We start from the raw sequence: 112,288 nt of genomic DNA, 5'->3' as shown, positions 1-112,288 counted from the left end.
ACAACCAGCGCTACGCCACCGGTTCGCGCAACATGTTCGGCTATTTCCTGCGCAACTCGACCCGCTATTTCTTCATTCCGGCCGACGGGCCGATCGTGCTGTTCGAATATCCGCAGAGCTACCATGTCTCCATGGTGCTCGACACGATCGACGAGGCGCGTCCTTCCAAGCTCGTCTGGTCGTCCGTGTCGGGCCGCGACGACGAGACCGCCGGGCCCTTCGCCGACGAGATCGCCGAACTCTTGAGAAAGCACGGCGGCGGCTCGATGAAGCTCGGGCTCGACCGCTGCAGCCATCTGCAGGCCCTGGCGCTTGAAAAGCGCGGCTGCGAGGTCCGGGACTGCCAGGGCGAGATCCTCGCCGTGCGCGCGGTCAAGACGCCGGAGGAGGTCAAATGCCTGCTGGCCTCGATGGCCGGCGCCGAAGCCGCCGTCTATGCGGTGCGCGAAGCGATCAAGCCCGGCGTTTCCGAGAACGAGCTGTTCGCCATCATGTATGGCGAGGTCATACGCCAGGGCGGCGAGTTCATCGAAACGCGGCTGCTGACCTCGGGCCAGCGCACCAATCCGTGGTTCAATGAAGCCAGCGGCCGCAAGATCAGGCCCGGCGAATTGCTGGCGCTCGATACCGACACGATCGGCTGTTACGGTTATTATTCGGATTTTTCGCGCACCTTCCGCTGCGGGCCGGGCAGACCGACGCCTTATCAGAAATCGCTCTACCGCATGGCGCATGATCAGGTTCAGCACAATATTTCGATCGTGAAGCCCGGCATGGCGTTCCGCGAGATCGCCGAGAAGGCGTGGAAAATTCCGGACCGCTTCGTCGACCAGCGCTACACCTCGGTCATGCACGGCGTCGGCATGCATGGCGAGACACCGTTCATCGCGCATGCCATGGATTACGAGACCTATGGCCGCGACGGCCATATCGTGCCAGGCATGGTGGTGAGCGTGGAAAGCTATATTGGCGAGAAGGGCGGCCGCGAAGGCGTCAAGCTGGAGGACGAAATCCTGATCACCGAGACCGGCACCGAGCTTCTGTCGCGCTTTCCGTATGAGGATGAGTTTTTGGAGACGCAGGTTTGATGCCTTCTGCCCACCTCGCTGACGTGACCTTCGCGGCCGACGGGGCCTCCTATCGCTTCGTCATCCTAGGGCGAAGCAAGGAGCGCAGCGACGCGGCGCAGACCTCTGGAGCTGCTTCGCAGCCCAAGGGATCCATGCCGCGACACAGAAGCGCAGCAATGGTCCGAATTCTGCTCCGTTGCACCAGTCGATCAACGTCACGGCATGGATCCTCGGGTCTCCGCGACGGAGCTTCGCTCCTGCTCCGCCCGTGGATGACGAAGGTGGGGAGGCGCCGGCCAATCGCCGGGGCCTGCGCCAGCGCGCTGAAAGGAACCGTGTTGGCCCGGACCCTATCCGCATGAAAGCCCCCATTTCCATCAGGCGCGGCACGGTGGCCGCTGTGTTCATCGACCTGCAGGAAGAGCACCGGCGGGACAAGCGCTACCTCGTCGAGGGCTATGAAAAGATCCTCGCCAATGTCCAGCGCCTGCAGGCGGCGGCGCGTCAAAACCATGTGCCGCTTCATCACTGGGCCTATATCGTCGATCTCGACAGCCAGGACCGGCCCTTTCATCCGGTCGGCGAAGACGGCAAGTCGGCCTTTTCCGACAAGAGCGACCCGCTGACCGAGATCTGCCACGAGGTGGCGCCGGCGAATGGCGAGGCGCTGCTGATCAAGGCCGAGGCCAGCGCCTTCCGCTCCGGTCCGGCCGGCGATCGGCTCAAGGCTTCCGGCATCGAATGGCTCGTCATGGCTGGCGTGTGGACCGAGGCCTGCATCGACGCGTCGGTCAGGGATGCCGTGGCAAGGGGCTTTCGCGTGCTTTTGGTCAAGGATGCCTGCGGCAGCGGCAGCGCGGCCATGCACCAGACCGGCATCCTCAACCTTGCCAACCGGCTCTATGGCGGCGCGGTTGCCGACACCGACGGCGCCTGCCGGCTGCTGGCCGGCGAGCCGGTCACCGTCTGGCAGGTCGAAGGCTCGGTACCCCTGCGCTTCACTTTTGAAAACGCCGCGCGTCTCTATGCCGAGCTTTGACGTGCCGCTCGGATTGAAATGACCAGCCGCGGCAAATACGGACCATGGCTCGACCCGGCGCTCTGGGCCTATATCGACAGCGTCAACGCCTGGTACCCGCCGGAGATCGCCGGCCTGCCCATCGACAGGCAGCGCGCGGTCTATGCGAGGATGTGCCGGGCCTTCCACCAGGGCCGTCCGCCCGGGGTCAAGGCCACCGACAGCCTGGTCGCCGCTTCGAACCATGATATCCCGGTCCGCCGTTACCGGCTCGCCGGCGCCACACCGCGCGCGACAGTGCTCTATTTCCACGGTGGCGGTTTCATCCTCGGCGGGCTCGAAAGCCATGACGACATCTGCGCCGAAATCTGCGCCGGCACCGGCTTCGACATTGTGTCGGTCGATTACCGGCTGGCGCCCGAGCATCTTCATCCCGCCGCCTTCGACGATGCGCTGGCGGCTTTCGAATGGGCGGCGGCGACCAGCGAGCCGCCGCTCGTGCTCTGCGGTGAAAGTGCGGGCGGCAATCTGGCGGCGGCGGTGGCACACGCCACGCGTCGCCATCCGCGCGCCGCGATCGGCCAGGTGCTGATCTATCCCGACCTCGGCGGCAACGAGGCGATCGGCTCCTACGTGGAACACGCCGATGCGCCGCTGCTGTCGACGAGCGACGCCGCCTTCTACCGCGACGTCCGCTCAGCCCGGAAGCAATCGCCCGGCGATCCGACCTTCGCGCCGCTGCGCGACCGCGACTTTTCCGACCTGCCGCCAACGGTGATCATCACGGCCGAATGCGATCCGCTGTCGTCGGACGGCGAAGTCTATCGCGACCATATCCTGGAGGCCGGCGGCAAGGCCTGGTGGCATGAGGAGCCCCGCCTCGTGCACAGTTTCCTGCGCGCCCGCACGACCGTGCCGGCCGCGGCGGAGGCTTTTGCGCGCATCATTGCGGCCGCTGCCGCGCTGGGCCGGGGGGAATGGCCCTACTGAGGCCGCTTCTCGGATGGCTGCATGACGACAGCGCCTGGGCTGCTTCCTGGGGGGAGGCTTTCAGCCACAGCGCCTTTTCGCCGAGCGTCGCGACCATGGCGGCGTGCGCGGCGCGCTCCGCTTCGGTCAGGCGGGGCAGCAGCGGCGCCGGACGCTCGGCAACGATGATCTCGATATGCCTGACATTGTTGCCGCCCTGGGCCGGCGCGGTGGCACTGTCGAGGATCAGTGCGGCCTGTTTGCCGCCGATCAGCTCGATATAGACTTCCGCCAGCAATTCGGAATCGAGCAGGGCGCCGTGCTTGGTGCGCTTGGTATTGTCGATGCCGTAGCGCCGGCACAGCGCGTCGAGCGAATTGGGTCCCATCGGGTGCTTGCGGCGCGCCAGTGCCAGCGTGTCGACGACAAGCCCGTTATCGACAGGCGGGTGGCCGAGCCGCCCGAATTCGACATTGAGGAAGCCGATATCGAAGGTGGCGTTGTGGGCGACCAGCTTGGCGCCTTCCGTGAATTTCAGCCATTCCTCGGCAATTTCGGCGAAGCTCGGCTTGCCCGCGAGATCGGCCGCGCTGATGCCGTGCACGGACTGCGCCTCGGCATGGATCGCGCGGCCTTGCGGGTTGATATAATGATGGAAGGTCCTGCCGGTCGGAAAGCGATTGACCAGTTCGACGCCGCCAAGCTCGATCACGCGGTCGTCACGCGAATCGAGGCCGGTGGTTTCCGTATCGAAAATGATCTCACGCATCGAATCAGATCGCTCCTGGGAGCAGAATCGCCAGACCGGAACAAAATGGCAATGGGCAATGCTGAAGGCCTGCCGTCAGGAGCCCGACTTATCCCTTGATTTCGGCAATGATCGAAGCAACCGCCGCACGCGCGGCGTCCAGGCCCTCGCCGGTGTCGATGACGAAATCGGCCAGCCGGCGCTTTTCGGCATCCGGCACCTGCCTGGCCAGAATCGACGCCAGTTTTTCCTCGCTCATGCCAGGCCGCGCCAGCACGCGCTGGCGCTGGACTTCGGCCGGCGCCGTCACCACGACGACCTTGTCGACGCGGCCACGGCCGCCGGTTTCGAACAGCAACGGGATGTCGAGGACCACGAGCGATTCGCCCGCTGCACGATGCCTGGCCAGAAAGGCATCGGCATCGGCACGGACCAGCGGGTGGATAATGGCTTCGAGTTTTTTCAGAGCCGCGGCATCGCCGAGCACGCGAGCGCCGAGTTTTGCGCGGTCGACGCCTCCGTGAACCATGGTGCCGGGAAAGGCGGCCTCGACCAGCGGGGCCGCCTTGCCGGCATAGAGGCGGTGCACCGTCTCGTCGGAATCATGCACCGGCACCCCTGCTTCGGCGAACATCCTGGCCGTGGTCGACTTGCCCATGCCGATCGAGCCGGTGAGGCCGAGCACGATCATGATTTCGGCACCCGGGATTTGGGCACCAGATCGGCAACGATGAGTGCGCGCAGTTCAGCCGTCACCTTCGGCCTGACGCCGAACCAGCGTTCGAAGCCGGGCACCGCCTGGTTGAGCAGCATGCCGAGCCCGTCGACCGTCTTCAGCCCCCGTGCCCGCGCGGCGGCGAGCAGTGGGGTCTCGAGCGGCACATAGACGATGTCGTTGACCACGGCGTGGGCGGGCAGACCCCTGGGGTCGGCGGCCAGATCCCCGTTGCCCTGCATGCCCAGCGCCGTGGTGTTGACCAGCAGGCCGGCGTCGCGCAGCAATTCGCCGGTCGCCGCCAACGGATGCGCGGACACCCCGGCGCCAAAGCGGTCGCGCAATTCGATTGCCCGGGCGAGCGTGCGATTGACGATGCGGATATCACCGAGGCCGCGCGCCTTCAGCGCATGGATGACGGCACGGGCGGCGCCCCCGGCACCCAGCACCACGGCAGGGCCATTGGCCGCCCAGCCCGGAGCGTGGTCGTCGAGATTGGCGGCAAAGCCGTGGCCGTCGGTGTTGCCGCCCCACAAAGTGCCGTCCTCGAACCACAGCGTGTTGACGGCGCCGATCTCGTCGGCCGCATGGTCGCGGCGCGCGACCCCGGCAAAAGCCGCCTCCTTGTGGGGGATGGTGACGTTGCCGCCGCGATAACCGTTCGCCTGCAGCGTCGCCAGGAATTCGGCGAAGTTTTCGGGCGCGACATCGATCGCCTGATAAGTGCCGTCAATGCCGTGCTTGGCCAGCCAGTGACCGTGGATCTTCGGCGAGCGCGAATGTTTTATGGGGTGGCCGGTGACGAAGGCCTTTTTCGGGGTTTCAGCCATCGATGGCTCCCAGTGCGCGCAGCTCCGCCAGCAACGGCAGCAGCGGCAGGCCGACAATGGTAAAATGGTCGCCTTCGATTTTTTCGAACAGCTGGATGCCTTCGCCCTCGACCTGGTAGGCGCCGACACTCGACAATGCCTTGACGCCGACATGGGCCAGATGCCGGCCGATGAAGGCGGGGTCGAGCTTGCGCATGGTCATCGAGGCGATGCCGACATGGCGCCACAGCACCTTGCCGTCGCGCACCAGAACGGCGGCGCTGTTGAGCTGATGGGTCTTGCCCGACAACGCCAGGAGATGGCGGCGCGCGCCCTCCATGTCCGCCGGCTTGTGGAAGACCTCGTCGCCCAAGGACAGCGTCTGGTCGCAGCCAAGCACCAGCGCCCCGGGCCGGCGCTCGCTGACTTCGGTGGCCTTGGCTTCGGCGAGCACCAGCGCGACGTCCTCGGGCGAGGCGCCGCTGTCCTGCAACGGCGCCTCCAGCGCCCGCTCGTCCAGCGTCGCGGGAACCGCCTCGATGTCGACGCCGGCATCGACCAGCATCGCCTTGCGGAACGGGCTGCCTGAAGCGAGGATGATTTTTTCTGTCATGATCTTTCGCCTGTTACCCGTCATTGAGTTGCTGGCTGGGTGGGACGCTAGCGGCCGCCGCACCCCTTGGCCACTGTAACGGCATGGATCCTAGGGTCTGCGCGACGGAGCTTCGCTCCTGCTTCGCCCTAGGATGACGAATGCATTGCGATCCACGGCTAATCTCAACGGCCGGAGATTTGCAGTTGTGTCGCCGCATAAGAAGTGACGATGCTGGCAAGTCACAAACCTTCGAGATTAGCCGGGACAATCATCCCTTCGTCATCCTAGGGCGAAGCAAGGAGCGAAGCGACGCGGCGCAGACCCTAGGATCCATGCCGTGACCTTTCGAAACACGCAGCGGTTCTGTTGGCAGGTTGGCGCACGGTTCCAATTATCTGTTCTTCCCCCGCAGGGCAACGATCGCCGCCGCCGTTTCCTCGATCGAGCGGCGGCTTACGTCGATCATCGGCCAGCCGTGGCGGGTGCAGATCTGGCGGGCATAGGCGAGTTCCTCGTTGATGGCGGCGCGGTCGACATACTCGGTTGGCACATAGGTGCTCGAATTGCCGAGGATGCGGTTCTGGCGCACATGCGAGATGCGCTCGGCGGTGGCGATCAGCCCGACGACCAGCGGCGCCCTGGCGTTGATCAGGCTTTCTGGCACCGGCACGCCGAGCACGATCGGGATGTTGGCGGTCTTGATGCCGCGGTTGGCGAGATAGATGCTGGTCGGCGTCTTCGAGGTGCGCGATATGCCGATCAGCACGACATCGGCGTCATCCATGTTTGCCGGCAGCTGTCCGTCATCATGGTCCATGGTGAAGTTGAGCGCATCGATGCGCCGGAAATATTCGGCATCGAGAACATGCTGGGCGCCGACGCGGCGGCCGGCCGGCGTCCCCAAATAGGACTGGAAGACCGTCAGCACCGGCTCCAGCACGGACACGCAGGGCAGGCCCATGGCCGCGCAGCGTTCGTCGATGCCGCGTGCCAGCTTCTGGTCGACCACCGTGTAAAGGATGATGCCCGGCTCCTCCTCTATGTCCTCGAAGACCTTGGCTATCTGCTTTTCGGTGCGGATGAGCGGATAGATGTGCTCGATGGCCCGTGCATCCTTGTATTGCGCTGAAGCCGCCCGGCCGGCGGCGAGCAGGGTTTCGCCCGTGGCATCGGAAATCAGATGCAGGTGGAAGAAGCTCTGGGGTTTGTTCACAGGGATCACCTGGGGCTGTGGGCGGATGTGGATAAGATCGGACGGGCCGACGGGCCGGCCGGAGGCGACTGTATCAGATGCCGGTTTGTCCACAATTCGATGCGCTGTCAGCTTCTCCGGGCGGCTGGGGACAAGTCCGTGGACGAAGCATTTTGCCTTTTGCTCGTCCACAGGGCAGGTCTCCAGGGCATCAGACCTAGCGCATTGACTCCAGTAGCGGATTCCTGATTGTCCCCAGAACCCTGCCAGCCGCGATCGGGAGTGCGCGACAATATGCTTGCTGGCGTTTTGGCGGCCAAAGCGGGACAGGTGACAACCACCACAACCAACAGACTCTTAGAATCAGAAGACTCTTTTAAAATAAGATATTTGATTAAGAGGAAGCCGGGAGAGGCGAGCGCTCGATGCCTGCAAGACGGATCATGCTGGATGTGCTGAAAGGCGAGGCGGTGTTTCCTCCTCCGCTCTGGATGATGCGACAGGCCGGGCGCTATCTGCCGGAATACCGTGAGACGCGGAGACGGGCCGGCTCGTTCCTTGATCTCTGCTACGATCCCGAGCTTGCCGTGGAAGTGACACTGCAGCCGATCGAGCGCTTTGGCTTCGACGCTTCGATCGTGTTTTCGGATATCCTTGTCGTTCCCCATGCGCTTGGCCGCGACGTGCGCTTCGAGGAAGGACGTGGGCCGCTGCTGACGCCGATTTCGGCGGTCGAGATTCCGGCGCTGGGAAGCGATGTGTTTCACGTGAATCTCGAACCGGTCTACGAGACGCTTCGCCGGCTGCGGGCGAAATTGCCCGACGAAACGACGCTGATCGGCTTTTGCGGCGCGCCGTGGACGGTGGCGACCTATATGATCGCCGGCCACGGCACCCCGGACCAGGCGCCGGCGCGGCTGTTCGCCTACCGCGAGCCGGCGGCGTTTCGGCAGCTGCTGAAAGTGCTCGCCGACCATTCGGCGTCCTATCTGATCCGGCAGATCGAGGCCGGGGCGGATGTCGTGCAGATTTTCGATTCCTGGTCGGGGGTGCTCGACGATGCCTCGTTCGAACGCTTCTGCGTCGAGCCGGTGGCCGAGATCGTCAGGCAGGTTCGGGCGGTCCATCCCGAGGTGCCGATCATCGGTTTTCCCAAGGGCGCCGGCGCCCGCTACCAGAGCTACCGCGAGAAGACCGGCGTGACAGGGCTGGGCATCGACTGGACGGTGCCGCTGGAGGCCGCGAAGGCGTTGCAGCGGCAAGGCGCCGTCCAGGGCAATCTCGATCCGTTGCGGCTGGTAGCCGGCGGGCAGGCGTTGGCCGATGGCGTCGAGGCGATCCTCCAGGCGCTGGGGAATGGGCCGCTGATCTTCAATCTCGGCCACGGCATCACGCCGGAGACGCCGGTGGCGCATGTCGAGGCGATGGTGAAACAGGTTCGGAGCGCCGCACGCTGATGGCTGACAGAGATAACACCAACAGCACCGGCCAGGCGGTGAAGCGCATGGTCGTTGGCATCGCTGTCCTGATCGTTCTCACCGTGCTTTTGTTTTTCTTCGCGCCCGAAAGCTTCTATCCCTGGGCAAAGGCGATCCATATCCTCGCCGTCATCTCCTGGATGGCTGGGATGCTTTATCTGCCGCGGCTGTTCGTCTATCACGTCGATGCGCAGAAAGGCTCCGTGCAGTCGGAGACTTTCAAGGTGATGGAGCGGCGTCTGCTGCGCGGCATCATCAATCCGGCGATGATCCTCACCTGGGTGTTCGGGCTGTGGCTGGCCTGGAAGATCTTTGCGTTCCAGGGCGGCTGGCTGCATGCCAAGATCGGCCTGGTGCTGATTTTGTCGGGCATTCACGGCTATCTGGCCGGCGCGGTGCGCAAATTCGCCGAGGACCGCAACGAAAGACCGGCAAGGCACTGGCGGATCGTCAATGAGATCCCCACATTGCTGATGATCGCAATCGTGATCCTGGTCGTCGTGAAGCCCTTCTGAGACTTCATCGGACCCGCTCAAAAGGCGGCTTGCTCTTTCAGCCGACCGACGATACAAGACGGGTCTTCCTTCCCGTCATGCGCCGCCCGTCATTGCTTTCGGCCGCGCCCGGCATTTGTCGCATCCCGCCGATCTTTCCCCCAAAGCCTACCCAGAGTCCGTCTAATGCAAGAAATGAAACTCACCGAGTTCAAGAACAAGAAGCCGCCAGAGCTGATCGCTTATGCCGAATCGCTCGAGGTCGAGAACGCCAGCGTCATGCGCAAGCAGGAACTGATGTTCGCGATCCTGAAGAAGCTCGCCGCCCAGGACATCGAGATCATCGGTGACGGCGTGGTCGAGGTGCTGCAGGACGGTTTTGGCTTCCTGCGCTCCGCCAATGCCAACTATCTGCCAGGTCCCGACGACATCTACATCTCGCCGTCGCAGATCCGGCGCTTTTCGCTGAAGACCGGCGATACGGTCGAAGGGCCTATCCGCAGCCCGAAGGAGGGCGAGCGCTATTTCGCGCTGCTCAAGGTCAACACGATCAATTTCGACGATCCCGAAAAGATCCGCCACAAGATCCACTTCGACAATCTGACGCCGCTCTACCCGACCTCGCGGCTGAAGATGGAGGTCGACAATCCGCCCGGCAAGGACATCTCGCCTCGCGTCATCGACCTGGTGGCGCCGATCGGCAAGGGCCAGCGCGCGCTGATCAACGCACAGCCGCGCACCGGCAAGACGGTGCTGTTGCAGAACATCGCGCACTCGATCACCGCCAATCATCCGGAATGCTACCTAATCGTGCTGCTGATCGACGAGCGGCCCGAGGAAGTCACCGATATGCAGCGTTCGGTCAAAGGCGAAGTCATCTCCTCGACCTTCGACGAGCCGGCGGTGCGCCACGTCCAGGTCGCCGAAATGGTCATCGAGAAGGCCAAGCGGCTGGTCGAGCACGGCCGCGATGTGGTGATCCTTCTGGATTCGATCACTCGCCTGGGCCGCGCCTACAACACCGTCGTGCCGTCCTCCGGCAAGGTGCTGACCGGTGGTGTCGACGCCAATGCGCTGCAGCGCCCAAAGCGTTTCTTCGGCGCCGCGCGCAACATCGAGGAAGGCGGCTCCCTCACCATCATCGCCACCGCGCTGATCGACACCGGCAGCCGCATGGACGAAGTCATCTTCGAAGAGTTCAAGGGCACCGGCAACTGCGAAATCCAGCTCGACCGCAAGGTGGCGGACAAGCGCATCTATCCGGCCATCGACATCCTCAAATCCGGCACCCGCAAGGAAGACCTGCTGGTGTCGCGCCAGGACCTGCAGAAGATCTTCGTGCTGCGCCGCATCCTGGCGCCGATGGGAACCACCGACGCGATCGAGTTCCTGATCGACAAGCTGAAGCAGACCAAGACCAACGGCGATTTCTTCGATTCGATGAACACGTAATCGAGGCGCGGCAGAGCCTTATCTTCGTCATCCTCGGATCAAGCCCGAGGATGACGAATCACTTTCGCCGCAACAATCCTTCCAATTCGTCAGCATCCGTAACCACCGGCAGGCAGACCTGGCCGGTGCACAACCAGGCGCCGGGCCGGTTGGTCGGAGGCAGGATTCCGCCGGGGAGCAAGGGTCGATTCGCCGCCGTACCGATTGGTACCACGATATCGACGCGACGCGGATCTGGGTTTCGATTCGCCACCGGAATGAGCTTCGGATCCTCCAGCCCGTCCACGATGACCAGTTTCAGCGGCTCGAGGGCAAGCGCGCAGGCATTGACGATACCCGCCTGGCCATAGGCCTGGTGCGCCGCTCGGCCGGCAGCATGCTCGGCCGTTTTCCACGCCTTCTCCTGCAAGTCGAGGTTGCCGGTAATAGAAGCCAGCCGGACCTGCGCCTCGATAATCTGGCTGGTGGCCGAGGGGATGGCCTCGTCGACATCGCCCCGGATGCGGATCGGCACGTCGGTGCTGTCCGAGGCGGTCAGATAGTAACCCGTGCCTTCCGCGTCGGCGTGCCAATGGTCGAGCTGTTCAAGGAACTGGCTGGCCTGCTCGACATAGCTCCAGTCCTCAGTGGCCTCGAACAGCGAGATCGCCGCGTTGGTCATGCCGGCATAGTCGCTCGACAGTGCGGGAAACAGTTTCCGGACACCAAGCATGGAATGCGGCAAGCGACCGTCGCGGCCGGCTTTGCCGATATGGGCAAAGGCCTTGGCCGCGGCCTCGATCCAATCCGGTCGCGCCAGCGAACGACCCGCCTCGGCGAGGGCGGCGATCATCAGGCCGTTCCAGTCGGTAAGGGTCTTTGCGTCCAGGCCCGGCCTGACGCGTTGTTCCCGGACAGTGAGAAGGCTTGTCTTGAGCGGGACAAGCCGCTCCCGGTCGGCAACACCAAACGCCTGCTGGGAGAGGGTCTGATGGAGCACCGGCTTACCTTCCCATCCGGGCGGGCTGGAAAGACTGAAGTAGTTGAAAAACAAGGTTGAATCGTCTCCAAGAACAGATTCGATCTCCCCCGTGCTCCAGGTGTAGAACAGGCCTTCCTCGCCATCGCTATCGGCATCGAGGCTGGCGGCGAAGGCGCCGCCTTCGACACGCATTTCGCGCAGTAGCCAGTCGACCGTGTCCTCGATTCGGACCCGGAACAAATCATTGCCGGTCGCCGCGAGGGCCCAGTTGCAGAAGCGGATGAGCTGCGCATTGTCGTAGAGCATCTTCTCGAAATGGGGCACCAGCCATTCGGCGTCCGTCGAGTAGCGGCTGAGCCCGCCGCCGATGTGATCGTAGATGCCGCCGCTCAGCATATGTTCGAGGCTGACGAGGACGTCGTCGCGATGCGCGGCATTGCCGTCGCGCAGCCAGGACAACCACAGCGTCTGCATGAACGGCGCGTTCGGGAATTTCGGCGCGCCGGCGAGGCCGCCGCGGTCGCGGTCGATCATGCCACTGACGCGGCCGGCAAGGTCGGACAGCATATCGCGATCGAGAAGTGCCTTGGAATGCGTGGCCGAGAGCCGCGCCTCGACATGCGAAGTCAGGCCGTCGGCGCTCTGGTGCAGGCTTGCCCGTTTCTCGCGCCATGCCTTGTCGACCGCTTCCATCACCTGGATGAACCCCGGACGGCCATAGCGCGGCTCGCGCGGGAAATAGGTGCCGCCCCAGAACGGTTTGCCATCGGGGGTCAGGAACATGGTCAGCGGCCAGCCGCCTTGCTCGCCCATCGAGGACAGGGCCGCCATATAGATCTGGTCGATGTCGGGGCGCTCCTCCCGGTCGACCTTGATATTGACGAACAGACGGTTCATGACGGCGGCGACGTCGTCATTCTCGAAGCTTTCATGGGCCATGACATGGCACCAGTGGCAGGCGGCATAGCCGATGGAGAGCAGGATTGGCCTGTCCAGGGCTTTTGCCTCCTCGAGCGACGCCGGTGACCATCCGCGCCAATGCACGGGATTGCCGCTGTGCTGCTGCAGATAGGGGCTGGCCTCTTCGGCAAGCAGGTTTTGCGCGGGCAATGTCACAATGGCCAACTTTCAGGAGCAATCCGGGACGGTGATGAGGCGAAAGCTAGGGCGGTTCGGTAGAGCGGGCAAATGATTTCAGGCGATTCTATCGTGGCGCTGTCGAGCGGCCGGCTTCCGGCCGGCGTTGCGGTGTTGCGCATATCCGGCCCGCAAACTCGATTCGTAATCGAAACGATCGCCGGCGGCATGGTTAAGGCACGATCCGCGGTCCTGCGTAGGTTCAGGGCTCCAGATGGAACCGTGCTCGATAACGGCCTGGTTCTGTTCTTTCCCGGTCCGGCGAGCTTCACCGGCGAGGATGTCGCCGAGTTCCATGTTCATGGCGGGCGTGCCGTGGTGGCCAGGATACTGGAAACGATCGCTGGTTTCGACGGCGTCAGGCATGCCGAGCCGGGGGAATTCACGCGCCGCGCCTTCTTCAACGGCAAGGTCGATCTGGTCGAGACTGAGGCGCTGGCCGACCTCGTCAATGCTGAAACCGAGGCGCAGCGGCGTTTTGCCATCCAGAACGCCGGGGGCGCGCAGAGCGCGCTCTACCTCGGCTGGCGTCGGCGCCTGATCCATGCGCGGGCCATGATCGAGGCCGAAATCGACTTCGCCGATGAAGACGATGTACCGGGTTCCGTTTCGGATACGGTTTGGTCCGATGTGAGGTCGATGATATCGGAGATCGACCGCCACATTGCCGGCTTCCATGCCGCCGAGATCATCCGCGACGGCTTCGAAGTCGTCATTCTCGGCGCGCCCAATGCCGGCAAGTCCAGCCTGTTCAATGCCTTGGCGCGGCGCGATGCCGCTATTGTAACGGATGAACCCGGCACCACCCGAGATTTGCTGGAGGTGGTGCTGGATCTCCGAGGCTTGCGTGTCCGACTGACCGACACGGCCGGGTTGCGGGAAGCGCCTGGCAAAATCGAGGCGATCGGCATCGAGAAGGCAAGAGCCAAGGCGGATCGCGCCGATCTGCTGCTGCTGCTCGAGGACGCCGCGGACCCCAAGGACGCCGGTCCGCTGCCGATGTCGACGCCGGCATTGCGCGTCGGCACCAAGCTCGACCTGCTCGATAGGAGAGCGACCCAGGATGCAACTGGGCGCTACGAGTTTGGTTTATCGGTGGTCGACGGGACGGGTGTGGATGGATTGCTGGCGGAGATCGGTCGCCGCGCTGCCGAGGCGGCCGGCGTTAGCGGCGATGTGCTGCCGTCACGGCTACGCCATGTCGAGTTGCTCGACGCGGCGAACCGGCATCTGCACCGCGCCGCCGGTGAACGCATGCCTCAGGAATTGCGCGCCGAAGAGCTGCGCCTGGCAGCGGATCGCCTGGGACGGATAGTGGGCGCGGTGGACGTCGAAGACTTGCTCGACGTGATCTTTTCCCAGTTCTGCATAGGAAAATGACTCACGTGAAACATGATGGCTGCCGAAGCTCGTGCTGACTCACGTGAAACAATCAGGCGGTGATTCAAGTGAAACGCCGATAAAAGTGGGGTTTCGCTGTTTCACGTGAAACGCCTGTGCGGAAGTTTTCTTGACAGTCCCGCCTCGCGGGGACATGTGTCGCTCATCTTCTTTGAGTCCGGGACCTATATGGAATGACCGATCACTATGATGTGGTTGTGGTGGGCGGCGGCCATGCGGGTTGCGAGGCGGCCAGCGCCGCCGCGCGGGCTGGCGCGAGCACCGCGTTGGTGACGCTGCGTTTCGACACGATCGGCGTGATGTCGTGCAACCCTGCCATCGGTGGGCTCGGCAAGGGGCACCTGGTGCGCGAGATCGACGCCATGGACGGGCTGATGGGCCGTGTGGCGGACGCGGCCGGCATTCAGTTCCGCCTGCTCAACCGCCGCAAGGGTCCGGCGGTGCGCGGCCCGCGCACGCAGGCCGACAGAAAACTCTATCGCCTTGCCATGCAGGAAGCGATTCGGCAGCAGAACGATCTTGAGATCGTCGAGGGCGAAGTTCTCGATTTCGAGATCTCCGATGGAAAGATCGCGGCGGTTCTCCTGGCTGAGGGCCGCCGGCTTGCCTGCGGCGCCGTGGTGCTGACGACGGGAACCTTCCTGCGCGGACTCATTCACATCGGTGAAAAGAAGATCGTCGCGGGCCGCATGAACGAGAAGGCCAGCATGGGCCTGTCGGCAACGATGGACCGCGCCGGCTTTAAGCTCGGGCGGCTCAAGACCGGCACGCCGCCGCGACTGGACGGACGAACCATCGATTGGGCGTCTTTGGAAAGCCAGGTGGCGGATGAGAATCCCGTACCGTTCTCGCTGATGACCGACCGCATCGTGACGCAGCAGATCGATTGCGGCATCACCCGTACGACCACAGCCACGCATGAGCTGATCCGCGCCTATCTTGGCCGCTCGGCCATGTATTCCGGCTCGATCGAAGGGGTTGGGCCGCGTTATTGCCCGTCGATCGAGGACAAGATCGTCAAGTTCGGCGACCGGGACGGGCACCAGATCTTCCTCGAGCCGGAGGGGCTCGACGACCACACCGTCTATCCCAACGGCATTTCGACCTCGCTGCCCGAGGACGTTCAGCTGGAGATATTGAAGACTATTCCCGGTTTGGAGCATGCGGCCATGCTGCAGCCTGGCTATGCCATCGAATATGATCATGTCGATCCGCGCGAACTGCATCCCACACTTGAAACCAGGCGCGTTGGCGGGCTTTTTCTGGCCGGGCAGATCAACGGCACGACCGGTTATGAAGAGGCCGCCGGGCAGGGCCTGCTCGCCGGCCTCAATGCGGCGCAGCGGGCGGCGGGCGGCGCACCGGTCGTGCTCAGCCGCACCCAGGCCTATATTGGTGTGATGGTCGATGATCTGACCAGTCGCGGCATCAGCGAACCCTATCGGATGTTCACCTCGCGGGCCGAGTTCCGGCTCTCGCTGCGCGCCGACAATGCCGATGAGCGGCTGACGCCGCTGGCGCAGACGCTGGGGATCGCCTCGCCGGAGCGGATGCAGCGTTATGGCGATGTCATGCAGCGGCTGGATGAAGCGCGCGAGATGGCGCTTTCGTTGACCATGACGCCGAACGAGGCGGCACGGCACGGTTTGGAGATCAATCGCGACGGCGTGCGCCGGTCCGGCTTTGAACTGCTGGCCTATCCCGGTGTTGATGTGGCTTGGCTGGCTGGGGTTGAACCGAAATTTCACGACGTCGATGCCAGGACTGCGGAGCGGCTCGAAACGGAAGCGAAATATTCGGTTTATCTGGATCGCCAGAGCACCGATGTCGCGCAGATCCGGCGTGAAGAGAGCCGGCTGATCCCGGACAGCGTCGATTTTGCCGGCGTGCCTGGCCTGTCCAATGAGCTGAAGCAGAAGATGCAGGCGCGGCGGCCGCGCTCCATCGCGGAGGCGCAGCGCATGGAAGGCATGACGCCGGCGGCGTTGGCGATCATCGTCGCGCATGTCCGGCATTGGGAATCGGTGCGGAAAGCCGAGCAGAGGGATGTTGCGTGAGTTCCTTCTCTCGCGAGCGCCTGCAGGAGGCCGCCGGCCCGGTTTCACGTGAAACATTCGATCGCCTGGTGGCGTTCGAAGCGATATTCCAGAAATGGAACCGCAGCATCAATCTCGTGGCGCAGTCGACCTCGGGCGATGTCTGGCAGCGCCACATTCTGGACAGCGCGCAACTTGCTGGGATAGAGCCCGATGCCATGCATTGGGTCGACATCGGTTCTGGTGGCGGATTTCCCGGGCTTGTCATGGCCTTTCTGCTCGGCGACCGCCCGGGCGCCAGCATCGATCTGGTCGAAAGCAACCGCAAGAAAGCTTCGTTCCTGCAGACCGTCGTCGGGCAGTTCAGCCTGCCGGCGCGGGTCGTGGCGCGCCGCATCGAGGACAGCCATGTGCTTGTTTCGAAGCCGGAAATCGTCACCGCACGGGCGCTGGCACCGCTTTCGGTGCTGCTGGACCTGTCGGCCCCATGGCTGGCCTCGGGCGCGCGGGCGCTGTTCCACAAAGGCCGGGATTATCGTGCCGAAGTGCAAGAAACCGTTAACCGGTGGACCTTCGATCTGGTAGAACATCCAAGCGTGACCGACGCCAGCGGCGTCATCCTCGAATTGTCCAATGTGCGACCTGCCTGAACCGAGACGGGTCTGAGTGTTCGGCGACCCAAAGATGAATTTCTGGCATAGACCCATGATGAAGAACGGCCCTCGAATCATCACCGTAGCCAACCAGAAGGGCGGCGTCGGCAAGACCACCACCGCCATCAATTTGGCCACCGCGCTGGCGGCAATCGGCGAGAAAGTGCTGATCGTCGACCTCGACCCGCAAGGCAATGCCAGCACCGGCCTCGGCATCGACCGCAAGGACCGGACGGTCTCGTCCTACGATGTGCTGACGGGCGAACTGGATCTGGAAGCCGCCGCCATTCCGACCGCGGTGCCCGGCCTTTCCATCGTGCCTTCGACGCTGGACCTGCTCGGCATTGAGATGGAGATCGCCTCGGCACCGGACCGGGTGCTGAAGCTGCGCAACGCGCTGCGTGCCGCGACCGAGCGCGGGGCGCCCTTCGGCTATGTGTTGATCGATTGCCCGCCCTCGCTCAATCTTTTGACCTTGAATTCAATGGCGGCGGCCGATTCCGTTCTCGTGCCGCTGCAATGCGAGTTCTTCGCGCTGGAGGGTCTCAGCCAGCTGCTCGAAACGGTCGAGCAGGTGCGTCGCTCGATCAATCCGGACCTCACCATCCAGGGCATCGTGCTGACCATGTATGACGGCCGCAACAATCTCGCCAACCAGGTGGTGCAGGACGTGCGCGAGCATATGGGCGACAAGGTTTATGAGACGATCATTCCGCGCAATGTCCGGGTGTCCGAAGCCCCGTCCTATGGCAAGCCGGCAATTCTCTATGACCTGAAATGCTCGGGCAGCCAGGCCTATCTGCAATTGGCCTCCGAAGTGATCCGCCGCGAGCGTAAATTGCGCGCTGCTTGATTAGAACCGATGCACACTTAACAGCCGATTCGATACCGAAACGATCTGAAATAGACGTGGAATAAAGATGAGCGAAGATCTATCGAGGAAAAGACTGGGTCGCGGACTGGCAGCACTGATCGGCGAGATCGATCGCCCGGCGGCCCCGGAAAAGCCCGGCATGAGCGCCGACGGCAAGGTGCCGATCGAGTTCATCAGCGCCAATCCGAAAAATCCGCGCCGGCATTTCGGCGATGCCGAACTGACCGACCTTGCCCAGTCGATCCGCGAACATGGCGTGGTGCAGCCGGTCGTGGCGCGGCCTTCGCCGACGCAGGCCGGCCGCTACGAGATCATTGCCGGCGAGCGGCGCTGGCGGGCGGCGCAGCGCGCCGGCCTGACCGAGATCCCGGTCATCATCCGCGACGTCAACGACCGCACCGCGCTGGAACTGGCGATCATCGAGAACGTCCAGCGCGCCGACCTCAATCCGGTCGAAGAAGCGCAGGGTTACCAGCAGCTCATCGACGACCATGGCTACACCCAGGCCGATCTTGGCCAGGTCATCGGCAAGAGCCGCAGCCATGTCGCCAACACGTTGAGATTGTTGAAGCTTCCCGACGTGATCCGCGACATGCTGGTCGATGGCGCGCTGTCGGCGGGCCACGCCCGCACGCTGGTGACGGCGGAGGATCCGGCGGGCCTCGCCAAGCGCATCGTCGAGGAGGGACTTTCCGTGCGCCAGGCCGAAGCGCTGGCGCAGATGCCGGCCGGCGCCAGTTCCAACGGTACCAAACCAGCCGCGCCTGCCGCCGAAAAGGACGCCGACACGCTGGCGCTGGAAAAGCTGCTCACCGACACGACCGGCATGATCGTCACCGTCGACCACAAGGGCAAGGGCGGGGTGCTGCGGGTCGCCTATCGCAGCCTGGAACAGCTCGACGAGCTGTGCAGGCGGCTGAAGCAGGATTAACGCTTAGCCGGCAAATTACGCGACACAGCGTTGTTCCCGACGATCGGCGCCGCCCCTCATCCCCCTGCCGGGACCTTCTCCCCGTATAGAGACGGGGAGAAGAGGCTGGGTGTGCGACGCCGGCGCCTTTCTGCGACGCCGGCGGCCAATTTCTCTACCGCTGCGCCAGCCTGGCGCTTTCCACCGCGATGCCGAGCAGCGCCTGCCTTGCGAGCGCGACGGACAGGTCGGGGCGCCGCCGCGTCTGCAGCACGGCCTGATGCAACCGGGTCAGCGCGCGGCCGAGCGCTTCGCTGTTCCAGCGCTCCAGGGTCTTCTCCACCAGCTTGCGCCTGGAGAAAAAGACCGGCGGGCGCGCGGCGGCAACGACGGAAGCGGCGTTGCGGCCGCCGGTCTCCATCTGGCCGCGCATGACCTGGATCTGCTGGAGCTGCCGCATCGCCGAGGACAGCACTTGGAAGGGCTGCCCGCCGCCCTGGCAGTGGCGCGTGAAAGCGGTGTCGAAGTCGCCGACCTTGCCTTCGAGCAGCGCGTCGACGGCATCGTCGTAAGAGGCGCCAGACACGTCGCCGGACATGGCTCTCACCTCTTCCAGCCCGATCTCCTTCAGGCCGTGGGCGTAGAGGACGAGTTTTTCGATCTCGCCGCGCGAGGCCAGCCGGTCGCCACCGAGATTGCGGCGCAGCGCCTGCCGCGCCTCCAGTGTCATCGCCATGCCGGCCTTGCGCAGTTCGTCGTCGATGACCGTGTCGATGTCACGGGCCTCATCGGCGTAGCAAGGCAGCGCCATGGCATTGTCCGCGCCCTCGACCACGGCGCGCAGCCCGACGCCTTTCTTCAGATCGCCGGCCTCAATGAGAATGATGGCGTCGCGCATCGGCTCCGCCGTCAGTGCCTTGACGTCGTCGGCCAGCGCCTTCTGGCCGCTGGCATTGCGCACCCAGAGCAGCCGCCGGTCGGAAAACATCGGCACGGTGCGGGCCTCGTCGAGCAGGCGGCCCTCGTCGCGATCGACCTCCGAACCCTCGAGCCTGACCACCGAGAACGGGTCGTCGAGCGGCAGGCCGGTCTTTCCGGCAAATGCCTTCGCCCGCTCGGAGACAAGGCCGCGATCGGGGCCATAAAGCAGGACGATCGAGATGCGCGGATCAGGCCGCGCCAGCCAACCGTCGACCTCGTATGCCTTCTTCTGTGCCATGGAGGGTGGTTAGCATGATGCGGGGATGGAGTGAACGGCTTCCAGCTCGGATCGCCAACCTTGGCCCATTCCTCTCCCTCCGGAGGGGGGAGAGGTGGCCCGGCGAAGCCGGGACGGAGTGGGGGAAGCCGGTCCTCAAATCCGCAGGCACTGGCACTCATCACAGCGCCTCAATCAGGGCGAGGCGTCGTCCCGGCTCGAGATAACGCCCGAGCCAGGTCGCCCCCCACTCCGTCGAGCTGCGCTCGCCACCTCTCCCCCGATCGACGGGGGAGAGGAAGGGCGCCAAGGCTGGCGAAACCCCAATTTCCCCTGCTCGCGGAGGCACAAAAGGAGGCGTGGAGCCAAGTCTCGCCAGCCAATCACTTTATCTGGCGACAAACACGGCACAACCATGCGCCAAATTGCGTGCGGCCGCCCAACATCGACAAGAAATTTCGCGGACATATCTTCATCTTGAGCGGGGGAGGCCGGATCGGTCGGCGCGGCCGGAACCGACACCCCGACGCATTCGCACTGGCGGCGCGGATATGCAAATATCCCTGCCAGACAACATTGGAGGACTTGAGGTCATGGCCGATGCTGGGATGTTGCGGTTTCACGTTCCGGAGCCGGAAGTGCGGCCGGGCGGGACGCCTGATTTCTCCAATGTGACCATCGCCGAGGCCGGCTCCGTGCCACGCCCCGATATCGACGTCGATCCGCGCACCATCCGCGACATGGCGTTTTCGATCATCCGGGTGCTGAACCGCAATGGCGAGGCCGTCGGGCCGTGGGCCGGGCTGCTGTCCAGCGAGGAATTGCTGGAAGGCCTGCGCAACATGATGACGCTGCGCACCTTCGATGCGCGCATGCAGATGGCGCAGCGCCAGGGCAAGACCTCCTTCTACATGCAGCATCTCGGCGAGGAAGCGGTGAGCTGCGCCTTCCGCAAGGCGCTCAGCCCCGGCGACATGAATTTCCCGACCTATCGCCAGGCCGGCCTGCTGATCGCCGACGGCTATCCGATGGTCACGATGATGAACCAGATCTATTCCAACGAGGCCGATCCGCTGAAGGGCCGGCAGTTGCCGATCATGTATTCGTCGAAGGAGCACGGCTTTTTCTCGATCTCGGGCAATCTGGCCACGCAGTATATCCAGGCGGTCGGCTGGGCGATGGCATCGGCGATCTCCAACGATTCCAGGATCGCCGCGGCCTGGATCGGCGACGGCTCGACGGCGGAATCCGATTTCCATTCGGCGCTGGTGTTCGCCTCCACCTACAAGGCGCCGGTGGTGCTCAATGTCGTCAACAACCAGTGGGCGATCTCGACTTTTCAGGGCATCGCGCGCGGCGGCTCCGGCACCTTCGCGGCCCGGGGGCTCGGCTTCGGCATCCCGTCGCTGCGCGTCGACGGCAATGACTATCTGGCCGTGCACGCGGTGGCCAAATGGGCGGCGACAAGGGCGCGGGACAACCTCGGGCCGACGCTGGTCGAATATGTCACCTACCGCGCCGGCGCCCATTCGAGCTCGGACGATCCCTCCGCCTACCGGCCGAAGACCGAGTCCGACGCCTGGCCGCTCGGCGACCCGGTCGTGCGGCTGAAGAACCATCTCATCAAGCTCGGTGTCTGGTCGGACGAACGGCATGCGCAGGCCGAGGCCGAAATCCTCGACACGGTGATCGCGGCGCAGAAGGAAGCGGAAAGCCACGGCACGCTGCATGCCGGCGGCAAGCCGTCGACACGCGAGATGTTCGAGGGTGTGTTTGCCGAGATGCCGCCGCATCTCAGGCGCCAGCGCCAGCAGGCGGGAGTCTGAGCCATGCCAAGACGGACCATGATCGAGGCCATCCGCGACGCCATGGACGTGTCGATGGAGCGCGACGACAAGGTCGTCGTGTTCGGCGAGGATGTCGGCTTCTTCGGCGGCGTTTTTCGCGTCACGCACGGGCTGCAGGCCAAATATGGCAAGAGCCGCTGCTTCGACGCGCCGATCAACGAATCCGGCATTGTCGGCTCGGCCATCGGCATGGCCGCCTATGGTTTGAAGCCCTGCGTGGAAATTCAGTTTGCCGACTACATGTATCCGGCCTACGACCAGCTGACGCAGGAAGCCGCCAGGCTGCGCTACCGCTCGAATGGCGATTTCACCTGCCCGATCGTTGTCCGCATGCCGACCGGCGGCGGCATTTTCGGCGGCCAGACGCACAGCCAGAGCCCGGAAGCGCTGTTCACCCATGTGTCGGGCCTGAAGACGGTGGTGCCATCCAACCCGCACGACGCCAAGGGGCTTTTGATCGCGGCGATCGAGGACCCCGATCCGGTGATCTTCCTCGAGCCGAAGCGGCTCTACAACGGCCCGTTCGACGGCCACCACGACCGGCCGGTGACGCCATGGTCGAAGCACGAGCTCGGCGAGGTCGCCGACGGCCATTACACCGTGCCGCTCGGCAAGGCCGCCATCCGCAGGGCGGGCGCGGCGGTCACGGTGCTGGCCTACGGCACCATGGTCTATGTCGCCCAAGCGGCCGCCGAGGAGACCGGCATCGACGCCGAGATCATCGATCTGAGGACGCTGCTGCCGCTCGATCTCGACACGATCGTGGCCTCGGTCAAGAAGACCGGGCGCTGCGTCGTCGTGCACGAGGCGACGCTGACCTCGGGCTTCGGCGCCGAACTGTCGGCGCTGGTGCAGGAAAACTGCTTCTATCACCTGGAGGCGCCGGTCGTCCGCGTCGCCGGCTGGGACACGCCCTATCCGCATGCGCAGGAGTGGGAGTATTTTCCCGGTCCCGCGCGTGTCGGCCGCGCTTTGCTTGAAACATTGGAAGCCTAGAGTGGGGGAGGCCTGAGATGGGCGAACACATCATCAAGCTGCCCGATGTCGGCGAGGGTGTCGCCGAGGCCGAGCTCGTCGAATGGCACGTCAAGATCGGCGACATCGTGCGCGAGGACATGGTGCTCGCCGCCGTGATGACCGACAAGGCGACGGTCGAAATCCCGTCGCCCGTCGATGGCGAAATCCTGTGGCTGGGCGCCGAGATCGGCGACACGGTGGCGATCGGTTCGCCGATCGTGCGGCTGAAAGTGGCGGGCGACGGCAATGTGAAAGCCGGCAAAGAGGCTGAACCGGCGACCGGGGCGGAGCCGCCCGCCAGGCTGCCGAGCCCGAAGCCCGAAGCCGCTTCGCCGCCCAAGCCGGCAAAACCCACCGAAACACCGGCGAAACCCGCATCGTCGTCGTCGGCGCCGAAAACCGTGACGCGCTCCTCGGCTTCGGGCGCGCCGCGTCCGGAAGGCGAAAAGCCGTTGGCCTCCCCCGCTGTCCGCTTGCGGGCGAAAGAGGCGGGCGTCGATCTCAGGCAGGTGGCGGGGACGGGTCCGGCCGGCCGCATCGGCCACGAGGATTTGGAGGCGTTCCTGGCGCGCGGGCCGCAAGCGGCCAGGGCGCCCGGCCTCGCCCGCGACGACACCGTCGAGGACATCAAACTGGTCGGCCTGCGGCGCAAGATCGCCGAGAAGATGATGCTGTCGAAGTCGCGCATCCCGCACATCACCTATGTCGAGGAGATCGACGTCACGGCGCTCGAGGAATTGCGCGCCGCGCTCAACAAGGAAAAGCGTGTTGCCAAGGGCGGCGCGGAGAGGCCGAAGCTGACCTTGCTGCCGTTCCTGATGCGGGCGATGGTCAAGGCGATCGCGGACCAGCCCCAGCTCAATTCCCTGTTCGACGACGAGGCCGGCATCATCCACCAGCATGGCGGCATCCATATCGGCATTGCCGCGCAGACACCGTCGGGACTGGTGGTGCCTGTCATCAAGCATGCCGAGGCGCGCGATGTCTGGGACTGTGCCGCCGAGGTGGGCAGGCTGGCGGAGGCTGCCAAGTCGGGAACGGCGACGCGTGACGAGCTGTCCGGCTCGACCATCACCATCACCTCGCTCGGCGCCATGGGTGGGATCGCGACGACGCCTGTGATCAACCACCCGGAAGTGGCGATCATCGGCGTCAACAGGATGATGGTGCGGCCGGTTTGGGACGGCACCCAGTTCATCCCGCGCAAGATGATGAATCTGTCGTCGAGCTTCGACCACCGCGTCATCGATGGCTGGGACGCGGCGGTGTTCATCCAGCGGATCAAGGCGCTGCTGGAGACGCCGGCGCTGATTTTCGTGGATTGAGGGAGATGTGATGCGTTCTCGAGTTTCCATTGGCGGGCGCCGCGCCGCCCCTCATTGCCCTGCCGGGCATTTCTCCCCGTATAGTGACGGGGAGAAAGACGCCGTTATCCATGGTTTCGCCAATCGGCAGCGTTGCAGACGAGGGCGCCAACATCGCGGCCAATCCCTTCTCCCCGTCACTATACGGGGAGAAGGTGCCGGCAGGCGGATGAGGGGCAGCGCTGGGTTGAATGGGAGGACGTTGACGGCTCTCACGACAAGGAAGCTGCCAACATGAAGGAAATCTCCTGCAAGCTGCTCGTCATCGGCGCCGGTCCGGGCGGTTATGTCTGCGCCATTCGTGCGGGACAGCTCGGCGTCGATACGGTCATCGTCGAGGTTGCCAAGCCCGGCGGCACCTGCCTCAATGTCGGCTGCATCCCGTCCAAGGCGCTGATCCATGCGGCCGAGGAGTTCGAGAAGGTCTCGCACATGGCCGGCGGCAACAGCCCGCTCGGCATTTCGGTCACCGCACCGGTGCTCGACCTGGCCAGGACCATCGCCTGGAAGGACGGGATCGTCAGCCGGCTCAATAGCGGTGTCGCCGGCCTGCTGAAGAAGGCCGGGGTGAAGACCGTGCATGGCTGGGCGAGGTTTCGCGATGGCAAGACCGTCGAGGTCGAGACCGAGACCGGAAGCCAGGTGATCCGGGCCGAGACGATCGTGATCGCCACCGGCTCGGCGCCGGTCGAGTTGTCTTTTCTTCCCTTCGGCGGGCCTGTGATCTCGTCCACCGACGCGCTGGCCCTGAGTGAGGTTCCCAGGAAAATCGCTGTCGTCGGTGGCGGCTATATCGGGCTCGAACTCGGCATGGCCTTCGCCAAGATGGGTGCGGGGGTCACCGTGGTCGAAGCCTTGCCGCGCGTGCTGGCGCAGTATGACGCCGAGCTGACCCGGCCTGTCGTCAAGCGGCTCTCCGCGCTCGGGGTCGAGGTGATGCTGGGCGCCAAGGCCAAAGGGCTGTCGACAAACGGCGATGCCCTGCTGGTCGAGACATCGGATGGCAAGAGCACCAAGGTCGCCGCGGACAAGGTGCTGGTGACGGTCGGCCGCAAGCCGGTGACGGAAGGCTGGGGACTCGACCAGATCGATCTCGACAGGGCCGGAAAGTTCATACGGATCGACGACCAGTGCCGGACCTCGATGCGCGGCGTCTTCGCCATCGGTGACGTCACCGGGGAGCCGATGCTGGCGCACCGGGCGATGGCGCAAGGCGAAATGGTCGCGGAGATCGTCGCCGGCCACAAGCGCGGCTGGGACAAGCGCTCGATCCCGGCCGTCTGCTTCACCGATCCCGAGCTGGTGACGGCGGGTCTGTCGCCCGAAGAGGCCAAGGCGCAGGGCGGCGAGATCAAGATCGGCCTGTTCCCCTTCGCCGCCAATGGCCGCGCCATGACCAAGCTCGGCGAAGACGGGTTCGTCCGCGTCGTGGCGCGCGCCGACAATCACCTGGTGCTCGGCATCCAGGCCGTCGGTCAGGGTGTGTCGGAACTGTCGGCGGTGTTTGGGCTGGCGCTGGAAATGGGCGCCAGGCTGGAGGACATCGCAGGGACGATCCATGCCCATCCGACGCAAGGCGAAGGGTTTCCGGAAGCCGCGCTCAAGGCGCTGGGCCACGCGCTGCATATTTAGAGCTCCCCCTCTCCCGCGTCAGGCGTAAAGGGGGAGGAGTTGCTCGATTGCCCCAGGCTCCTTTCCTCTCCCTCCGGAGGGGGGAGAGGTGGCGCTGCGAAGCAGCGACGGAGCGGGGGAAGCCGGTCCTCAGACGCACCGCCGCTGAAAACTCATCACAAGCCTCAATCAGTCAGGACGAGGGCATCACCCCGGCTTGGAATAACAAGCCCGAGCCAGGTCGACCCCCACTCCGTCGAGCTTCGCTCGACACCTCTCCCCCGGTCGACGGGGGAGAGGAAAGGCGCCGTCGCTCACCCCGCCAGCCGGCTTACCATTTCATGCTGGGCATAGGCGCGGCCGAAGCGGTTGGCGAGGAAGGCGTCGAGCGCGATTTCCTCCTGCTTGACGAAGCCGGTCGCCGGCAGCGATCCGTCCGCCAGCATGTCGAGCACGGCGCAGATGCCAGACGCGGTGGTGATCTGGATGGCGCTGCGCACCGTCCGGCCGATGCGCCGGGAATAGATCTTGTTGGCGTAGGTCTCCTGCAGCAGGCGGCCGTTCCTGCGGCCCGAGACGGTGACGAAGACGATGACCACGTCCTGCAGCGTCGCCGGCAGGGCGCTTTCGAAAATGTCCTTCAGGACGTCGCGGCGGTGGCGCAGCCCAAGGTCGTTGAGCAGCGCCCTCATGATCGCGGCGTGGCCGGGATAGCGGATGGTGCGGTAGTTCAGCGTGCGTACCTTGCCCTTCAGCGTCTCGGCCAAGGTGCCCAGTCCACCGGAGGTGTTGAACGCCTCGTAGGTGACGCCGTCGAGCGAAAACTCCTCGCGCTCCTCCAGCGGCGGCACTTCGACCAGCTCGCCCTCGACGATCGCCTCGCAAGGCTCGCAATATTCGTTGATGACGCCGTCGGTGCTCCAGGTCAGATTGTAGTTCAGCGCGTTGGACGGGTATTGCGGCAGCGCGCCGACGCGCATGCGCACGCTTTCCAGCGTGTCGAAGCGGCTGGCGAGATCGTTGGCGACGATCGAGATGAAGCCGGGCGCCAGCCCGCATTGCGGGATGAAGGCGCTCTTGGCGGTACGGGCCAGCTCCTTGACCCGCCTGGTCGAGACGACGTCCTCGGTGAGATCGAGATAATGCACGCCGGCGCTGGCCGCCGCCTCGGCGATGCGCGTGGTGAGGTGGAAGGGGGCGGCGCTCAGCACCGCGAACTTGCCGGCGAGCGCGGCTTCCAGCGCACCGGGCGCCGCGATGTCGAGTTCCAGCGTCTCGACACCGACAGGGACTTCCGCCGCGGCGAGCTGCGCCGCCGAGCGGTCGAGGAGAGTGACCTGATAGTCGCCCGTCGCGGCAAGCATTTCGGCGATGGTCGAGCCGATCTTGCCGGCCCCGACGATAATGATTTTGTTCATGATCAAATTCCCCTGCGATCCGAGTCCAGAAATCATCGCAGCTTGCCTGTCGAAAGGAAGCGTGGAATTCTGCAAAGTGAACCCTATCTTTTATCGATCTGCCGAAAGGCTTCGTCGAAATGCTCAGTGATGCCGAACAAGCCCTGCTCTCGCTGCTGCGCGCCAACGCACGCGCCTCGACGGCCGAACTGGCGCGGCGGCTCGGCGTGTCGCGCACAACGGTGCAAAGCCGGATCGAGCGGCTGGAGCAGCGCGGCATCATCACCGGCTATGGCGTCCGGCTGGCGCCGGACTATGAGCAGGGGCTGGTCAGGGCGCATGTGCTGCTCACCGTCACGCCGAAGCTCGCCGACAAGGTGGTGCGCAGCCTGCAGGCGCTGCCGCCGGTCAGGACGCTGCACTCCGTCAGCGGCAATTTCGACATGATCGTCATCGTCGACGCACCATCGATCCGCGACCTCGACACGCTGCTCGACCAGATCGGCGCCATGGAGGGGGTGGAGCGGACATCGTCGTCGATTATTTTGTCGACACGGATCGACAGGTGACGTTACGGCCGATCTCCCCCCTTGCGGGGGAGATGGCCGCGACGCCGGCTTTCGCTAACTTCCGAAGTTAATCCATCACCAGGGGAAAACTCACCACCACGGCCAGGCCCGGACGGCGGTCCTCGAGCGCAATGGTCGCGCCGTGCAGCTCGGCGATGGCCCGGACGAGGCTGAGGCCGAGGCCGCTGCCGGGGGTCGAGCGGCTGTGGTCCAGCCGGTAGAGACGCTGGAACACTTTTTCGCGCTCGCCGGCGGGAATGCCGGGGCCATTGTCGGCGACGCCGGCAAGCACGCGGTCGTCCCGGCGCGTCACCGAGAGTTGGATGGATGTGCCGGGTGGGCAATGGCGCAGCGAATTCTCGACCAGGTTGGCGAACATCTGCGTCAGCAGTTCCGGATCGCCATGGATGCGGCCGGCGGTCTGATGCAGCTCGACCGATGACAGCACCTTGCCGTCGTCCTCGGCCACGCCGGCGTAGATCTCGGCGATGGTCCCGAGGATCTCGCCGAGATCGACATCGGTGAAGCGCGCCTTGCGCGCGCCGGCCTCGATCTGAGCGATGCGCAGCAGCGCGTCGAAGGTCTCGTTGATCTGGTGGCCCTCGGCGCGCGCGTCGGCCAGATCGTCGGAGACGTCCTGGCGCCGTGCGGCCTTGTCGGCGGCGCTCTCCAGGATCATCTGCAGGCGGTTGAGCGGCGTCTTCAAATCATGCGCGATGTCGGCGCTGACCTGCTTCATGCCCTCGACCAGCGCCGACAGGCGGTCGAGCGCGGCGTTGATCTGGCTGGAGACTATGTCGATGTCATCGTCCTTGCCGGTCAGCGGGATGCGGGTGTCGAGGCGGCCATGCGAAACGTCGACCATCGTGGCGGCAATGCCGTCGAGACGGCGCTGGACGCGCGAGGCGAGCAGGGCGCCGCCGGCGACGGCCAGGCCGGTGATGATCAGCGTCGCCCAGCCGAAGCTCATCAGCATGATCGTTTCCAGCTCCTCGGTCTCGGAGAGGCTGAAGGCGATGGTCAAAGTGTTGGCGCCGACCGGACCGGAATAGGCGCGGTATTCAGTGTCCGGCGGCAGGCCTGGCATTTCGGCGCCGAACATCGAGAAACCATCTGGAAGCCCCGCCGCGGTGAAGTTGCCCGCAATACGGTTGCCGGCGGCGTCGGTCAGCGAAAAGAGCTGCTCCTTCCCAGGGCTGCGCGCGGAGTGGTTTTCGACGGTCTCCACCAACTCCCTGAGATCCTTGTCGGCATAGGTCGCGGCGATGACGGCATAGGTCTCGCGGATGGTGTCGTCGAGCTGTTCGGCAAGGTCGGCGCTCATCATCTGGTAGACGATGGCGCCCGCCAGCACGAAGGCCAGCATGAACAGGAAGGCGAACGTCAGGGCAAGCCGGAATGGCGTGCTGCGCAGCAGGCGGGTCCGGGTCACGGTCATCGGAAAGTCGCCGTCATGGGAAGTTCGCGATCACTGGGAGAGCGGCGCGTGCAGGCTGTAGCCGGTGTTGCGGATGGTGTGGATGAGCTGGGTACCGAACGGCTTGTCGACCTTGGTCCGCAAGCGGCTGATATGGGTTTCGACGACGCTGGTCTTAGGGTCGAAGTGGAAATCCCAGACCCGCTCCAGCAGCATGGTGCGGGTGATGACGCGGCCCTCGCCGCGCATCAGCACCTCGAGCAGGCTGAACTCCCTCGGCTGCAGGTCGATCGGCTGGCCCTGCCTGACGACGCGCCGCATGATCAGGTCCATTTCGAGGTCGGCGACCCGCAGAACGGTCTTCTGTTCCTGCGCGGCCGGCCGCCGGCCGAGCGCGTTGATGCGGGCAAGCAGCTCGGAAAAGGCGAAGGGCTTGACCAGATAGTCGTCGCCGCCGGCCTCAAGCCCCTCGACGCGGTCGTCGATGCCGCCGACGGAGGTGAGGAAGATCGCCGGCGTGCGCACGCCGGCGGCGCGGACGGCCTTGACCATCGACAGGCCATCGAGGCCCGGGATCATCCGGTCGGCGACGATCACGTCGTAGCCGCCGCCGGTCGCGGCGAAAAGCCCGTCATGACCATTGCGCAGGAGGTCGCAGACATGGCCGGCCTCGGTCAGGCCGCGTACGATATAGTCCGCCGTCCTGTGGTCGTCCTCGACGAGAAGTAGCCGCATCGCTGTTCCCTGGCTGCCGGTATCGGCGACAGGCTATCACCGGCTCGGGTCCGTTCCTAGGATCGTCGCCAACTGGTCAGGCCTTGCGGCGTCCGACCGCGGTTCACTCCGAGTCCAGCAGCATGTCGTCCATCTCATCGGCATTATTCCTGAGCGTCATGTAGAGAACGAGCGCAATGATGCAGCCGAGGAAGATCAGGCTGGTGTAGGTGGTGCCGAGACCGAGGCCGCCATATTCGGCTGGCTGCGACAGCCAATCGCCGAAGGAGGCGCCCAGCGGACGCGTCAGTATATAGGCCAGCCAGAAGGCCAGGATGGCATCCAGATGGATGAGATACCAGGCGAGCGCGATGAGCGCGATGACGCCGCCGAACAGCAGGCCCGTGGTCAGATAGCCAATGTCGAAAGTCTCGGCGACCAGATCGCCGGCGGCGGTTCCCAGCGAGAAGGTGAAGAGAATCGCCAGCCAGTAGAAGATCTCGCGCCTGGTCGTGAAGATGGTGTGGATCGAAAGCGTCCGTTCGCTCGCGTACCAGACCGCGAATGTCGCCGCGAGCACAACGGAAAAGGCGATCGTCGTGGTCTGCAGGCGCACGCCGAAATTGTCGACGAGGTTGTCGGTGATCAACGTGCCGACGACGCTGATCAGCACCACCGCCAGCCAGTAGGCCCACGGCACGTAGCGTTTGTGCGCGAACTGCAGAGCGAGGGCGACGACCAGCACGCCGGTCATGATCAGCGAGGTGACAGTCAAGCCGAGGCCGAGGTTGACGGCGAGATAGTCCGCCGCCGTCTCGCCCATGGTCACCGCCATCAGCTTGACCAGCCAGAAGTCGAGGGTGACGTCCGGCACCCTGTTTTGGCTCGGTGTGGGGTGTGTGTGGGGTGCGAGCATGGCTGATGTCCTCGATGGCGGCGTCGGGTTACTTGCCCATGACCTTCATGGCCTGGGCGAAGAAGTCGTCGGCGCGCTTGTCGTCGTCGGCATTGCAGCGCTCGATGCCCTTGGTCTCCAGTTCCGAGACCGTGGTCTTGTCGGCGGGGCTCAGCTTGGCTGTCGCTTCGGCGGCGCGAAGGGCCTTCAACGTCTCCTCGCAAGGCGCGGTGGCCGCGAAAACGGAGGAAAGCGATCCGCAGAGCGCGAGGGTGGCCAGTGCGGCGGCCAGTGCAATTCTTCTCATGAAACCGTTCCTGTCTCTGTTTAATCGGAGCCGGCCCCTAAATGGCGAACCGGCATCCAACGATAGGGATTTGAGTTCTCGCCAGCCTGTCCGGCGCCATACAAATTCGTAAGGATGGCGGTGGCTGGCCCAAAAGGCCTTTACGAATGCCTCCCGATGCGCTGATAGAGGATGAGCGCCTTGTATCCGCCATCAATGGCGTGCCCCAGTGGCCGGGCCTGCACTAGAGTGCCCAGGAAAACGCGAAAATGACCTACGCTTCCCTCAAGCCGGTTTCACAGGCTTTCGACCAGCGCAAGCGGCTGATATTCATCCGGGTCGCGGCGGTGCTGGCGGTGCTGCTGCTGTTCCTGACCAAACCGGCGCTCAGCGAAGGCTCGAACGGCCACGAAACGCTCGAATTCCTCGGCTTCTGCCTGGTGCTCGCCTGCGTCGCCGGCCGGCTGTGGAGCATCCTCTATGTCGGCGGCAAGAAGAATGAAGAGCTGGTCTCGACGGGACCATTCTCGATGAGCCAGAACCCGCTCTACTTCTTCTCGACGGTCGGCGCGGTCGGCATCGGCCTGCTCTACGGCTCGCTGGTGGCCGCCGCCGCGCTTGGCGTCGCCAGCTTCCTGATCTTCAGTGTCACGGCGCGCAGGGAGGCCGAATATCTCCTGGGCAAGTTCGGCCCGGCCTACAGCGCCTACATCAAGGCGACGCCCCGGTTCTGGCCAAACCCGCTGCTCTACCACGACAATGACGAGCTGCGGTTCTCGACCCGGGCGCTGAGGCGCACCTTTTTCGACGGGCTCTATTTCCTCGCCATCTTCCCGGCCATCGAGCTGATCGAGTATTTCAGGGAGACAGGCGTGCTGTTCCCGGCCTTCATCACGCTGTACTGAGCAGCTCGCCACGCAATTTGCGCGGCTGATCGGCCATCGCGACTGTCGATGGTCATTCATGGAAATCGAAACTAGCTTCCCAGCGGATAAGGCATGTAGCCGACGAAGCCGGCTATCTTCCAGCTCGCGCCGACCTTTCGGCAGAAATACAGCGTCTGCCATTTCAGCCGGTCGACGCTGCCATCCGCCTTGGCGACGCTGCCGTCGAACTTCTTGTGCAGCACGGCGCGGTCGCCGTCGACATCGATGTCGCGCAGATTGGTAACGCGAAACAGTGCCTCGCGCAGCGGCTCGGCGAACTTGGTCGCCGCCGTTTCCTTGGCCTGGCGCAGCCACTCGTCGCGGTAAATCTCCAGCCGCGGGAATTGCAGCCGCCAGGCATCGGCATTGGCCAGGAAATGCGCATGCATGCCGAAGAAGCTTTCGGCGATGAAATCGTCCTCGACCATGGCCCAGTCCTGGCCGATGAAGGCGTCGATGTCGCGCCGCACCAGCATCTCCCACAGCGCGTGGCGGTCTGCGTCGCCGGGAGGGAACGGGTTCTTGTCGAAAGTCATTCTCGGTTTCTCCGCTCTGGAAATGCGCCCGGCCCGTATGGCGTCGAGCCCGTCCGGCAACGTGCACGATGCAAGCGCTTCTGTAATAAAGCAACATGGATTTCGAACAATGTTGCTTTCCAACAAGGGCCTCTATCGGGATTGCCGCGATCGCGGTAAATCTCGTCGCAAAGCGGGCGCCACCTCGGTGTCCGGCCATGTCATCGGAGGAGCCGTCCCTTGCCCAAGCAGACTTTCGGAACATCACACGTGCCGCTGTCGCCCGCCGTGCGGGCCGGCGATTTCGTCTTTGTCTCGGGCCAGGTTCCCGTCGGCGGCGACGGCATCGTGGTCAAGGGCGGCATCACGGAGCAGACCGAGCAGGTGCTGGCCAATGTGAAGGCCGCATTGGCGCTCGCCGGCTGCACGATGGACGACGTGGTCAAGACCACCGTCTGGCTCGAGGACGCGCGTGACTTCGGCGCCTTCAACGCTATCTATGCCAGGCATTTTCCGAAAAATCCGCCGGCCCGCACCACGGTCGAATCGCGGCTGATGATCGACATCAAGATCGAAGTCGAGGCCGTCGCCTACAGACCGGCCTGAGACGACAATTCGGGCAATCGGAGGTTCCAACAATGCAATTCGACCTCCTCGTGAAGGGCGGACGGCTGATCGACCCGGCGGCCGGCATCGATGCGCCGCGCGATGTCGCCATCGCCAATGGCCGCGTCGCCGCGATCGACGCCGACATCCCCGCGACCAGCGCCGCCCAGGTGGTGGACGCCACCGGTTGCATCGTGGCACCCGGCCTGGTCGACCTGCACAGCCACGTCTATTGGGGCGGCACTTCGCTCGGTGTCGACGCCGACAGGCTCGCCGCCAAGAGCGGCACCACCACCTTCATCGACGCCGGCAGCGCGGGCGCGGGCAATTTCCTGGGCTTCCGCCGCCATGTCATGGAGCGTTCGAAGGTGCGCATCCTGGCCTATGTCAACATTTCCTTTGCCGGCATTTTCGGCTTCTCGCAAACGGTGTCGGTCGGCGAATGCAGCGATCTCCGTCTCTGCGAGCCGCGCGAGGTGGTGGCGGCGGTGCGCGAGCACGCCGACGTCGTCGTCGGCGTCAAGGTTCGCTCCGGCAAGCATGCCGGCGGCACAAGCGGCATCGCGCCGGTCGACCTGGCGCTGGAGGCCGCCGACAAGGCCGGCCTGCCGCTGATGGCGCATATAGACGAGCCGCCGCCCGGCCGCTCGGAAGTGCTGCCGCGCCTGCGCCGGGGCGACATTCTCACCCACTGCTTCCGGCCCTTCCCCAATGCGCCGGTGTTCGCCTCCGGCACGGTGCGGCCCGACATGCGGCTGGCGCGCGAGCGCGGCGTCATCTTCGATCTCGGCCATGGCATGGGTTCGTTCGACTTCGAGGTCGCCCGCGCCATGCTGGCCGAAGGGTTGGCGCCCGACGTCATCTCGAGCGACGTGCACCTCTACTGCGTCGACGGGCCGGCCTTCGACATACTGGTCTGCATGTCGAAGCTAATGGCCCTCGGCATGCCGCTGGTCGAGGTTCTGCGTGCCGCGACGCAGGCGCCAGCGCGGGCGATCGCGCGGCCGGACCTCGGCACGCTGACGATCGGCACCGCCGGCGACGTGACCGTGCTGCGGCAGCGGTCAGGCCGCTTCACCTTCGTCGACGCGGTCGGCGCCTCGCTGGTCGCCGACCAGCGGCTGGTGTCGGAAGGCATCGTCGTCGGCGGCATTTGGTGGCCGAACGAGGCGGTCGACGATGTCGGCGAGACCGAGCGCTTCGTGGCCCATGCCAACCATACGCATGTCGAGGTGGCGGCCAGGCATTTCGGGCATCGGTAGGATTAACCGATATCGAGGAGGCTGCGCGATTGACGAGCGGCTTCCCCCACTCCGTCTCGGCTTCGCCGAGCCACCTCTCCCCCCTCCGGAGGGAGAGGAAGGGAGCCAAGGTCGGTGAACTTGCGCCTTTCCTCTCCCCCGTCGATCGGGGGAGAGGTGTCGAGCGAAGCTCGACGGAGTGGGGATCGACCTCTCACCGAAGCATGCTTCCGCCTCACCGCCGCGAATTGCTCGGCGCCCCATAAACCGGCGTCTCGATCCCTTCCATCCGTGCCTTGATCTGCAGCGCGACATATTTCGAATAGAAGCGCGACAGCGCGAGATTGCCGCCGTGGAACCACAGTGCTTCCTGCGCCGTCGGCTTCCACATGTTGCGCAATTCGCCCTGCCAGGGGCCGGGGTCGCCCTTGACGCCGGAGCCGAGGCCCCAGCAGGGGCCGACCTTGTCGGCGACCTCGCGCGAGACGAGAGCCGCCACATTCTCGTTCATCGACTGGTAGCCGGTGCAGGCGACGATGGCGTCGGCCTCGAGCTCGCTGCCGTCCTCGAACAGGATGCCTTTCGCCGTCAGCGATTTTATCGCGACGCCGCTGCGGATGCCGACCTTGCCGTCGATGATCAGGTCCGAGGCGCCGACATCGATGTAGTAGCCGGAGCCGGTGCGGTAGGCCTTCATCAAAAGGCCGGTTTCGTCGTCGCCGAAATCGAGCGCGAAGCCGGACGCGGCCAGACGCTCGTAGAATTCGGCGTCGCGCGCGCGGATGACGTCGTAGAGCGCGCGCTGGCCCTTGGGCACCAGCGCGAACGGCGTCGAGGCGACGATCATGTCGGCCTTCTCGGTGGTGATGCCGCGTGCCAGCGCGTCCTCGGAGAAGATCTCGAAGCCGACCTGCATCAGCGTGTCCGACTTGACCACCGTGGTCGGCGAGCGCTGGATCATGGTGACGTCGGCGCCGCTCTCCCAGAGGTCGACGCAGACGTCGTGGCCGGAACTGGCCGCACCGATGACGGCGACCTTCTTGCCGCGGAATTTCCCGCCGCTGGCATACTGGCTGGAGTGCAGCAGCTCGCCCTTAAACTGGTCGGAACCCGGCAGGTCGATCTTGCGCGGCGGACCGTAGGCGCCGGTGGCGAAGACGATGTGCTTCGGCTTCAGCGTGATGCGCTGCCCGACGCGGTCGACCACCACGGTCCATTCTTTCTCCGCCTCGTCGTAGCTGGCGCTGAGGCACCTGGTGGCGACCCAGTAATTCAGCTCCATGACGCGCGTGTACATTTCCAGCCAGTCGCCCATCTTGTCCTTGGGCGTGAAGACGGGCCAGTTGTCGGGGAACGGTATGTAGGGCAGATGGTCGTACCAGACCGGATCGTGCAGCACGAGCGTGCGGTAGCGGTTGCGCCAGGAATCGCCCGGCCGTGCGTTCTTCTCGATGACGATGGTTGGCACGCCGAGCTGACGCAGCCGTGCGCCGAGCATGATGCCGCCCTGGCCGCCGCCGATGACCAGGCAATAGGGTTGCTCCGTTACGCCGAGCTCGCGCGCCTCACGCGCCCGCGCTTCCGACCAGGTCTCGCGTTCCGGGTCCGCCTTGTGGCGCACGCCCAGCGGCCGCGCCGCGCCCTTGCGCTCCTCGTGTCCCTTCAAGTCGGTCATCGCCGTGAACAGGGTCCGGCAGCGGCCGTCGCGCAGCCGCATGATGCCCTGGCCCGTGGCCGCCGCCGTCTCGAAGGTGAACCAGGCCTCGATCGTGCCTTCATCCGAGCTCGCCTCGCCTGTGAGCTGCCACGCGGCAGGCTTAGTCGCCGCCAGCGTTGCTGTCAGCATGTCGGTGATGGCCTCGCGGCCTTCCATCGTCGTGACGTTCCAGGTGAAGGTCAGCAGGTCGCGCCAATAGCAATCGTCGACGAACAGGTTGCTTGCGGCCGACACGTCGCCGGATTCAAGCGCCCGCGAAAAGGAGCCAAGCCATGCGGCCGCCTGTTTGGATGGTGACATTTCGAGCATTTCTTCCCTCTTGTATGCGTCCAATCCGTGTATTGGGACGGTAACCGTTGAAGTCGGCGCTGCCCCTCATCCGCCTGCCAGCACCTTCTCCTCGTATAGTGGGACTCCTCGTATAGTGACGGGGAGAAGGGACTAGTCTCCCAGCGGCTCCATTTCCTTGCCCGTGCGGTGGATCTGGGCGTTGTATTTGATGCGGCGCACGGTCTCGCGGGCCGGGCCGTCGAGCTTGTAGGCCGACGCCACCGCCAGGAGGTCGATCATCGCCAGGAAGGCGAAGCGCGAGGCCGTCGGCTTCAGCGTGTCGGGATATTCGGGCACGGCAACCGTCAGCCGGACGTCGCAGGCGCGGGCGAGCTCGGTATCGGGCGCCGTCACGGCGATCGCGTTGGCACGGTAGTGCTTGGCGAGTTCGACCGCCTCGATCACCTCGCGCGTGCGCCCGGTCGCCGAGATGGCGACCACCAGGTCGCCGGGCTTCAGCGTCGAGGCGGTCATGCGCATCAAATAGGGGTCGCACTGGGCGCTGATCGAGATGCCATAGCGAAACAGCCGGTACTGAGTTTCCTGCGCCAGCGCCGAAGAGCTGCCGCCGAGCCCGAACACGGTGACCTGGCGGGCCCGGGCGATCAGCTCGGCGGCCTTTTCCAGCTCACCCGGATCGAGCTGCCGCTCGGTTTCCTGCAGCGCCCGGCGCGCTTCGCCGAACACCGCGTTCCAGAACGGCATGGCGGCGTCGCCCTCCCTGGCCGGCGACGTGTCCAGGTAGAGCGCGCCGACGACGAGGCTCTGCGCCAGCTTCAGCTTGAAGTCGCGCACGCCCTCGCAGCCGATGGCGCGGCAGAACCGGGTCACCGTCGGTTCGCTGACGCCGGCGCGCTGGGCCAGCGCCGCGTTGGAGGCGTCGACGGCATATTTGACATTTTCGAGCACGACATCGGCGACGCGGCGTTCGGCCGGGCGCAATTCGCCGTAGGAATCCTTGACCAGCGAGATGATGTCGGGAATGCGCCGGACGGGTTCGCCCCCGGTTCCCTCTTCGTCCGCGATCGGATGGCTGGCAGCTTCGGTCATGAAGGCGGTGTTCCCTAGCCCGTTTTCGACCTGACCTCTTATCATGTTTGCACGCTGTCGTTCCATGCGCAGGACGGCGCTGCAACCGATGCGTGCCGTCAAGGCATCCGCGTGTGCGCCTGCCAAATCATGTAGGAAAGCAACACGAATTTCAAGGCAAAGAATACCACGTCAATACAGATAGTTATGCCTAGCAGTCGGTTCTCGTCCCATGCTCGCCGCCGTCGACGCTTGACAGCAAAGTAGGATAGTTACACACTGATTTTTGACAGTCTGATGACCTTTGGATCATCACGCAATCTCCGAGGGGCGGATGAACGCGGGCGAGATAACAACGCCGAAGCTTGGCGTGCAGGCAGCGACCAAGATCTATCACACGGCGTCCGGCGACCTCTTGGCGCTGGACCGCTGCAGCCTCGACGTCAGAGCCAATGAAATCGTCTCGATCGTCGGCCCGTCCGGTTGCGGCAAGACCACGCTTTTGTGGTCGATGTCGGGGCTGCACGGCCTGACAAGCGGCGCGATCAAGCTCGACGGCAAAGAGATTTCCGGGCCGCATCCCGATATCGGCATCGTCTTCCAGGAAGCCAACCTCCTGCCCTGGCGCAATCTCGACGCCAACATCCGCTTCCCCTTCGAGATCAAGGGCGAAAAACCGGACCGCGCCTGGATCGCGCATCTGCTTAACCGCGTCGGCCTCGACGGTTTCGGCGGCAAATTCCCGCGCGAGCTTTCGGGCGGCATGCAGCAGCGCGCGGCGATCGTGCGGGCGCTGGCGCTGAAACCCTCGGTGCTTTTGATGGACGAGCCGTTCGGCGCGCTCGACAGTTTTACCCGCGAGGAGATGAACCGGCTGGTCGAGGAGATCTGGCTCGACACCAAGACCACCATCGTCTTCATCACCCACTCGATCGAGGAAGCGATTTTCCTCTCCGACCGCGTCGTGGTGCTGAGCGCGCGGCCGGGCCGCGTCGCCAAGGAATACCGCGTGCCGTTCCCGCGGCCGCGCTCGCTGGAGATCATGGCGACGAAGGAGGTGTTCGACCTCACCAACCGGATCAAGATGGACATTGTCGGAGAGCGCACCAGACCGAAGGCGCCGGAGCGCCCGAGCGCCGAGATCGTGAGGATCAGGCCGTGAGCGACGCCATTCCCGAATTTTCGAAGTCGAAGTCAGGCGATGGGCAAGACGTCAGCCTGACCAACCTCTCGGCCTTCGCCAGCGGCCCCGGCATCAAGTCGGGCAAGGAGGTGGCGGCCATTCTCGCCGTCGCCGTCATCATCATCGGCGGCATCGAACTGGCGCTGCGGCTGTTCCATGTGCCGCTCTACATCATGCCGCCGCCGAGCTCGATCGCCTATGCGCTGTTCGACGAGTTTCCGCTGATCGCGCCGCATCTCGGCTATACGCTGGTCGAGCTGGTGTCCGGCTTTGTCATCGGCGCCGCCGTCGGTCTGGTGCTGGCCGCCGTCATCACCCAGTTCCCGTTCGCGGAAAAGATCGTCGCGCCGTATATATTGCTGCTGGTCACCACTCCGATGCTGGCGCTGGTGCCGCTGCTCATCTTGCGTTTCGGTTTCGGCTACACGCCCCGTATCATCGCGGTGGCCCTGGCCGCCGGGCCGATGGTGATGATCAATGCCGCCACCGGCTTTCGTCGCGTCGACAGCGCCAAGATCGCGCTGGCGCGGTCCTATGGCGCCAGCACCTTGCAGATCTTCTGGAAGATCCGCGCGCCGATGGCGCTGCCGATGATCCTGGTCGGGCTGATGATCGGCGCCATCTTCGGCCTGCTCACCGCCGTCGGCGCCGAGATGGTCGGCGGTGGCTTCGGCCTCGGCAACCGGCTGACCACCTATTCGTCGATGATCCAGATGCCGCAATTCTTCGCCGTGGTGCTGATCCTGTCGATGCTCGGCATCCTGATCTACGTGCTGTTCTTCCTCATCGGCAAGAAATGGGCGAGCTGGGAGGCTTGACGCAGAAGCAATGACCACGCCCGGGAGGCGGGCGGCAAGGCAGACTGACATCAAACAAAAAAGGGGAATGCCATGACCAAAGACAATTTCATCCAGCAGGCGGGGATGAGCCGCCGCATCTTCCTGCAGGTGACCGGCGCCGGGCTGGTGACGGCGACCGCACTCGGCGCCACCGGCCTCAGGGCGAGGGCCGAGGCCTATGGAAAATTCACCTGGATCTCGCCGCGCGGCACGCTCGAAGTGCTCGACGACTACCCCTACTGGGCGGCCAAGGAGGCCGGCTATTTCGACGGGCTCGACACTGACATGCAGCCGGGACCGTCCGACGGCACGGCGACGGTGAAGTTCGTCGATGTCGGCCAGGCCGATATGGGCTTTCCCTCGCCCGGCGTGTTCTCCTTCGCCATCCAGAACGGCATGAAGCTGAAGTCGGTGTTCCATATGGGCGCGCGCGACACGTTCAGCATCGCTTTCCGCAAGGGCGAGGGCTCGAACGACCTGAAGAAGCTCGAAGGCAAGACCATCCTGCTTGGTTCCGCAGCCTGGCAGTCGATCACCGATCCGCTGCTTGCCGCGCAAGGCGTCGACATCAAGAAGGTCAAGTATGTCGAGGCCGGCTGGCCGACCTGGGGCACCGCGCTTGCCGGCGGCCAAGGCGACGCGGCGCTGTCATGGGAAGGGCTGCGCGCCGAATGGATCGCCAAGGGTCTCGATTTCGAATACTGGCTCGGCGTGAAGAACTCGAAACTGCCGGCCAATACCTTCGTCGTGCGCGCCGCCGATCTCGAAGATCCCGACAAGAAGGCGTTCCTGGAAAAATACCTGCGCGGCTGGGCGATGGGCCTTGAGTTCGGCTATCAAAATCCGCGCGCGGCGGTCGAAGCGGTGTTCGAGCAGTTCCCGACGCTGGCCAAGAACCTCGGACCGGAGCTCGGCACCACCTCGATCCTGCAGCAGATCAACGTCTTCCGCGGCGACATGGACAAGCGCGGCGGCTGGGGGTCGCACGACATGGCGAGCTGGCAGGGCTTCTTCGACGAGATCCACAAGATCGGCCAGATCACCAACCCAGTGAAGGCCGAGGATGTCTGCAGCAACGACCTGATCCCGGCCGCCAACGACTTCGACAAGGCCAAGGTCAAGGCCGACGCAGACGGCGTCAAACTGTCGGAAGGCTTTGCCGCGCTCGATGTCGAGAAGATCAAGGCGCACCTGTTCGATTCGGCGGTGAAGTAGAAGCGCGCAATTGGTGGGTGTCGGCGCCGCCCCTCATCCGCCTGCCGGCACCTTCTCCCCGTATAGTGACGGGGAGAAGGGAAGCGCTCCAACGCTGGCGATTGGCGAAATCGGCGATGGCAGCGTCTTTCTCCCCGTCACTATACGGGGAGAAATGTCCAGCAGGACAATGAGGGACGGCGCTAACCTGAACTGACTTGCTTTGGGCGAAACGCTATGGGTGGCAACGGACTGCCGCTCACTCTTGAAATCAAAAGCATGGGAGGCGGATGTGGCCGACAAGGTGAAAGTACTGGTGGTGGGTCTTGGCAATATGGGTGCGTCGCACGCCAGCGCCTATCATCGCTCGGAGGGGTTTGAGATCGCCGGCATCATGAGCCGCTCGATCAGGAGCAACACGAAAATCCCGGCCGAACTCGCCGGCTATCCGCTCTACGAGGATTTCGACCTGGCGCTGGGGGAGACCAGGCCGGACGCGGTCTCGATCAACAGCTGGCCGAACACCCATGCCGAATACGCGCTGAAGGCGATCGCGGCGAACTGCCACGTGTTCATGGAAAAGCCCTTGGCCACCAACATCGAGGACGCCGAAAAGGTGGTGGCGGCCGCGCGAGCGAAAAACCGCAAGCTGGTGCTCGGCTACATCCTGCGCGTCCACCCCTCGTGGATCAAGTTCATCGAGGTCGGCAAGACGCTCGGCAAGCCGCTGGTCATGCGGCTCAACCTCAACCAGCAAAGCAGCGGCAGCGCCTGGCACTGGCACAAGAACCTGATCGATTCGCTGATCCCGATCGTCGATTGCGGCGTGCATTATGTCGACGTCATGTGCCAGCTGACCGGCGCCAAGCCGGTGCGCGTGCATGGCATCGGCGCCAAACTATGGGCCGAAGCCGACAAGCAGAATTACGGCCACTTGCATGTCACCTTCGATGACGGCTCGGTCGGCTGGTACGAGGCCGGCTGGGGTCCGATGATGAGCGAGACGGCCTATTTCGTGAAGGATGTCGTCGGCCCGAAAGGCGCGGTCTCGATCGTCGCCGGCCAGCAGGCGAGCAGCGCGGCCGAGTTGGCCGAAGTGTCGAACTCCGCCGACATCGACCGCCACACCAAGACCGACGCGCTGAAGATCCATTATGCCGCCGTCGACGGCGACAAGAATTTCAAAAAGCCCGACGAGATCGTCAGCATGGAGGACGAGCCCGGCCACCAGGAACTGTGCGACCGCGAGCAGGCTTTCTTCCTGCGCGCCATAAGCGAGGACCTCGATCTGACCGAGCAGATGGACGCGGCGGTCAACAGCCTGCGCATCGTGCTCGCGGCCGAACAGAGCATAGAGCTGGGACGGACGGTCGAGCTGGCCTGATGCTATCCGGCTGTTGGCGCTGGAGGCGGCGGCGCAAGAAGGACATTGGCGAGATTGGAGCCGCTGCAGGACAGTTATCTCAGGTTTGCGCTGCCCCTCATTGCCCTGCCGGGCATTTCTCCCCGTAGAGTGACGGGGAGAAAGACGCTGTCACCGACGACTTCGCCAACTTCCTAACGTCACAGGAATGGCGCCGAGGTTGCGACAGTCCCCCTTCTCCCCGTCACTCTACGGGGAGAAGGGGCCGGCAGGCGGATGAGGGGCGGTGCCAACATTGGCAAATGACCGAAGCTGTAGCTCGGTCGCCTCGACGAGCGACGTTGAGGACAGAAGGATCGGGAGGAGAGACATGGTCACCGACAGTCTTTTGAAAACCTATGCCGAGTCCGATGCACTTGGCCTCGCCGCGCTGGTCCGCGGCGGCCAGGTTTCGCCGGCGGAACTGGTCGAGGCGGCGATCACGCTGGTCGAGCGGTTGAATCCGTCGCTCAACGCGGTCGTCCATCGCCTCTATGACATGGCGCGCGCACAGGCCGCGACGGTCGACAGATCGGCACCCTTTGCCGGCGTACCATTCCTGCTCAAGGAACTGGCCTCGTCCTGGACGGGTGCGCCCAACACCAATTCCTGCTTCTACCTCAGAGATGTCGTCGCCGATTTCGACACCGAAGTCGTTCGCCGCATGAAGGCGGCGGGACTGGTGCTGGTCGGCAAGTCGAACGCGCCCGAAAACGGCTGGTCGATCACGACGGAACCAAAACTCTACGGCACGACGAAAAACCCGTGGAAGGAAGGCATCACGCCAGGCGGCTCGAGCGGCGGCGCGGCCTCGGCTGTCGCCTCGCGCATGGTGCCGATCGCGGAGGCCAGCGACGGCGCCGGCTCGATTCGCATCCCCGCCTCCTGCTGCGGGATCGTGGGCCTGAAACCGTCGCGCGGCCGCGTCAGCCTGGCCCCGTTCGGCGACTATTGGTATGGCGGTGCCTACTTCCTCTGCTGCTCGCGCACGGTGCGCGACACGGCGGCCTATCTCGATGCGGTGGCCGGTGCGCTGCCCGGCGAGCCCTATACGCCGCCGGTGCCGGATGCCTCCTGGCTCAGCCTGTCGGCGCGTGCGCCGAAAAACCTGCGCATCGGCTTCACCGTCACGCCGCCCAATGGCACCGCCATCGATCCGGAGGTGAAGGCGGCGGTGCTGGCGACCGTGGCCGCATTCGAGCGGTTGGGGCATGATGTCGAGGAGCACGACATGCCGCTCGATGCCAATGGCGTATGGGCAACCTACACCAACATGACCTGCGTCCAGACGGCGGCGACCTTCGACTCCCTGGAAACGGTGATCGGCCGGCCGGTGACGTCAGGCGATGTCGAGGCGGTGACCTGGGCGATCATCGAGCGCGGCCGCGCCACCAGCGGGGTCAGGCACATCTCCGATGTCGAGCAGCTCCGGCAGGTCGGCCGCGATATTGTCGGCGATCTCAAGGCCTATGATCTCTTCGTCACGCCCACCTTGACGCAACTGCCGCGGCCGTTCGGCTATTACGATATGTCGGAGACCGACATCGACCGCTACAACGCCAAATGGACGGATGCCGTCTTTGCCTTCCCCTTCAACATCTCCGGCCAGCCGGCGATCTCGCTGCCGCTCGGCTGGTCGCACGGCGGCGTGCCGGTCGGCGTGCAACTGGTCGGCCGCTACGGCGACGAGGCGACGGTGCTGGCGGCGTCGGCACAGCTGGAACAGGAAATGCCATGGAGGGACAGGCGGCCGCCGGTGAGCGCTTAGGGACCTGTACGGAGGTTTGATCGCTGGACGGCAAAACCTTTCCCGTCGTCATCCTGGGGCGTAGCAAGGAGCGCAGCGACGCAGCGCAGACCCCAGGATCCATGCCGCGACATCAAAGCATTCCCGGCGGTCCAAAATTCTGCTCCGCTACACCCCACGGAAAGGTCACGGCATGGATCCTCGGGTCTCCGCGACGGAGCTTCGCTCCTGCTCCGCCCGTGGATGACGAAGGTGGAGGGACCTCAGCCAATTTCCGGAGGTGCAGATCTCAAGCCTCCTACTACCCAATCACCTCCAGCCGCCGCGGCAGCCGGTTCATCGCGACCGGCCCATCCGGCGTGATCAGGAACTGGTCCTCGAGGTTGAAGCTGGCGAGGCCGTCGATATAGAGCGGGATTTCGAAGGCCAGCACCATGCCGGCCTCGATCACGACCTCGCTGCCGGCCGATATGAACGGCCATTGCTCGGAAAAGACCGACTGCCCGACGCCGTGGCCGAAGTGGCCGCGGCGGTAGGAGCGCAGGCCTTGGCGCGCCAGGCTGTCGGTGGCGACGCGGTGGACATGGGCAAGCGTGTTCCCGGGAACAAGCTCGGCCAGCCCATCGTCGAAGGCGCGCTCGGCAATGGCGTGCAGTTCGGCCTGATCAGCCGAAGGCGGGCCGAAGGTGAAGTTGCGCGACATGTCGGAGGCGTAGCCACCGACCGTACAGACCATGTCGCATTTCAGCGGATCGCCCGCCACGGCCCTGGTGTCGGCGCCCTTGGCCCGGGCGCCCAGCGTCACATATTCGGCCGTGATGACCGGGTGGGATAGCCCAGCCGCCGCCGTGGCGACGCCCTGCCGGTAGAGCGCGACGAGATCGCTCTGGCGCATCCCGGCCATGGCATCGACCTGCAGCCGCTCCAGGCCGGCTTCCGACAGGATGATGCCTTGCCGCAGCAGGTCGATCTCGCGCTGCGACTTGAGCGCGCGCAGCCGGTCCAGCACAAGCGAGCCGTCCACAACAGGGCTATCCGGCAGCAGCGCCTGGATGGCGGCAAAATCGGCGGCGGGAATGAAGTCGAGGTCGAGGCCGAGCGTGGCGCGCTCCAGCCCGAAATCGGCGAGGATTGCCTGCAGCTGTCGCACCGAGCCGGCGAGGTCGAAGGTGGCGGGACGCGCGAAATCCGGCGCGCGGCCGAGCGAAGCCAGGCCAGCCTCGATACGCTCCGCCAGGGGCAGCCCGGCAGCTCCTGTCTCGATCGGCGCTGCTTCGATCCAGATCGGGTGCGAGCGCACGACCATCTCGGGCGCGGCGGTCCGCAGTTGCGTGGCATTGAAGTCGGCGACCACGACGCCGATCGGCAGGTCCTGCCTGGCCGGGACGACGACGAAGCCGGCGCCGGCGCGCCGGAACAGGCCGGCCGGACCGATCGAAGCGCCGGTCGCATAATGGAAGGCCTCGGGCGCTGAGAGCACCAGCGCGGCGATGCCGGCGCGTTGCATAAACTGCGTGGCGCGCTGCCGGTCGACAAACCCCGTCATGAGACTTTCTCCGTCTGCGTGGAACCGGCAACGGAGCATTGCGGGTGCGGACAATCAAGACGGTTGCTCGTATTGACGCACTGATACCTTGAGTGCGGAGCGGAGACGCCCACGACTTCGTCATCCTAGAGCGGAGCAAGGAGCGCAGCGACGCAGCGCAGACCCTAGGATCCATGCCGGGACTCCGGAGCGTTGCCACGGTCCAGATTCTGCTCCGCTGCACCCGCCAGCACGGTCGCGGCATGGATCCTCGGGTCTCCGCGACGCCGCGCCGCGGCTGCTCCGCCCGTGGATGACGAAGGGATAGGATGTCGGCCGCGGTTGCCGGCGAACCCGCTACTTGATCGATTCCAGCTTGGTCAGGGCGGCGGTGAAGCCGGCCAGCGACACCGGGATGGTGACCGGCATGCGGGTGACGGACTCCATGCCGATGTTCAGATTGGTTCCCGACTTCATCGCCTTGACGAGGTCCGGCGGCAGCGGCGTGGCGGCATAGGCGCCGTTCTGGTCGCTGGTCTGGATGGCGATGGTCGTCTTCTGTCCCTGGTCGATCTGGTAGCTGGCGCCGGACGGCAGGAAGAGGCCGTGCGGCAAGGCGAGCAGCATGGCGAGGCTGCCATTGCCGTTGTCGCGGCGAACGGTCACCGTAAGCACGCGCTGTCCTGTCTTCGCCTCGGTCAGGTTTTGAGACACCTGGCATTGAAGTTCGGAGCTCGCCGAGCCGCTGGAGCAGTTGACCGCCCAGGGATTGGCGTCGGCCGGCTTTGACTGGGCCGGTTGGGGCTTGGCGGCTTCCTCGGCAAGTGCGGGTCCGGCGCTCGACAGGATGAGCCACAGGGCGCCAATACCTGCGGCCAAGCTCAAAGTATTAGCTATAGCTAAAACAACTCTCATGTTCTTTTAGGCCCCACCGGTATTTCCCGCAGTAGGGCTTGATACAACACTCCAATCCAGCCTGAAAGCCAGGAATCCACCGAAGCAAGCCGGCAAATCTACTGTGTCCATATTGCCACAGACAGGCACTTTGGTGGGCCACAGCAGCAGTTTGATCATTGGGGACTCGCTATACAATGGATTTCCATTAAACATCGGCACGCGGGACGTGTAGTCCCAGAAGGACTCGCCAGGGATGGGAACTACCGAGAAGTCTCGGCAAGTTGGTGAGATGGCGGCGCGTGGGGAGGGGTTCCACATGCGCGCCGGTTATCGCCGTTCGAGCATAGCAAGGCAGCTCTGGAAGACGACGGCGCTTACGTCGCTGGCGCTGGCGCTCTCGGGCGTGGCCGCCTATGGCGACGATGCCGGGCTCTGGCAGCCGCAGGTCCGGGCCATCATCGGCGCCGACAACAATGGCGGCAACGCCGCGCTCGAAGGCTTCATCCCGATCAAGCAGAGCGCCGAATCGGTGCTGTTCCTGGATGTGCGGGCCAAGCACGATTTCAAGGACGCCTTCGGCCAGGATATCGGCCTCGGCATCCGCCGCATCGTCAACCCGGACCTGATGCTCGGCGGCTATGCCTATTTCAATGCCGAGAGCTACGGCGGCACGCAGTTCACCGGGGGCACGCTGGGCGTCGAGGCGATCACGCCGAATTTCGACGCGCATGTGAACGTCTTCGTGCCGATCAAGGGCGACTCGACCGACCACTCGACCAGCTCGACCCTGTCGATGGTCTCCAACCAGCTGATCGAGCAGATCTCGGTGCTCGACCATCGCGACTACGCGGCCTGGGGCATCGAGGGCGAGGTTGGGGCGAAGGTGCCGCTCAACCTGCCCGACAAGCATTCGCTGCGGCTGGACATTGGCGGCTACCATTTCGAGGATCCGCACGGTGATGACGGCGGCGTCACCGGCGCCAAGGCCGGCATCGAATATGAGATCGGCGATGTCTTCGGCACCGGAACGTCGCTGACCTTCACCGGCGAGGTGCGCAACGACAATCGCGACGACACCCAGTTCGCCGGCAGCGTGCGGCTGAATATCCCGTTCAATCCCGGCGGCGGCTCGGACAGCACCGCGGCCATCGGGGCGGATCCGGTCTATCCGGTCAGCGAAGGCCTGCGCAAGCGCGTCAACGAGCGGGTGCGCGGCGATATCGGCGTCCGCATCCAGAGCCAGGACAAGACCGGCGGCACGACGACCCGCGTCGCCATCAACGCCGCCACCAATGCCGCGTTCGGAAAGTTCTATTTCGCCGATGGCGGCCTGGCCGGCGCCGGCACGCAGGCCGACCCGACGACATTGGACGATGCCGTCACCAAGGCCGGCAACGGCGGCTTCGTCGTGGCGCTCGGCGGCAATGGCAATCTGACGACTGGCGGCGTGACGCTGGCCACGGGCCAGACGGTCATCGGCGGCGGCGAAAGCGTCACCGCAAAGCTTTTCGGCGGCGGCACGGCCACCTTCAACCTCGGCGGCAGCGACGGCACGATCCAGGGCACCAACGTCGCCAACCCCGTCATCACGCTGGGCAATGGCAACACGCTGAACGGCATCACCATCACCGGCGGCGGCGACGGCATTTTCGGCAACAACGTCACCGGCACGACGCTGACCAACGTCACGGTAACGGGCACCGGCGGCAATGGCGCCGACTTCACCGGCAATTCGACCAATGTCAGCGCGTCCAATTTCACCGCCACCGGCAACGGCCTCGACGGCCTGCACATCGAAGGCGACGGCACCTACAATTTCACCGGCACGACGCTGCTGTCGGGCAACCAGGACGACGGCCTCGATATTACGGGCAAGGGAACCTACAGCTTCGCCATCCTCAATGCTCAGGACAACCAGGATGCCGGCATAACGGTGAAGGGCACCGCCGTCGGCGGCAGCTTCACCACCACCGGCGGCCAGGTGTCGGGCAACACGGCGCTGGGCGACGACGGCGCCGGCATCTTCATCGACCCGATCACCGCGCATGTGGTGTTGGATTCAATCTCGCAGACCGGCGGCACATCGGGCGTGGTGCTCGACCATGTCTCGGGCAGCTTCACGGTCAACGGCGCCACCACGATCTCCAACACGACGGGACCGGCGATCGCCATTTCCGATTCGCCGGCAACGATCCGCTTCGGCGACATCAACATCACGGCGCCGGGCGGCGACGGCATGTCGTTCAGCGGCGTCAACGCGGCGGTTGTGGCCGGCAACATCGTCATCTCCGGGCTCGGTCTCGGCCATGCCGGCCTCGACTTCTCCGGCAGCCAGACGCCCTTCACGGCGCTCTCGGCCAACATCAGCGGATCGGGCGCCGGCTCGATCGGCATCGATCTCGCCGACACGACCGGCGGCGCTTCGATCATCATCACCAATGGCGGCACCATTTCGGGCGTCGACACGGGCGTGCGCCTGGGCATCGCCGGCTCGCTGGCCCACTCGGCCAATGCCCAATTCAGCTTCGGCGGCGGCTCGATCGCGGGCGTCACCGCCTCGCTCGACGCGCGTGGGTTGAACCAGACGCTCGGCCTCTATGCCTTCGGCTCGACGACGTTCAGCGGCCCGCAGCTGTTCGACCTCCAGAACGTGATCTTCGTCGGCGCGGCAGCCTCGGGTGCCGGCGACGGCTCCTCGCTTGCGAACCTGGCGTCGATCGGCACCGCCGACGGCATTACCGACGCCAACGCGATCTTCGTGCTGGTCAACGACGCCGGCAACACGCCGATCAATGCGTCGGGCGGCTTCTCGCTCAGCGACGACCAGACGCTGGCGTCCTTCGGCAATGGCCGCTCCTTCTCGCTCGGCGGCGTGCCGATCAACGTCACCGGGACCAACATCCAGCACGACCAGGTCGTTTCGGATCCCGGCACCGGGGCGGCGACGCTGACCAATTCGGGCGCCGGCGACGTCGTCACGCTGGGCAACGGCAACTCGCTGCTGGATTTCAACATTTCGGGCAGCAGCGGCGCGGCGATCAACGGGACGGGTGTTGCCGGCCTGGCGGTGCAGGGCGTTACGGTCAGCAATGTCGCGACAGGCCTGTCGCTCGACAATTTCAGCGGTACCGGCACGTTCACCAATTTCGATATCGCCAGCGCCGGCGCGGGCGTCAGCATCACCGGCGGCACCACCGGGACCCTGACCTTTGACGCGGCGAGCTCGATCGCCGGCACGACAGGCGTGGCGTTCAACATCGATTCCTCGACGCCGAATCTCATCTATAACGGCACGATCAACCAGACCGCTGCCGCGAGCGCGGTCAAGATCAACGCCATGAACGGCGGCTTCGCCAGGTTCGGCGGCAAGATCACCGCCAGCACCGGCGCGGCCAACGCCATCGACCTGACCGGCAATGCCAGCGGCGCGATTGCTTTCGTCGGCGGTCTCGATCTGACAGCCGATGGCGGCTTTGCCTTCAGCGCCGTCAATGGCGGCAATCTGACGGTGTACGGGGCAAGCAATACCGTGGCGACCGGCCTGGGGCCGGACGAGAAGGGCATCCAGATCGCCGGCATGACGATCGGCCTGGCCGGAGTGAACTTCTCCAGCGTCACCGTGGATGGCTCGGGCGGCGGCGTTTCGACCGGCATCGCCATTTCCAACACCAGCGGCGGCAACGTCAACTTCGGTGGCGTCGACCTGTATCGCATCAGCGGCGTCGCCATCAGTCTCGACAATGTCGCCAGCGGCAGATACACCTTCCAGGGCACGACCAAGGTCGACACCGTGGTGGGTGGAGGCTCCGGCTTCCTGGTTCAGAACAGCGCCGCGACCGTCGGCGTCAGCAACCTCGTAACGACGAATATCGCCGGCGCCGATGTCAGCCTGACCAACAACACCGGCACGATCGACATTGGCGGCACCATCACCAATTCCGGCACGGGCGATGGCGTCGTCGTCTCCGGCGGCAGCGCGGCGATCACGATCGGCGCGACCATCAACAGCTCGGCGACAGCGCCCGGCACGGCCGTCAGGGTCGACGGCATCACCGGCGGCTCGGTCGCCTTCACTGGTCCGGTCACCTCAACCGGCGCGGGCAACCTGTTCGCCATCGGCTCGACCACCGCGCCGACGGGTGGCACGATCAGCTTCACCGACTCGGCGCTGACCGCCAGCGGCGGCGGTGGCGCGATCATCGCAGGCTTGGGCGCGGCCGCGACCTTCAACGCCACGTCCCCAATTTCGATCACCAACGCGGTCGGCAACGGCCTGTCGGTCTCCAATGTCGCCGGCAGCGCCACCTTCGGCGCGGTCACCGTGTCGGGTGCAACCGGCAATGGCATCGACATTTCAGGCAATTCCGGTTCGGTGACTTTCGGCACCACCAATGTGACGCTGGGCTCGGCGGCCAACACCGCCGGCATCAACTTCGGCGGCATCAACGCCGATGTCAGCTTCGGCACCACCAGTGTGACGATGGGCGCCGGCGCCAACCAGACGGCAATCGACTTCAGCGGCTCGTCGACGACGGCCGATTTCGGCGTGACCACCATCACCGGCACCGGCGAGGCCACCTCGCGCGGCATCGACCTGTCGTCGACGACAGGCAACAAGACCATCACCTTCCTGCGCGGCTCAAGCATCAGCAACGTCCATATCGGCGTCGACCTGTCGTCCAGCCTCACCACGGCGACCACCGCCAACGCCAACTTCACCTTCGGCGACGGTACTTCGGCCGACGGACTGCAGTCGTCGATCAGCGCGGCGGCCGGCGGCTACACCGTCAACACGGTCGGGCTCGACCCGACGCTCGGCAACTATGATTTCGACGACGTGTTCTTCACCGGCAGCGCCAATCTGCCCTCGGCGGTCGGCGCGGTGACGATGGTCTCGCAATCGGGCGGCGTCATCGCCGTCGGCACGTACGGCCTCAGCCAGTCGGTGACCACGATTTCGCTTGCCGACGCCGATCTCATGACCGGCACGCAGACCTTCGCCTTCGTCGGCACCGTCGATCTCAGCGCAACGCCGTTCACACTCGATTCCGGCCAGTCGATCACCGGCTTCGGCAACAGCAACGTCATCGCCGTGTCCGGCACCTTCCAGCAGGTGAACGTGCAGGGCAATCTCGGCGCCACCGGCGGCAACGTTACCGGCGACGAGGGCGTCGTCACCGGCACAGCGGACGCCATGCATCTGCTCGGCAGCAATCAGGTGCGCAACACCGCCTTCGACTTCACTGGCGCCAGCGGCTCGGTCTTCCTGATCGACCAGGGTGCGGCCGGTTTCAGCAATGCCGGCGGCATCTTCATCGATGGCGTCACGGTCAGCAATGTCGCCGTTGGTCAGACGGCGTTCAAGGTCGATGGCCTCACCAGCAACGTCTCGATCACCAACAACAACATCAACGTCGCCGGGACGCTGCTCGACGCCAATGGCGGCAACGGCAACATCACGCTGACGCGCGGCAACCTGCCCAATGGCGGGCCGGCCGGCACGCTGACCGGCGGCGGCGTCTCGATCGCCAACCGCACCGGCGGCCTGGTCGATTTCACCGACAAGGCGACCATCGGCGGCAATGGCGTATCGCTGACCAACAACAGCGGCGCGGGAATCACCTTCGCCGATCTGGACGTTTCCACCAATGGAACGACGGCCTTCACCGCCACCGGCGGCGGCACGATCACGGTCGACGCGGGAACGATCAATGCCACGGACGCGCAAGCGGCGTCGCTCGACAGCATCACGGCCGACATTCATTTCACGTCCACCAGCGCGACGTTCAGCGCCGGCAACGGCATCGACCTGCAGAGCCTGGCCGGCACGGCCGCTTTCGGCACCGGCACGCTGACCAACACCGGTGCGGGCACGTCGTTCAATGTCGGCTCGGCGAACGCCGCCAGCGGCGGCACTGCTGATATCTCCTATGGCGGCACGATCGCCACCAACGGCAGCGGCGCCGCCGTCTCGATCCAGAGCATGACCGGTGGCTCGGTGGCGCTGTCGGGCAATTTGACCGACAGCAATGCGGCGGCCGGCGGCAACATTTTCGTTGCCGGCAACGATTCCATCACCATCACCTTCTCGGGTACGACCAAGCAGATCAGCTCGGGCGCCGCCGATGGTGTCAATCTCGGCCTCCCCGGCGGTTGGCCTTCGGGCACGCCGACCCCCAACACGAACTCCGCCATCAACTTCACCAATGGCGGCCTCGACATAACGACGACAACAGGCGCGGGCTTCATAGCCATCGGGGACTTCGGCTCCTCGACCTTCACCGTCACCGGCAGCGGCAACAAGATCAATTCCGGCGGCAACGGTCTCCTGGCGGTCGGCGCCGATGCCGGCGTCGGCGGTGTCACCTTCGACAGCATCTCGGCGGTATCCACGAGCGCCTTGGGCGGCGGCGCCGGCGTGTTCCTGTCAGGCATGAACCTGGCGGGCAATGTCAACATCGGCGGGCTGAAGGATACCGGCTATATCGGCGCCTCGCTGTCCGGCCTGTCCGGCCCCGGCGTGGTCAATTTCACCGGCACGAACGATCTCGACACCAGCCATGAAGGGTTCGAGATCAGCGGCCAGGTCGGCACCATAAACATCGCCAATGTCGCCGGATCCACCCTGACCATCGACGGCAGCGAGGTCGGCATTGCGTTTGCCGTCCTCCAGACCGGGACCGTCAATGTCGGCGGCAACGGCGGCGTCGCCAGCATCGGCGCGACGACAAGCACCACCGGGTCGGCCATAGCTCTCTCCGGCGGCAACGACCTTGTTAATGCGACGCTGAACTACAACGGTTCGATCAAGGTCGATACGGGCACGGTGCTGCAAGCCGCCGGCGGCGACTGGACCGAGTTGAACATGAGCGGTTCGGTCGTTTCGACCACGGACGCGGCGGCGGCGGGGACGGCGGCCTTCACCTTCACCGGCAACGCCAACGGCGCCTACAACATTTCAAGCACGATCAATCATGCCGGCAAGGGCATTGGCGTGCTGTTTGACGGATCGTCCAAGGGAACGGCCACCTTCTCCGGCACGTCCAAGATCTTCAACACCAGCAGCGGCGCCAACGGCGCCATCGTCAAGGCCCCCAGCATCGGCCCGGGCGAAGGCACGGGCACGCTCGCCTTCACCGGTGGCAACCTCAAGATCACCACCTCGAGCGGCGCCGGCTTCACCGCCAGCACCACCGGCCCGGGCACGGTCAGCGTCAGCGGCACCGGCAACACCATCACCACGACGACCGGCACCGCGCTCAGCCTGGACGGCGCGACGGTCGGCCCGGATGGCGTGACTTTCGACAGCGTCTCGGTCAACGGCGCGGCGACCGGCATTGCGCTGAACAATGTTTCCGGCGGCACCGTCAGCCTCGGCGCCGCGAATTTGCTGGGCATCACCTCGCATGGCGTCGATATCTCCGGCACGCTCGGCTCGACGCTGAATTTCACCAGCCTCAACATCGGGCTCGGCGCGGCGGACGCGATCGGCCTCGACCTCAACGGCGCCGCGCTCGGCGCCAGCACCATCACGGCCGGCGATTTCGACGTCGACGGCGGCAGCTTCGCCGGCACGATCGGCATCGACATGGCCGGCACGACCGGCACCGGCACGATCCAGCTCGGCAACACCGACACAACCGACAACCCCGGCGACCAGTTCTCGACCATCAAGAATGTCGCGCTGGGCGTCCAGTTCTCCAGCGCCACCAATGCCGGGCTGGTCTTCGGCGACGGAGCGGGTCCGGCGGCGTCGTCGATCGCGACCTTCGGCGGCGGCCAAGTCATTCACGCCACCGATACCTTGCCAACATCGGGCGACTACAATTTCAACGACGTCAATTTCTCCGGCGACACCTCCAACCTGTCGGCGATCAGCGTCTACTATGTCACCGCCGACGCCAGCGCTCTCGGCGACGGCAGCCTGCTCAATCCAGGCACCTATGCGAACGCCCAGAATTCCACGGCCAATGTCATCGTGCTGATCGACAAGAACGGCACCGGCAGCCAGGAGACGATCGACCTGGGCGGCACCTCGTTCCAACTCGACGACGGACAGGTGCTGCTAGCCTTCAAGAGCGGCGATGCGGCCGTCGATGTCTCGCAGCTTGGTGTCGACACCAGCAGCGGCGCCTCGGCGGCATTCCATTTCACCACGGTGCAGAATTCGCCGATCATCTCGGCGCCGGGCGGCATCGATACGCTGCGGCCGATCCTGCAGAGCAACACCGCCACCTCGGTGGTCAATTTCGCGACGACCGGCACCGGCGTCCTCACCGGCGGCATCGAGAACCTGATCATCCGCAACACCGGCAGCGGCACCGGCGTCTCGGGCAGCGTGGCGACCGCCTCCAGCTTCTTCCTCAGGAACAACGACATCGCCGCCGGCGGCAGGGCGCTCGACTTTACCACCAGCGGCGCGCCGGCTGCCGACAGGCTCCTGCTTTCGATCGACGGCAACACGCTGCAGTCGACAGGGACCGCGCTTGCCGCCAATTTCCTCGGCCAGAGCGTCAGCGCCATTCAGAATACGATCGCGATCCGGTCGTTCGCCAACAATACGGTCATCGGCGGCATCGGCGGCGGCATTGCTTTTAACGGTGCCACTTTCGACTCGACGGGCGGCGGCGGCACCGTCAGCGCGGGCACCCTCACCGTCGGCACAACTGGTGCGCGCGTGCAGGGCGACGGCCTCAACCTGCTCAACACCAGCGGCACGCTCGATCTTGGCACCTTCAGCATTGCCAACAATGGCGGCACGGGCCTGCTGGTCAACGAAAAGGGTGGCACGACCTTCACGTTGAACAGCTCGGGCGGCTCGGTCGACACCACGAACGGCACTGCCATCAATCTCGACCCGCTGACGGTCCACATGACGCTCGGCAGCGTCACCGCCACCGGCGGCGCCAGCGGCATCATCTTCGACGGTGTTGCCGGCACCTTCGCCGTCACCGGCGCCACCAGCATCACCGGCACGTCGGGCGCCGGCGTCAGCGCCATCAATACCAATACCGGCACGTTCAACTTCAACACGGTAACGGTCAACAACACGACCGGCGGCGGCATCGGCTGGGCCAGCGGCACGCTCACCGTCACCGGCCTCGCTAACATCGACACCACCACCGGCGCCGGCATAGCCGCGACGGGCGGTACGATCAGTGTCGCCGGCTCGGGCAACACGATCACGACCGGGTCAGGAACCGCACTCGATCTCAGCGGTACGACCGTTGGTGCTGGCGGCGTGAATTTCTCCAGCGTCTCTGCCAATGGCGCCGCTACCGGCATCGCGCTGAACAACGTCTCCGGCGGCGCCATCGCACTTGGCACGGTCGACCTGCAGGGCATAACCTCGCGCGGCATCGATGTGTCCGGCACGCTTGGCGCGGCCCTGTCTTTCACTGATCTGGGCATCGGCCTGAACAGCGGCTCGGCCGTTGCCTTCGACCTGAATGGCGCGATCATCGACGCGGCGATCACCGCCAATGATTTCGACGTCACCAATGCCGCCGTGGGCGCGGGCTCCTCGATCGGCGTCGACCTGCGCGGCGCGACCGGCGGATCGACGGTACGCCTCGGTGACGCCGCGGTCGGCGGCGCATTTTCCAGCATCGCCGGTACCAACACCGGCATATTCCTGAACAGCACGACGAACCTTGCCTTCACCTATGGCGACGGCGAATCGACGACCGACAAGGGTTCGACCGTGAGCGCCAATGTCGGCATCGACGCCTCCAGCGCGCCAACGCTCGGCACCTATAACGTCCAGGACGTGAACTTCCAGGCCAGCCCGGGCCTCGGCTTCGGTATCGGCAATATCTATTTCGTCGGCGCCACCGCGACCGGCGATGGCCTTGGCAAGGATCAAAGCAATCTGATGACGTTGGCTGCGGCGGAATTCCAGGCCGGGCCAAACGACATCCTCGTTCTCGTCAACAATGGCGTCATCACAGCGGCGGGAGGCGACAACACGCTGCTGCTGCAGGCCGGCGAGCAGGTGCGCGGCTTCGGCGCCGGCAACATCAACCTGGCGCTGACCGTGCCGTCGACGATCCAGCTGGCCAGCAATAACGTCTCGATCGCCGATCAGACGTCCGGCGGCGCGGCGACGCTGACAAGCTCGGATGGCAGCAGCATCGTCACGCTGGGCAGCGGCGGCAACATCATCGACGGCTTTACCATCGACGGTAGCGACGGCTCGGGCGCAAATGCCGCGATCGGCATCAGCGGCGCAACGGCGAACGCCACGATCCGCAACATGAGGATCCGCAACGTCACCGCCACCGATATCGACTTCGGCGCCGGCGCCACCGGCACGACGACGCTGACCAATCTTTCCCTCTTCTCCACGGGCGCGGCCGGCACCGCCATCAAGTTTGGTGCTGCCTCCGGAACGGTCACCGCCACCAAAGTCGTCACGTCGGGCGGCGGCGGCCTGTCCGTCGCCGGCGGCAACGCGGCCATCAGCTTCGACAGCACGAGCTCGGTCTCCAGCGTCGTCGGCACCGCTATTCGCATCACCAACCGCACCGGCGGCAGCTTCGGCTTTGCCGGCATGATCGGGACGAGCACCGGGGCCAGCGGCATCGCCATCTCTGGCGCGACCGGAATAAACACGGTCAGCTTCACCGGCGCGGTCAGTCTCACCGCCAACACCGGCACCCCTGTCTCGATCGACAATGGCGGCCTGGCCTCAACCGTCAGCTTCGCCAACCTCGCCATCACGACGGGCGGTGGCAACACGGCCTTCACCGCGACCGGTAACGGCACGGTCAATGTCGCCACCGGATCGATCAGCACGACGGCCGCCCAGGCGATCAACCTCAACGGCATCGCCGCCGGCATCAATTTCACCTCGACCACATCAGGCGGCGGCGCCAACAATGTCAGCCTGACGAACGTCACCGGCACGGTGAACCTGGGCACGGGTACGCTGAGCGGTGCCTTGGGCACGGCGTTCAACGTCAGCGGCGGCTCGGCCAATATCGACTACAATGGCTCCATCACGCACACCGCCAACGCCACCGCGATCGACGTCCAGAACCACACCGGCACCGGCGGCGGCGCCAGCACGATCTCATTCGACGGAACCGTGTCGTCGAGCGGCTCGAGCCACGGCATCAACCTGGTGAGCAATGGCGGCACCAACGGCACCAATATCAATTTCACCAACACGCTGACCATCAACACATCGAGCAGCGGCACCACCGGCTTCAACGCAACCGGCGGCGGCACGGTTATTGCCTCCAATACCAGCAACGTAATCACGTCGGGCGCGGGCACCGCGCTCAATGTCGCCAACACGACCATTGGCGGGGCGGGCCTGACCTTCCGCAGCATTTCGTCCAACGGCTCAAGTGCCAATGCCGGCATCGTGCTAGACAATACCGGATCGAGCGGTGGACTGACGGTGACAGGAACGGGGTCGGCCGGCTCCGGCGGCACGATTTCGAACAAGACCGGCGGCGATATCCTCAACGGCTCGGATGCGAGCGGCCAGACCGCTTCGGGAACCAACGGGACCGGTATCTTCCTGCGCAACACGGCCAATGTGTCGCTGGCCAACATGCAGCTGAACGACTTCACGAACTTCGCCGTCTACGGCAACAATGTCACCAACTTCACGATGACCGGCACGACCATCAGCGGCGTCAACGGGACAACGCTTGCGGGCGATCGCGAGGAAAGCTCGGTCCGCTTTGACAATCTGCTCGGCATTTCGTCGATCACCAACTCCAGCATCTCGGGCGGCTATAACCAGAACGTCGATCTCTACAATACCAGTGGTACGCTGACCCGGCTGACGATGGACAACATTCAGTTCGGCCTGATCAATGCGATAGGCGGCAACGACAACGTCCGAGCACAGGTGTTCAACAGTGCGACGGCTAACTACACGTTGACCAACAGCACCTTCGCCGGTACCCGCGCCGACTTCATCGCATTCCTTGCCAACAACAACGCCCATATGGACGCGGTAGTGCGCGGCAACACGTTCCATAACGGCCAGGTGATCGTCCCCGGCGGCGGCACGGCTGTTGACATCCGCAGCGGCTCCGGCGGCCTCGTCTCCGCCGCGACGACGACTTTCGATATTTCGCACAACACCATGCTCAACACCGGTGGCGATGCGGCAAACGCCTACGACACGGTTGGCGTGTTCGTAGCCAAGGGCCAGGACAACGGCACGCTGTCCGGCACGATCGCCAGCAACACGATTGGGCCGGCTAAGAGCGGCGCCAACGCGGACGGTATCTTCGTCCGTTCGGCCGGCGCCGGCGCGACGACGGTTTTGATCCAGAACAATTCGCTCTCTGGCTACGGCAATGCCGGTATCCACCTGCAGAACAATGACGGCAGCACGACCATGAATGCCTCGGTGTTCGGCAACGTCGAGTCGAGCCCGAATTCGCAAAACGGCTGGGGAATTTTTGTCGACAACGGCGCCACCGCCACCGACACCAGCACGATGAATCTTGTGCTCGGCTCAAGCGTGCCCGCCACACAAAATACGTTTGTCAGCGCGGCCACCGGAGTCGTCGATGTCGGCCTGAGCAACTTCAACGCCAACACGCACTTCAACCTGTCCACCAACGGTTCGGCGTCCGGCACCGTGACCGGCGTGGTTCAGGACGACAATGTTGGCTCGTCTACCGTCGATACGACAGGTGGCGCTGGAACGATCACGCTGGCGGGATCTTTGCCGGTACTACCTCCTGCAGTCGCCCCGTAAACGCGCTAAGTATTTTCCCAAGTGTGCTTACGATGATGGCGAAAAATTAGTAAAAATGAATTCAAAAGATTCTGCTCTCTTATGGTCCATTGACGTTGCGTAATATCACTACAGTGCGCTAGTATGCGTTAACAATGAGGGGGGCGGCAATGGCGGAACCATTTCTTTCCGAAATCAGAATGATGTCTTTCGTTTTTGCGCCGAAAGGCTGGGCACTGTGCAACGGTCAGCTGCTTCCAATAAATCAGAATCAGGCGCTGTTCTCATTGCTTGGAACAACCTTCGGCGGTGACGGCAGGGTGAATTTCGCGCTGCCCGATTATCGTGGCCGGGTGCCGATCCATGTCGGCAGTGGCCACACGCTGGGTGAACGCGGCGGTGAGCAGGCGCACACGCTGTTGATCGGGGAATTGCCATTCCATAGCCATATCGAGCAAGCCACGACCACAAATGCGGACACGCCGGTGCCCAGCAGCAACCTGCTGGCAACCGTTGCCAACACCTATACGGCGCCTGGGAACCCCACGGCCATGGACCCTGGCACGCTGGCCCTTGCCGGCGGCAACCAGGCGCATATGAACATGCAGCCATTTCTGACGCTGAGCTTCTGCATCGCCCTGCAGGGCATTTTCCCGTCGCCGACCTGAGGAAAAGCAACCATGGCACAACCCTACGTTGGCGAGATTCGGATGTTCGCCGGCAATTTCGCGATAGCCGGCTGGATGTTCTGCGAAGGGCAATTATTGCCCATTTCGGAGAACGAGATCCTGTTCCAACTGATCGGCACCACCTATGGCGGCGATGGCCAAAGCACGTTCGGGCTGCCTGATCTGCGTGGCCGCCTTCCGGTCCACCAGGGCGGCGATTTCATTCTTTCGCAGACTGGCGGCGTTGAAGAAGTCACGCTTACCCCCCAGCAGATCCCTTCGCACACGCATGCCTTCCTGGCTTCGCTGAACAATGCCGGGGCAAGCACGCCGACGGGCAACATGACCGGGCAGGTCGGCGCGGCGCAGATCTACCGCGAGGCGCCGGCAGCCGCGCCGATGTCCCCGCAGACCGCCGGGCAAACCGGCGGCAGCCAGCCGCATACGAACTTCCAGCCCTACCTTTGCGTCAATTTCATCATCTCGCTGTTCGGGATCTTCCCGTCGCCGACTTAAGGAGGGACCGTCATGGCTGACCCGTTCGTCGCCGAAATCCGCATTTTTCCGTTCAATTTCGCACCCAAGGGCTGGGCCTGGTGCGACGGTCAATTGCTGCCGCTGTCGCAGAACACCGCGCTGTTTTCCCTGCTCGGCACCACCTATGGCGGCAACGGCAAGTCCAACTTCGCCTTGCCCGATCTGCAGGGCCGCGCGCCGATGCACCCGGGGCAAGGACCAGGACTTTCGCTGCACGACCTCGGAGAGCCGGGCGGTTCGGAAACTGTGCAGTTGCTGATATCGGAGATGCCGCAGCACGGCCACACGATGATGGGGAACGTCAATCCGGCCAATCTGGCGGCGCCAGGTCCGGCGCGATCTTTCGCGCGTACAGCTCCCGGTATGTCTTATTCGGCAACGGCCACTTTGACACCGCTCAGCGATCAGGCGGTGCGGCCGATCGGCGGCGACCAGCCGCACAACAACATGCAGCCCTTTCTCACCTGCTATTTCTGTATCGCGCTGCAAGGCGTTTTCCCGCCGAGAACCTGAATTCCGAGGCAACAAGGCAGGACCGATACGATGCCCAAGAAAGCAGAACCAAAGTCAGAAGCGTCGGCTCCAACGGCAAAGAAGGGGAATGGAGCTGGACGGCGCTGGCCACCGGCAACCTCAAGCAGATCGCCGTGGTGCCCGACTTGACGCCACCGGTGTGACGGCAGTCCTGACGGCACAGACGGGTAGCGTGACAGCCAGCACGCCCGCGCATTCTTCTTCGGCCTGGCCCCGCTCCGATGCGGCCGGGCTGAAGTTTCGCGCGGCTGGCGAGGCCGACAAACCCTTCCTGTCGCGGCTCTACGCCTCGACCCGCGTTGAAGAGCTCGCAGTGACCGACTGGAGCGAGGCGCAGAAGGCCGCCTTCCTCGCCATGCAATTCCAGGCCCAGCACGCGCATTACCACACGCACTATCCCGAGGCCGACTGGCTGGTGGTGGAGCAGGCGGGCCAAGACATAGGCCGCCTCTATATCGAGCGCTGGCCGAGCCAGCACCGCGTCATCGACATCGCGTTTTTGCCCATCCATCGCCGCAAGGGCTATGGCACGACGCTGCTGCGCGATCTGATCGACGAGGCACGGTTAGCCGGCAAATATGTATCGATCCATGTCGAGAAGAACAATCCGGCGCGGGGGCTCTATGTCAGGCTTGGCTTCGCCGTGGTCGAGGACAAGGGCGTCCATGATCTGATGGCGTGTTCGCCAGCGGATCCATGATCGTTGGTTGGCGCTGCCCCACCCGCCTGCCGGCGTCCCCTCCCAGTGAACCGGACGAGGGACCTCCCGCCACCGATTTCGCCAATCTCTTGCGCCGCAAGAAAGGCGCCGGGTTGCCGCCAGCCACTCTCGTCCCGTTTACGGGGAGAGATGTCCGGCAGGACAGTGAGGGGCAGCGCCGCCGGTAAGGATTGTCGCATTCGGTCCGGTCGCCAATGCGGGAAACATCAATAAATGCAGCTCAAAATGGCGTTAGTTGAACACCGCCTCGTAGGTCCGGCCAGTCGCATCGGCGGCTACCGGTACGATGAAGATGTCGTGGACACCGCCGGCGCCGGCAAGGCTGTAGGTCGCCTGCGGCAGCGCGATCTCACGCGGCCCCCTGAACAGCAGCGAAAAACCACCGCCCGGGCGGGGGCTGGCCGCGATGCGGTTGACGGCGCTCAGTTCGAGCGAGATCCGTCCCGCTCCGGTCTCTATGGTGAACGCCTGTCCGATCGCCTGTTCGAAATCCGCCGCCGCCGCCATTTTGTCGCCTCGAAGCCGTTTGCGCGGCACTGTCGCCGCTTCGTCGCGGGCTGTCCAGGGATCTTTGCCCGACCAAAATTCCCAGGAAAACCGTCGACCACTTTTCCTGGGGATTGGCGCATCGGCACGGAGCGCTGGCGCGCAAGACATTTCGTCGCCGCAAACCCCAAAATACAGCAACGCATCCTTTTATGCGCGCCGGTGACACTGTAGTACTTTGTTTCGGCATGGGATTGTTTCGATACGAGCCCGGCGCCGGACGCGGATTGGCCGGCCTGATCGGCTTGCCGGAGAAAAAGGACCGACGATGGCTGAAGGTGCGAAAACAGGGACGGCGGCGACAGCAGGGGCCGAAGCATTGCCGCTTTTCTACTCCAGGCCGGAGGCGCTCAATCCGGCGCGGCACGGCTCGCTGGGGTTGACCGCGCGCAGCGACTTTTCCTTCGCGCGCTCGGCGCACGCCATCCCGGTGGTGGCTTCGGAGATGCCGGCGGCGATGCGCTCCTATCCGATCGTCTTCATCGGCGCCGCCAAGGCGCCCGTCATCATCACCGGCGTTCGCCAGGACGAGAACCTGTTCGTCGATGCCGACGGCAAGTGGAACGCGCCGCACTACATCCCGGCCTATGTCCGCCGCTACCCTTTCATCCTGGCCGAGGATCCGACCTCGGCCGGCCGGCTGACGCTGTGCGTCGACCGGGCGAGCGACCGTGTCGTCGACCAGCTGATGGCGCCCTTCCGCGACGACAAGGTGCTGCCGTTCTTCGGCGGCAACGAACCGACCGAGGCGACCAGGCAGGCGCTCGCTTTCTGCAACCAGTTCCAGATCGATTTCAGGGCCACCCGCGAGATGGTCGACAAGATCGACGCGCACGGTCTGTTTTCGCCGCGCCAGAGCAAGGTGACGCTGGAAGGCGGCGAAGTGCTCAACCTCACCGACTTCCAGGTGATCGACGAAGCGGCCTTCAACAAACTGAGCGACGAGGCCTTCCTCGACCTCAGAAAATCCGGCGCGCTCGGCCTGCTCTATTGCCACCTCGCCTCGACCAACAGCTGGACCTCGCTGGTGCACCAGGCGTCGCTTCGCAAGGCGGACACCGCGAAGAGTGCCTGACGGCATTGACCGATCTGCCGAGGTCGACGACATCCAATTTGGAACATTTCAGGCGCTGTCCGGTTGCTTCCTATGGATATCCATAGGAATACGGCCATGGTGATCAGCCAGGAAGAACGCGTCGCGCATATCAGCAAGCGGGCCCGCGAACTCTGGGAACGGGAAGGCTTGATGCCCGACCGTGAGAAGGCCTGCTGGGACAAGGCGGTCGAGGAGTTCGAGTCCGGCCGGCTGACCGCCGGACGAAAGCAACCAGGCGCGGATGCCGCTGGCGACAGCGCGGGTACCAAACACTGACGCTGATGGCACAATCGGAGCGAACCCAGAGACGTATCGGACCGACGCCAAAGTGGATGCGGTATGGCCCGCGTCACATACAAGTTCGGGATGGGTCAGTAGCCCAGTCGAGCGGCGCAGGAATTCCCGTGCATCCAACGGAGGGCGCCTGTGCGACAGGCCGCGCCGGCAGCGCCCGACATCACAGATTCGTGATGCTCGGGATGAACGGCGTCCGAAAAGCGTTTCAGTCTTTGTTCGCCGGGTGCTCCTGAGACCGCGAGCGCCCTGAAATCAAACCGATTTTGGGAGAACAACGATGAAACATCACCTTATCCCCGTGGTGCTGGGCTTGCTGATGACCTCCGCGGGCCTGGCCTCGGCAGCCAACGTCCACTCGGTAACGGGGACGAAAGGTCAACCCGATCAAACGATCGGCACCGCTCAGACAGGAAGTGTTACTCCTGGCAATGCCAGCACCGCGCCGGGTTCGGCCTTCAACCCGGACGGAAATGCGGGAACACATTACGCAGGCACCCAGCCGCAGAACTCCAAGAACCCGAAGAGCGTGTCTCAGTACGACGTTGCCGGCTTCCAGCAGTCCCATAAGTGACATCCGGCTCTTGGGCGGTCGAGGTTCAATCCGCCAGAAACGAAAAAGCCGCGGAATTCCGCGGCTTTTCGATGCTTGATTCCCTTGAGAAACTGGAGCGGGTGAAGCGATTCGAACGCTCGACCCCAACCTTGGCAAGGTTGTGCTCTACCCCTGAGCTACACCCGCTCACACGGCGTCTTGGCCGCAAGCCGGGCCTATATGGCTGAAGAGCGCGGCGATTGCAACAGGGAAATAGCAGGCTTTTTGCAACCTTCCGAGCGATGCCGGCAAACTGCCCGCGACGCCCCGATTCATCGCCGCTGGCGCGACGGTCTTGTGTCGGCCGCCTCATTGGCCGTAAACGGCAAGGCCGAGAAACCGACGAAGAAGAGATCCATGCCGAAGACCGAAGCTGACCTGATGGCCTTTCTTGCCGAACTCGGCATCGCGGTTTCGACCATACGCCACCCGCCGCTCTATACGGTTGCCGATTCGCAGGCGCTGCGCGGGGAGATCGACGGCGGGCACACCAAGAACCTGTTCCTGAAGGACAAGAAGGACAATTTCTTCCTGGTCACCGTCGGCGAGGATGCGGTCGTCGATCTCAAGCAGATACATCAGCTGATCGGCGCCGCCAGCCGGGTTTCGTTCGGCAAGCCGGAAATGCTGATGGAGCTTCTGGGGGTCACGCCGGGGGCGGTCACGGTGTTCGGCATCGTCAACGACAGGGAAAACCGGGTCAAACTGGTGCTCGACAAGGATCTGATGGACCATTCCGTCATCAATGCGCATCCCCTGACCAACGAGGCGACGACATCGATCGCGGCCGCCGATCTCATCAGATTCGTCGAGGCAACCGGGCATGATGCTGCTATCTTGAAAGTCTCGGCATGATCGCCACATGGGTGGCAAAGCCGATTTCCAATTGAGACAGGGCGCCGGGCCACGGGCCGGCCGCGCGACCGAAAGGGTGACGAGATGAGCGACAACAATCCGTTTGGCGGATCATTCGGAAACAAGGGCGGCCAGTATGCCACCACGGTGCAGTATGGCGGAACCGAGCCCAAAGCCGGATTCGGCGAGACGTCCGCGCCCCCAGCCGCCGGCCCCACCGCCGGCCCTACCACCGGCGATGTCATCAAGGACACGACGACCGCGGCCTTTGCCGCCGACGTCATCCAGGAATCGCGCCGCCAGCCGGTGCTGGTCGACTTCTGGGCGCCGTGGTGCGGACCTTGCAAGCAGCTCACTCCGCAGCTGGAAAAGGCGGTCAAGGCCGCCGGTGGCAAGGTCAAGCTGGTCAAGATGAACATCGACGACCATCCCTCGATCGCCGGCCAGCTCGGCATCCAGTCGATACCGGCGGTCATCGCCTTCAAGGACGGCCAGCCGGTCGACGGCTTCATGGGCGCCGTTCCCGAGAGCCAGATCAACGAATTCATCACCAAGGTCGGCGGCAAGGGCAATGGCGCGCCGCCGGTGGCCGAGGCCCTGGCCGCGGCGGCGGAGGCGCGCGACGCCGGCGACATGCAGACCGCGGCCGATATCTACGATGCCATCCTGGCGCAGGCGCCGGAAACGATCGAGGCGATTGGCGGGCTGGGCGACCTGCTGTTCGAGGCCGGCGATACCGAGGGTGCCGAGGCGCTCCTGGCAACGGCGCCGGAGGCCAAGAAGGACGCACCGCCGCTGGCTGCCCTGCGCGCCAAGATCGCGCTGGCCGCGCAGGCGGCGGCGCTGGGCAATCCGGCCGAGTTCGAGCGGCGGCTTGCGGAAAACCCCAAGGACCATCAGGCCCGTTTCGACCTGGCGATGATCCAGAACGCCATGGGCGATCGCACGGCGGCCGCCGACAATCTGCTGGCCATCATCAAGGCCGACCGGAGCTGGAACGAGGATGGCGCCAGGACGCAGTTGCTGCAGCTGTTCGAGGCCTGGGGCATGACCGACGAGGCGACGCTTGCCGCGCGCCGCAAATTGTCGGCATTGCTGTTTTCCTGAGCCGGTTACGGTTGTTTTGTCGCAAGGGCTTGTGGCGCCAGGCCTGTGCGCCAGATAGGACAGGGCAGGATTGACGCTTCGCAAGGGAAGCGATCGGAGGAACGAGGTGCAAGCGGGAAACGCGCATTACCGGCTCGCCAAGGATCTGCCATCGACGATCCCGCTCTTTCCGCTCGAAGGCGCGCTGCTGCTGCCGGGCGGCCGCATGCCGCTCAACATCTTCGAGCCGCGCTACCTGCAGATGGTGGACGAGGCCGTCGCCGGCTCGCGGCTCGTCGGCGTCATCCAGCCCGGCCTCAATGGCGCATTGCGCGAGGATGGCGAGCCGGAGCTTTGCAACGTCGGCTGCATCGGTCGCATCATCGCCTTTTCCGAGACCGGCGACGGCCGCTACCTGATCTCGCTGCAAGGCGTGTGCCGGTTCCGCGTCGCCCACGAGCTGACGGTCAAGACGCCGTTCCGCCAGGCGAAGCCGGCGCCCTTCCTCGCCGATCTCGACGAAGAGCAGGCGGCTGATGAAATCGACCGGCCGGCGCTGCTCAGAGCCTTTCGCGCCTATCTGCAGGCCAATGACCTGGAAGCCGACTGGGAGAGCGTCAGCCGCGCCGAAAACGCCATGCTGGTCAACGCGCTGTCGATGATGGCGCCCTACGGACCGGCCGAGAAGCAGGCATTGCTCGAGGCCGCGGACCTGAAAACCAGGGCCGAAACGCTGATCGCCATCACCGAGATGACGCTGGCGCGCGAGAATGAGGATTTTGGCTCGAGCCTGCAGTAGGAATGCGTCGATATCCAGCCGGCCCGCAAATAACGGCCCGACCGATCTCGATAGATCCTGCATCCTGGCTGACAGGCTGGGCGTGAAACCGGAAGAGGACCCAATGGCGGATGGGCGCGACGGAAAGAAGACCAATGTTGACCCGAAGCTGCTGGAACTCCTGGCCTGCCCGCTGACCAAGGGGCCGCTGGCCTGGGACCCCGAGCGCGGCGAGCTGGTCTCGCGGGTCGCCAAGCTCGCTTATCCGGTGCGCGACGGCATCCCCATCATGCTGCCCTCGGAAGCGCGGGTGCTCTCGGCCGAGGATGTGCTGTCGCCGCCACGGCCGGGTGGGCCGAATTGAGGTGGCGCGGAGCCATCCGCTCCGCTTCAACCATATACGTGTACAAACCAAGAGAGATCAGGTCTTCGACGTGGCTTCAGTTCGGCCTGGCCAGCGCCTTGTCGATCTGCGGCAGCAGAAGTTCCTTGGCGGACTCCGGCGTCAGCGGGCCGACATGTTTGTAGGCTATCTTGCCATCCTTGCCGATGACGAAGGTTTCCGGCACGCCATAGACGCCCCAGTCGATCGCAGTGCGGCCGGCTTCGTCGACCCCGATCGCCTGGAACGGATTGCCGAGGTCGCCGAGGAAGCGGCGGGCGTTTTCCGGCCGGTCCTTGTAATTCAGCGCCGCCATCGCGAACCTTTTGTCCTGCGCCAGCGCCAGCAGCACCGGGTGCTCTTCCCGACATGGTGCGCACCAGGACGCAAACACGTTGACCAGCGTGACCTTGCCGGCGAAGGCTTTCGAATCGAGCCCGGGCAGATTGCTGCCCTCCAGGGGCGGCAAGTTGGTCCGCGGCGCCGGCAGGCCGATGAGCGCCGACGGCACTTCCGAGACATCGCGTCCCGACAAGAGCTGCGACAGGAACAGTCCGGCCAGTCCGAGGAAGACCAGCAGCGGCAAGAATACGAACAGGCGACGACGGGCCGGCGTCGGCGTTTCCGTCCCTGTGCTCATGGCTTGGCTGCCTTGTCGGAACGGCGGCGCACGCCAGCCGCCTCGAGTTCGGCGAGTTCGCGCTTGCGCGCCCGCTGATCGATGAGGATCCAGCCGATCAGCCCGGCCAGCGCCACGGCGGTGATCGCGTAGGCCGCCGCGACGTAGAGCGCATGCGCGCTCATGCGCGCCGCTCCATCGCCGCGTCTCGTTCCAGCCGGGTCTTTCCGCCTCGTTCGATCATGTCTTCCCTTAGCCGCGCGCCGGCGGCTTCGCAATCGGCCGCCACGCCGCAGCCTTCAGACCTCTGGCGCCTCAATCGGTGCCGTGGCGCAGCGCCAGCGCCGCTGCGGTCGGCCCCAGCACACCAAGAAACAGCGTCAGCGCGGCAAGAATGAGGAAGGGCTGCAGGAATGGATCGGGATTGGCCGTCGCGCCATAGCTCGCCGAAACGCCGAAGATCAGCACCGGTATGGTCAGCGGCAGCACCAGCACCGAGATCAAGAGGCCGCCACGCGGCAGCGCCACCGCCACCGCGGCGCCCACGGCACCGATGAAGGTGATTGCCGGCGTGCCGACCAGCAGCGTCAGCGCCGTGGCGCCTATGGCCAACGGTTCCATGTTCATGAACAGGCCGAGCAGGGGGGCCGCGACCACCAGCGGCAGGACGCTGCCCGCCCAATGCGCGACGCACTTCACCAGCACCGTCAGCGCCAGCATATGCCGGTCGTTGCCGAGCACCAGGAGATCGAGCGAACCGTCCTCGCGATCGGCCTGGAACAGCCGGTCGAGGCCGAGCAGGCAGGCAAGCAGCGCGCCGATCCACAGGATCGCCGGACCGATGCGGGCCAACAGCTTGAGATCCGGCCCAACGCCGAAAGGGATGGTGGCGATGACGGCGAGGAAGAAGATGACGCCCGTCAGCGCGCCGCCGCCGGCGCGGATGGAGAGGCGGATGTCGCGCAGGAAGAGGGACCACATTACGATGTGGTCCCCTGTTGAAGAAGGGGGGCGCCGTAGGGTGCAGTCATCAAAAGGCCTCCCCCATCGCCAACTCTTTCGCCCCTTCCAATCCCAGCGGCAGATGCGTCGCCGCCACGATCATCCCGCCTTCCTCGCAATGCCCGCGCATCAGCCCCGCGAATCTCCCCTCCGAAGCCTTGTCCAGCCCTGCCGTCGGCTCATCGAGCAGCCACAGCGGCCGATGGCTGACCAAGAGTCTCGCGATCGCCGCGCGGCGTCTTTGCCCGGTCGAGAGATAGCCGAACGGCAAATGGCCGATGCCGCCGAGCTCGACCGTTTCCAGCGCCTCCTCCACATCGAGCCGGCCTTCGCCATGGAACTCCCGCCAGAAGCGCAAATTCTCGGTCACGCTCAGCGCCGTCTTCATCGCGTTCTGATGGCCGAGATAGTGGCAGGCCGAGCCGATCGAAGGGAACTCGTCGCCGCCGCCTTCGAGCAGCAGCCGGCCCTCGGTTTTCGGCAGCAGGCCGGCGACCACCCTGAGCAAGGTCGATTTGCCCGAACCGTTCGGCCCGGTGACGACCAGGGCCCGGCCCTGATCGAGGACAAAGCCGATGCCGGAGAAAACCGGCTCGCCGCCGCGTTCGCCGCCCAGATTTTCGGCGATAAGCCGCATCCCTCGCCTGCCCTGAAATCAGTGTTTCGCGAGCGCTGCCGCATCGCACAAATTTGCTCAGCAACTGTCTAGAACTATTCCAGAAAATTCTCTATATGCGGGGCATCCGTGCCAGCGGTCGGCGCGGGAACAGAATTAGCGCCGAACCAGCGCACGCGCCGCCTTGAACGGCTCGGGTTGCTTGGGAACGGACAGCGGAAATGGCCGTACCCGCACCTTTGCGCGTGATTGCATGCCATCGGCGTCCGTTCCCTTTCAGGCTGAACAGACAAGGACGGATCGCACGTGTCAAAATCCCTCGACAGTTTCAATTGCCGCCGCACGCTGAAAGCGGGCGACGCCGAGTATGTCTATTTCGACCTCGTCGAGGCCGAGAAGAACGGCCTCACCGGCATTGCCCAGCTGCCCTATTCGATGAAGGTGCTGCTGGAAAACCTGCTGCGCAACGAGGACGGCCGCTCCGTCACCAAGGAGAGCATCCAGGCGGTGGCCGGCTGGCTGACCGACAAGGGCACCGCCGGCGTCGAAATCGCCTATCGCCCGGCCCGCGTGCTGATGCAGGATTTCACCGGCGTCCCGGCCGTGGTCGACCTCGCCGCCATGCGCGACGCCATGGCTTCGCTCGGCGGCGATCCGCAGAAGATCAATCCGCTGGTGCCGGTCGACCTTGTCATCGACCATTCCGTCATCGTCGACGAGTTCGGCACGCCGATGGCCTTCGCCCGCAATGTCGAGCTCGAATATGAGCGCAACGAAGAGCGCTACAAGTTCCTGAAATGGGGCCAGCAGGCGTTCCGCAACTTCCGCGTCGTGCCGCCCGGCACCGGCATCTGCCACCAGGTCAATCTCGAATATCTCGGCCAGGTGGTGTGGACCAACACCGAGGACGGCGAAACCACCGCCTATCCCGACACCTGCGTCGGCACCGATTCGCACACCACCATGATCAACGGCCTTGGCGTGCTCGGCTGGGGCGTCGGCGGCATCGAGGCCGAGGCGGCCATGCTAGGCCAGCCGGTCTCCATGCTGCTGCCGGAAGTCATCGGCTTCCGCCTCACCGGCAAGCTCAAGGAGGGCGTCACCGCCACCGACCTCGTGCTGACCGTCACCCAGATGCTGCGCAAGAAGGGCGTCGTCGGCAAGTTCGTCGAGTTCTTCGGCCCCGGCCTGTCCAACATGACGCTGGCCGACCGCGCCACCATCGGCAACATGGCGCCCGAATACGGCGCCACCTGCGGTTTCTTCCCGGTCGATTCCGAAACCATCCGCTATCTCACAATGTCAGGCCGCAGCGAGGACCGCATCGCCCTGGTCGAGGCCTATTCCAAGGCGCAAGGCATGTGGCGCGAGGCCGGCTCCGCCGACCCGGTCTTCACCGACCTGCTCGAACTGGAGCTGGACAGCGTCGTGCCGTCGATGGCCGGTCCCAAGCGCCCCGAGGGCCGTGTCGCGCTGGAAGGCATTCCGGCCGGCTTCGCCAAGGCGATGGACACCGAATACAAGAAGGCGGCGGAAATCTCCAAGCGCTATGCGGTCGAAGGCACCGACCATGACCTCGGCCATGGCGACGTCGTCATCGCCGCCATCACCTCCTGCACCAACACCTCGAACCCATCAGTGCTGATCGGCGCGGGCTTGCTTGCCCGCAACGCCAACCGCCTTGGCCTGAAGCAGAAGCCGTGGGTAAAGACCTCGCTGGCCCCCGGCAGCCAGGTGGTGGCGGAATATCTGGAAAAGTCGGGCCTGCAGAAGGAGCTCGACCAGATCGGCTTCAACCTGGTCGGCTTCGGCTGCACCACCTGCATCGGCAATTCCGGCCCGCTGCCCGCTCCGATCTCAAAAACCATCAACGACAAGGGCCTGATTGCCGCCGCGGTGCTCTCCGGCAACCGCAACTTCGAAGGCCGCGTCTCGCCCGACGTGCAGGCGAACTACCTGGCGTCGCCGCCGCTGGTCGTGGCGCATGCGCTGGCCGGCACCGTGACCAAGGACCTGACCACGGAGCCGCTCGGCGACGACAGGAACGGCAATCCGGTCTATCTCAAGGATATCTGGCCGAGCTCGGCCGAGATCCAGGAGTTCATCGAGAAGAACGTCACCCGCGAGCTGTTCGCCCGCAAATATGCCGACGTCTTCAAGGGCGACGAGTACTGGCAGAACGTCAAGGCGCCGGAAGGCCAGACCTATGCCTGGGACAACAATTCGACCTATGTGCAGAACCCGCCCTACTTCGCCGGCATGACCACGGGTTTCGGCAAGATCGGCGACATCAAGGGCGCCCGGGTGCTCGGCCTGTTCGGCGACAAGATCACCACCGACCACATCTCGCCGGCGGGTTCGATCAAGGCCGCCTCGCCGGCCGGCAAATACCTCACCGACCATGGCGTCGGCGTCGCCGACTTCAACCAGTACGGCACGCGGCGCGGCAACCATGAGGTGATGATGCGCGGCACCTTCGCCAACATCCGCATCCGCAACCACATGCTGGGCGAGAACGGCCGCGAGGGCGGCTACACCATCCACTATCCCAGCAAGGAAGAGGAATCGATCTACGACGCGGCGATGCAGTACAAGAAGGAAGGCGTGCCGCTGGTCATTTTCGCCGGCGTCGAATACGGCAACGGCTCGTCGCGCGACTGGGCGGCAAAGGGGACCAACCTGCTCGGTGTCCGCGCCGTCATCGCCCAGTCCTTCGAGCGCATCCATCGTTCGAACCTGGTCGGCATGGGCGTCATCCCCTTCGTCTTCGAGGAAGGCACCTCATGGGCTTCCCTCAACCTCAAGGGCGACGAGCTGGTCGAGATCGACGGATTGAGCGCCATCAAGCCGCGCCAGACGATGACCGCCAAGATCACCTATGGCGACGGCACGGTGAAGAACGTGCCGATCATCTGCCGCATCGATACGCTGGATGAGCTCGACTACTTCAAGAACGGCGGCATCTTGCAGTACGTGCTGCGCGATCTGGCGGCCTAGAAAACAGCGAGTAGCGAGTGGGATGCAGGGGACGCCCCTGCTCACTACTCGCTACTCCCCTGCCGCGGCACAGCAGACCAGCATGCCGCACAGTCCTGCCGCGATGAAGGCAAGGTCGTCGAAGCATTGAACGGCCCGGACCAAAGTCCAGGGCCGGTGCGTTCGCAATAGAGATCGATGGCGGTGAGGAGAACCTGCCGCATGGCGATGATGCCGCCGCTCAATCGAACCACGCCTTGAAATGCAGCGGCTGCTCCTATTGCGGCCTTACCTCACGATTGCAGCGGTAAAATTTCACCGCAACGTGACTTCCCGTTGACTTCCCGTTCTGCCACATATTTCGGCAAAGCAGAACAAAGCCGGCATCACCGGCGGGAATTGGAATGGTCATGGCCTCGCGACGATCATTGTGGCTGGCAGCCTTCGCGCTGGCCTTCTCGGCTTTTGCCGGCGCTGGGCATGCCAGCGAGCCCGAAAGGGCCCAGGCCGAAAAATCCGACAGGCCGCTCGGCGTGGTCGAACTGTTCACCAGCCAGGGCTGCAGTTCCTGCCCGCCGGCGGACGCGTTCTTCGCCGAACTCGCCACGAGGCAAGACCTTGTCGCACTCGCCTATCACGTCGATTACTGGGACTATCTCGGCTGGAAGGACACGCTGAGCCACAAGGAAAACACCGAGCGGCAATATGACTATATGCGCTATTTCAGCAGCCGTTCGGTCTATACGCCGCAGGCCGTCCTGAACGGCCGCATGCATGTCAACGGCGCCAATCGCGGTGAGGTCGACGGCGCGCTTGCCCGCATGGCCCGTGCCGGCGAAGGCATGCGTGTGCCCATCAAGGTCAGCCGCACCGGCGACCGTGTGATCATCGATGCAGGTGACGCCGGCACCGGCCCGAACGACGCCCATGTCGTCATCGTCTATTTCGACGCGCCGCAGACGGTCAAGATCGGCCAGGGCGAGAACTCCGGCCGCAAGATGACCTATTGGAACGCGGTCACCGGGATCCAGACCGCCGGCATGTGGCATGGCAAGGCGCAGCGCTACGAATTTCCGCTGAGCGAGATCACCAAGAAAGGCGGCTGCGCCGTGCTGTTGCAGTCGGTCGGCAAGGATGGCCTGCCAGGCCCCATCCTGGGTGCGGCTTTCATCCACAAACCGGGATCCGAGGCCTCCCTCGATCGTAAGCTGTAAGGTCACGGGTTCGGCGCAATTCCAGACGGAAACCGCACATTTCCTGCTCGAATGCTTTCAGTGTCCGGTCAGGCGATCGGCGAAGGCCGCAAGGCGCGAGGTCCGGTCCAGGCCGTTTGCTTCACGCCGGTCGGCGATGCGATAGAGCTGGTACATTGTATGCACGCCGAGCCAGCGCAGTGGTTCCGGTTCCCATTTCTTGACCGTGCGGTTGACCCAGGGCAGCCGGGTCAACTCGGTGTCGTGGCCGAGCACGAGGTCGCGCAAGGTGCGGCCTGACAGGTTGGAACTGGAAACCCCGAGCCCGACATAGCCGCCGGCCCAGCCGATGCCGCTTTCCCGGTCGAAGCCTGAAGTGGTGCACCAGTCGCGCGGCACCCCAAGCGTCCCGCACCAGGCATGGTCGAGACGCACGCCCTTGGTCTGCGGCAACAGCCTGGTCAGCACCTCGTGCAACTGGTCGATGGTCGCCTGCTGGGTCCGGCCGCGCACATCGGTGCGCGAACCGAAGCGGTAGGGCACGCCACGGCCGCCCATGGCGATGCGGCCTTCGCGCGTGCGCTGCGCGTAGCAATAGGTGTGAGCGGCATCGCCCAACACCTCGTAACCGTTCCAGCCGATCTGGTCCCACAGTTCTTGCGGCAGCTTCTCGGTCACCACGATGGCGCTGTTCAGCGGCAGCCAGAGACGCTCGTAGCCGGGAATGCCAGCCGTGAAGCCTTCGGTGGCGCGGATGATCTTCCCTGCCCGCACGATGCCTCTGCTGGTGGTGACCTTGCCCTTCTCGATCGCCAGCACCTGCGTCTGCTCGTAGATCGGCACGCCAAGCCGCTCGACAGCCGCGGCCAGGCCTTGCACCAGCTTCGCCGGCTGGACACGCGCGACGTTGCGCACGACGAAGGCGCCCAGCACCTTGTCGATGGCGATGCGCTGACGCGCCTCCCGCGCGTCGAGGAAGGCCAGCCGCTCCGGCGGCATCTCCCAGCGCAGCAGCTCCTCGTATTCGGCCTTGGCGCGCTGCAATTGTGCCGCGTTGGTGGCGACGGTGATGTTGTCGACGCGGCGGATATCGGCGTCGATGCCTTCGGCTTCCGTCACCGCGATCACCTCATCGACCGTGCCGAACATGGCGCGCTGCATGTCGATCACCGCGCCGCGCGAGGAGGTCTTTGCGTATTTCTCGCGCGACCAGCTGAAGCCGCCCGACAGCCAGCCGCCATTGCGGCCCGACGCGCCGAAGCCCGCGAACTCCTTCTCGACCATGGCGATGCGCAGCGCAGGTTGCGCCTTCTTCAAATAATAGGCGGTCCACAGGCCGGTGTAGCCGGCGCCGACGATGCACACATCTGCCTCGATGTCGCCGGGCAAGGACGGCCGATAGGCCGGCACGCCGCCGATATCGGCATACCAGAACGACACGTCGCCATTGTGCTTGGCTTGCATTTTTGAAATCCGTTCCGAAATCAGGTGAGCGTCAGGTCAGCCTTGTCGTCGTCGGCGAGCAGCTTCACGTCGGCGCCGGCGAACAGCACCTCGACCTCGTCCCCGATGGCGAAACTGTCTGCTTCCAGCGTCGAGCGCACGATGGCTTTCGAGCCGTCGGCCAGGTCGACCTCGTATTTTGAGCCGGAGCCGAGATAGATGGCTTCGCCAATACGGCCCGTGAGCCGGTTGCGGCCGTCGCCGCCAGCACCAGGGCGGGCGAGCGCCAGCTTTTCGGGGCGCAGCAGCATGACCGGCCTGCCGCCATTGGCGAGACGCTTGGCGGTCGTCACCGTCTGGCCTGATATCTCGATCGCCGTCTCCTGGCCCGAGGTGGCGGCGGCCCCGCGCAGCACGGTGGAATCGCCGATGAACTTGCCAACGAACAGCGTCGCCGGTTCATCATACAGCTCGCGCCCGGTACCGATCTGTTCGATGCGGCCCCGGTTGAACACGGCGATGCGATCCGACAGCACCAGCGCCTCTTCCTGGTCGTGCGTTACATAGACGAAAGTGGTGCCGAGTTCGCGGTGGATGCGCTTGATCTCGAGCTGCAGCCATTCGCGCAGTTTCTTGTCGAGTGCGCCGAGCGGCTCGTCCATCAACAGCAGCGGCGGATCGAAGACGATGGCGCGGGCCAGCGCCACGCGTTGCTGCTGGCCGCCCGAAAGCTCGCTGGGGAAGCGATGGCCGAAATCCGCCATCTTGACCATGTCGAGCGCCTGGCGCACCCGGCGTTCGCGCTCGGCTCCCGCCACGCCGCGCAAGGCGAGCGGATAGGCGACGTTGCGGCTCACCGTCATATGGGGAAACAGCGCGTAATGCTGGAAGACGACGCCGATGTTGCGCTTGTGCGCCGGCACGCCGACGACGCTCTTGCCGCCCACTTCCAGCGCGCCGGAACTGGCCTCGGTGAAGCCGGCGACGACGTTGAGCGTCGTCGTCTTGCCGGAGCCGCTTGGTCCAAGCAGCGTCATGAACTCGCCGGCCTCGATGTGCAGCGACACGCCGTCCAGCGCCTTGAAGCTGCCATAGGCCTTGCTGACCGACCTGAGATCGATCGCCGCGCCCCTGCTCTCTTGCCCCGAGGTCATTGGCGTCCCTTCCGCTCGCGGCCAAGAAGAAGCATGCCGCCGCCGATCAGGATCGTGGTGGCGAACAACAGGATCGTGCCGACGGCCGCGACCGTCGGGTCGGCATCGCGCGTGATGGAAGCGAAGATCTGCACCGGCAATGTCTTGAGGTAGGGATTGGTGATGAACAGCGACACGACGATCTCATCGAAGGAGGTGGCGAAGGCGAACAGCAGGCCCGACAGCACGCCGGGTGCGATCAGCGGCAGCGTCACCGTGCGGAAGGTAGTGAGCGCGTTGGCGCCGAGGCTCGCCGCGGCTGTCTCGAGCCGCCTGTCGAACACTTCGAGATTGGCCGAGACGGCAATCAGCACGAAAGGCAGCGCAAGGATGGTGTGGGCGAGCACGAAGCCGAGCAGCGTGCCGACGAGCCGCGTATCGAGATAGACCGCGTAGATGCCGATGGCCAGCACCACGCCCGGCACCACCATCGGCGTCAACATCAGCATGCGCAGCAGGTTTGCCGGCCGCGCCTTCATGCGGTCGAGGCCGAAGGCGGCAAGCGTGCCGAGGACCGTTGCCAGCACGGCAACGATCGAGGCGACCTTCAGCGAATTGAGGAAGCTGTTCGACCAGTCCGGGTTGGTGGCGAAATTCTGGTACCATTGCCAGGAAAAGCCCTGCGGCGGAAACGCCAGCGACTTGTTCTCGTTGAACGACATCGGCACCACGACCAGCGTCGGGGCCACCAGCCATATGGCCACCAGCACGCAGACAAGGCCGAGGATGACGCGGGTGAGCGGCTTCATCTCCATCAGCGCCGCTCCGCTTCCCGGTACCGGGACCGCATGACGGGCGCGGCGAGCGCCAGCAGCACGAAGGTCGTGACCAGCAGCACCACGCCCATGGCGCCGCCACGGCCCCATTGCAGCAGGCTGAGCACCTGTGTCTGCACCAGGGTGGACAGCATGGTCGAACGCGGACCGCCGAGCAAAGCCGGCGTGATGTAGAAGCCGAGCGCCAGGATGAAGACGATGATCGCCCCGGCATAGACGCCCGGCAGCGACAGCGGCAGGTAGATGGTGAAGAAGGCGCGGGACGGCCGCGCGCCAAGGCTTTGCGCCGCGCGCATCAGCCTGAGATCGATGCCTTTCATGACCGAATAGAGCGGCAGGATCATGAACGGCAAAAGCACCTGCGCCATGCCGATGACCACGCCCGTCTGGGTGCGGATCAGCCTGACGCCACCAAGCCCGAGCGACCGCAGGACCGAGTTGATGACGCCTGAATCCTGGAGCAGGATCACCCAGGACAAGGTGCGCACCACGCCGCTCACCCAAAACGGGATCAGCACACACAAGAGCAGCACCAGCCGAACGCGCGGCCCGACCGCGGTCATCAGATAGGCGTAGGGATAAGCGCAAACCACGCACACCAGCGTGACCCACGCCGAAATGACGAAGGTCCGCTGGAGCACGACAAGGTTGATCGGCGCACTGAAGAACCAGACATAGTTCTGCGCTCCCCACTCCGGTTCCGACAGGCTGCGCAGCACGATGGTCAGCAGCGGATAGCCGATCACCGCGAAAAGCAGGACCAGGGCCGGCAACGCGAGCGCGAACGGCCGCCATGCCCTGCGCCTTTCGGCGGCCGGAATGATTGGCTCGGACGCGCTCACGGCCCTTGCTTCCCGTCAGCCGGTCAGTTGCCGGCCATCAGCGCCGACCACTTCTCCTGCGCCACCGCAAAGTTCGGGACCCAGAACTTGAAGTTCTGCTTGTAGCCCTGCTTCTGGCGTTCAGGCGTATTGGTCAGGTAGGCGGCGACGGAAGCGTCGACCTTGGGCTGCGCGTCGTTGTTGATCGGCGTGTAGGAGGTCTTCTCCGCCAATATCTCCTGGGCATGCTTGCCGAGATAGGCATTGAGCAGCGCGTAGGACGCATCCGTATCCTTGACGCCGACCGGAATCGTCATCTGGTCCATCACCACCAGCCAATCCTGCCAGGCGGGCGCGTACTTGGCACCGTTCTTGACCGCCGTCATGGCGCGGCCCGTCCACATCATCAGCATGTCGGCCTCGCCGGATTCGGCGAGCTGCTGCGATTCGGCACCCGTCTTCCAGAAGATCGTGTCGGGGCCGAGCTTGCGGACCACATCGATGGCCTTGTCGATATCGGCCACCGTCATCGCCTTCGGATCGCCGCCGGCAACCTTGAAAGCCTGTTCCAGCAGGCCGCCGGTCGGGCTGCCGGAGCCGTCGATGCCACGCACGCCGGGGAATTTTTGGGTATCGAAGAAGTCGGCCCAGCTCTTGGGCGGATTATCCCCGTACTTTTCCTTGTTGTACATCAGCACGACACCGTAGTTCATCGCCGGCACCGAGCATTCGCCGACCTGGCCTTCCGGGATTTTCGAGACGTCGAGCTTCGTCAGATCGAGCTTCTGGAACAGCTTGCCGCAATAGACATAGGGCGGCAGGTCGTCGGTATCGACGACGTCCCAGGTCACATTGCCGGACTCGACCTGCGCCTGCAGTTTGGCGATCTCCGTCGGGCCGTCGTTGAGCAGCTTGACGCCGGACTTGTCGACGAACTCCTTGAGTGCCGCCGCCTGGCCGTCCTGATAGATGCCGCCATAGGAAACGAGGGTCAGCGTCTTGCCCTTCAGCGAGCCTTCGGCGACCTCTCCCGCCACCGGCTTGGATTGCGCGAGCGCGGCGGTGGCCGCCATAAGCACGGCGACGGCCGCCGCATGTCCAAATTTCAGTTTCATGATCATCTCTCCCATTTGCAGAACTCGCATTGTTTTCATTCACCCGGATGCGAGCGGTTTCCGGGCCTGTATCGATCGAGTTCGAGCGCGCCGGCGGTCGGCGGCGCGATGATCCAGAGCACCTCGGCCGGCGTGTCGCCGACATTGACGGTCCGGTGCGGCACCGAGGTTGCGTATTCGACGCTGTCGCCCTCGCGCATCAGATGGCGCTCGTCGGCAAGCGTCAGTTCGACGGTGCCCTTGAGCACCATGAACATTTCGTGCTCGCCGCCATGCACATAGGTCTCGTCGCCGGTCGAGCCGCCAACCTCGAAATGGCCGGCATAGACTTCGAATTGATGGATCGGCCGCCGCGACAGGAGCATCTTGCGGCCTTGGAGGCCGACCGGAACGACCGGCCGCTCCTCGCGCCTCAGCACCTTGTGCAGGGGACGCGCATTGTCCTCGAACAGATCGTTGATGCCGAGATCGAGAGCGGCGGCGATCTTGAGCAGCGTGCCGGTGTTGGCGCCGCACAGATTGCGCTCGAGTTGGCTGATGAAGCTCGCCGTGGTGCCCGTCATGTCGGCAAGCTGGCGCAGCGAGACGCGCCGCGCCATGCGCAATGCCTTGATACGAGGGCCGACGCCGCCGGCCTCCGGCACGGCCGCGCCGCCATTCAACTGTTTTACTGGGGAGCCCGATGCGTGTGGCATTGTCGTCTCCGTTCTCACTTAACACCCTATTAAGTGAAACGGAAAATGGCAAGCACGGTCGGCAGAATTGAATGGCCACGCGGGGTTGGCCGCTTTCGGCCCTACGCCGATGCCGTCGGCGCGCAGTCCCGGGTGCAAGGCCCAAAAACGAAAAAACCGACGTCAGCTTGCTTCTGACGTCGGTCATTTAGGTTTTGGGATCGTCGCACCTGGCTTTTCCGAGGAAAGGCCGAGGTTGGTTCGATCCGACGCAGACCCGTGGGCGGGGGGCTTGGGGTTTACGAGCCGGTGCCGGACCGAACCGTCTCAGGCAACGCCGGTAAATTCGTCGGACATTGGGGCAGGAGCGCGGATAAAAAAAGGCGGAAATGTGGCGAAGCATCACCAATTCCAACATGCGTTTCACAAACGTGACTGGACGCAACGGAAACGGCGCTCCGCTGCCTTCGCTTCTCCGGCTCTTGCAATTGCGATGCGAAGGGGCCAACCTTGGTTGGCAAAGATTCATTTTTAAGGATCGAGGCAGGCATGATCGATGACGGCGGCGGGATGGGGGATGGAGACGCATCCGCAATATTGATCCCGCTGCACGAGGCGCGCAGCGCACGCCTCGACCAGCCGGTCCGCTTCGACCGGCGCGAACTGGACCAGATCCTCAGGCTTTACGGACGCATGGTCGCGGCCAATGAATGGCGCGACTACGCCATCGATCACCTCACCGACCGCGCTGTCTTTTCCGTCTTCCGCCGTGCCAGCGAAGTGCCGCTGTTCCAGATCGTCAAGGATCCGAAACTGGCGCGCAAGCAAGGCGCCTTCGCCGTCATCGCGGCGGGCGGGCGCATCCTCAAACGCGGCCAGGAGCTTGGCCGCGTGCTCGGCGTCTTCGACAGCAAGCTGAAGCTGGTATAGGGGTGAATTGCGAACTGAAGAATTGAGGAACGAAGGAAAGGGGCGCTTACGTCAGGCGCCGCGTGTCCTATTCCTCAATTCTTCAGTTCCCCCTTCCGGAACTTCCGCTCCGGCAGCGAATCCGGATCGGGTGGCAGCGATGCCCCGCCGTTGAGCGACAGCTGCATGAATACCGTGTCCAACCAGCGCCCGTGCTTGTAGCCGGAGCCTTCGAGGCGGCCGGAATGACGGAAGCCGAGCTTCTCGTGCAACCTGACCGAGGCGCTGTCGGCGCGGCCATCGCCGATCACCGCGACGATCTGGCGAAAGCCCGCCGCCTCGACCGCCGCGACCAGGCTTTGCATCAGCTTCAGGCCGACACCCTGGCCCTTGGCGTCAGGCGCGACATAGACCGAATCCTCGACGATGAAGCGATAGGCCGGGCGCGGCCGGAAGGCGCCGGCATAGGCATAGCCAAGCACGGCGCCTGCCTTTTCCGCCACCAGATAGGGAAAGCCGCCGGCCGCGAGCGCGGCGAATCGCGTCCCCATCTCGGTGCGGCTGGGCGGTTCCAGTTCATAGCTCGCCGTGCCGTTGGCGACCGCGTCGGCGTAGATTTCGGTTATGGCGTCGAGGTCGGCCGGGGTCGCCGGCCTGATCGCGATGTTGCTCATTCTTTATGCAAGCCTCTTTTGTGCTTTCGATAACAGCAGAGGCCCGCTTAAAAGAAAAGGGCGGCCGTTGGGCCGCCCTTCCAGGAGTCGATGGTCCAATACCGCTTAGCGGCGGTCGCCCATGAACTGGAGCAGGAACATGAAGAGGTTGATGAAATCGAGGTAGAGCGACAGCGCGCCCATGATGGCCTTGCGGCCCGCGACATCGGAAGCGTCGCCCTCGAAATACATCTCCTTGATCTTCTGCGTGTCGTAGGCGGTGAGGCCGGCGAAGACCAGTACGCCGATCGCCGAGACGGCGAAGGTCAGTGCCGACGACTGCAGGAAGATGTTGATCACCGAGGCGATGATGATGCCGAACACGCCCATGATCAGGAACGAGCCCATCGCCGACAGGTCGCGCTTGGTGGTGTAGCCGAACAGCGACAGCGCGCCGAAGGCCGCGGCGGTGGCGAAGAAGGTCTGCGAGATGCTTGCCGTGGTGTAGACCAGGAAGATCGACGACAGCGACAGGCCGACCAGACCGGCATAGACCCAGAAGGTGGTCTGCGCGGCGGCGACGCTCATCGACTGGATCCTGAACGACAGGAAGAACACGGCGGCCAGCGGCGCCAGCATGACAACCCAGCGCAGCGGCGAACCGAAGATCGCGTAGCCGAACGAGGTCAGCATCTCGCCGCTCGGCAGCGTCGCGACGGCCGAAGCCGGATCGGTGGTGGTGGCCAGCATGATCGTGCCGACGGCGGCAAGGCCGGTGATGAGCAGGCCAAGCCCCATCAGATTGTAGACCTTGATCATGTAGGCGCGCAGACCCTGGTCGATGTCGGCGCGGACGCCGGGCACCGCCGACGTCTGATAGTTGCGAATGGGATCAGCCATTGGAAATCCTCGTTGCTTCTGCCCCGTCCGGTGTCGGGCCTCTTGCGGACCCAGGCGCCGCTGGGGGGCTCCAGCATGCCTGCGCGGAATATGATGGTTATTCGCGTCAAGAACAAGACCGTAACCGGGTGTAACGGTTCGTGACAGGCCAAAATGCCGCTTCGCCGGCCGTTTCGGACGGCATTCTTACCAAGATTTAACCCGGGCAGGCGGCGCCCGCCGGCGAATCAGAGGTTTCGCAGCACGGGTGCCGCCTTGTGGCCGAGCACCCGCCAGGTGCCGGCAAGGCCGATGCCGACCGTGATCACCAGCGAAAAGGCAATCGTCGCCACCGCCACCTCGGGCATGAAATGCGATGGCAGCGTCATGATGCGTGCGACCACGAACCAGGCGGCGGCGCTGCCGGCGGCGAGCGCGAAGATGGCGGTGGCCAGTCCGATCAGCATGTATTCCAGAGAGAATGCCGTGATCAGCGTTCGCCGGGTGGCGCCCAACGTCTTCAGCACCACAGCGTCGTGGATGCGCGCCCGGTTGCCGGCGGCAAGCGCGCCGGCAAGCACCAGAACCGAGGCGATCAGCGCCACGCCGGCCGCCGCCCGGATCGCCGTGCCGAGCTGGCCGACCAGCCGGTTGACGATGTCGAGTGCGTCCTTGACCCGCACCGTCGTCACGGCGGGGAAGGCGCGGGTGACGGCGTTGAGGACGCGTGCGTCGTCGGCCGCCGAGGCGTTCTTTTCGGTGAGCGTGGCTATCCAGCCATGCGGGGCGCCGGCGAATGTGTTGGGCGAGAACACCATGACGAAATTGATGCCCATCGTCTCCCACTCGACCTGGCGGAAATTGGCGATGCGGGCGGTGACATTGCGGCCGAGCACATTGACGGTGATGGTGTCGCCGAGCTTCAGCCCGATTTCCTTGCCTTCCTTGTCGGAAAACGAAACCAGCGGCTCGCCGGCATAGTTGTCGGCCCACCATTTGCCCTCTGTCAGCGTCGCGTTTTCCGGTTGCCTGGTGTCATAGGTCAGGCCGCGATCTCCCTTCAGCACCCAGGCGCCCTCGGCCGGCACCTTGACCTTGTCGACATCGACGCCGTTGAGAGCCATGACCCGGCCGCGCAGCATCGGCACCTTGGCCAGCGTTCCCTGGGGCGCCTCCTTCGCGACCAGCGAGGAGAACGCATCGACCTCGCTGCCCTGGATGTCGACGAAGAAGAAGTTCGGCGCCCGCTCCGGCAGGCTGCCGGAAATCTGGCGTCTGAGATTCCCGTCGACCAGCGCCAGTGTCACCAAGAGCGTCAGCCCAAGCCCCAGCGACAGCACCACCGAGGGCGTCAGCGCCCCGGGACGGTGGATGTTGCCGATGGCGAGTCTCAGCGCGACAAAGCGCACGCGCGGGCTTTTCCGGGCTGCCCATTGCACCAGTCCGCCGACGAGACGCAGCACCAGGAAAGCAAAAACGGTGGCGCCGACGAAGATCGAGGCGATGCGCTGGTCGCCCGAAAACAGAATCGCCAGCGCTGCCAGGAAAAGCGCGATGCCGAGCGCACAAACGGCATAGACGGGCCGAGGCAGGCCCCGGCCTTCCAGTCCCATCTCCCGGAACAGCGCGGTTGCCGGCACGTCACGGGCGCGGCCGAGCGGCAGCAGCGCGAAGGCCAGCGTCACCAGCAGGCCGAACAGGGCCGCCATGGCGAGCGCGCCGGGATAGAAGCCGCCCTGCGCCGGCACCGGAATGACCGACTGAAGCGCGGCACTCGCCGCGAACGGCATCAGCGCCCCGAGCACCAGGCCGAGCACGATGCCAAGTGCCGCGATGATCAGGATCTGCACGAGGTAGACGGCAAAGACGAAGCCGCCGGACGCCCCCAGGCTCTTGAAGGTGGCGATGACGCCGCGCTTGCCGTCGAGATAGGCGCGCACCGCATTGGCGACGCCGACGCCGCCGACCACCAGCGCGGTGAGCCCGACCAGCGTCAGGAACTGCGAGAAGCGTTCGATATTGGAGGATAACGCCGGTGCGGCGTTGCTGCGCGTGCGGATCGACCAGCCGGCCTGCGGAAAATCCTTGGCCGCCTGGTCCTGGATGGCCTTGAGCCGCGCCTCGTCGGCACCGGCGGGCAGCCGGACCTTGTAGGCGTTCTCGACCAGGCTGCCCGGTTGGATCAGCCCGGTGACGGCCAGGCCCTCGGTCGAGATCATCAGCCTTGGCGCGAAGCCGAACCCGTCGGAGACCGCGTCGGGCTCGGCCACCAGCCTGGCGCGCAGTTCGAACGTGGCGGTGCCGAGCTTCAGCCGGTCGCCGATCTTGAGATGCAGCCGTTCGAACAAGAGATCGGGTGCCGCGGCGCCGAAAACGCCGAACTGCCCGCCGAACAGTTCCTGCTTCGTCAGCACCGGTTCGGTTTCCAGCGCGCCATAGAGCGGATAGGCCTCGTCGACAGCCTTGGCCTCGACCAGCGCCTGGTCGGATCCATCAGCCAGGCGCGCCATCGAGCGCATGCCGGCGGTATGCGAAACCACGCCCAGCCCGTCGAGAAAGCCAAGTTCTGCCCGGCTGGCGTCGCGCTGGTTGATCTGGAAGCGAAGATCGCCGCCGAGCAGCGTCTGGCCCTGATCGGCGACACCGGCGGTGATGGAGCGGGCCACCGAATTGACGCCGCCGATAGCCGCCACGCCGAGCGCGATGCAGGCGAGGAAGATGAGGAAGCCGGACAGGCCGCCGCGCATCTCGCGCAGCGAGAAGCGGATGGCAAGCTTCAAGGTCCGCGCCAGCGGCATCAGGCGGTGATCCTGACCGGCGGCGGCGCCTCGATCCGGCCGGAGCGCATCGAAACCTGGCGCGAGCAGCGCGCCGCGAGCGCCGGATCATGGGTCACCAGCACCAGCGTCATGCCGCGTTCGGCGGCCTTGGCGAACAGCAGATCGGCGACCTGCCGCCCCGTCGCCTGATCGAGATTGCCGGTCGGCTCGTCGGCGATCAGGATGCGCGGCGATGGTGCCAGCGCCCGGGCGATCGCCACGCGCTGCTGCTCGCCGCCGGAGAGCTCGCCGGGATAATGGGCGACGCGGTCGCTGAGGCCGACGGCCGCCAGTTCCCGCTCCGCCACCGAGAAGGGATCGGCGTGGCCGGCCAGTTCCAGCGGCACGGCGACATTTTCGAGCGCCGTCATATTGGGGATGAGGTGGAAGGACTGGAACACGATGCCAATGTTTCGGCCGCGAAACGAAGCGATCTGGTCCTCGCTTTTACCGTTGAGCAGTTCGCCGGCAATGCGCACGGTACCGGAATCGACCCGCTCCAGCCCGACCAGCACCATCAGCAATGTCGACTTGCCGGACCCCGACGGGCCGACGATACCCGTCGCCTCGCCGCGCGCGACGTCGAGGCTGACGCCCTTCAATACATGAACCGACGAAGCGCCTTCGCCGAGTGTCAGGGATATGTCTTTCAGCGCGATGACGGCTTCTGTCAAAATGAAAGCGTCCTATATGGAAAGGGAGGCTCTGCCTGTCGGAAGCCATCGCCGGAAGAATTCTCTGTCATATGGGGCCTGCCGCATGTCTTTCAAACGCCGCTTTGCCGCAGGCCTGGTCGTTTTCCTCGCCATCTGCGGCGGCATCTCGTCGGCGCGCGCCGCGCCTTTCAAGATCGTCGGCTTCGGTGACAGCCTGATGGCGGGGTACGGCCTTGGCCCGGGCGAGGGCTTTACCGACAAATTGCAGGCAGCACTTCGCGCCAAGGGCCATGACGTCATCGTCGCCAATGCCGGCGTCTCCGGCGACACCTCCAGCGGCGGCCTGGCGCGGCTCGACTGGTCGGTGCCTGAGGGCACGCAGCTGGTGATCCTCGAACTCGGCGCCAACGACATGCTGCGCGGCGTCGCGCCCGACATTACGAAACGGAACCTGGACGAGATGCTAGGCAGGCTCAAAGAGCGCAAGATTGCCGTGCTGCTGGCCGGCATGCGGGCGGCGCCCAATCTCGGGGCCGACTACCAGAGCGCCTTCGACGCCATCTTTGCCGACCTGGCCGGCAAATACGATGTTCCGCTCTACCCGTTCTTCCTCGACGGCGTCGCCGGCCAGCCCGGCCTGCAGCTCGAGGACGGCCTGCATCCGAGTGCTCGCGGCGTCGACCTGATGGTCGAACGCATCCTGCCTACCGTCGAGAAGGCCATGGCGGCGGCGCCAGGCGGATCGTGACGTCGGATGGAACCGGTTCCGCCGCGGAAGCTTTAGATTGCATGTAGATTGCATCCGCGACCAACAAACCACTTGCTCCATTTGATTATCGATGATTCGCTAGGGATGACAGTTTCGATTCGAGGAAGGGAGGCTCTTCATGCCGCGTCTTTTCACCGCCCTCGAAATTCCGCGTGATGCCGCCCTTTCGCTGTCCCTGCTCCGGGGCGGCCTGCCCGGGGCCCGCTGGATCGACGTCGAAAACTACCATCTGACGTTACGCTTCATCGGCGACGTCCAGGGCCATGTCGCCGACGAGATCGCCAACGCTCTCGACCGGGTGCATCGCCCTTCCTTCTCGCTGACCTTGTCCGGTGTCGGGGCTTTCGGCCAGAAGAAGCCGCATGCGGTGTGGGCCGGCGCTTCGTCCTCGCCCGATCTGGCGGCTCTTCAGGCCGAAATCGAGCGCATCTGCCAGCGGCTCGGCATTCCCGCCGATCCGCGCAGGTTCATGCCGCATGTGACGCTGGCGCGGCTGCGCAATTCGAGCCCGCTCGACGTCGCCCAATATCTGTCGGCGCGCGGCAATTTCTCGACGCTGCCGTTCCGCATCGGCCGTTTCGTGCTGATGTCGTCGCGCGATTCGGTGGGTGGCGGCCCCTATATTGTCGAGGAGGCATGGCCGCTGTCCGGCGTCGATACGCGTGCCGCCAGCCGTGTCGCCAGCACCTCCGACGCCTCGCGGATCATGCGATAGACCTCGGCAAACGCTTGCTGGTCCTCATAGTAGGGGTCCGGTACATCGCGCGGCCTTCCCTCGGCGAATTCCAGGAACAGGTGGATACGGTCGCGCACCGCCGCCGGCGCCAGCGCCTTCAGGTCGGCGACGTTGGACCGGTCCATGCCGAAGATCAGGTCGAAGCGGTGAAAATCCTCCGGCATGATCTTGCGCGCCCGCTGCCGCGAGATGTCGATGCCGTGGTGAGACGCGATGGCGATCGAGCGCGGGTCGGGAGCGGAGCCGACCTCCCAGCCGCTGGTCGCGGCCGAATCGAGCACGATATCGCCGCCATATCCGCGCTCAGCCAGCACGGCGCCAAGGATGCCTTCGGCCAGCGGCGACCGGCAGATGTTGCCGAGGCAGACGAAAAGAATGGAATTTATGGGCTTCGCGATCATGGATCCGGCGCTATGGTGACGACTTCAGCCCAATAGCACGGGAAGCGGACATGACGAGAGAGAAACTGGGCAGGGAGGCCGCCGAAGCAGCGCTCACAGGGCTTGATGGCTGGGCACTGGCGGACGACGGCGCCTCGATCGGCCGCACCTTCACCTTCGCCAATTTCTCCGAAGCCTTCGCCTTCATGACCAGGGTGGCGCTGACCGCCGAGAAGATGGACCACCATCCCGATTGGTCGAATGTCTACAAGACCGTCAGCGTTACCCTGAATACGCATGACGCCGGCGGCGTGACGGCGCTCGACATCGAATTGGCGAAGAAGATGAACCGCTATTTCGGCGGCTGAACACGGGCTGTCCAACGTCCAGGCCCGGCGCGGACCCGGCAAATCGGCGCCCGCATCTTGCAGCCGGGTTAAGCTTTCACCACATTTTGATCGGCGGACGTGCGCTGAGACGCGCATGAGGCCCGCAAGGAGAGATTGATGGCGCAAGAATCCGGTTTTGATTTCTTCGGCTTTGGCGACAAGCTGGCCGGCGAAGGCGAAGTGCGCGAAAAGTTCTGGCGCACGGCCAGGAAGGCCGCTCGGCAGATTCCGTTCATGGAAGATGTCGTCGCTGCCTATTACTGCGCCATGGACAAGAAGACGCCGCTGCGCGCCAAGGGCATATTGGTGGCCGCGCTCGGCTATTTCGTCCTGCCGGTCGACCTCATCCCCGACTTCATCTTTGGTCTCGGCTTCACCGACGACATCGCCGTGCTGACCGCCGCGATCACCGCCGTCAGCGCCCATATCACGCCCGCGCACCGGCAAGCCGCCAAGGACGCCATCGCCGATAAGAGCTGAAGTCCCGCCGGCCGAATCCCGCCGCGACGGCTCGACCGCTGGACAGGGGCGTTCAGCGGCGGGTTAGAAGTCAAACTCTTGCCGTTTTCGTGGCCTCCAAGTCGCCAAAGGGACACCGAGCCGGTCGCTGACAAGGCGGCGGCGCGGAAATGGCGGCGGTTTCCTGGGGTGAAGGTCCTTTTCTCTTGGGAAATTCACCGTTTGGTAACCCAGATTAAATCAAAATGAAGCGACGGCAGGACGCCACGCGGCCCGCCTCCGCACCATTTGGAATACGGGAAAAACGATGCGCGGATTGATTGCACTAGTTTCGAGCCTGGTCCTGGCGGCCTCGGCGGCGCCGGCGCTGGCGCAGCAGGCGACCAAGATCGGCCAGCACAATGCCTGGGGCACCTACAGCTACCAGGCTTCGGGCGGCAAGGTCTGCTACGTGCTGACCGTGCCGACCGACAAGCAGCCGCCGACGCTCGACCATGGCGACATGTTCTTCTTCGTCAGCCAGCGGCCCGGCCAGCAAGTGTCCTATGAGCCTCAGTTCATCGCCGGCTACAATTTCCAGGAAGGTTCCAAGGCCACCGTCACCATCGACAAGAAGAGCTTCTCGATGTTCACGCGCGGCAAATCGGCCTGGGTCGAGAACGCGGCGGAAGAGCCAGTGCTGATCGCCGCGATGAAGACCGGAACCGACATGAAGGTGTCGGCGAAGTCGGGCCGCGGCAATCCCACGAACTATGTCTTCTCGCTTAAGGGCATTTCGGCGGCGCTGTCCTCGATCGCCAAGTGCAAATAGGCTATCTTCGTTTTTGAACCGAAGGCCGGGCCGTAACGCCCGGCCTTTGCTTTTTCAGCCCAGCCCTGATTCCGGTGCGGCCTCCGCCCGCCGCCGCCGGATCGCCTCGGCGATGAACACCCGCGACAGGGCGTGATAAAGCGGCTCGTGCGAGATCAGCCGCGCCGTGCCGTAGCCCAGCATCGAAGCCAGCATCAGGCCGATGACATTGTCGTGATTGCCGGTCATTTCGAGGATGATGACGAAAGCCGTCATCGGCGCTTGCACGACGCCGGCGAAATAGCCCGCCATGCCGAGCAGGGCCGCGACGCCCGCGCTGCTCCCGAACATCAGGCCGAGCGAGCTGCCGATGCCGGCGCCGACCGCCAGCGAGGGCGCGAAGATGCCGCCGGGAATGCCTGAGATCATCGACAGCAGGCCGGCCGCGAATTTCTCGGCAAAGAAGAACCAGGGCAGCGGCGTGCCTTCGACCGCGCTGCGCGCCTGCGCGTAGCCGGTGCCGAAGGTCAGCCCGCCGGAGGCGATACCGATCACCGCGACCGCCAGTCCGCAGATCGCGGCCACCAGCAGCGCGCGCCACAGCGGCTGCAGCGCGTTCCAGCGTCGGATACGCCGCGTCGCCTTCAACGCCAGCAACGAGAACAAGGCGCCAAAGCCGCCGCCGATGACGCCGCAGGCGATCACCAGCGGCCAGTCGACGGCAAACGAGATCGTCTCCTTGGACACGCCGAAATACGTGTAGTTGCCGAGCACGCCGAGCGAGGCGAGGCCGGCCAGGATGACCGCCGTCAGCACCAGCCCGTTGGTGCGCGCCTCATAGGTGCGGCCCATTTCCTCGATGGCGAAGACGATGCCGGCGAGCGGGGTGTTGAACGCCGCCGCGATGCCCGCCGCCGAGCCGGCCAGGATCAGGCCGCGCGCCTGCGCCATGCCGCCCCAGCGCGCCGCCTGCAGCATCAGCGACGCGCCGACCTGCACGGTCGGTCCCTCGCGGCCGATCGAAGCGCCGCAGAACAGGCCGACGATGGTGAGCGCGATCTTGCCCACCACCAGCCTGAGCGACAGGATATGGCTGCGGTCGTCATCGTCGCGCAGGTGGCGGGCGGCGATCGCCTGCGGAATGCCGCTGCCTTGCGAGCCCGGGAAGAAGGCGTGCGCCAGCCAGGCGCACAGGACAAAGCCGAACGGCGTGATCGCCAGCGGCAGATAGAAAGGCCAGCCGCCGTCATTGCCGATCACGACATGAAACAGCGCCTGCGCCTTGTCGGCCAGCACGGCAAAGAGCACGCTGATCAGGCCGATCGAGATCGCACCGGCCCAGAACACCAGACGTGGCTGCCAGACGCGGCGCGAGGCCCACATGGCGCGCGAACGCCGCAGCATGGGGTGTTTTCGCGATTGGCCGGCCATGTCTGCCCTCGGGGGGAAAACCCAGCCCTAACACAGGCATGACGCCGATCAAGTGTGAGTCTGCCGATCGGACGGGATCAAAAAGCCCACCGTCGCGGTTGTGTCCCTTTGAACAAGGAGCCCGCAGTCATGAGCTATGTCAGATTCGCCGCGATGATCCTGGTTTCCATGGTCCTCATGTACGGGCTCATGTACCTGAACACCTATGCGCTGGATCATGTTTTCTTCAGCCAGACCCGGGTGTGGATGGCCATCGTGATGGGCGCCGCCATGGCCATCGTCATGATCGGCTTCATGTGGGGGATGTACGAGAGCGTGGCCGCGAATGTCGGCATCGTCATCGGCGGCATGCTGGTATTCGCTGGTGCCTTGTGGCTGGTCAGGAGCCAGGAAACCGTGAGCGACGTCTCCTACGTGAAGGCCATGATCCCCCACCACTCGATCGCGATCATGACCAGCGAACGCGCCCATATCCGCGACCCGGAGGTGCGAAAGCTGGCGGACGGCATCATCGACGCCCAGGTGCGCGAGATCACGCAAATGAAGCGTCTGATCGCGCGGCTCGACGCCAATCCCGTAGCGGCCGGCGCTCCCGACCTGCCGTCCTACCGAGCCCTCGGGGCCGCGCCGCCACCGCCGGAAACCGACCAGAGCACCGGGATCGATACGCTCTCCATCGACAGGTAGGCGCGGGGATGGACGCGCGGAATATGGAAGCCGCTCGTCCCGCCGGCCTCCAAGCCGGCGGGAACATCCTTGCGGGATCGTCACATGGCCATTTTTTCACATTCGGCCTGGGCCTTCTTGGTCGAGGTGTCGATCATGTAGGCTTTGCCCTTGGCGTCGGTCATCATCATCATGCAGTGCTTGATCGGCTTGGCCATCTTCATCATGTCGGCGCCCATCTTCGCGTCCGGCGTCATGGTGCCCATATGCCCGTCGGGCATGATCGCCGTCACTTGTCCGCCTTTCATCATGCTCATGGTGCCCATCGCGTCCTCGGCAAACGCCTGCGAGGCGCAAAGCGCGGCGACGCCGGCAACGACGGCGAGCTTGATCGATTTCATCCTGCATACTCCCATTCTGTAGGGGCACAGTTGCCCCATTCAGGGTTCGAACGCGCGATGGGGATCGTTACGCCAACACGACTAAGTGATCGCCGCCAACGACATCGCGTCCACCGGCGGCGATCGTCCTTCACGGGGACGGTGGCGATCGGGACACCGACGGCGGACCCCGGTTTGGCGTGCACCGCATGACTTCGTGCTCAACCTGTGCTATGCGCCGCGCTTCATATCGGGCCGATGGATGAAATCGGCCGCAAACCGCTTATATCAGTGGAACCATGACCCTTTCGCTTGATCTTACCGCCGAAGGCGCCCGCGACGCTTTGCGCGGCCGGGCCGTGACGGCCGAAAAACCCTCGCTGATCGGCCTGACGCGAGCCGAGCTCGCCGCCGCTCTTGTCGAATCCGGCACCGTGCCGGAGCGCCAGGCAAAGATGCGCGCCCAGCAGCTCTGGCACTGGATGTATGTGCGTGGCGTTTCCGACTTCGCCGGCATGTTCAACATCTCCAAGGATCTGCGCGCCGAACTCGACAAGCATTTCACCGTCGCCCGGCCCGAGATCGTCGAGGAGCAGATTTCCGCCGACGGCACGCGAAAGTGGCTGTTCCGCTTTCCGCCCCGCGGCGCCGGCCGGCCGGTCGAGATCGAGACCGTCTATATCCCCGAGGAAGGCCGTGGCACGCTGTGCATCTCCTCGCAGGTCGGCTGCACGCTGACCTGTTCGTTCTGCCACACCGGCACGCAGAAGTTGGTGCGCAACCTGACCGCGGAAGAAATCCTGGCGCAGTTGCTCACCGCGCGCGACCGGCTCGGCGACTTCCCCGACCGCGACACGCCGGATGGCGCCATCGTGCCGGCCGAGGGCCGGAAAGTGTCCAACATCGTGATGATGGGCATGGGCGAGCCGCTCTATAATTTCGAGGCGGTGAAGAAGGCGCTGCTGATCGCCTCCGACGGCGACGGCCTGTCCCTGTCGAAGCGTCGCATCACGCTGTCGACCTCCGGCGTCGTGCCCGAGATTTTCCGCACCGGCGAGGAGATCGGCGTCATGCTGGCGATCTCGCTGCATGCGACCAATGACGATCTGCGCGACCTTCTGGTACCGATCAACAAGAAGTATCCGCTGAAGGAGCTGATCGCCGCCTGCCGCGCCTATCCCGGCCTCTCCAACGCCAAGCGCATCACCTTCGAATACGTGATGCTGAAGGACGTCAACGATTCCATCGAGGACGCCAAGGGGCTGATCAAGCTGCTCAAGGGGATTCCGGCCAAGATAAACCTGATCCCGTTCAACCCGTGGCCGGGCACCAACTACCAGTGCTCGGACTGGGAGACGATCGAGAAGTTCGCCGACTACATCAACAATGCCGGCTATGCCTCGCCGATCCGCACGCCGCGCGGCCGCGACATCCTGGCCGCCTGCGGCCAGCTGAAGTCGGAATCGGAACGCATGCGCAAGGTCGACCGGCTGGCGCTGGAAGCCATGATGATCGCGGGGCACGGCGAGGTGTGAGCCGCGATCTGCCCTGGAGCCGCATCGCTTTCGGTTTCTTTGGCTATCTTGCCGCCGTCCTGATTGCGGTCAACGTTACCGTGTTCGCGATTCTGGCGCCGAGCGCCCTGCCGGACAATGGGGCGTGGGGATCATTCTATGCCGATAAGCGCGATCTTGGACTCATGTACGCGTCGGGCTTCATGATTACGCCACCGACGGCATTGCCCGGTTTTCTATTGACGCTGTTCGTTGCGCGCCGGACAAGCTGGGTCGGATGGCTGCCATTCGCGTGCGCCGGCACGCTTAATGCCGTTCTTGCACTGGCGATCTTCGACATCGTCCTACAAGTGCCCGACCACGTCCCACTGAAGACGCCTCTGTTGGCAATGCCTCTCATGCTACCCTGCCTGATTGGTGGTTTCGCTGGCGGCATCGCTTACTGGGCAGTGGTCAGACGCTCCCTTCCAAGCAACGCAGAGTTTTTTTGGCCATGAACCGCCTCTTCGTCTGCTCGAAACGTATCACCGTGATCGCAGTCGGCTACCTCGCCGCCGTGCTCACCTCGATCCTGGTGCCGGTGCTGCTGATCGTTCTTCTGGCCGGGATCGAGGACGGCAACTGGTCGATCATTTTCACATTCGACTGGCTGGCCTCCTTTCCGCTCGCCGTGTTGACCGTGGCGATCTGCGCGCTGCTGATCGTCGGCCCGGCGATCTTCGTCGCCGAACGGCTGGCGCTGCGAGGATGGTTCTACTTCGCCGTCACGGGCGCGGTCACGTCGATCGCCTTCGGTGTTTTTGTGCCGGGCTCCGCCGGAGGCTTCGTTTTCAATCCGGGCTTCCTGGGTTTTCTGGCCGCCGCCGGCATTGCCGCCGGCTGGGTCTACTGGCTTCTGGCCGGACGCAGCTCGGGTCGTCTCACGGGCCGTGACCCCAGATGAACCGTCTCGTCGCCTATATCGTGCGCTTCGCCATCATCCTGTTCGGTTATGCCATCGCCTCGCTGGCCGCCAGCGCCTTCCTCAACATCCTGTTCCTGGCCTCGCTCGGCTACGCGCCGGCGCAAGCGCATCCGGCGGCAACGGCATCGCTCTATTTTTCAATTCCCTTCGTCGCCCTGTTCGTCGCCTATTTCGGCTTCATGCCGGCGGCGATCATCATCCTGATTGCCGAAATCCTCGGCCGGCGCGACTGGTTGTTCTACGCGCTCGCCGGCGCGGTTGTAGCGGGGGTTTTCCTCGGCCTCGTCGACAATGTCCGCGATTCCCCTTTCGCGGTCACCGAAGCCAGCGCCATCATGGCGGTGCTCGGTGGCGGCATGGTCGGTGGGATCTTCTATTGGCTTGCCGCCGGGCGCTGGGCTGGAAGCTGGTGGAAGGTTTCTACTTCGCCTGGGCCGTCAGGATCTTGAGCGCGAACGCCGAGAACACGCCGGCGAAGAGATAGTCGACCACCCGCGTCACACGGGGGCTGGCTTTCATTGCCGCCGAGAATTTTTCCGCCGCCAGCACCATCGGCACCGTCACCGGGATCGACAGCACGATGAACATGGAGCCGAGGAAGAACAGCTTCCCCGGCGCGTTCGGATCGTGCGCGGAGACGAATTGCGGCAGGAAGGTCATGAAGAACAGGATGATCTTCGGGTTGAGCAAATTGACGCCGAGCCCCGCCGCCCAGCTGCGCAACAGGGAAATTTGCGGACCGGTCTTCTTTTCCGGCGAGAAAGCCGAGCCCTTGGCGATCGCCTGCCAGGCGAGGAAGACGAGATAGCCGGCGCCAAAGATCTTCAGCACGAAAAAAGCCATCGGCGAGGCGACGATCAGCGCCGAGACGCCGACCACCACCAGCGTGGTGTGGATCAGCGTGCCGCACAGCGCGCCGGCCATCGAGGCAAAGCCGGTGGCGCGGCCCTGGCTCAGCGTGCGCGACACGAACAGCGTCATGTCGGGGCCTGGCGTGATCGCCAGGATCACGGTGGCGATGGCGAACTGGATCAGCGTGGTGGTGTCGGGAATGAAGGACATGGCAAGCCCCGGGGGAACGCGTCGGCTATACAGGACCCGTCTCGCCGGCGCCAGATGGGGCCAGCGCTTCCTCCCAAGGAGTTGGAGCGGTTCGGCCAGTTTCGCCAGCTTACATTTCGCAGCTTACAGGCGGCGTTCCTGAGCGCCTGGTGACCGGCGGCATGGCCCCGGGATCGGTCCTCCCGATCAAGCCCGGCGTCGCACTGCCGCGCTGGATCAGCAACCTTGCGCCGCATGCGCTTGCTCGCCTTGCCGTTCCTGCTAAAAGGCGCTCCGACAATCCGTGACGCCTTGCCTCAGGCGTCCGCTTTTCCACGGAGCAGAAATGTCCAAGATCAAAGACGTCAAGAAGGTCGTGCTCGCCTATTCCGGCGGCCTCGACACATCCATCATCCTTAAATGGCTGCAGACCGAACTCGGCGCCGAAGTCGTCACCTTCACCGCCGACCTCGGCCAGGGCGGCGAGCTGGAGCCGGCGCGCCGCAAGGCCGAGATGATGGGCATCAAGGACATCCGCGTCGTCGACGTACGCGAGGAATTCGTCGCCGACTTCGTCTTCCCGATGTTCCGCGCCAACACCGTCTACGAAGGCACCTATCTCCTGGGCACCTCGATCGCGCGGCCGCTGATCTCCAAGCACCTGGTCGAGATCGCCAGGGAAACCGGCGCCGACGCCATCGCGCATGGCGCCACCGGCAAGGGCAACGACCAGGTCCGTTTCGAGCTTTCGGCCTATGCGCTCAACCCCGACATCAAGGTCATCGCGCCGTGGCGCGACTGGTCGTTCAAATCGCGCACCGACCTGATGAACTTCGCCGAACAGCACCAGATCCCGGTGCCGAAGGACAAGAGGGGCGACGCACCGTTCTCCGTCGACGCAAATCTGCTGCACTCGTCCTCCGAGGGCAAGGTGCTGGAAGACCCATGGAGCGAGCCGCCGGAATTCGTGCACCAGCGCACCGTGTCGCCGATGGACGCGCCGGATGCCGTCACCGAGATCGAGATCGAATTCCTGAAGGGCGACCCGGTCGCGCTCAACGGCAAGAAGCTGTCGCCGGCCACCATGCTGGCGGCGCTCAACGATCTCGGCCGCGACAATGGCGTAGGCCGGCTCGACCTGGTCGAGAACCGTTTCGTCGGCATGAAATCGCGAGGCGTGTATGAAACGCCGGGCGGCACCATCCTGATCGTGGCCCATCGCGCCATCGAATCGATCACGCTCGACCGGGGTGCCGCGCACCTCAAGGACGAGTTCATGCCGCGCTACGCGGAGCTCATCTACAACGGCTTCTGGTTCTCGCCCGAGCGCCTGATGCTGCAGGCGATGATCGACAAGAGCCAGGAAGACGTCGAAGGCACGGTGCGGCTGAAGCTCTACAAGGGCAATGTCATGGTCACCGGCCGCAAATCTGGGAAGACGCTCTATTCCGACGCGCTGGTCACCTTCGAGGACGACCGTGGCGCCTATGACCAGAAGGACGCCGCCGGCTTCATCCGCCTCAATGCGCTGAGGCTGCGGACATTGGCCGCGCGCAACCGCAACAGCTAGACGGAATGCGCTGTCTCGGTCGATGCCTGGTGCCGCTGCTCTTTCTGGCGGCGCCGGTCATGGCTGGGGACTTCGACCCCGCCTCCGTCGACCTTGCCGCCCTCATCGAATGCAGGGCCGATCTGCCGGCGTATAATGGTCTTGCCCTCTGGCTGGGCGGTGAGCCGGACGCGGCGCAGACCCTTGGCTGGAAGGAGGTCGCTTCCGGCAATCCCTTCCTGCGGCAGTATCGATTGCCGGTCCCGGTCCATGTCTTCGGGCGCGAGACCGCGACGATCGTCTTTACCGCGACAGGGCCGATGGCCGTGCTTGATGGCATCGCAGCGCCCGACCTCGCCCGCCAGCTCGACGTCCCGGCGACGGTCTCGACGCCGGACAAGTTCCTCGGCGAGAAGGTCATGGCCGAAAGCAGCGAGGATGCCGGCGCCGTGAGCCTTGCCACGCGCATCACGCTCAACGTCTCGACCGTCGAGTCCCACCCCGGCAGGACGCTGGCCGGCTGCTCCTATGCGCTCGACGTGAAATGAAAAACCCGGCGCGGAGCCGGGTTTTTCGTTCAATGGCCGTGCGGTTCGATCAATCGGCGTCGATCGCGGTGGCGATGCGGGCGATGGCCTGCTGATAGACGCTTGCGGAATTCCAGCCGGCGATCGCGCCCATATTCGACTGCGCGCTGGCGCCAGCCCGCCAGCCGTGACCCTTGAGGAAGTTGGCGGTGGAGGCCAAAGCTGTGGCCTTGTCGCGCAGGTTTCCGCTGCCGACCGCATACTTCAAGACATTTCCGGGCAGGAACTGCGTGTGGCCGATCTCGCCATGCATGGCGCCGACCGACGAGGCGGTCAACGCTCCGCGATCAACCAGCTTCAGGGCCGCGATGGCATGCGGATGGAAATAGTCGGGACGGCGGCAATCATAGGCAAGCGTCACAATGGCGGAGACCGTGTTCTGGTTACCCATGGAAGCACCGAAGCCGGTTTCCATGCCCCAGATGGCGAGCAGCACGCCCGGCGACACGCCGTAGTTGGCTTCGATCTGGGCGAACAGCGCCGCGTTCGACTTCTTCAGCGAACGGCCCTTGGAGATGATCGCCGACCCGCCGCGGCGTTTCATGAAATCGTCCACCGAGCCGCTGAAGGCCTTGTGGATGGCGCGGTCGGCGGAGATCGTCCTTGTTGCGTAGGTCGCGCCGGCCAGAGCAGCCAGACCCCTTGACCCGACACCTTCGGACTTGGCCTCGGCGGCGAAGTCCTGTTTCCAGGCGTCGAAGCCGGCGCCGGTCTTGCCGCAGCTGGCCGCCGCTTGCGCGCCGGTTGCCAGCCCGAGCACCGCCACCACCGCCGCCGCTAAAATCCTACCCTTGGCACGAAATGCCATGTTGTTCTCCTGGTTGCCTGATTCACGTCCCGTTTACGAATTTGCCAGCGAAACGCGCATTTGTCACCGTCTGTGGCGCGATGCTGGCGAATGCCGGGGAATTTGCCTACGATCAAGTGATTATTATGGCGAGTGTCAGGCATGAAAGACGCTGATGCCGCCCATGGACCGGGGCAGGCGCGCCTGGACCGGCGAAGCAAAATAGTCGCGATGGACCGCGGAACACCGGCCGGTGGTTCGCGTTTGGGCACGGGCCGCCATGATCCCTTCCTATGAATCATGCATCCCTTTCAGATGAATCATGCATCCCTTCTGACGAATTGAGACCGAGATGAAACTTTTCGACTGCCCGCATTGCGGCCACCGTCTCTATTTCGAGAATGCCCAGTGCCTGAACTGCAGCAGTCTCGTGCTCTATGATCCCGAGGGCGCGCGCTTTGTCTTGTCCGGCGTCGACGGCGCGATCCAGTGCACCAATGCCGACGAATGCGCCTGCAACTGGATGGCCGAGCCGGGGCAGGTCTTCTGCCGTGCCTGCGTGCTGAACCAGCTGATCCCCGATCTCTCGGTCGACGGCAATCGCCGCCGCTGGATTCGCGTCGAGGCGGCGAAGAAGCGCGCCATCTATTCGCTGCTCGCCTTCGGCCTGCCGGTGGCGCCCAAGCAGAGCCCGACGGACGAGATCGGGCTGGCCTTCGACTTCCTCGCCGATCCGATCGGCGGCGGCCCGGGCGGCGAACGGATTCTCACTGGTCACGACAACGGCCTGATCACGTTGAACGTCGCCGAAGCCGATTCAGCCGAGCGCGAAAAACGTCGCGTCCAGATGGGTGAGAATTACCGCACGCTGCTCGGCCATTTCCGCCACGAGCTCGGCCACTATTACTGGGACCGCCTGATCCGCGACGATCCGCAAAGGCTGGAAGCGTTCCGCGCCTTGTTCGGCGACGAGCGTGCCGACTACGAACAGGCGCTGAAGGCCTACTACGCCAATGGCGCGGCGCCCGATTGGCAGCAAGACCACATCTCGGCCTACGCCACCTCGCATCCGTGGGAGGACTGGGCCGAGACCTGGGCCCACCACCTGCACATTACCGACACGCTGGAGATGGTCCATGCGCTGAACTTCCCGCTCGGCCGGCTGGAGACGGTGGAGACGAACGAACTGCCGCGGGGCGATACCGGGGGCGAGCCGCAGGCAGCACCCTCGGAGCCCGCCAACACACCCGAGCCCTTCGACAAGATCCTTGCCCGCTGGCTGGTGCTGTCGGAAGCCTCCAATTCGATCAACCGCTGCATGGGCCTACCCGACCTCTACCCCTTCGTCATTTCGGACGCGACCGCGCGGAAACTGGCGTTCGTACACGATCTTCTGACCGGCTTGCCGATGGAGGCCGGAACAAATCGTGAGTTGGCTCGCGCATTTTAGCCGGAACGCATGCGCTGCTGTCCCGTTGTCACCGCCGAGGGACTGTGAAACGGAGAGAACCCATGAAATCCTTATTGTTTCCCGCAATAGCCGGGATGCTGACCGCAATGTCGGGCGCGGCATTGGCCGATACCGCTGTCTCGGCAGTCACCGATCTCAACGTGCGTGCCGGTCCCGGCCCGCAATATCCTGTCATTGGCGTTCTCGCCGCAGGCCAGTCGGCGACGCTCAACGGCTGCATCGAAAACAGCAAATGGTGCACCATCGCCGAAGCTGGCGGCCAGGGCTGGGTCTATTCCGACTACGTCACCGCCGATTTCGGCGGCAGCCGCGTGGTGCTGACGCAGCGCCGCTCCGCCGTTGCCGTGGTCTCGCCGCCGGACGACATCGGCAACTATTCGACCGACTATACCGGTGCGATCATTTCCAGCGATCCGGTGGTTGGCGACTTTCCAGCGCCGCCGGCCGCGGTACGGACCTATGTCGACACCCATCGCCTCGACCCCGTCTATCTCGACGGCGAGGTGGTCACCGGCGCGACCCTGCCCGATACGGTCGAGCTGCGCGAAATTCCTGACTACAACTACCGCTATGTCTATGTGAACGGCCAGCGGGCGCTGATCGATCCGCAGACACGGCGCATCATGTACGTCCTGCGTTGACGCGATGCCGGCGGTCGCCGAAGCGGCCGCCGGCGAAACCTGGATTGGCGACCGCGGCAGGCTGGCCCGCGCCTGCGTTCCGTGGCAATCGGAGTGCGCGTATTCCTGCTGAAATCGATCCGGTTCCCGAAGCCATCAGCTGGATTAAGCAGCGATGGATTGGGATCGAGGACAAGCGTGACGATCGACGACACTGCCTTCGAGCGCTATCGCAACACGCCGAACGCCAGGACGACCTTGCCGCGCCTGTTGCTGGGAACGCTGATCGTCGTCCTGTTCTGGGGCGCCACCACCGCGGCCGTGCTGTTCGGTGGCACCCATGTTTACCTCACCTGGCAGGGGGCGGCGGCTTCGCCATACGGCATTGAAGGCTTTCTCGCCTCGCCCATTGGCATCCTCTGCGCGCTCGCCTCTTTCGCGGGGATCTGGATCGGCCTGTGGATCGTGATGCGCTGGGTGCATGGCGAGCCGCTGTCGGCGCTGCTTGGCGCCGGCCGCCGCGTAGCGCGACCGGACTTCCTCAAGGGGCTGATCGCGGTGCTGATCACGTCGGCCTTGTCCGAAATCCTGCTCTATCTGCTGGAGCCCGGCATTGCGCGCGGCACGATCAGCCTGTCGTCATGGCTGCTGTTCGCGATCCCAATCGCCACGCTCACCTTGCTGCAGACTTCGTCGGAGGAGGTGCTGTTTCGCGGCTATCTGCTGCGTGGCCTGGCCAATCGGTTCAGAAGCCCGTGCGTCTGGGCGCTGCTGCCCGGCCTGCTGTTCACCTCGCTGCACTGGAGCGGCGGTTCGTCGGCCGCCATCAACGCCAGCGTGCTGGTGTCGATCGCTGCCTTCGCGCTGCTTCTGAGCCTCGTGGTCTACGCCACCGGCAATCTCGGCGCGGCACTTGGCGCCCATCTTGGCAACAACCTCACCGGCTTCCTGCTGATCTCGCATCAGGAGAGCTACAATTCCTTCGCCTTGTTCACTGCAAAGCCGCTCGAAGGGCCGGGCTGGATGATATCGGATGCGATCCTCATTGCGCTCATCGGTATTGCCTGCAGCCTGCTGACGATTGTCTTGCTGCTGCATCCGCGCTCGCCGCTGAAGGTCACGGCCGAGGTTCCAAACGCCGTGGGTGCTGCCTGATCGCTGCCCGGAAAACATCGCAACACCGGCCTTGCCTTGACTCTCGCGCCAAATTCCTGTCTACAGCCCACCAATTCCGCGACGAGTATCCCTCCGAGCAAGCCGACCAGGATGCCGAAACCTCTTTGAGGCCGAGTGCTGTAAACAGATCCTGGAGGCCAACACCCGGCAGCGCTGTGCGCCCCCGGGTGCTTTTTGGTTTTGGGCTTTTGCTTGGACTGGCTTTTGCTTGGAGACTGGGCGCGAACGCATTACCTCTCGGGCACCATCCGGTGCCAGGGAAAAGGAAAACGAATGTTTGAATCGCTGCAGGAGCGTCTTGGCTCCATCCTGAACGGCCTGACCGGCCGCGGCGCGCTGTCGGAGGCTGATGTCTCGGCAGCGCTGCGCGAGGTGCGCCGTGCGCTGCTCGAGGCCGACGTGGCGTTGGAAGTGGTGCGATCCTTCACCGACAAGGTGCGCGAGAAGGCCGTCGGCGCCGCGGTGCTGAAGTCGATCAAGCCGGGGCAGATGGTCGTCAAGATCGTCCATGACGAGCTGGTCGACATGCTCGGCGCCGAGGGTGTCGCCATCGACCTCAACGCACCGGCCCCGGTCGTCATCATGATGGTCGGCCTGCAGGGCTCCGGCAAGACCACCACGTCGGCCAAGATCGCCAAGCGGCTGACCGAGCGGCAGAACAAGAAGGTCCTGATGGCCTCGCTCGACACGCGGCGTCCGGCCGCGCAGGAGCAGCTGCGCCAGCTCGGCGAGCAGGTCAAGGTGGCGACGCTGCCTGTTATCGCAGGCCAGAACCCGGTCGATATCGCCAAGCGCGCCGTGCAGGCGGCCAAGCTCGGCGGCCATGACGTCGTCATCCTCGACACCGCCGGCCGCACCCATATCGACGAGCCGCTGATGGTCGAGATGGCCGACATCAAGAAGGTGTCGAGCCCGCACGAGATCCTGCTGGTCGCCGATTCGCTGACCGGCCAGGACGCCGTCAACCTGGCGAAAAGCTTCGACGAGCGCGTCGGTATCACCGGCCTGGTCCTGACCCGCATGGACGGCGACGGCCGTGGCGGTGCCGCGCTGTCGATGCGCGCCGTCACCGGCAAGCCGATCAAGCTGATCGGCACCGGCGAAAAGATGGACGGGCTGGAGGAATTCCACCCCAAGCGGATCGCCGACCGCATCCTGGGCATGGGCGACATCGTCTCGCTCGTCGAAAAAGCCGCCGAGAACATCGATGCCGAGCAGGCGGCGGCGATGGCCAAGAAGATGCAGTCGGGCAAGTTCGACCTGAACGACCTCGCCCAGCAGCTTCAGCAGATGTCGAAGATGGGCGGCATGGGCGGCATCATGGGCATGATGCCCGGCATGGGCAAGATGAAGGACCAGATGGCCGCCGCCGGCCTCGACGACAAGATGTTCGGCCGCCAGCTCGCGATCATCTCCTCGATGACCAAGGCCGAGCGCGCCAATCCCGACATTCTAAAGCACTCGCGCAAGAAGCGCATCGCCGCCGGCTCCGGCACCGATGCCGCCGAGATCAACAAGCTCCTGAAGATGCATCGCGGCATGGCCGACATGATGAAGGCGATGGGCGGCAAGGGCAAAGGCGGCGGCCTGATGCGCGGCATGATGGGTGGCCTTGCCTCCAAGATGGGCCTTGGTGGTTTGGGGGGCGGCATGATGCCCGGCGGCATGGGCGGCATGCCCGATCTGTCGAAGATGGACCCCAAGCAGCTCGAAGCCTTGCAGAAGCAGGCGCAGGCCGCCGGCCTCGGCGGCATGAAGGGCCTGTCCGGCGGTCTTCCCGGCGGCGGCTTGCCCGGCCTGCCCGGCGGCATGAAGCTTCCCGGCCTTGGCGGCGGTGGCGGCCTGCCCGGTCTCGGCAAGAAAAAGTGAGGACGCTATGAACGAAGAAAAGGACATGGCCGACGCCCGCACCATCCTGGCCGGCTACCGCGCCTCGATCGACAACATCGACGCGGCCCTCATCCACATGCTCGCCGAGCGCTTCCGCTGCACCAAGGCGGTTGGCGTGCTGAAGGCCGAGCATGGCCTGCCGCCGGCCGACCCGGCGCGCGAGCAGCAGCAGATCGCCCGCCTGCGCCAGCTGGCGCATGACGCGCATCTCGACCCGGATTTCGCGGAGAAATTCCTCAACTTCGTCGTCCGCGAAGTGATCCGGCACCACGAACAGATCGCCGCTGCCAACGGCGTGACGAAAACGGGTTGAAAAAACCCTGACTTATCAAACGAAATCAGAGCTTTTAGGAGAAAAGAAATGGCACTGAAGATCAGACTGGCCCGTGCGGGCTCGAAGAAGCGTCCTTACTACCACGTCGTCGTCGCCGACGCCCGTTCGCCTCGCGACGGCCGGTTCATCGAGTCGCTCGGCTCGTGGAACCCGCTGCTGCCGAAGGACGGCGAGCGCATCAAGGTCGACGCCGACCGCGTCAAGCATTGGCTGTCGCACGGCGCCCAGCCGACCGACCGCGTGCTGCGCTTCCTCGATGAGGCCGGCCTTGCCAAGCGCGAAGCCCGCTCCAACCCGAAGAAGGCCGAGCCCGGCAAGAAGGCGCAGGAACGCGCCGCCCTGCTGAAGAAGGCCCAGGAAGACGCCGCTGCCGCCGTCGCCTCGGCCGCTGCCGCACCGGCCGAAGCGGAAGCCGCTACCGCCGAGTAATCGCGTCCTATTCCTTGCGGGAACAAAACGGCGGGTCCAAAGCCCGCCGTTTTGCTCTTCATGTTGGACTGAGGCCGATCAATAACCGCTTGGGCAGCGATCGACATAGACCCGACCATGGCGATCGCGGTACCGGCATTGGCCGCTTTCGCTGGCATGGCCGATCAGCGCGCCGGCCACGGCGCCGACCGCACCGCCGACAACAGCGCCCTGCACCGGATCTCCGGCCACGGCCGCGCCAACCGCAGCACCGCCCAGGCCGCCCACGGCAGCCCCTTTTTCCGTTTGCGAACATGCACCCAGTGCCGTCGTCAGCACCAGAATGGTCAGTATTTTCTTCATTTGTCGTTCCTCTCACACGCGGATCGCCGTCTCGCCGCCAAGTGCTTAACTCTCAGACGGCTAATTTGATCCCGAAGAGAACGAAGATCGCGACGCCGCTCGCCCAGACAAATCGCGTCGGCGGTGTTTCCACCCGGTGGCGTGCAGGTGAAGTCGACGCTGTTCTTGGCTCGGAACGGGCTATCGGCTGAACGGGATCAGCGCACGAACCCTGGGGTCGCGCAGATAGAGGCCGCCCCATAGGATGATGCCGAGATAGACGCCGAACAGCATGTGCGAGAACAGCGGATTGCCGATGCGCGCATTGGTGGCGATGGCGCCGCCCATATAGGCGGTGAGCAGGAGGGCGCCGAGCACGGAGGTGCGCGGCAGCGCGTAGAGCGCGGTCGAGACCAGGCCGATGACGCCCAGCATGCGCGCGACGTTGGGATCGGCTGGCCACCCAAGCGGCACCATCGTCTGGGTGACCACGTCGAGCGGCGGCAGCTTGATGGCGCCGTCGAAGATCATGAACAGGACGATGAGGCCGCTGAGCGCGCGGCCGGTCCACAGGGCGCCAGCCGAGACGGGCGCGGTTTGAGAAATGCTCATTGGGTGTCCCTCCTGATGGTCAGCCCCTTTTTCGGTGGGGTCGAACCAAGGACGTTCCATGAGGCGTCGATCCGACAAATGTTCGGATTCTTGACGGTGCGGCGTTACGAAAGATAGAACTTTTTGGCCGACAGCATCTTTGGCGGCGTCTCGCCCAAGGCTTCGAACACCGAGATTTCGCAGACCCGGCACAGGCCGTCGAGCGCGAGGTCGTTGGCTTCGGTGCCAAACGGGTCCTCGAGCTCTTCCGAAAGCGCGTCGAGGCCGAAGAAGGTGTAGGCGATCAGCGCCGTGAACAATGGCGTCGCCCAGCCGGTGGTCGAGATCAGGCCGATCGGCAGCAGCAGGCACACGATATAGGCCGTGCGGTGCACCAGCAGCGTGTAGGCGAAGGGCAAGGGCGTGCCGGCGATCCGTTCGCAGCCGGCCTGGATGGCGGTGATTGACGCCAGCCTCTCATCCAGAATGCGGAAGCCGATCGTGTCGAGGTCGCCAGCCCGGCGCCGCGCATTGGCACGGCGGCCCATGCGCCTGACCATCTCGTCCGCTGGATTGGCGAAACTAGCGGCCGTCCCGGCTTCAGCCTCGATGAAGGCATGGACCTCCTTGACGCTGTCGATCTTGCGCAACTGGCCGCGCAGAAAATGACAGAAGGCCAGCGCTTCCATCAGCAGGGCGCGCTGCTCGGCCCGATCGGGAATGAGGCTTGTCGTGGCGCGGGCCAGATTGCGGATTTCGAAGACCAGCGCGCCCCACAGTTTGCGCGCCTCCCACCAGCGATCATAGGCGGCGTTGTTGCGAAACGACAGATAGATCGACAAGGTCACGCCCACCAGTCCGAAAGGCGTGATGTTGAAGACCCCGAGATCGAGCTGGAACCGGCGCGCCACGACGAGGATGACCGCCGAATAGATCGCGAAGCCGAAAATCTGCGGCAGGATGCGTGGCACCACCGAACCGCGCATGATGAAGAACAGCTGCAGGAAGGTGGGGCGCGGACGAACGATCATTCGGGAGCCTTTCACGGACCGGCGCCGGCCCTCAGCTCCTGTATTGTGCGATGCGGCCGTCATGCAAGCCCGGCCGCCGACGACATTGCCATGTCGTCCGTGTGTCGACTACCGGTGTGTGCTGTTTGCGGATATTGAGAAGCTGCTGCCGTCCCGATGCAGGCGAGAAAAAAAATGACGGGCGAGACCGAGCTGAGCACTCTGTTGGCGTCGATGACGCCGGAACTGCGCGATGGCATCTATGTCTTCGCCACCCTGGCGCCTGGCGTTCCACAGCCCGAGGGCCTCGAACCGGTCATGGCGTTTCGGGAGCGCGAAGGCACGACGCTGATCGTGACGGAGGAAGCCGCCCGGAGCACGGAACTGACCGCCTCGTTCCGCTGCCGGATGATCACGCTGAACGTCCACTCATCGCTGGAAGCCGTCGGCTTCCTCGCCGCCATCACCGCGCGCCTCGCCGCCGCCGGCATGGGCGTCAATCCGGTCTCGGGTTTTTACCACGACCATCTGTTCGTGCCGGCTGGGCGGGCGGAGGAGGCGATGGCGATGCTGCGCGAACTGAGTGTGGATAGTGCGAGTTGAAATCGGCGCAAAGCGGCTAATCTCATGAGTCGCAGCGCCAAAATGGACAGGCCAGCGCCGCCCCTCATCCCCCTGCCGGGACCTTCTCCCCGTATAGTGACGGGGAGAAGAGGGCTAACGGCCGGAGGCCGGGCCCGCGACAGCGGGCCGCCGGTCGTCCGGCGCCCTCGCGGAGGGCCAGCCGCGGCAGCGGCGATACGGCCCGTGAGCGAAGATTATGCCGCCTTCTTCTTCGGCTGGATAAGGCCGCGCTCGACCAGGAGCTCGGCGATCTGCACGGCGTTCAGCGCCGCGCCCTTGCGCAGATTGTCGGAGACGATCCACATCGACAGGCCGTTGTCGATGGTCGAATCCTCGCGGATGCGCGAGATGAAGGTGGCGTCCTCGCCGGCCGATTCCAGCGGCGTGATGTAGCCGCCATCCTCGCGCTTGTCCAAGACCTGGCAGCCCGGGGCGTCCCGGAGAATCTCCCGCGCCTCATCGGCGGTGATCGGCTTCTCGAACTCGATGTTGACCGCTTCCGAATGGCCGATGAACACCGGCACGCGCACGCAGGTCGCCGTCAGCTTGATCTTGGGATCGAGCATCTTCTTGGTCTCGGCGACCATCTTCCATTCTTCCTTGGTAAAACCGTCATCGAGGAAGACGTCGATATGCGGGATGACGTTGAAGGCGATGCGCTTGGTGAACTTCTTGACGTCGACGCTGTCGGCGACGAACACCGCGCGCGTCTGCGTGAACAGCTCGTCCATGCCTTCCTTGCCGGCGCCGGATACCGACTGGTAGGTGGCGACGACGACGCGCTTGATGGTGGCGAAATCATGCAGCGGCTTCAGCGCCACGACGAGCTGCGCCGTCGAGCAATTCGGGTTGGCGATGATGTTCTTGCGTGTGAACAGCGAGATCGCGTCCGGGTTAACCTCGGGCACGATCAGCGGCACGTCCTGGTCGTAACGGAAGGCCGACGAATTATCGATGACGACGCAGCCCTGCTTGCCGATCTTCGGCGACCATTCCTTGGAGACATTGCCGCCGGCCGACATGATGCAGATGTCAGTGTCGGAAAAATCATATTGGTCGAGCGGCCTGACCTTCAGCGTGCGGTCGCCGAACGACACTTCCGTGCCCATGCTGCGCCGCGAGGCGAGCGCCACGACTTCGCTCACTGGAAAGCCGCGCTCTTCCAGGATGTTGAGCATTTCCCGGCCCACATTGCCCGTGGCGCCGACTATCGCAACCTTGAAACTCATAAAAATCTCCTGTCCCTCTCCGCTTGGTTTTTGGAGAAAACCCGCCGGCCAAGTGCGGGTTCCGTCCCCCGGGCCGGACCCGGGAGAGGGTGGTTAGGCCAAGGGAATCACACCGTTTTGGTGGTGGTTTTGGTGGTTTTCCTGGCCAAGAATGGGGTTTTGCCGGAACGAGGCGACGCAGCGACGCGCCCGGCCCAATGGTTCGCATTGAGGCTCGGGGCATCGAATGCAAGAAGAGCCATCAAAAGGCCGCGCATCGAAAAACGATCCCGTTCGAAGCGGGCTTTTACGCGGTTTGCGGCAGGAGTCAATTGGCGGCACGCCGCATAGCCTTCATGGCACCCTGTACAAGAAGGGCGGCAGGAAGTACGAACGGCCAAGATTGTTTGGCTGGCGCCGCCAGCCCCCGGCATGTGCTCCATGATGAGCGCAGAACCCTGAATTCCGAAAGAACGAGATGTCCAACTTCGATGGTATTGTTCCCGCGCTGGCACAAGCGCTGGAAAAACGCGGTTATTCCGACCTGACACCGGTGCAGAAGGCGGTGCTGGAGCTCGGCCAGGCCGACGCGCTGGTGTCGGCGCAGACCGGCTCGGGCAAGACCGTCGCCTTCGGCCTTGCCATGGCGCCGACGCTGCTCGACGGCGCGGAACGTTTCGGCCCGGCAGCGGCGCCGCTGGCGTTGGCGGTGGCGCCGACACGCGAACTGGCGCTGCAGGTGACGCGCGAGCTCGAATGGCTCTATGAGCCGACCGGCGCCACGGTGGCGTCCTGCGTCGGCGGCATGGATATGCGCACCGAACGGCGCGCGCTGGAGCGCGGCGCCCACATCGTCGTCGGCACGCCCGGCCGGCTGCGCGACCACATCACGCGGCATTCGCTCGACATGTCGACGCTGAAGGCCGTGGTTCTCGACGAGGCCGACGAGATGCTCGACCTCGGCTTTCGCGAGGACCTCGAATTCATCCTCGATGCCGCACCGGCCGAGCGCCGGACGCTGATGTTCTCGGCCACCGTGCCGCGCTCCATCGCCACGCTCGCACAGGGCTATCAGCGCGATGCCGTGCGCATCTCGGCCGCCGGCGAGGAAAAGCAGCATCTCGACATCGAGTATCGGGCGCTGAATGTAGCCCAGGCCGACCGCGAGAACGCCATCATCAACGTGCTGCGCTTCTATGAGGCCAAGAACGCGCTGGTGTTCTGCAACACGCGCGCCGCCGTCAACCATCTGACCGCACGCTTCAACAACCGCAATTTTTCCGTCGTGGCGCTCTCGGGTGAACTCAGCCAGAACGAACGCAGCCACGCGCTGCAGGCGATGCGCGACGGCCGCGCGAAAGTCTGCATCGCCACCGACGTCGCGGCGCGCGGCATCGACCTGCCCAATCTCGAGCTGGTGATCCACGCCGACCTGCCGACCAATCCCGAAACGCTGCTGCACCGAAGCGGCCGCACGGGACGTGCCGGGCGCAAGGGCGTCAGCGCGCTGATCGTGCCTAACAGCGCCCGCAGGCGCACCGAGCGGCTGCTGCAAAGCGCCAAGCTGACGGCGACCTGGGCGAGCCCGCCCTCGGCCGACGACGTGATGCGGCGCGACGACGAGCGCATTCTTGCCGACCCGGCTTTCGACGAACCGGTCAAGGATGACGAGCGCGAGTTCATCGATGCGCTTCTTAGCCGGCACGGCGCCGAACAGGTGGCGGCCGCCTTCGTGCGCCAATGCCGCGCCAGCCGCTCGGCGCCCGAGGATCTCATGGACGTCGCGCCTTTCACGCCATCGCGTGAAAGAGCGGCGGGCGAAAAATTCAGCCCTCGCGACGAGGCACCGAGCCGCCGCGACGATTTCGGCGCCAGCGTCTGGTTCTCGCTGTCGGTGGGGCGCCGCCAGAATGCCGAGCCGCGCTGGCTGATCCCGATGCTGTGCCGTGCCGGCAGCATTTCCAAGCGCGAGATCGGCGCCATCAAGATGCAGCCGGAAGAGACCTTCGTGCAGATCGCCGCCGACTGGACGGAGCGCTTTCTCGCCGCGATCGGTCCCGACCGCAAATTGCAGGGCAACATCGTGGTCAAGCGGCTGGACGGCACGCCGGACCTGTCGCGGGCCGGCTATCAGCCGCCGAGCCCGGACAAGAAGCCGCATCGCGGCAAGGCGCCGTTCGACCCGAACGCGCCGAAGCGCAAATTCGAGAAGCGCGCACCGGCTTCAGTCGACCAGCGTCCGGCCACCACGCATGAGGCAAAGCCGTGGGCGAAGAAGCCGGGCAAGCCGAAATTCGACAACGCCGGTCCGCCAAAAAACAAGAAGACGAAGAAGCGGCCTTCGTAGGAATCCAGACTGGCCGCGCTCTGCTTCAGGCCGGCCCGGATGATCGCCGCCCAGCTTGCCGACGCCAGTGTCGGCCGGTGCTGTCTGGCGATGTGCCCGGCCAGGGACGCGCGGCAGGCATCGGAACGCTTGGCTGTCATAGCTATGGGCGGCTTGCCCATGGGCTTGGCCCTGTGCCACATCTTGGCAGGGAACGGGCTACAAGGAGGCGGGCGGATGCGCGGTGAAGTGCTTCACTATGACGAGGACCAGGGCTTCGGCTTCATCACCGGAGCCGACGGCAGCAGCTACACTTTCACCCGCGAGAACCTGCGCCGGCAAACCGCCATGCCCAACGGGACGGCGGTCGAGTTCCAGCCGGGCGGCGGCCAGGCGCGCGACGTCTTTTCGATCGCTGGCCAAACCACCGCAGGCCCGGCCGTGAACTCGACGGTTGGCGCAGGCATAGATGCGGCACCGGCCCAAGCCGGCACCGCATCCACAGCCCGCGCACCGCAGGCGCAGCATTTCGGCCGATCCAGCGAGAGCGCAACCGCCGAACCCAGTGATCTCTGGGGCTATTTCTGGCGTGGACTGACGCAGAACTACTTCAACTTCGCCGGCCGCGCCCGCCGCAAGGAATATTGGGGCTATTGCCTGTTTTGGGTGGTCTGCCTGCTGATCGTCGGCGGCATCGGCATCTTCACCGATATCGAAATGGGCAATTTCGACACAGATGTCTCGGCGGCGGTGACGGTCGGCCTCTGCGGCACCTTCCTCTTGGCGACGCTCCTGCCCGGCCTCGGCATGACCGTGCGCCGGCTGCACGATATCGGCCTGTCGGGCTGGCTCTATCTGGTGATCCTGATCCCCAGCATCGGCAGCCTGATCATCCTGGTCTTCGCGCTGATCCCGACCCAGGCGCGTGAAAACCAGTGGGGACCGGTGCCTGCTGGAGTCAGGGTTTAGCGGTCAGTTCCCGAGAAAAGTCACTCCAAAAACGACGGTTCAGCCGATCTTCGTCACAGACGAAGATTCCGCTTGCTATTTAATCCGCGCACAGATAGTCTGTGTGCAGATTAAATAGGTGAATGGAGCAAGACGATGTGGACCAATGAATACACCGCGACTTCCCCCCTTCCTGCGCAAGCCATCTGGAACGCGCTCAAGGCCTTGCATGAAGGCCGCCTGACTTATGAAGGCTCCGATACCTTCGTGCTGCATGGGCCATTCGCCAAGGGCACCCGCGTCTCGGTGACGCCGGTCGGTCAGGACACGTTCGAATCGACCATCGTCGATCTCGTCGAAAACGTGACCTATGCCGATGAAACTTCGTTCGGCGACACCAAGCTGCTGTTCCGGCACACTCTGGTGCCTGTCGAAGGCGGCACGCAGGTGACGCACCGGCTCGATATCTCAGGTCCTTCGGCCGCCGAGGTCGGCCCGGAACTCGGGCCCCAGATCAGTGGCGATTTCGACGTGTCGATGGCCAAGTTGTTCGAGCAGGCGGAGGCGTTGGCGAACCATGGCTGAACTCGACACGCGCTTCAAGGGCGGGCCATCGGAGAGCCCCGGCTTGCTGCTCTGGCGAACCACCATGCGCTGGCAGCGCCTCATGACGGCGGCGCTGGCGCCGCTCGACCTGACGCATGTCCAGTTCGTGCTGCTCGCCTCGGCGATGTGGCTTGGCCGCAATGGCGAACCGCCCAACCAGGTGCAGCTCGCCGCCCAGGCCGGCACGGAGGTGAAGATGACCTCTGACGTCGTCGCCCGGCTGGAGGCCAAGGGTTTGATCGCACGCGAAGCCGATTCCCGGGACTCCCGGGCCAAGGTGATCCGCGTCACCGCCGCCGGGGCGGCGGCCGCCCAGCAAGCGATCGTCGCCGTCGAGGCCGCCGACTCAGCGTTTTTCGAGCCGGTGGACGAGGCGCGGCTCGTCGGTCTGCTGCGGCAGCTTGCCGGCGAGATCCGCTGATTATCCCAGGAACTTGGCGATGATCGCGTCGCCCATTTCGACCGTGCCGACCTCGGTCATGCCGGGTGAGAAAATATCCTTGGTGCGCAGGCCCTGGTCGAGCACGGCGGCGATAGCGCCTTCAAGCTTGTCGGCTTCGTCGACCATGCCGAAGGAATAGCGCAGGCACATGGCGAAGGAGGCGATCATGGCGATCGGGTTGGCGATGCCCTTGCCGGCAATGTCGGGTGCCGAACCGTGCACCGGCTCGTACAGCGCCTTGCGCTTCTTGGTCTTGGCGTCAGGCGCGCCGAGCGAGGCCGACGGCAGCATGCCGATCGAGCCGGTCAGCATGGCGGCGATGTCGGACAGCATGTCGCCGAACAGATTGTCGGTGACGATGACGTCGAACTGCTTTGGCCAGCGCACCAGCTGCATGCCGCCGGCATCGGCCAGCATGTGGTCGAGCTTGACGTCGGAATAGCGTGCCTTGTGGGTCTGGGTGACGACCTCGTTCCACAGCACGCCCGACTTCATGACGTTGCGCTTTTCCATCGAGGTGACATGGTTCTTGCGGGTCCGCGCGAGCTCGAAAGCGACGCCCGAAATGCGCTCGATCTCGAACGTGTCGTAGACCTGGGTGTCGATGCCGCGCTTCTGGCCGTTGCCGAGATCGATGATCTGCTTGGGCTCGCCGAAATAGACGCCGCCGGTCAGCTCACGCACGATGAGGATGTCGAGGCCTTCGACGACTTCCTGCTTCAGCGAG

At 64.6% G+C, this 112,288-nt stretch carries 104 protein-coding genes and 1 tRNA gene (2 of these 105 cut by a window edge); 62 read left to right on the top strand and 43 right to left on the bottom strand.

What is annotated here, in order from left to right:
- The 3 genes from FJ527_RS10170 to FJ527_RS10160 all read left to right on the top strand — a co-directional run.
- Positions 1-1,088: the 3' portion of a Xaa-Pro peptidase family protein gene (locus FJ527_RS10170; RefSeq protein WP_140822980.1), read on the top strand. It extends 217 nt beyond the left edge of the window; 1,088 of the gene's 1,305 nt are visible here — the last part of the coding sequence; its start codon lies off the left edge, out of view; it ends in the stop codon at positions 1,086-1,088.
- A gap of 340 nt (positions 1,089-1,428) precedes the next feature.
- On the top strand, positions 1,429-2,109 hold the full coding sequence (locus tag FJ527_RS10165) for an isochorismatase family protein (RefSeq protein WP_140788920.1): 681 nt from the start codon (positions 1,429-1,431) through the stop codon (positions 2,107-2,109).
- An 18-nt stretch (positions 2,110-2,127) separates the two neighbouring features.
- The gene (locus tag FJ527_RS10160; RefSeq protein ID WP_140822978.1) at positions 2,128-3,078 is read left to right on the top strand and encodes an alpha/beta hydrolase; all 951 of its coding nucleotides are present in this window, start codon (positions 2,128-2,130) and stop codon (positions 3,076-3,078) included.
- On the opposite strand, the gene dnaQ is transcribed toward FJ527_RS10160, so the two are convergent.
- The 5 genes from dnaQ to FJ527_RS10130 all read right to left on the bottom strand — a co-directional run bounded on the left by dnaQ (position 3,032) and on the right by FJ527_RS10130 (position 7,137).
- Positions 3,032-3,826, bottom strand: a complete 795-nt coding sequence (dnaQ, locus tag FJ527_RS10155; protein WP_246677704.1) for a DNA polymerase III subunit epsilon — start codon at positions 3,824-3,826, stop codon at positions 3,032-3,034. The two genes, FJ527_RS10160 and dnaQ, sit on opposite strands and share 47 nt — an antisense overlap.
- Before the next feature lie 88 nt (positions 3,827-3,914).
- Positions 3,915-4,496, bottom strand: a complete 582-nt coding sequence (gene coaE, locus FJ527_RS10150; RefSeq protein ID WP_140822976.1) for a dephospho-CoA kinase — start codon at positions 4,494-4,496, stop codon at positions 3,915-3,917.
- A complete protein-coding gene (locus FJ527_RS10145; protein WP_140822974.1) occupies positions 4,493-5,350 on the bottom strand; it encodes a shikimate dehydrogenase in 858 nt (285 codons plus the stop codon). The genes coaE and FJ527_RS10145 overlap by 4 nt, the downstream gene beginning before the upstream one ends.
- Positions 5,343-5,942 (bottom strand): Maf-like protein, encoded by a 600-nt coding sequence (locus tag FJ527_RS10140; protein WP_140822972.1) that lies wholly within the window; start codon positions 5,940-5,942, stop codon positions 5,343-5,345. Before FJ527_RS10140 ends, FJ527_RS10145 begins: the two co-directional genes overlap by 8 nt.
- 373 nt (positions 5,943-6,315) lie before the next feature.
- A complete protein-coding gene (locus FJ527_RS10130; RefSeq protein ID WP_140822968.1) occupies positions 6,316-7,137 on the bottom strand; it encodes a pyruvate, water dikinase regulatory protein in 822 nt (273 codons plus the stop codon).
- 404 nt (positions 7,138-7,541) lie between these two features.
- Here FJ527_RS10130 and hemE point away from each other — a divergent pair, with 404 nt between their 5' ends.
- The 3 genes from hemE (at position 7,542) to rho (ending at position 10,540) form a co-directional block, all read left to right on the top strand.
- Positions 7,542-8,573 carry a uroporphyrinogen decarboxylase gene (hemE, locus tag FJ527_RS10125; RefSeq protein ID WP_140822966.1) on the top strand — a complete coding sequence of 344 codons (1,032 nt, stop codon included), beginning with the start codon at positions 7,542-7,544 and terminating at the stop codon, positions 8,571-8,573.
- Positions 8,573-9,109, top strand: coding sequence for a protoporphyrinogen oxidase HemJ (gene hemJ, locus FJ527_RS10120; protein ID WP_140822965.1), 537 nt, complete (start codon positions 8,573-8,575; stop codon positions 9,107-9,109). The genes hemE and hemJ overlap by 1 nt, the downstream gene beginning before the upstream one ends.
- A 165-nt stretch (positions 9,110-9,274) precedes the next feature.
- A complete protein-coding gene (rho, locus tag FJ527_RS10115) occupies positions 9,275-10,540 on the top strand; it encodes a transcription termination factor Rho (RefSeq protein WP_015314810.1) in 1,266 nt (421 codons plus the stop codon).
- A 58-nt stretch (positions 10,541-10,598) separates the two neighbouring features.
- Here rho and FJ527_RS10110 read toward each other — a convergent pair whose 3' ends face one another.
- A complete protein-coding gene (locus FJ527_RS10110; protein ID WP_140823084.1) occupies positions 10,599-12,617 on the bottom strand; it encodes a thioredoxin domain-containing protein in 2,019 nt (672 codons plus the stop codon).
- Positions 12,618-12,689: 72 nt separating this feature from the next.
- Between FJ527_RS10110 and mnmE the strand changes: the two genes are divergently transcribed.
- The 5 genes from mnmE (at position 12,690) to FJ527_RS10085 (ending at position 18,533) form a co-directional block, all read left to right on the top strand.
- On the top strand, positions 12,690-14,018 hold the full coding sequence (gene mnmE / locus FJ527_RS10105; RefSeq protein WP_140822963.1) for a tRNA uridine-5-carboxymethylaminomethyl(34) synthesis GTPase MnmE: 1,329 nt from the start codon (positions 12,690-12,692) through the stop codon (positions 14,016-14,018).
- A 194-nt stretch (positions 14,019-14,212) separates the two neighbouring features.
- Positions 14,213-16,096: a tRNA uridine-5-carboxymethylaminomethyl(34) synthesis enzyme MnmG gene (mnmG, locus tag FJ527_RS10100; protein ID WP_140822961.1), complete on the top strand. Its 1,884-nt coding sequence runs from the start codon at positions 14,213-14,215 to the stop codon at positions 16,094-16,096.
- Complete coding sequence (gene rsmG / locus FJ527_RS10095) at positions 16,093-16,725, top strand: 16S rRNA (guanine(527)-N(7))-methyltransferase RsmG (protein ID WP_140822959.1); 633 nt, start codon at positions 16,093-16,095, stop codon at positions 16,723-16,725. The genes mnmG and rsmG overlap by 4 nt, the downstream gene beginning before the upstream one ends.
- Before the next feature lie 55 nt (positions 16,726-16,780).
- Positions 16,781-17,581 (top strand): ParA family protein, encoded by an 801-nt coding sequence (locus FJ527_RS10090; protein ID WP_031251964.1) that lies wholly within the window; start codon positions 16,781-16,783, stop codon positions 17,579-17,581.
- Between the two features lie 67 nt (positions 17,582-17,648).
- On the top strand, positions 17,649-18,533 hold the full coding sequence (locus FJ527_RS10085; protein ID WP_140618171.1) for a ParB/RepB/Spo0J family partition protein: 885 nt from the start codon (positions 17,649-17,651) through the stop codon (positions 18,531-18,533).
- 154 nt (positions 18,534-18,687) lie between these two features.
- Here the strand turns inward: FJ527_RS10085 and holA are convergent, their stop codons facing one another.
- Positions 18,688-19,731, bottom strand: a complete 1,044-nt coding sequence (gene holA / locus FJ527_RS10080) for a DNA polymerase III subunit delta (protein WP_140822957.1) — start codon at positions 19,729-19,731, stop codon at positions 18,688-18,690.
- A 572-nt stretch (positions 19,732-20,303) separates the two neighbouring features.
- On the opposite strand from holA, the gene FJ527_RS10075 reads away from it, so the two are divergent.
- The 4 genes from FJ527_RS10075 (at position 20,304) to lpdA (ending at position 25,570) form a co-directional block, all read left to right on the top strand.
- A complete protein-coding gene (locus FJ527_RS10075; protein ID WP_140618175.1) occupies positions 20,304-21,536 on the top strand; it encodes a 3-methyl-2-oxobutanoate dehydrogenase (2-methylpropanoyl-transferring) subunit alpha in 1,233 nt (410 codons plus the stop codon).
- A gap of 3 nt (positions 21,537-21,539) precedes the next feature.
- Positions 21,540-22,553 carry an alpha-ketoacid dehydrogenase subunit beta gene (locus FJ527_RS10070; RefSeq protein ID WP_140618177.1) on the top strand — a complete coding sequence of 338 codons (1,014 nt, stop codon included), beginning with the start codon at positions 21,540-21,542 and terminating at the stop codon, positions 22,551-22,553.
- Between the two features lie 17 nt (positions 22,554-22,570).
- The gene (locus tag FJ527_RS10065; protein WP_140822954.1) at positions 22,571-23,899 is read left to right on the top strand and encodes a dihydrolipoamide acetyltransferase family protein; all 1,329 of its coding nucleotides are present in this window, start codon (positions 22,571-22,573) and stop codon (positions 23,897-23,899) included.
- Positions 23,900-24,172: 273 nt separating this feature from the next.
- Complete coding sequence (gene lpdA, locus FJ527_RS10055; RefSeq protein WP_140822952.1) at positions 24,173-25,570, top strand: dihydrolipoyl dehydrogenase; 1,398 nt, start codon at positions 24,173-24,175, stop codon at positions 25,568-25,570.
- A 293-nt stretch (positions 25,571-25,863) separates the two neighbouring features.
- On the opposite strand, the gene FJ527_RS10050 is transcribed toward lpdA, so the two are convergent.
- A complete protein-coding gene (locus tag FJ527_RS10050) occupies positions 25,864-26,967 on the bottom strand; it encodes a saccharopine dehydrogenase family protein (protein ID WP_181166316.1) in 1,104 nt (367 codons plus the stop codon).
- Positions 26,968-27,086: 119 nt separating this feature from the next.
- Between FJ527_RS10050 and FJ527_RS10045 the strand changes: the two genes are divergently transcribed.
- Positions 27,087-27,515: an Lrp/AsnC family transcriptional regulator gene (locus tag FJ527_RS10045; protein ID WP_140719599.1), complete on the top strand. Its 429-nt coding sequence runs from the start codon at positions 27,087-27,089 to the stop codon at positions 27,513-27,515.
- A gap of 67 nt (positions 27,516-27,582) precedes the next feature.
- Here FJ527_RS10045 and FJ527_RS10040 read toward each other — a convergent pair whose 3' ends face one another.
- The 4 genes from FJ527_RS10040 to FJ527_RS10025 all read right to left on the bottom strand — a co-directional run bounded on the left by FJ527_RS10040 (position 27,583) and on the right by FJ527_RS10025 (position 30,848).
- Positions 27,583-28,953, bottom strand: coding sequence for an ATP-binding protein (locus FJ527_RS10040; protein WP_140822949.1), 1,371 nt, complete (start codon positions 28,951-28,953; stop codon positions 27,583-27,585).
- Between the two features lie 30 nt (positions 28,954-28,983).
- Positions 28,984-29,667, bottom strand: a complete 684-nt coding sequence (locus tag FJ527_RS10035; protein ID WP_140660379.1) for a winged helix-turn-helix domain-containing protein — start codon at positions 29,665-29,667, stop codon at positions 28,984-28,986.
- A 103-nt stretch (positions 29,668-29,770) separates the two neighbouring features.
- A complete protein-coding gene (locus tag FJ527_RS10030) occupies positions 29,771-30,562 on the bottom strand; it encodes a hypothetical protein (protein WP_140822947.1) in 792 nt (263 codons plus the stop codon).
- Positions 30,563-30,590: 28 nt separating this feature from the next.
- Entirely contained in the window at positions 30,591-30,848 is a 258-nt protein-coding gene (locus FJ527_RS10025; protein WP_140822945.1) for a hypothetical protein, read from the bottom strand.
- Between the two features lie 248 nt (positions 30,849-31,096).
- On the opposite strand from FJ527_RS10025, the gene FJ527_RS10020 reads away from it, so the two are divergent.
- The gene (locus tag FJ527_RS10020) at positions 31,097-31,732 is read left to right on the top strand and encodes an isoprenylcysteine carboxylmethyltransferase family protein (protein WP_140822943.1); all 636 of its coding nucleotides are present in this window, start codon (positions 31,097-31,099) and stop codon (positions 31,730-31,732) included.
- 71 nt (positions 31,733-31,803) lie between these two features.
- On the opposite strand, the gene FJ527_RS10015 is transcribed toward FJ527_RS10020, so the two are convergent.
- On the bottom strand, positions 31,804-32,289 hold the full coding sequence (locus tag FJ527_RS10015; protein WP_140660382.1) for a hypothetical protein: 486 nt from the start codon (positions 32,287-32,289) through the stop codon (positions 31,804-31,806).
- 219 nt (positions 32,290-32,508) lie between these two features.
- Between FJ527_RS10015 and FJ527_RS10010 the strand changes: the two genes are divergently transcribed.
- A complete protein-coding gene (locus FJ527_RS10010) occupies positions 32,509-32,874 on the top strand; it encodes a RidA family protein (protein ID WP_041163620.1) in 366 nt (121 codons plus the stop codon).
- 32 nt (positions 32,875-32,906) lie between these two features.
- The gene (locus FJ527_RS10005; protein WP_140822941.1) at positions 32,907-34,136 is read left to right on the top strand and encodes an amidohydrolase/deacetylase family metallohydrolase; all 1,230 of its coding nucleotides are present in this window, start codon (positions 32,907-32,909) and stop codon (positions 34,134-34,136) included.
- A 214-nt stretch (positions 34,137-34,350) separates the two neighbouring features.
- Here FJ527_RS10005 and FJ527_RS09995 read toward each other — a convergent pair whose 3' ends face one another.
- Both FJ527_RS09995 and FJ527_RS09990 read right to left on the bottom strand, forming a co-directional pair.
- Positions 34,351-36,141, bottom strand: coding sequence for an NAD(P)/FAD-dependent oxidoreductase (locus tag FJ527_RS09995; protein ID WP_140822939.1), 1,791 nt, complete (start codon positions 36,139-36,141; stop codon positions 34,351-34,353).
- A gap of 132 nt (positions 36,142-36,273) precedes the next feature.
- Positions 36,274-37,212, bottom strand: a complete 939-nt coding sequence (locus FJ527_RS09990) for a MurR/RpiR family transcriptional regulator (RefSeq protein ID WP_015314833.1) — start codon at positions 37,210-37,212, stop codon at positions 36,274-36,276.
- Positions 37,213-37,525: 313 nt separating this feature from the next.
- On the opposite strand from FJ527_RS09990, the gene FJ527_RS09985 reads away from it, so the two are divergent.
- From FJ527_RS09985 to FJ527_RS09955, 5 genes are all read left to right on the top strand, one after another.
- Complete coding sequence (locus FJ527_RS09985) at positions 37,526-38,353, top strand: ABC transporter ATP-binding protein (protein ID WP_140618202.1); 828 nt, start codon at positions 37,526-37,528, stop codon at positions 38,351-38,353.
- On the top strand, positions 38,350-39,192 hold the full coding sequence (locus FJ527_RS09980) for an ABC transporter permease (protein WP_015314835.1): 843 nt from the start codon (positions 38,350-38,352) through the stop codon (positions 39,190-39,192). Before FJ527_RS09985 ends, FJ527_RS09980 begins: the two co-directional genes overlap by 4 nt.
- Positions 39,193-39,264: 72 nt before the next feature.
- Positions 39,265-40,428 carry an ABC transporter substrate-binding protein gene (locus FJ527_RS09975; protein ID WP_140822937.1) on the top strand — a complete coding sequence of 388 codons (1,164 nt, stop codon included), beginning with the start codon at positions 39,265-39,267 and terminating at the stop codon, positions 40,426-40,428.
- A gap of 271 nt (positions 40,429-40,699) precedes the next feature.
- Positions 40,700-41,791, top strand: a complete 1,092-nt coding sequence (locus tag FJ527_RS09965) for a Gfo/Idh/MocA family oxidoreductase (protein ID WP_140788993.1) — start codon at positions 40,700-40,702, stop codon at positions 41,789-41,791.
- Positions 41,792-42,140: 349 nt separating this feature from the next.
- Positions 42,141-43,577 (top strand): amidase, encoded by a 1,437-nt coding sequence (locus FJ527_RS09955; protein ID WP_140822935.1) that lies wholly within the window; start codon positions 42,141-42,143, stop codon positions 43,575-43,577.
- A 280-nt stretch (positions 43,578-43,857) separates the two neighbouring features.
- Here the strand turns inward: FJ527_RS09955 and FJ527_RS09950 are convergent, their stop codons facing one another.
- Entirely contained in the window at positions 43,858-45,102 is a 1,245-nt protein-coding gene (locus FJ527_RS09950) for a Xaa-Pro peptidase family protein (RefSeq protein WP_140822934.1), read from the bottom strand.
- Between the two features lie 336 nt (positions 45,103-45,438).
- Complete coding sequence (locus tag FJ527_RS09945) at positions 45,439-45,960, bottom strand: invasion associated locus B family protein (RefSeq protein ID WP_246677703.1); 522 nt, start codon at positions 45,958-45,960, stop codon at positions 45,439-45,441.
- Between the two features lie 334 nt (positions 45,961-46,294).
- On the opposite strand from FJ527_RS09945, the gene FJ527_RS09940 reads away from it, so the two are divergent.
- From FJ527_RS09940 to FJ527_RS09920, 5 genes are all read left to right on the top strand, one after another.
- Entirely contained in the window at positions 46,295-58,708 is a 12,414-nt protein-coding gene (locus FJ527_RS09940) for a hypothetical protein (RefSeq protein WP_246677702.1), read from the top strand.
- Positions 58,709-58,857: 149 nt separating this feature from the next.
- The gene (locus FJ527_RS09935; protein ID WP_140822930.1) at positions 58,858-59,355 is read left to right on the top strand and encodes a tail fiber protein; all 498 of its coding nucleotides are present in this window, start codon (positions 58,858-58,860) and stop codon (positions 59,353-59,355) included.
- Positions 59,356-59,367: 12 nt separating this feature from the next.
- On the top strand, positions 59,368-59,871 hold the full coding sequence (locus FJ527_RS09930) for a tail fiber protein (protein ID WP_140793228.1): 504 nt from the start codon (positions 59,368-59,370) through the stop codon (positions 59,869-59,871).
- Between the two features lie 12 nt (positions 59,872-59,883).
- Entirely contained in the window at positions 59,884-60,405 is a 522-nt protein-coding gene (locus FJ527_RS09925) for a tail fiber protein (protein ID WP_140822928.1), read from the top strand.
- 193 nt (positions 60,406-60,598) lie between these two features.
- On the top strand, positions 60,599-61,126 hold the full coding sequence (locus FJ527_RS09920; protein ID WP_246677701.1) for a GNAT family N-acetyltransferase: 528 nt from the start codon (positions 60,599-60,601) through the stop codon (positions 61,124-61,126).
- A 252-nt stretch (positions 61,127-61,378) separates the two neighbouring features.
- On the opposite strand, the gene FJ527_RS09915 is transcribed toward FJ527_RS09920, so the two are convergent.
- Complete coding sequence (locus tag FJ527_RS09915) at positions 61,379-61,654, bottom strand: hypothetical protein (protein WP_140712163.1); 276 nt, start codon at positions 61,652-61,654, stop codon at positions 61,379-61,381.
- Positions 61,655-61,961: 307 nt separating this feature from the next.
- On the opposite strand from FJ527_RS09915, the gene FJ527_RS09910 reads away from it, so the two are divergent.
- The 3 genes from FJ527_RS09910 to FJ527_RS09895 all read left to right on the top strand — a co-directional run bounded on the left by FJ527_RS09910 (position 61,962) and on the right by FJ527_RS09895 (position 63,657).
- Positions 61,962-62,768, top strand: a complete 807-nt coding sequence (locus FJ527_RS09910; RefSeq protein ID WP_140822924.1) for a SapC family protein — start codon at positions 61,962-61,964, stop codon at positions 62,766-62,768.
- A gap of 96 nt (positions 62,769-62,864) precedes the next feature.
- The gene (locus FJ527_RS09905) at positions 62,865-63,065 is read left to right on the top strand and encodes a DUF2934 domain-containing protein (RefSeq protein ID WP_140618224.1); all 201 of its coding nucleotides are present in this window, start codon (positions 62,865-62,867) and stop codon (positions 63,063-63,065) included.
- A gap of 298 nt (positions 63,066-63,363) precedes the next feature.
- Positions 63,364-63,657 (top strand): adenylate cyclase, encoded by a 294-nt coding sequence (locus FJ527_RS09895; RefSeq protein WP_140822921.1) that lies wholly within the window; start codon positions 63,364-63,366, stop codon positions 63,655-63,657.
- A 93-nt stretch (positions 63,658-63,750) separates the two neighbouring features.
- Here FJ527_RS09895 and FJ527_RS09890 read toward each other — a convergent pair.
- A tRNA-Gly gene (locus FJ527_RS09890) sits at positions 63,751-63,825 on the bottom strand.
- 210 nt (positions 63,826-64,035) lie between these two features.
- Here FJ527_RS09890 and FJ527_RS09885 point away from each other — a divergent pair.
- From FJ527_RS09885 to FJ527_RS09870, 4 genes are all read left to right on the top strand, one after another.
- Complete coding sequence (locus FJ527_RS09885) at positions 64,036-64,533, top strand: prolyl-tRNA synthetase associated domain-containing protein (protein ID WP_140822919.1); 498 nt, start codon at positions 64,036-64,038, stop codon at positions 64,531-64,533.
- A gap of 84 nt (positions 64,534-64,617) precedes the next feature.
- Complete coding sequence (trxA, locus tag FJ527_RS09880; RefSeq protein WP_140822917.1) at positions 64,618-65,640, top strand: thioredoxin; 1,023 nt, start codon at positions 64,618-64,620, stop codon at positions 65,638-65,640.
- Between the two features lie 106 nt (positions 65,641-65,746).
- The gene (locus FJ527_RS09875; RefSeq protein ID WP_015314920.1) at positions 65,747-66,418 is read left to right on the top strand and encodes an LON peptidase substrate-binding domain-containing protein; all 672 of its coding nucleotides are present in this window, start codon (positions 65,747-65,749) and stop codon (positions 66,416-66,418) included.
- Positions 66,419-66,521: 103 nt separating this feature from the next.
- A complete protein-coding gene (locus tag FJ527_RS09870) occupies positions 66,522-66,761 on the top strand; it encodes a Trm112 family protein (protein ID WP_140618229.1) in 240 nt (79 codons plus the stop codon).
- A 76-nt stretch (positions 66,762-66,837) separates the two neighbouring features.
- Here the strand turns inward: FJ527_RS09870 and FJ527_RS09865 are convergent, their stop codons facing one another.
- The 4 genes from FJ527_RS09865 to ccmA form a co-directional block, all read right to left on the bottom strand.
- Positions 66,838-67,419: a DsbE family thiol:disulfide interchange protein gene (locus tag FJ527_RS09865; protein ID WP_140822915.1), complete on the bottom strand. Its 582-nt coding sequence runs from the start codon at positions 67,417-67,419 to the stop codon at positions 66,838-66,840.
- Complete coding sequence (ccmD, locus tag FJ527_RS09860; RefSeq protein WP_023774434.1) at positions 67,416-67,583, bottom strand: heme exporter protein CcmD; 168 nt, start codon at positions 67,581-67,583, stop codon at positions 67,416-67,418. Before ccmD ends, FJ527_RS09865 begins: the two co-directional genes overlap by 4 nt.
- A 130-nt stretch (positions 67,584-67,713) precedes the next feature.
- Complete coding sequence (gene ccmB, locus FJ527_RS09855) at positions 67,714-68,379, bottom strand: heme exporter protein CcmB (RefSeq protein WP_023774435.1); 666 nt, start codon at positions 68,377-68,379, stop codon at positions 67,714-67,716.
- 49 nt (positions 68,380-68,428) lie between these two features.
- On the bottom strand, positions 68,429-69,037 hold the full coding sequence (gene ccmA / locus FJ527_RS09850; protein ID WP_140822913.1) for a heme ABC exporter ATP-binding protein CcmA: 609 nt from the start codon (positions 69,035-69,037) through the stop codon (positions 68,429-68,431).
- Between the two features lie 285 nt (positions 69,038-69,322).
- Here ccmA and acnA point away from each other — a divergent pair, with 285 nt between their 5' ends.
- The gene (gene acnA, locus FJ527_RS09845; protein WP_015314926.1) at positions 69,323-72,013 is read left to right on the top strand and encodes an aconitate hydratase AcnA; all 2,691 of its coding nucleotides are present in this window, start codon (positions 69,323-69,325) and stop codon (positions 72,011-72,013) included.
- 383 nt (positions 72,014-72,396) lie between these two features.
- Positions 72,397-73,206, top strand: coding sequence for a thioredoxin family protein (locus tag FJ527_RS09840; RefSeq protein WP_140822911.1), 810 nt, complete (start codon positions 72,397-72,399; stop codon positions 73,204-73,206).
- Positions 73,207-73,263: 57 nt separating this feature from the next.
- On the opposite strand, the gene FJ527_RS09835 is transcribed toward FJ527_RS09840, so the two are convergent.
- Genes FJ527_RS09835 through FJ527_RS09810 form a run of 6 tightly spaced genes read right to left on the bottom strand, consistent with a single transcriptional unit; the run spans position 73,264 to position 79,228 of the window.
- On the bottom strand, positions 73,264-74,649 hold the full coding sequence (locus FJ527_RS09835; protein ID WP_140822909.1) for an FAD-binding oxidoreductase: 1,386 nt from the start codon (positions 74,647-74,649) through the stop codon (positions 73,264-73,266).
- Positions 74,650-74,669: 20 nt separating this feature from the next.
- Entirely contained in the window at positions 74,670-75,782 is a 1,113-nt protein-coding gene (locus FJ527_RS09830; RefSeq protein WP_140822907.1) for an ABC transporter ATP-binding protein, read from the bottom strand.
- The gene (locus FJ527_RS09825) at positions 75,779-76,576 is read right to left on the bottom strand and encodes an ABC transporter permease (RefSeq protein WP_140822905.1); all 798 of its coding nucleotides are present in this window, start codon (positions 76,574-76,576) and stop codon (positions 75,779-75,781) included. The genes FJ527_RS09830 and FJ527_RS09825 overlap by 4 nt, the downstream gene beginning before the upstream one ends.
- Positions 76,576-77,439 (bottom strand): ABC transporter permease, encoded by an 864-nt coding sequence (locus FJ527_RS09820; protein WP_015314931.1) that lies wholly within the window; start codon positions 77,437-77,439, stop codon positions 76,576-76,578. The genes FJ527_RS09825 and FJ527_RS09820 overlap by 1 nt, the downstream gene beginning before the upstream one ends.
- A 23-nt stretch (positions 77,440-77,462) precedes the next feature.
- Positions 77,463-78,533, bottom strand: coding sequence for an extracellular solute-binding protein (locus tag FJ527_RS09815; protein ID WP_015314932.1), 1,071 nt, complete (start codon positions 78,531-78,533; stop codon positions 77,463-77,465).
- 35 nt (positions 78,534-78,568) lie between these two features.
- Positions 78,569-79,228 (bottom strand): XRE family transcriptional regulator, encoded by a 660-nt coding sequence (locus FJ527_RS09810; protein WP_015314933.1) that lies wholly within the window; start codon positions 79,226-79,228, stop codon positions 78,569-78,571.
- Between the two features lie 528 nt (positions 79,229-79,756).
- On the opposite strand from FJ527_RS09810, the gene FJ527_RS09805 reads away from it, so the two are divergent.
- Complete coding sequence (locus tag FJ527_RS09805) at positions 79,757-80,137, top strand: DUF2794 domain-containing protein (protein ID WP_015314934.1); 381 nt, start codon at positions 79,757-79,759, stop codon at positions 80,135-80,137.
- Between the two features lie 74 nt (positions 80,138-80,211).
- Here the strand turns inward: FJ527_RS09805 and FJ527_RS09800 are convergent, their stop codons facing one another.
- The 4 genes from FJ527_RS09800 to FJ527_RS09785 all read right to left on the bottom strand — a co-directional run bounded on the left by FJ527_RS09800 (position 80,212) and on the right by FJ527_RS09785 (position 85,141).
- Positions 80,212-80,790 carry a GNAT family N-acetyltransferase gene (locus FJ527_RS09800; RefSeq protein ID WP_140618237.1) on the bottom strand — a complete coding sequence of 193 codons (579 nt, stop codon included), beginning with the start codon at positions 80,788-80,790 and terminating at the stop codon, positions 80,212-80,214.
- A 105-nt stretch (positions 80,791-80,895) separates the two neighbouring features.
- Positions 80,896-81,669: a Bax inhibitor-1/YccA family protein gene (locus FJ527_RS09795; RefSeq protein ID WP_015314936.1), complete on the bottom strand. Its 774-nt coding sequence runs from the start codon at positions 81,667-81,669 to the stop codon at positions 80,896-80,898.
- 227 nt (positions 81,670-81,896) lie between these two features.
- Positions 81,897-84,446 carry an ABC transporter permease gene (locus FJ527_RS09790; protein ID WP_140822903.1) on the bottom strand — a complete coding sequence of 850 codons (2,550 nt, stop codon included), beginning with the start codon at positions 84,444-84,446 and terminating at the stop codon, positions 81,897-81,899.
- A complete protein-coding gene (locus tag FJ527_RS09785) occupies positions 84,446-85,141 on the bottom strand; it encodes an ABC transporter ATP-binding protein (protein WP_140822902.1) in 696 nt (231 codons plus the stop codon). The genes FJ527_RS09790 and FJ527_RS09785 overlap by 1 nt, the downstream gene beginning before the upstream one ends.
- 85 nt (positions 85,142-85,226) lie before the next feature.
- Here FJ527_RS09785 and FJ527_RS09780 point away from each other — a divergent pair, with 85 nt between their 5' ends.
- Positions 85,227-85,871 (top strand): arylesterase, encoded by a 645-nt coding sequence (locus FJ527_RS09780; RefSeq protein WP_015314939.1) that lies wholly within the window; start codon positions 85,227-85,229, stop codon positions 85,869-85,871.
- A 139-nt stretch (positions 85,872-86,010) separates the two neighbouring features.
- Positions 86,011-86,607, top strand: coding sequence for an RNA 2',3'-cyclic phosphodiesterase (thpR, locus tag FJ527_RS09775; protein ID WP_015314940.1), 597 nt, complete (start codon positions 86,011-86,013; stop codon positions 86,605-86,607).
- Here the strand turns inward: thpR and FJ527_RS09770 are convergent.
- Positions 86,511-87,029, bottom strand: a complete 519-nt coding sequence (locus FJ527_RS09770; RefSeq protein WP_015314941.1) for a low molecular weight protein-tyrosine-phosphatase — start codon at positions 87,027-87,029, stop codon at positions 86,511-86,513. The genes thpR and FJ527_RS09770 overlap by 97 nt on opposite strands.
- 50 nt (positions 87,030-87,079) lie before the next feature.
- On the opposite strand from FJ527_RS09770, the gene FJ527_RS09765 reads away from it, so the two are divergent.
- From FJ527_RS09765 to FJ527_RS09755, 3 genes are all read left to right on the top strand, one after another.
- Positions 87,080-87,376: a 4a-hydroxytetrahydrobiopterin dehydratase gene (locus tag FJ527_RS09765; RefSeq protein ID WP_015314942.1), complete on the top strand. Its 297-nt coding sequence runs from the start codon at positions 87,080-87,082 to the stop codon at positions 87,374-87,376.
- A gap of 138 nt (positions 87,377-87,514) precedes the next feature.
- Positions 87,515-87,877: a YkvA family protein gene (locus tag FJ527_RS09760; RefSeq protein ID WP_015314943.1), complete on the top strand. Its 363-nt coding sequence runs from the start codon at positions 87,515-87,517 to the stop codon at positions 87,875-87,877.
- Between the two features lie 286 nt (positions 87,878-88,163).
- Positions 88,164-88,667 (top strand): invasion associated locus B family protein, encoded by a 504-nt coding sequence (locus FJ527_RS09755; RefSeq protein WP_015314944.1) that lies wholly within the window; start codon positions 88,164-88,166, stop codon positions 88,665-88,667.
- A gap of 54 nt (positions 88,668-88,721) precedes the next feature.
- On the opposite strand, the gene FJ527_RS09750 is transcribed toward FJ527_RS09755, so the two are convergent.
- Complete coding sequence (locus FJ527_RS09750; protein WP_140822900.1) at positions 88,722-90,077, bottom strand: chloride channel protein; 1,356 nt, start codon at positions 90,075-90,077, stop codon at positions 88,722-88,724.
- A gap of 129 nt (positions 90,078-90,206) precedes the next feature.
- Here FJ527_RS09750 and FJ527_RS09745 point away from each other — a divergent pair, with 129 nt between their 5' ends.
- On the top strand, positions 90,207-90,764 hold the full coding sequence (locus FJ527_RS09745) for a DUF305 domain-containing protein (RefSeq protein WP_140822898.1): 558 nt from the start codon (positions 90,207-90,209) through the stop codon (positions 90,762-90,764).
- An 80-nt stretch (positions 90,765-90,844) separates the two neighbouring features.
- Here FJ527_RS09745 and FJ527_RS09740 read toward each other — a convergent pair whose 3' ends face one another.
- The gene (locus FJ527_RS09740) at positions 90,845-91,144 is read right to left on the bottom strand and encodes a hypothetical protein (protein WP_140822896.1); all 300 of its coding nucleotides are present in this window, start codon (positions 91,142-91,144) and stop codon (positions 90,845-90,847) included.
- A 278-nt stretch (positions 91,145-91,422) separates the two neighbouring features.
- On the opposite strand from FJ527_RS09740, the gene rlmN reads away from it, so the two are divergent.
- From rlmN to FJ527_RS09720, 4 genes are read left to right on the top strand one after another with little or no spacing between them, the layout of a single operon-like run.
- Entirely contained in the window at positions 91,423-92,658 is a 1,236-nt protein-coding gene (rlmN, locus tag FJ527_RS09735; RefSeq protein WP_140822894.1) for a 23S rRNA (adenine(2503)-C(2))-methyltransferase RlmN, read from the top strand.
- Complete coding sequence (locus FJ527_RS09730) at positions 92,655-93,134, top strand: hypothetical protein (RefSeq protein ID WP_140822892.1); 480 nt, start codon at positions 92,655-92,657, stop codon at positions 93,132-93,134. Before rlmN ends, FJ527_RS09730 begins: the two co-directional genes overlap by 4 nt.
- On the top strand, positions 93,131-93,580 hold the full coding sequence (locus FJ527_RS09725) for a hypothetical protein (protein ID WP_140822890.1): 450 nt from the start codon (positions 93,131-93,133) through the stop codon (positions 93,578-93,580). Before FJ527_RS09730 ends, FJ527_RS09725 begins: the two co-directional genes overlap by 4 nt.
- Positions 93,577-94,050 (top strand): hypothetical protein, encoded by a 474-nt coding sequence (locus FJ527_RS09720; RefSeq protein ID WP_140822888.1) that lies wholly within the window; start codon positions 93,577-93,579, stop codon positions 94,048-94,050. Before FJ527_RS09725 ends, FJ527_RS09720 begins: the two co-directional genes overlap by 4 nt.
- Here FJ527_RS09720 and FJ527_RS09715 read toward each other — a convergent pair.
- Positions 94,022-94,663, bottom strand: coding sequence for a LysE family translocator (locus FJ527_RS09715; RefSeq protein WP_140703788.1), 642 nt, complete (start codon positions 94,661-94,663; stop codon positions 94,022-94,024). The two genes, FJ527_RS09720 and FJ527_RS09715, sit on opposite strands and share 29 nt — an antisense overlap.
- Before the next feature lie 325 nt (positions 94,664-94,988).
- On the opposite strand from FJ527_RS09715, the gene FJ527_RS09710 reads away from it, so the two are divergent.
- Entirely contained in the window at positions 94,989-96,212 is a 1,224-nt protein-coding gene (locus tag FJ527_RS09710; protein WP_140618254.1) for an argininosuccinate synthase, read from the top strand.
- A 5-nt stretch (positions 96,213-96,217) separates the two neighbouring features.
- Positions 96,218-96,739 carry a hypothetical protein gene (locus FJ527_RS09705; protein WP_140822886.1) on the top strand — a complete coding sequence of 174 codons (522 nt, stop codon included), beginning with the start codon at positions 96,218-96,220 and terminating at the stop codon, positions 96,737-96,739.
- A gap of 49 nt (positions 96,740-96,788) precedes the next feature.
- Here FJ527_RS09705 and FJ527_RS09700 read toward each other — a convergent pair whose 3' ends face one another.
- Positions 96,789-97,586, bottom strand: coding sequence for a lytic transglycosylase domain-containing protein (locus tag FJ527_RS09700; protein ID WP_140822884.1), 798 nt, complete (start codon positions 97,584-97,586; stop codon positions 96,789-96,791).
- Positions 97,587-97,917: 331 nt separating this feature from the next.
- Here FJ527_RS09700 and FJ527_RS09695 point away from each other — a divergent pair, with 331 nt between their 5' ends.
- From FJ527_RS09695 to rpsP, 6 genes are all read left to right on the top strand, one after another.
- On the top strand, positions 97,918-99,015 hold the full coding sequence (locus tag FJ527_RS09695; protein ID WP_140618257.1) for a putative zinc-binding metallopeptidase: 1,098 nt from the start codon (positions 97,918-97,920) through the stop codon (positions 99,013-99,015).
- 62 nt (positions 99,016-99,077) lie between these two features.
- Entirely contained in the window at positions 99,078-99,677 is a 600-nt protein-coding gene (locus FJ527_RS09690; RefSeq protein ID WP_140822882.1) for a DUF1236 domain-containing protein, read from the top strand.
- 177 nt (positions 99,678-99,854) lie between these two features.
- The gene (locus FJ527_RS09685) at positions 99,855-100,811 is read left to right on the top strand and encodes a type II CAAX endopeptidase family protein (protein ID WP_140822880.1); all 957 of its coding nucleotides are present in this window, start codon (positions 99,855-99,857) and stop codon (positions 100,809-100,811) included.
- 294 nt (positions 100,812-101,105) lie between these two features.
- Positions 101,106-102,701: a signal recognition particle protein gene (gene ffh / locus FJ527_RS09680; protein ID WP_140822878.1), complete on the top strand. Its 1,596-nt coding sequence runs from the start codon at positions 101,106-101,108 to the stop codon at positions 102,699-102,701.
- Positions 102,702-102,708: 7 nt separating this feature from the next.
- A complete protein-coding gene (locus tag FJ527_RS09675; RefSeq protein ID WP_015314959.1) occupies positions 102,709-103,035 on the top strand; it encodes a chorismate mutase in 327 nt (108 codons plus the stop codon).
- Positions 103,036-103,083: 48 nt separating this feature from the next.
- Positions 103,084-103,485, top strand: a complete 402-nt coding sequence (rpsP, locus tag FJ527_RS09670) for a 30S ribosomal protein S16 (RefSeq protein ID WP_023774471.1) — start codon at positions 103,084-103,086, stop codon at positions 103,483-103,485.
- 78 nt (positions 103,486-103,563) lie between these two features.
- Here the strand turns inward: rpsP and FJ527_RS09665 are convergent, their stop codons facing one another.
- The 3 genes from FJ527_RS09665 to FJ527_RS09655 all read right to left on the bottom strand — a co-directional run bounded on the left by FJ527_RS09665 (position 103,564) and on the right by FJ527_RS09655 (position 105,428).
- Positions 103,564-103,827 carry a YMGG-like glycine zipper-containing protein gene (locus FJ527_RS09665; protein WP_015314961.1) on the bottom strand — a complete coding sequence of 88 codons (264 nt, stop codon included), beginning with the start codon at positions 103,825-103,827 and terminating at the stop codon, positions 103,564-103,566.
- A 180-nt stretch (positions 103,828-104,007) separates the two neighbouring features.
- Positions 104,008-104,418: a DoxX family protein gene (locus FJ527_RS09660; RefSeq protein ID WP_140618262.1), complete on the bottom strand. Its 411-nt coding sequence runs from the start codon at positions 104,416-104,418 to the stop codon at positions 104,008-104,010.
- Between the two features lie 104 nt (positions 104,419-104,522).
- Positions 104,523-105,428 (bottom strand): bestrophin family ion channel, encoded by a 906-nt coding sequence (locus tag FJ527_RS09655; protein ID WP_140822876.1) that lies wholly within the window; start codon positions 105,426-105,428, stop codon positions 104,523-104,525.
- Positions 105,429-105,602: 174 nt separating this feature from the next.
- On the opposite strand from FJ527_RS09655, the gene FJ527_RS09650 reads away from it, so the two are divergent.
- A complete protein-coding gene (locus FJ527_RS09650) occupies positions 105,603-106,010 on the top strand; it encodes an ACT domain-containing protein (protein WP_140822874.1) in 408 nt (135 codons plus the stop codon).
- Between the two features lie 215 nt (positions 106,011-106,225).
- Here FJ527_RS09650 and FJ527_RS09645 read toward each other — a convergent pair whose 3' ends face one another.
- Positions 106,226-107,260 (bottom strand): aspartate-semialdehyde dehydrogenase, encoded by a 1,035-nt coding sequence (locus FJ527_RS09645; RefSeq protein ID WP_015314966.1) that lies wholly within the window; start codon positions 107,258-107,260, stop codon positions 106,226-106,228.
- A gap of 457 nt (positions 107,261-107,717) precedes the next feature.
- Here FJ527_RS09645 and FJ527_RS09640 point away from each other — a divergent pair, with 457 nt between their 5' ends.
- The 4 genes from FJ527_RS09640 (at position 107,718) to FJ527_RS09625 (ending at position 111,540) form a co-directional block, all read left to right on the top strand.
- On the top strand, positions 107,718-109,586 hold the full coding sequence (locus FJ527_RS09640) for a DEAD/DEAH box helicase (RefSeq protein ID WP_140822872.1): 1,869 nt from the start codon (positions 107,718-107,720) through the stop codon (positions 109,584-109,586).
- Between the two features lie 216 nt (positions 109,587-109,802).
- Entirely contained in the window at positions 109,803-110,534 is a 732-nt protein-coding gene (locus FJ527_RS09635; RefSeq protein WP_140712219.1) for a DUF805 domain-containing protein, read from the top strand.
- A gap of 135 nt (positions 110,535-110,669) precedes the next feature.
- Positions 110,670-111,098 (top strand): polyketide cyclase, encoded by a 429-nt coding sequence (locus FJ527_RS09630; protein ID WP_015314969.1) that lies wholly within the window; start codon positions 110,670-110,672, stop codon positions 111,096-111,098.
- Positions 111,091-111,540 (top strand): MarR family winged helix-turn-helix transcriptional regulator, encoded by a 450-nt coding sequence (locus FJ527_RS09625; RefSeq protein WP_140660420.1) that lies wholly within the window; start codon positions 111,091-111,093, stop codon positions 111,538-111,540. The genes FJ527_RS09630 and FJ527_RS09625 overlap by 8 nt, the downstream gene beginning before the upstream one ends.
- Here FJ527_RS09625 and leuB read toward each other — a convergent pair whose 3' ends face one another.
- Positions 111,541-112,288, bottom strand: partial view of a 3-isopropylmalate dehydrogenase gene (gene leuB, locus FJ527_RS09620; RefSeq protein WP_015314971.1) — the 3' portion only. It continues 356 nt past the right edge of the window; the window shows 748 of its 1,104 coding nt (coding positions 357-1,104); the start codon falls outside the window, past its right edge; the stop codon is at positions 111,541-111,543.

Origin of the sequence: Mesorhizobium sp. B2-4-18, from assembly GCF_006441385.1 — a bacterium.
GTDB classification, from domain to species: domain Bacteria; phylum Pseudomonadota; class Alphaproteobacteria; order Rhizobiales; family Rhizobiaceae; genus Mesorhizobium; species Mesorhizobium australicum.
The sequence above is the reverse complement of the archived record's forward strand: the minus strand, read 5'-3'. Positions and strand labels throughout refer to the sequence as shown.

What these genes read in the sequence shown, in the direction of transcription:
- FJ527_RS10165 (WP_140788920.1), top strand. Translation starts at nt 1,429, where the DNA reads ATGAAAGCCCCCATTTCCATCAGGCGCGGCACGGTGGCCGCTGTGTTC.
- FJ527_RS10160 (WP_140822978.1), top strand. Translation starts at nt 2,128, where the DNA reads ATGACCAGCCGCGGCAAATACGGACCATGGCTCGACCCGGCGCTCTGG.
- dnaQ (WP_246677704.1), bottom strand. Translation starts at nt 3,826, where the DNA reads ATGCGTGAGATCATTTTCGATACGGAAACCACCGGCCTCGATTCGCGT.
- coaE (WP_140822976.1), bottom strand. Translation starts at nt 4,496, where the DNA reads ATGATCGTGCTCGGCCTCACCGGCTCGATCGGCATGGGCAAGTCGACC.
- FJ527_RS10145 (WP_140822974.1), bottom strand. Translation starts at nt 5,350, where the DNA reads ATGGCTGAAACCCCGAAAAAGGCCTTCGTCACCGGCCACCCCATAAAA.
- FJ527_RS10140 (WP_140822972.1), bottom strand. Translation starts at nt 5,942, where the DNA reads ATGACAGAAAAAATCATCCTCGCTTCAGGCAGCCCGTTCCGCAAGGCG.
- hemE (WP_140822966.1), top strand. Translation starts at nt 7,542, where the DNA reads ATGCCTGCAAGACGGATCATGCTGGATGTGCTGAAAGGCGAGGCGGTG.
- hemJ (WP_140822965.1), top strand. Translation starts at nt 8,573, where the DNA reads ATGGCTGACAGAGATAACACCAACAGCACCGGCCAGGCGGTGAAGCGC.
- rho (WP_015314810.1), top strand. Translation starts at nt 9,275, where the DNA reads ATGCAAGAAATGAAACTCACCGAGTTCAAGAACAAGAAGCCGCCAGAG.
- mnmE (WP_140822963.1), top strand. Translation starts at nt 12,690, where the DNA reads ATGATTTCAGGCGATTCTATCGTGGCGCTGTCGAGCGGCCGGCTTCCG.
- mnmG (WP_140822961.1), top strand. Translation starts at nt 14,213, where the DNA reads ATGACCGATCACTATGATGTGGTTGTGGTGGGCGGCGGCCATGCGGGT.
- FJ527_RS10090 (WP_031251964.1), top strand. Translation starts at nt 16,781, where the DNA reads ATGATGAAGAACGGCCCTCGAATCATCACCGTAGCCAACCAGAAGGGC.
- FJ527_RS10085 (WP_140618171.1), top strand. Translation starts at nt 17,649, where the DNA reads ATGAGCGAAGATCTATCGAGGAAAAGACTGGGTCGCGGACTGGCAGCA.
- holA (WP_140822957.1), bottom strand. Translation starts at nt 19,731, where the DNA reads ATGGCACAGAAGAAGGCATACGAGGTCGACGGTTGGCTGGCGCGGCCT.
- FJ527_RS10075 (WP_140618175.1), top strand. Translation starts at nt 20,304, where the DNA reads ATGGCCGATGCTGGGATGTTGCGGTTTCACGTTCCGGAGCCGGAAGTG.
- FJ527_RS10070 (WP_140618177.1), top strand. Translation starts at nt 21,540, where the DNA reads ATGCCAAGACGGACCATGATCGAGGCCATCCGCGACGCCATGGACGTG.
- FJ527_RS10065 (WP_140822954.1), top strand. Translation starts at nt 22,571, where the DNA reads ATGGGCGAACACATCATCAAGCTGCCCGATGTCGGCGAGGGTGTCGCC.
- lpdA (WP_140822952.1), top strand. Translation starts at nt 24,173, where the DNA reads ATGAAGGAAATCTCCTGCAAGCTGCTCGTCATCGGCGCCGGTCCGGGC.
- FJ527_RS10050 (WP_181166316.1), bottom strand. Translation starts at nt 26,967, where the DNA reads ATGAACAAAATCATTATCGTCGGGGCCGGCAAGATCGGCTCGACCATC.
- FJ527_RS10045 (WP_140719599.1), top strand. Translation starts at nt 27,087, where the DNA reads ATGCTCAGTGATGCCGAACAAGCCCTGCTCTCGCTGCTGCGCGCCAAC.
- FJ527_RS10040 (WP_140822949.1), bottom strand. Translation starts at nt 28,953, where the DNA reads ATGACCGTGACCCGGACCCGCCTGCTGCGCAGCACGCCATTCCGGCTT.
- FJ527_RS10035 (WP_140660379.1), bottom strand. Translation starts at nt 29,667, where the DNA reads ATGCGGCTACTTCTCGTCGAGGACGACCACAGGACGGCGGACTATATC.
- FJ527_RS10030 (WP_140822947.1), bottom strand. Translation starts at nt 30,562, where the DNA reads ATGCTCGCACCCCACACACACCCCACACCGAGCCAAAACAGGGTGCCG.
- FJ527_RS10025 (WP_140822945.1), bottom strand. Translation starts at nt 30,848, where the DNA reads ATGAGAAGAATTGCACTGGCCGCCGCACTGGCCACCCTCGCGCTCTGC.
- FJ527_RS10020 (WP_140822943.1), top strand. Translation starts at nt 31,097, where the DNA reads ATGACCTACGCTTCCCTCAAGCCGGTTTCACAGGCTTTCGACCAGCGC.
- FJ527_RS10015 (WP_140660382.1), bottom strand. Translation starts at nt 32,289, where the DNA reads ATGACTTTCGACAAGAACCCGTTCCCTCCCGGCGACGCAGACCGCCAC.
- FJ527_RS10005 (WP_140822941.1), top strand. Translation starts at nt 32,907, where the DNA reads ATGCAATTCGACCTCCTCGTGAAGGGCGGACGGCTGATCGACCCGGCG.
- FJ527_RS09995 (WP_140822939.1), bottom strand. Translation starts at nt 36,141, where the DNA reads ATGCTCGAAATGTCACCATCCAAACAGGCGGCCGCATGGCTTGGCTCC.
- FJ527_RS09990 (WP_015314833.1), bottom strand. Translation starts at nt 37,212, where the DNA reads ATGACCGAAGCTGCCAGCCATCCGATCGCGGACGAAGAGGGAACCGGG.
- FJ527_RS09985 (WP_140618202.1), top strand. Translation starts at nt 37,526, where the DNA reads ATGAACGCGGGCGAGATAACAACGCCGAAGCTTGGCGTGCAGGCAGCG.
- FJ527_RS09975 (WP_140822937.1), top strand. Translation starts at nt 39,265, where the DNA reads ATGACCAAAGACAATTTCATCCAGCAGGCGGGGATGAGCCGCCGCATC.
- FJ527_RS09955 (WP_140822935.1), top strand. Translation starts at nt 42,141, where the DNA reads ATGGTCACCGACAGTCTTTTGAAAACCTATGCCGAGTCCGATGCACTT.
- FJ527_RS09950 (WP_140822934.1), bottom strand. Translation starts at nt 45,102, where the DNA reads ATGACGGGGTTTGTCGACCGGCAGCGCGCCACGCAGTTTATGCAACGC.
- FJ527_RS09940 (WP_246677702.1), top strand. Translation starts at nt 46,295, where the DNA reads ATGCGCGCCGGTTATCGCCGTTCGAGCATAGCAAGGCAGCTCTGGAAG.
- FJ527_RS09935 (WP_140822930.1), top strand. Translation starts at nt 58,858, where the DNA reads ATGGCGGAACCATTTCTTTCCGAAATCAGAATGATGTCTTTCGTTTTT.
- FJ527_RS09930 (WP_140793228.1), top strand. Translation starts at nt 59,368, where the DNA reads ATGGCACAACCCTACGTTGGCGAGATTCGGATGTTCGCCGGCAATTTC.
- FJ527_RS09925 (WP_140822928.1), top strand. Translation starts at nt 59,884, where the DNA reads ATGGCTGACCCGTTCGTCGCCGAAATCCGCATTTTTCCGTTCAATTTC.
- FJ527_RS09915 (WP_140712163.1), bottom strand. Translation starts at nt 61,654, where the DNA reads ATGGCGGCGGCGGCGGATTTCGAACAGGCGATCGGACAGGCGTTCACC.
- FJ527_RS09910 (WP_140822924.1), top strand. Translation starts at nt 61,962, where the DNA reads ATGGCTGAAGGTGCGAAAACAGGGACGGCGGCGACAGCAGGGGCCGAA.
- FJ527_RS09905 (WP_140618224.1), top strand. Translation starts at nt 62,865, where the DNA reads ATGGTGATCAGCCAGGAAGAACGCGTCGCGCATATCAGCAAGCGGGCC.
- FJ527_RS09895 (WP_140822921.1), top strand. Translation starts at nt 63,364, where the DNA reads ATGAAACATCACCTTATCCCCGTGGTGCTGGGCTTGCTGATGACCTCC.
- FJ527_RS09885 (WP_140822919.1), top strand. Translation starts at nt 64,036, where the DNA reads ATGCCGAAGACCGAAGCTGACCTGATGGCCTTTCTTGCCGAACTCGGC.
- trxA (WP_140822917.1), top strand. Translation starts at nt 64,618, where the DNA reads ATGAGCGACAACAATCCGTTTGGCGGATCATTCGGAAACAAGGGCGGC.
- FJ527_RS09870 (WP_140618229.1), top strand. Translation starts at nt 66,522, where the DNA reads ATGGCGGATGGGCGCGACGGAAAGAAGACCAATGTTGACCCGAAGCTG.
- FJ527_RS09865 (WP_140822915.1), bottom strand. Translation starts at nt 67,419, where the DNA reads ATGAGCACAGGGACGGAAACGCCGACGCCGGCCCGTCGTCGCCTGTTC.
- ccmD (WP_023774434.1), bottom strand. Translation starts at nt 67,583, where the DNA reads ATGAGCGCGCATGCGCTCTACGTCGCGGCGGCCTACGCGATCACCGCC.
- ccmB (WP_023774435.1), bottom strand. Translation starts at nt 68,379, where the DNA reads ATGTGGTCCCTCTTCCTGCGCGACATCCGCCTCTCCATCCGCGCCGGC.
- ccmA (WP_140822913.1), bottom strand. Translation starts at nt 69,037, where the DNA reads ATGCGGCTTATCGCCGAAAATCTGGGCGGCGAACGCGGCGGCGAGCCG.
- FJ527_RS09840 (WP_140822911.1), top strand. Translation starts at nt 72,397, where the DNA reads ATGGTCATGGCCTCGCGACGATCATTGTGGCTGGCAGCCTTCGCGCTG.
- FJ527_RS09835 (WP_140822909.1), bottom strand. Translation starts at nt 74,649, where the DNA reads ATGCAAGCCAAGCACAATGGCGACGTGTCGTTCTGGTATGCCGATATC.
- FJ527_RS09830 (WP_140822907.1), bottom strand. Translation starts at nt 75,782, where the DNA reads ATGACCTCGGGGCAAGAGAGCAGGGGCGCGGCGATCGATCTCAGGTCG.
- FJ527_RS09825 (WP_140822905.1), bottom strand. Translation starts at nt 76,576, where the DNA reads ATGGAGATGAAGCCGCTCACCCGCGTCATCCTCGGCCTTGTCTGCGTG.
- FJ527_RS09815 (WP_015314932.1), bottom strand. Translation starts at nt 78,533, where the DNA reads ATGAAACTGAAATTTGGACATGCGGCGGCCGTCGCCGTGCTTATGGCG.
- FJ527_RS09810 (WP_015314933.1), bottom strand. Translation starts at nt 79,228, where the DNA reads ATGCCACACGCATCGGGCTCCCCAGTAAAACAGTTGAATGGCGGCGCG.
- FJ527_RS09805 (WP_015314934.1), top strand. Translation starts at nt 79,757, where the DNA reads ATGATCGATGACGGCGGCGGGATGGGGGATGGAGACGCATCCGCAATA.
- FJ527_RS09800 (WP_140618237.1), bottom strand. Translation starts at nt 80,790, where the DNA reads ATGAGCAACATCGCGATCAGGCCGGCGACCCCGGCCGACCTCGACGCC.
- FJ527_RS09795 (WP_015314936.1), bottom strand. Translation starts at nt 81,669, where the DNA reads ATGGCTGATCCCATTCGCAACTATCAGACGTCGGCGGTGCCCGGCGTC.
- FJ527_RS09790 (WP_140822903.1), bottom strand. Translation starts at nt 84,446, where the DNA reads ATGCCGCTGGCGCGGACCTTGAAGCTTGCCATCCGCTTCTCGCTGCGC.
- FJ527_RS09780 (WP_015314939.1), top strand. Translation starts at nt 85,227, where the DNA reads ATGTCTTTCAAACGCCGCTTTGCCGCAGGCCTGGTCGTTTTCCTCGCC.
- thpR (WP_015314940.1), top strand. Translation starts at nt 86,011, where the DNA reads ATGCCGCGTCTTTTCACCGCCCTCGAAATTCCGCGTGATGCCGCCCTT.
- FJ527_RS09770 (WP_015314941.1), bottom strand. Translation starts at nt 87,029, where the DNA reads ATGATCGCGAAGCCCATAAATTCCATTCTTTTCGTCTGCCTCGGCAAC.
- FJ527_RS09765 (WP_015314942.1), top strand. Translation starts at nt 87,080, where the DNA reads ATGACGAGAGAGAAACTGGGCAGGGAGGCCGCCGAAGCAGCGCTCACA.
- FJ527_RS09760 (WP_015314943.1), top strand. Translation starts at nt 87,515, where the DNA reads ATGGCGCAAGAATCCGGTTTTGATTTCTTCGGCTTTGGCGACAAGCTG.
- FJ527_RS09755 (WP_015314944.1), top strand. Translation starts at nt 88,164, where the DNA reads ATGCGCGGATTGATTGCACTAGTTTCGAGCCTGGTCCTGGCGGCCTCG.
- FJ527_RS09750 (WP_140822900.1), bottom strand. Translation starts at nt 90,077, where the DNA reads ATGGCCGGCCAATCGCGAAAACACCCCATGCTGCGGCGTTCGCGCGCC.
- FJ527_RS09745 (WP_140822898.1), top strand. Translation starts at nt 90,207, where the DNA reads ATGAGCTATGTCAGATTCGCCGCGATGATCCTGGTTTCCATGGTCCTC.
- FJ527_RS09740 (WP_140822896.1), bottom strand. Translation starts at nt 91,144, where the DNA reads ATGAAATCGATCAAGCTCGCCGTCGTTGCCGGCGTCGCCGCGCTTTGC.
- rlmN (WP_140822894.1), top strand. Translation starts at nt 91,423, where the DNA reads ATGACCCTTTCGCTTGATCTTACCGCCGAAGGCGCCCGCGACGCTTTG.
- FJ527_RS09725 (WP_140822890.1), top strand. Translation starts at nt 93,131, where the DNA reads ATGAACCGCCTCTTCGTCTGCTCGAAACGTATCACCGTGATCGCAGTC.
- FJ527_RS09720 (WP_140822888.1), top strand. Translation starts at nt 93,577, where the DNA reads ATGAACCGTCTCGTCGCCTATATCGTGCGCTTCGCCATCATCCTGTTC.
- FJ527_RS09715 (WP_140703788.1), bottom strand. Translation starts at nt 94,663, where the DNA reads ATGTCCTTCATTCCCGACACCACCACGCTGATCCAGTTCGCCATCGCC.
- FJ527_RS09710 (WP_140618254.1), top strand. Translation starts at nt 94,989, where the DNA reads ATGTCCAAGATCAAAGACGTCAAGAAGGTCGTGCTCGCCTATTCCGGC.
- FJ527_RS09705 (WP_140822886.1), top strand. Translation starts at nt 96,218, where the DNA reads ATGCGCTGTCTCGGTCGATGCCTGGTGCCGCTGCTCTTTCTGGCGGCG.
- FJ527_RS09700 (WP_140822884.1), bottom strand. Translation starts at nt 97,586, where the DNA reads ATGGCATTTCGTGCCAAGGGTAGGATTTTAGCGGCGGCGGTGGTGGCG.
- FJ527_RS09695 (WP_140618257.1), top strand. Translation starts at nt 97,918, where the DNA reads ATGAAACTTTTCGACTGCCCGCATTGCGGCCACCGTCTCTATTTCGAG.
- FJ527_RS09690 (WP_140822882.1), top strand. Translation starts at nt 99,078, where the DNA reads ATGAAATCCTTATTGTTTCCCGCAATAGCCGGGATGCTGACCGCAATG.
- ffh (WP_140822878.1), top strand. Translation starts at nt 101,106, where the DNA reads ATGTTTGAATCGCTGCAGGAGCGTCTTGGCTCCATCCTGAACGGCCTG.
- FJ527_RS09675 (WP_015314959.1), top strand. Translation starts at nt 102,709, where the DNA reads ATGAACGAAGAAAAGGACATGGCCGACGCCCGCACCATCCTGGCCGGC.
- rpsP (WP_023774471.1), top strand. Translation starts at nt 103,084, where the DNA reads ATGGCACTGAAGATCAGACTGGCCCGTGCGGGCTCGAAGAAGCGTCCT.
- FJ527_RS09665 (WP_015314961.1), bottom strand. Translation starts at nt 103,827, where the DNA reads ATGAAGAAAATACTGACCATTCTGGTGCTGACGACGGCACTGGGTGCA.
- FJ527_RS09660 (WP_140618262.1), bottom strand. Translation starts at nt 104,418, where the DNA reads ATGAGCATTTCTCAAACCGCGCCCGTCTCGGCTGGCGCCCTGTGGACC.
- FJ527_RS09655 (WP_140822876.1), bottom strand. Translation starts at nt 105,428, where the DNA reads ATGATCGTTCGTCCGCGCCCCACCTTCCTGCAGCTGTTCTTCATCATG.
- FJ527_RS09650 (WP_140822874.1), top strand. Translation starts at nt 105,603, where the DNA reads ATGACGGGCGAGACCGAGCTGAGCACTCTGTTGGCGTCGATGACGCCG.
- FJ527_RS09645 (WP_015314966.1), bottom strand. Translation starts at nt 107,260, where the DNA reads ATGAGTTTCAAGGTTGCGATAGTCGGCGCCACGGGCAATGTGGGCCGG.
- FJ527_RS09640 (WP_140822872.1), top strand. Translation starts at nt 107,718, where the DNA reads ATGTCCAACTTCGATGGTATTGTTCCCGCGCTGGCACAAGCGCTGGAA.
- FJ527_RS09635 (WP_140712219.1), top strand. Translation starts at nt 109,803, where the DNA reads ATGCGCGGTGAAGTGCTTCACTATGACGAGGACCAGGGCTTCGGCTTC.
- FJ527_RS09630 (WP_015314969.1), top strand. Translation starts at nt 110,670, where the DNA reads ATGTGGACCAATGAATACACCGCGACTTCCCCCCTTCCTGCGCAAGCC.
- FJ527_RS09625 (WP_140660420.1), top strand. Translation starts at nt 111,091, where the DNA reads ATGGCTGAACTCGACACGCGCTTCAAGGGCGGGCCATCGGAGAGCCCC.